Genomic DNA, 115,343 nt, shown 5'->3' with positions numbered 1-115,343 from the left:
GATACACTACTTTATGCAGGTGCAATACTTGTGCTGGTCATTACACTCTATATTGCCAACACTCAGCAGCTCAAAAGAGAATAACTATATGGATTTCTCGAAGACACTTATAAATTCGTATATATTAATGAGAGAGGGTATGACATATGTCATACCCTCTACTTGATGTTTATGACTGTATAAGGTGACACTTCGTTATCTATAATAAAGATAGACAAAAAGAAACGGTTTCGCCGTCCTTTTTATGGACGGTACCCGTTTCTTCGAGTTATATTTTAAATGTATCCCTAAGCAGGACGCATCAAGGAGGAAACGATAATGCTGACCGATAAACAGACATCACAACTTTCCAGCCTAAAAAAAAGCGTTGCCCCTTACGAAAAATATGATCGCAAAAAGAGCATACTACAGCTCATTAACACATTGGGCCCTCTTGTGCTTCTCTGGTACGCTTCGTACCTCAGCCTTTCCGTTTCATACTGGCTGACACTAGTGTTCGCTATTGCAACATCAGGATTTGTCATTCGGACCTTTATTATATGCCACGATTGTACACACGGATCATTCTTCAAAAGTCGAAAAGCCAATGATATCATTGGTACCATAACAGGTATTGTGGCTTTGGTTCCTTACCGGCAGTGGAAGCTCAGTCATTCCATTCATCATGCCAGCAGCGGCAATCTCGACAAAAGAGGGATCGGCGATATCTGGATCATGACCGTGGATGAATATGCAGCGGCTTCCAACTGGAAACGTCTGTATTACCGGATTTATCGCAATCCGTTGGTGATCTTTGGACTGGGTCCGATCGTCATCTTTCTGATCCAATACCGCTTTAATATCAAAGGTGCAAGACGTAAAGAACGGATGAATACTTATTTAATCAATGTTTCGCTTGTAGTAATATATGGTTCGCTGATCTTAGCTATTGGCTGGCAGGCCTTCCTGCTCGTGCAGGTGCCCATTATATTTGTATCTGGTTGTCTCGGAATCTGGTTGTTCTATGTTCAGCATCAGTTCGAGGATACCTTCTTCGAAAAGGAAGAAGAGTGGAGTTATGTCTCGGCTGCTGTGGAAGGAAGCTCGTATTACAAGTTGCCTAAAATTCTGCAGTGGATTACCGGCAATATTGGCTTTCACCATGTTCACCATTTAAGCCCGAAGGTACCCAATTACAATCTGGAATTAGCACATAACGCCACACCGCCGTTGCACCAAGCGACAACCATTACTATCGCGAGCAGCCTGAAAGCGATCAACTTCCGTCTCTGGGATGAGGAGAACAAAGAGTTCATCAGCTTCAGAGAGATTAAGTCCAGACTTCGTAATCCGAAACTGCCGAGTAAGACCCTAAAGAGCTCATAAACCGAAGAATAGTATAGGATCAATTGAGGGGAAGGATAAAGCCGAAGATCATATTCGTGCTCTATTCTTCCTCTTTGTGCTAAAATAAAAGTAAATATCATTGGCAAAAAGGATGGCGGACATGCAGAAGTGGCATCATATTTTTCATAAAAGCACAGGCCTCAGCCCCTATGTATGGGTTGTATTTTACATTCTGCCTTTTTACTTTATCTTTCGTTCTTCATCCCCCTATCAGGTGGTTTACGGGATCATAATGATTGTTGTGTTTTTTGTATGTTATGTGCTTTCATTCGTCTCCAAAGGCTGGCTGGTCTATTTCTGGACAAGTGTTCAAATTGTGGTTTCGATCACGATGACACTGCTGTTCGGCTATGTATATTTCGCACTTTTTTTAGCCTTTTTTATCGGGAATATCCAGAAGCGGGTCGGGTTCTTCACGTTGTATTCGATCCATCTGCTGACAACTATTGTTACAATTAACTATGAATTGTTATCCCGAAATCAGGTGTTTATCAGCCAGCTGCCCTTTGTCCTGGTCAGTATGATCGCGGTTATTCTGCTTCCGATCACAACCTATAACCGCAACAATCACGATAAGCTGCAGGTTCAATTGGAGGATGCCAATAAGCGTATTTCCGAGTTGGTCAAGCTGGAGGAACGCCAGCGGATCGCGCGCGATCTGCATGATACACTAGGTCAGAAGCTCTCCCTGATCGGGCTCAAAAGTGACTTGGCCGGCAAACTGATCAGTAAAAATCCGGCGCAAGCGATCAACGAGATTAACGATGTACGCCAGACGGCGAGAAGTGCCTTAAAGGAAGTGCGTGAGATGGTCACACAGATGCGGGGCATTCGGCTGGAGGATGAGCTGATGCGCGTCCAGCAGCTCTTGAAGGCGGCCGAAATTGATTTCCTGCTGGAAGGCAACCCTAAACTGACGAATACTTCGTTGATTACGGAAAATGTACTCAGCATGAGCATCAAGGAAGCCGTAACGAATGTAGTGAAGCATAGTGGGGCCACTGCCTGCTGGGTTATCATTGAGCCCTCCCGTACAGATCTAGTCATTAAGGTAAAGGATAACGGGAATGGAATACCTGGGACTAATCTTTATTTTAAAGGCCATGGGCTGCAAGGGATGAGAGAACGGCTTGAATTTGTGAATGGCTGCATGGATATTGTAAGAGCTGAGGGGACGACGATTGTCATTAAGGTGCCGAACGCCTTTCAGCAACCGGAACAGGAGGCGAAGGGTTAATGATTAAGATTGTAATTGCTGAGGATCAGCGAATGCTGCTCGGGGCGCTTGCCTCGCTGCTAGATTTGGAAGAGGATATGAAGGTAGTGGGCAAGGCAAGCAATGGGGAGGAAGCCGTACTGCTGGTCCAGCTCCATAAACCGGATATTTGCATTATGGATATTGAGATGCCGGCCATGAGTGGTCTGGAAGCGGCAGAAGCGCTGAAGAACTCCGGCTGCAGGACGATGATTCTGACCACCTTTGCCCGTGCTGGTTATTTTGAACGTGCGGTTAAGGCGGGAGTTCATGCCTATCTGCTTAAAGACAGCCCTAGTGAAGAACTGGCGCAATCGATTCGCAGTGTGATGGCTGGCAAACGCATGTATGCGCCAGAGCTAATGGATGAAGCCTATAGTGGTGAAGTGAACCCATTGACCCAGCGGGAGAAGGAAGTGCTGGGGCTGATCGCTGACGGCAAAAATACGAAAGAAATTGCCAGCCAGCTTTATATCACCACGGGTACTGTCCGCAACTACATCTCCGTAATCCTCGATAAGCTTGGTGTAGGCAACCGCATCGAAGCCATTACCCGATTTAAGGAAAAAGGCTGGTTTAAATAAATATTATCTTTCCATCATTACGGATATCGTCCATTTAAGGATGGCGTAGCCGTTTCTACTTGATTGTGTTATATTCATAATATTATTTTGCAGGACGGCACACGCAAATAGCTTGAGTGTCGTATATCATAAATTATCGGCCTATCGTAAGAATAGGACTGTTACCTAAAAGGAAGTGTAATTGTTGATGTCAAGCAAGCATAAAGTAGGTATAGTAGGCGGTACAGGTATGGTGGGGCAGCGTTTTATCGAGCTTCTTGAGAATCATCCCTGGTTTGAGGTAGTTGCGATTGCAGCCAGTCCCAGTTCAGCAGGGAAAACGTATGAAGAAGCAGTATCAGGCAGATGGAAGCTAGCTTCAGCTATGCCCGAGAGCGTCAAGAAAATTAAGGTGCAGGATGCCTCCAAGGTTGAAGAGGTAGCTGCAGAGGTTGATTTTATTTTTTGTGCTGTTGATATGAAAAAGGATGAGATCAAAGCACTTGAGGAAGCATATGCTCGCACTGGGACTCCAGTAATCTCGAATAACTCGGCACATCGTTGGACTCCGGATGTTCCTATGGTCATTCCGGAGATAAATCCAGAGCATCTAGAGGTCATCGCACAGCAAAGAAAACGTTTGGGTACTTCCACCGGCTTTATCGCTGTGAAACCCAATTGCTCCATTCAGAGCTATATGCCTACGCTACATGCTCTTTATGACTACAAACCAACTAAGGTTGTTGTCACAACCTATCAAGCGATTTCCGGTGCGGGCAAGACTTTTGCTGACTGGCCAGAGATGCTTGATAATGTGATTCCTTATATCGGTGGGGAAGAGGAGAAGAGCGAGCAAGAGCCTTTGCGTATTTGGGGCAGCATTAAGGATGGAGCCATCGTAAAGAGCAAGCTGCCAATCATTACTTCGCAATGTATTCGTGTGCCTGTGGCTGATGGCCATCTGGCAGCTGTATTTGTTTCTTTTGAGAAGAAACCATCCAAAGAAGAAATATTAAACCTCTGGAAGACCTTCAAAGGACGCCCGCAAGAGCTGGGTCTGCCAAGTGCACCTAAACAGTTCATCACCTATTTTGAAGAGGAGAATCGTCCTCAGACAAGACTGGACCGGGATATTGAGAAGGGCATGGGTATTTCCGCAGGCAGACTGCGTGAAGATACTCTATATGACTTCAAATTCGTGAGCCTCTCCCACAATACACTGCGTGGTGCTGCAGGAGGCGCAGTGCTGATTGCTGAGCTCCTAAAAGCTGAGGGTTATATCCAACCTAAATAAATAGCGTGCTGCGTAGGCTGATAAGGCTGTCGCTAATAACAAACCCGGCAAAGATCGAAGTGAACTTTGCCGGGTTTGTTACTTATTTATAATAAAAAGACAAATTAATAGCAACTCCTCCATTATATTCGTATATGTAACGAGTTCCTTCAAACACGTTATAGGGCTGGTTATTTTAATGTAATAATATGATATAATAGAATTTATATGGAACTCAACTCCGATGAGCTTCAACAAATAAACATGATTGAGGTTGCAAGCACAATGAAAATAGTGAACCTATTTATCACCCTTTTTTTAATTTCGGGCAATTCAGTCTCAACAGAATACCTATTTAGCAACCATGCTCCTGTCCATGCGAGTATACAAGATAGTGTTATTGCCAGCCCAGACGTGATATCCTCAGAATTAGAAGCGAAGTACCCTGGTTTTGTACATAAAGATAGAGTTGCATTGTTTACAAATACATATGAAGTATATTATTGGAACACTGGGGAATTTTATTATACACAATTCGTGATTACGAAGAATCAGAGGGTAGTCTTTGATAGTAAGAAAGCTGGACTAAGGATTCAAGGGGGTTTCAATAGTACTAAAGAAAAGGGGCTATGGGTGCAAGCCCTTGTGCAAAATTCCAAACCGACGTTTAAATTTGAGTTGGCGGATAATCGTCCTGAATTGGCTACCCTAGTTATTGAGGAGATCGATAACATATTGCGAGTTACCGTCAACGATAATGTTGCAGTGGAATTTGAAGATATTGATCACGACGGGAGTCTGGAACTAATAAGTTATCCCTTTTTAGGAGAAATGCCTTTGGGACCAGCAGAAGTGTCGGTGTATGAGTGGAAGAAAGAGCAATATGTGCCTAATCTCCTGCAGACTCAACAATACTGGGAGAATGAACTTAGCTTAAGAGAGCAGCGTTTCAAAGATACACCTAATGAAAATTCTTTGGATTCTTTGCTTTCTGCTTATTTACTCTTGGATCGAATGACTGAATGTATAAATCGCTTTCCAATCTACTATGAATGGGCCAACCAAACAGTAGATCAAGAAGGATATGTCTCGGTATATAAACAGCTGATTAACGATAAAGCCTATGCTCATACGGAAGGCTGGATGAAAAAAGCTCAACCCTTGCGCAAACAGAAAACATGATTGTATGGTAAGATAGGATAAGTGTATATACACATACGAATATTGAATACGTAACGGAGTGGATAATATGGCAAAAAGCAAGGGTGGCGGCACGGGTAGAGGGACTGGCAGTAAAGGCTGGACACGCTGGAACAAAACAGCAAAGCCAGTAAAAGGTCTTACAGCCGCGGGCTATCCCATTAAAAAAGACACCGCAAAAGGTAAAAGCGGGAATACAGATGGAGGCAGCAAATAAGCTAGCCTTAATTTCATAGATATTCCTGATGGTAAACATCTGATTTGTAAGCTGAAATCAGGTGTTTTTTAATAAGGCAGGGAGGTACAGAATGAGGATTAATAAATACATAAGTGAAACGGGATATTGCTCCAGGAGAGAAACCGACCGGTTAATTGCCGCTGGAAGGATTACTGTAGACGGCGTGGTTTGTGAAGCGGGTGCTGAAGTTGCGCTGGGGGATGACGTTAGGATTGATGGCGAAGCCATTCCCGCACAAAAAGGTGAGACTGTTTATCTTGCGCTTAATAAGCCAGTAGGCATTACTTGTACAGCAGCCAGGCACGTGGCTGGTAATATTATAGACTTTGTGAATTATCCTTCACGAATCTTTGCCATCGGCAGATTGGACAAAACGTCTGAGGGTCTCATTTTATTAACGAATGATGGAGCAATCGTCAATAAAATGATGCGTTCAGAGAACGGCCATGAGAAGGAGTATGTGGTCACGGTAGACAAGCCGGTTACGGTGGGATTTCTGCAGGCAATGTCCGCTGGTGTAGACATCCTTGAGGTCAGAACCAAGCCTTGTGAGCTATACCTGATTAGTGAATGTGTATTCGGAATAATTCTGACCCAAGGGCTTAACCTGCAAATACGCAGAATGTGCAAGGCACTGGGCTACCGAGTGCTGCAGTTGGAACGGATTAGAATTATGAATATTACCTTAAACGGGCTGGAAAGAGGAAGCTGGAGAAATCTGAGTGAGGAAGAGCTAAACCTCCTGCTCACACAGCTGGTTTAGCTCTTAGGCGAATACTTTACGCTCAAACTGTTTGTCATACAGATCTTTATATACACCACGCTTCTCCAATAGCTGTTCGTGGCTGCCTTCCTCAGCGATAGCTCCATGCTGGACAACAAGAATCTTATCTGCAGCCATAATGGTGGAGAGCCGGTGGGCGATGACAATGCTTGTCTTGTTCTGCAATAGTTGATACATCGCTTGTTGAATATAGAATTCGGAAATCGTATCAAGCGATGAAGTGGCTTCATCCATAATGATGATCGCCGGATTCTTCAACAGTACACGAGCGATGGAGATTCTTTGCTTCTCACCACCGGATAGCTTGATGCCCCGATTCCCTACTATCGTGTCGTACCCCTCTGGTAATTCCACAATAAAATCATGGATATAAGCGGCTTTACAAGCTTCGATAATGTCTTGATCGGTTGCTTCGCTTCTCGCATATAATAGATTTTCTTTAATGGTTCCATTAAACAGATAAGTATCCTGTGTCACCAGTCCAATCTGTGACCGCAGTGATTCGAGCGTATAATTGCGAATATCAATGCCGCCAATGCGGATTTGTCCAGCCTCTATTTCGTACATGCGTGGAATTAAATGAGTGATCGTAGTTTTACCGGCCCCGCTAGGTCCGACCAGAGCAGTCATCGTGCCCGCCGCAGCAGTGAAGGTAATGTTACTTAAGGCAGGCTTATCCTTCTGGTAGGCAAAGCTGACTTGCTCAAAGGTGATGTCTTTACCAATTGTGTTCATAGCGACGGCCTGTGGTTGATCTACAATTAGGGGTTCCATATCAAAATAGTCAAAAATACGTTCAAAGAGAGCTATGGATCTGCGAATATCTACATACAGATTGGTCATTTGCCCAACAGGGCCATAAAGTCTGCCCAGCAGCGCTACAAAAGCGATAATCGACCCAACCGTGAGATCGCCTTGAATAAACAGATAGCCGCCATATAAATAAATAAGCATTGGCCCGATGCTGGTAAAGGTCGTTAACGTCATCATAAACCAGCGGCCAGCCATGGATTCTCTAATTTGCAGACGTGTTGATTCCGCATTGATCGTTCGGAAACCTTTGAATTCTTGCGCTTCCTTAGTAAACAGCTTCATTAACATATAACCGCTGATGCTTAGCGTTTCTTGAATGATCTGGTTTTGCTCGGAGACCTTCTCCTGTGTCTGTTTAGCCAGTTTCCAGCGTACGTTACCCATTTTGCGAGTAGGGAGAATGAATAAGGGAACAACAATGATCCCCAGCAGAGCCAGCTTCCAATTCATTATAAATAGCGTTACCCCGGTAGTGACGAGTATAAATAGATTACTGGCGAAATTAACAACCGTGCTGCTAAAAACACCTTGAATTCCTGAAATGTCGCTAGTCATTCTCGTAATGACTTCACCCTGCTTGACTGACGAGTAAAATTGCAGCGGCATCTGTTGCAAATGTTGGTACATTTGATTTTTCATATCATAGACGATATTCTGCGAGATATACGAATTTAAATAAGTCTGCAATACGCCTATCAACCCTGAAACCACTGTAGTACCAAGGGAGGCAAGCACAAGCAGTAGGAGCAGATGGAAATCCTTATTCGGAAGGGCGCGGTCGATGATTCGTTGTATCAATAGGGGGGGTAAAATACCCAGAAAAGAGGATATGGATAAAATAACCATTACGAGCAGCGTCTGCTTCCAATAAGGTTTAAAATAGGAGGATATACGGATCAGCATGGTTTTGGAAATATTCGGTTTTTGCCCTTTTAGTTCATCTTCATCGAATTTCATACGCCCGAAACCCATTCCCATGTTATTGCCTGGACCTCCAGCACCTTTTGCCATACATGATCACCCCCTAGTATCTATTTATAATTGAGCCAATATTTGTTTGTGCATCGCTATAAGGGAATCCAGTTCTTCCTTAGAGAAACGCTGCAGAGCTATCTCTAACACTTTGTGCGAATAGGCCTCCTCGTTATAGCGCAGACATAATTTGTCTCCGTCCGACGTTAAGTATAACTTTGTTTCTCTGCGGTCCAGTTCGGATATCTCCCGGGTAGCCAGACCTTTTTCGACTAGAGCATCAATATGGAGGCTGACTCTACTTTTGGCGAATATGAGACGTTCGGTCACTTCTTTTTGTGTTAAACCGGGGTCGGTGCGAATTGAATTTAAGATTCCAATTTGATGTACAGTCAGCCCAAGGTTAGCAGCGCTTTGGTGAGCCAGCTTCTTAAGCTGACGGGCCACAGCAAAAAAAGAATTATAGACCTCTAGGGTTTGTTGCTTATCGACCATTGATTATTCCATCCTTTGATAGTTATACTTGTAAACTGTTTGCGTTGTAAACTAAATATAACTCTGTAGCTCCGATTTGTAAATATTGTTTCATAAGGTATCAGGCTGATCTTGAATGAGTCCACACAAAAAGCGTAGAAGCCGCTTTCCGGTTTCTACGCTTTTGCTGTGTGATCGTTACCCTTGAACGACTTTCACAAAGCTCTGTGCAGCTGCGCGCACATCTTCGGCACCTGCAACGGCGGAAATGATTGATACTCCATCCGCCCCAGCATTAATGACAGGTAGGGCATTATGTACGGTAATCCCGCCAATGCCAACCAGAGGAATGGCAATGCGGCTATTCCGCACTCTTTCAATTACAAAAGTGCCTTGAACGGCTTCCGCATCGTCCTTGGAGGAGGTGGGATAAATCGGACCAATTCCCAGGTAATCTGCACCGTCCGTGATTGCCTGGCGTGCTTCGTATAATGAATGGGCAGATACACCAATGATCTTCTGAATTCCAATCCGCTGCCGGATCGCCTTGGCAGGTTCATCGTTCTGCCCTACATGAATGCCGTCCGCATCCAGAGCGATTGCCAGTTCAATGTCGTCGTTAACGATGAAGGGTACACCGAGGTCACGGCAAATCTGCTGGAGATTTTGGGCTAACTCCAATCGGGCATTGCCTGTGAGCGCACCCGGTCCTTTTTCACGAAATTGGAACATTGTAATGCCGCCGGCGATGGCTTCGCTTAGAACCTCTTCTGGGGATTTACGGCAATTGATGCTGCCCATTATGAAGTATACCTTCAGCAACCTGCGCAGGGCATCACTGTTAATGCGCTCCATAACGATCACCCCGCAATCTGTTTTGGTAGGCAAAATGGTTCGTTGGCCCATGTCCACCGCCGATCCCCAGACCTTCTTCAATGGCGGCCTGAATGAAGGCTTTGGCCGTATGAATCGCCACCGGCACGGCTGCTCCTTTAGCGAGCTCAGCGGTTACTACCGCCGAGTAAGTACAGCCGGTACCATGCGTATGTCGGGTCTCAATCCGCTTGCTCTCCATATAGATGAACTCCTGCCCATCGTACAAAAGGTCTACTGCGCCCTCGGTACCAGCGTCATGCCCGCCCTTTAGGACTACGTATCTTGAGCCCATTTCCAGGATGATTTGAGCCGCTGCTTCACGGTCCTGCAGGCTGGTAATCTTCCGGCCTGTAAGAATTTCGGCTTCAGGAATATTGGGAGTTGTTACTAATGCCAGAGGGATTAGGTATGTAATCAACGACTGCACGGCCTCCTCCTGCAATAACGCAGAGCCGCCCTTGGCAACCATAACCGGATCAATGACGAGCTTGCGCCAGCCATATTGCTGAACCTTATCGGCTACAATGCGGATAATTTCGCTGCTGAACAACATACCGGTCTTCACGGCATCCGGTTCAAGATCTACGCCGATGGAATCCAATTGCTGAGCGATAGCATCAGGCCCGAGCGGATAAACGCCTTGTACACCAAGCGTGTTCTGGGCAGTTACAGCTGTTATCGCTGACATGCCGTATACGCCCTGCTCCTGAAAGGTTTTGAGATCGGCTTGAATCCCTGCACCGCCACCGCTATCCGAGCCGGCGATGGTTAAGGCTTTATACACATTCATGATGGGGTCTCCTTCATCTATAGCTTCTGTAGACGAGATTTCTCTAGGAATATCTCAGGTGTAACGAGCGCCAATTGATTCAGGAACTCGATCTGGAAGCTTCCTGGACCCTGCTGTGCGGTAGACTCCGCGGCAATCTCTGCGGCCACACCATAGAAGGAAATAGCTTCTGCCGACGCTTCCAACGTGGATTGTCCAGCAACAGCCAGAAACGCACCCACGACCGAGCTGAGCAAGCAGCCAGTGCCGGTTACTTTTGTGAGAATAGGGTGTCCGTTGCTGGCGATGAAGGTAACTTCTCCATCCGTAATGACATCCTCCTTACCGGTAATGATCACGATACAGCCGAGCTTGCGCGCGGCTTTTTGCGCCAGAGCAACTACATCGCCTTCGCCTGCCCCGGCATCGACACCTTTAATCGACCATTGCTCACCGGCAACATGGGCAACCTCAGCGACATTGCCCCGCAGCGCCGTAATCTGCATTTCACCAATTAACTTGTGCGTAATCTCCGTCCGGTAAGCTGTTGCGCCAGCACCTACAGGGTCAAGGACTACAGGTACCCCATGCGCATTAGCGGATTTACCCGCCAGAATCATAGATCGAATGACGTGCTCGTTCAAGGTTCCGATATTAAGAATAACGGCAGCAGACATTTTGGCGACATCGGCGACTTCTTCATGGGCATCAGCCATAAAAGGAGATACTCCTAGGGCCAACAAACCGTTGGCCGTAAAATTGGTCACGACGATATTAGTGATATTGTGGATCAAAGGGTTTTGCTCGCGTACTTTGGTTAGATAACTCATACTAATTCCTCCTAAAAGTAGTTTGCATGTTACTTAAGATTAATGAATGCATCCTCTGTCTTGATCTCAGAGGACAGCAATCCATTCTCACTCAGCCACTGATGTACCTTTTCCCAAGATGCCGGGTCCTGATATCCAAAGGGCTCTTCTCCTGCATCCATCAGCGGCAATAGAATCTGCAGGCTTGTCTGCTCGATGGTTTTGTCGAGGGGTGAAGTTGCATCTTCATGCTCCAACAGTTGAGCGAGTGCTTGCTCCGGATGCTCCTGAACGAACTGCTGACCCTTCGTGATCGCCTTCATGAATTTGGTGAAGTAGGCCTCAGAATTCTGCAAGCCTTGCTCACTGGCCACAAGCACAAGTTCGTAATAATCGGGAACACCGTAATCCGTGGGGTTCATAGAGGTGACAGGATGGCCTTCTTTTTCCAGAATCAGCTGTTCGTGGTTGATAAAACCACCCATAATTCCATCTACCTGGCCTGTGGAGATAGCGGGAATCAGGTCAAAGCCTACATCGATCAAGTTGCTGGCCTGAGGATCACCACCATCGCTTTTGATCATCGTGCGAACCATTGCTTCGTATAGCGGGATAGAGGAATAGCCAATATTCTTTCCGGCTAAATCTTTGGGACTGCTAATTCCGCTGTCGGCTGGAACCATGAGATGATTCAGAGGATGCCTAACGATGGCCGCAATAGATTTTACAGGGATGTTCTCAGCGCGGGCCATAAGCACTTGAGGCTGGTAGCTGAAGGCGAGATCAATTTGGTTCGCGGCAACGAGCTTCAACGCATCATTGCTATCGGCAGGCATTTTGATTTCAACATCTAACCCTTCCTCGGCAAAATATCCATTTTGCACGGCTGCGTACAAAAAGGAATGGACCGCATTGGGATACCAGTCGAGCATCAATGTCAGCTTATGAAGTTGAGTAGATTCACTTGGGAGAGAATTGGCTGTTGCTGGTTCTGGTCTTTCATTATTTCCGCAGCTGCTCAAGAGCAGAACGAGATAGAGGGAAATTACGGGAATTAACGTTTTCTTTAATTTGCGGGCAGGAATCATCGATAAGAGCCTCTTTTCTTAAAAGTAATCTTTTCAAGCAGGGCGATACCTAGAAACAATACAATTCCAAGTGCTGATAGTAGGAATACAGCGGCAAACATCTCATCACTCTGCATACTCCCTGCCATCCGGCGGCTGTAATATCCAAGTCCTTTACTGCCGCCAAGCCATTCTCCAATCGTAGCGCCGATAACGCAATAGACGATGGACAGCTTTAGACCGGAGAAGAAGGAGGGCAGCGCCAGCGGAAGCCCGAGGGTTCTGAGTACTTGCCAGCGAGAGGCGCCCATTGTTAACAACAGCTCTTCGTAAGCTCGGTCACTTTTATGCAGACCGTCATAGGTAGCGACGACAATCGGGAAAAAGGCGGTCAGGAATACGACAGCAACCTTACTCCATAGCGTATAGCCGAACCACATGATAAAAATAGGTGAGAGGGCAATTAACGGAATCGTCTGACTGATGATCAGAAAGGGATAAAGGGCCTTTTGAAGCGGGCGGAACATATGCATTCCGATGCCCAGCAGAGTGCCGCAGGTTACCGACAATATGAAGCCCAGTAATACCTCTTGAAGTGTTGCCAGCAGATGCTGCCCGAACAAAAGTTTTCGGTGCTTGAGCAGGGCCATCCAGATCGCTGTTGGTGCAGGAAGTATGAAAGACGGAATGAAGTTCAGCCGCACAACCAACTCCCAGAGGGTCAGAATCAGCAGGACAAGCAAGACAAAGGGGCCATAGTCTGACAGCAGCTTGTTAATGGGAGTGGTTCTCATACAGTTTTCGCTCCAAATCCTCCCGCAGGGTAATAAACCGCGGCTCATAGTTCAACTTGTAATGTCTAGGTCTCGGCAAATCGACAATGAATTCTTGAATCCCGCCCGCTCTGCCACCTGACATCAGATAGATGCGGTCACTGAGCAGCAGAGCTTCCTCAAGATCATGTGTAATGAACAGCACGGTCTTATCCACCTCACTCCACAGCTCCAGCAGCCATTTATGCATTTCTCGTTTAGTCATGGCATCAAGTGCGCCAAAGGGCTCGTCCAACAGCATCAGATCCCCTCCGGCAACAAGTGTTCTGAGAAAAGCAACCCGTTGTTTCATGCCGCCTGACAGCTCCTGAGGATAGGCATTTTCAAGTTCCGCGAGACCCAAACGTTGCAGCATCCCGCGAATCTGAGTGATACTCTCTTTTTTGCTCTGGTTCCGCTTCACCCCCCAGGGCAGTAGACAGTTGTCCATTACCGTCCGCCAAGGCAACAAAAGATCCTGCTGAGGCATGTAGGCGATTTGGCCCAAGCGGGTAGCGTAAGAAACTTCACTGTGAAAGTCAATTTCTCCACAAGTGGGTTCCAATAGACCGGCAATGATCTTGAATAGTGTGCTTTTTCCACATCCACTGGCCCCTACTACAGAGATGAACTCTCCCTGATGGATATGCATAGATAAATCCGAGAATACTGAGGACAGTGGAGAATGGGCATAGGAGTAGGCCAAGCCTCGAATCGTAAGTGTTTCCGTAATGAGCAAACCTCCTAAAAGTTTTATGAAGCATTACCTCTTGAGAACCATCGCAATAAAACTACTTCGAAAGCATAGGCTTAGTTTTGTGAAGCATATGCTTAAACAAATAAGGCCCATTCATTTCCAAAGAGGAAATGAATGGGCCGAAAGTTCTGTCTGCATAAACTTACGAATGCATCACATGAAGGTTTCGTTCCACTTCCCTCCGCTGGTATGATCCAGATCAGGTTCCAAGGGTCCAGAGCATCATAGCTCCGTCTCAGTCGAAAGACTCCCCTAGTGAAATTAATAGGTCAATATTGGTTTAATGAAAATGGTTCAATTTGTTAACTAATATACCATATCTTCGCAAGATGTAAAGAACCGAGGCAATATATCAGGGATTACGAAGCCCAGTGACGAACAGGGTGATGATTCCCTTTGTGATTTGTTCTTTAGAGCGGCCGTGAACCTTTTTCTGGAACAAATAGAGATCCGGACTGAGCACAGAAACCAGTGCTGTTGCAACAAATTGGGGATCTATCAGGATGTTCTCAGTTTCTGCGGTAACCTGCTGCAGCAGTTGAAAGAGAATCATATTTAGTCTTTGGAAAAAAGGATGCTCGAACTGAGTAAGCTGTTTTTTGCCAGTGAATTCAGTTTTGATGAGGTTAAGTAGTTCCGCATGCTGCTCTAGGAAATCTACCACCCGCTCGATGCTGCTCTGCAGACGTTCAAAAGCGGGAAGCTTAACTGGAGTCAACTGTACCTCATGCTCCAGTTCATTCAAAAAACGTTCGGAATTATCTCGCAGGAGTACCGAGCAAATCTCGCCTATGTCAGTGAAACGGCGGTATAAGGAAGCTTGCCCAATCCCAGCTTTCTTGGCGATTCTATGCATGCTGACGGCTTCCAGACCGTTCTCTATAAACAATTGGCGAGCCGCATCCAAAATCCGCTCTACGTAAGGATCTTTAGCAGCCTCTTGAGAATGAATTACTTGTTTGGGAGGTGAATTCGCATCTCCGTTTATCTTTGTCATCATGGACTCCTTTCAGAAACACATCATATAGTTGCAGAAAAGAAGGAATATTTAATTGACACAGCGGACAATTGTCCGTAAACTAATAAAAACGGCAGCGGACAGTTGTCCGTTGAACTCATTATATAGACAAACCCGCGAAGAGGTCAACATACTCACCGCTGGGACAACAGGAGGAGTAAAGAGAATGGAGCAAACGTTGAAGTCGGACGCGGATTTTCGGTTATCAAGTATTTTAGTTCCGCTGCTGGCCATTATTGCCGGTGTGTTTATGGTTGTACTAGATAGTACAGCGATGAATGTAGCTTTATCAACACTGGTCAAGGACTTCAATACGGATCTACATACCTTGCAATGGATCGTAACGGGCTATATGCTGGCGCAGGCCTCAGTAATTCCGCTTTCCGGATGGCTGTCAGACCGTTTCGGTGCTAAGACCGTATTTCTGAGCGCAGTTGTTCTTTTTACATTGGGCTCCATTCTCTGCTCTACACCGAGCAGTGCGGAGTGGCTGATTGTGTTCCGGATTATTCAAGGTCTGGGTGGAGGCTGTGTGCTTCCGGTGGGTATGGCTTACGTCTACAAACTGGCACCTCGGAGTAAGGTTGGCGTTGTAATGGGAATTATGGGCATTCCGGTGTTATTTGCACCGGCAATCGGCCCAGTGTTATCAGGATGGCTGGTGGAGTACCATTCATGGCGTTGGATTTTTCTGATCAATATTCCAATCGGCATCATTTGTTTGCTAATAGGCTATAGAAAACTGCCAAAGGTTGAAAGAGGACAGGTACCTGGTGTGGATAAGTATGGAATGGTTCTGGGGCCATTGGCCTTTGCCTCATTGTCTTATGCTGTGAGCCAAGGCGCACAGGGCTGGACCTCCGACAAGACACTTATTGGCTTAACTGTAGGTATTATTGCTTTAATCGCTTTTGTTATAGTGGAGCTGCGGTCACGGACACCGCTCTTGGAGCTGCGTGTACTCCGCTCGATAGATTTCAGCACAGGTATACTGGTGCAGTGGATTGCCCAGTTTGGATTATATGGCGCCTTGTTCCTGCTTCCGCAATTTCTGCAGCAGGCGCGCGGGTTTGGTGCATTTGATACAGGATTGACCTTGCTGCCTCAAGCGATTGCTTCCGGGATCATGATGCCGATTGCCGGCATCTTGTTTGATAAGATTGGGGTGCGCTGGTTGGTCGTCTGCGGACTGAGTTTGGTCTCAGGGGCTCTTTATCAGTACTCCCATGTAGATTTAACTACGCAGAGCCGTGATATTATTCTGCCCCTGATCATGTGTGGAGCAGGTATGGGTATGATGATGATGCCGATGAATACACATCTGTTGAATAAAGCGCCTCGTCATCTCGTTAATCGGGTGACTTCACTGACCAATTCGATGCAGCAAGTCATCAATTCCTTGGCGGTTTCCACACTGGTGACCATTCTTACCTCCAGAGCTACGGCGCGCGGGATTGAAATGAAAGAGGCTGCTGCTGCTTCTGGTGCTGCCACCGGCAGTGCATCCCCTGAGTCTGTGAAACAAGCGGCACAGGTTGTGCTGGCCAAAGGCTTCGACGATACCTTCCACATCATGATGTTCGTAGCGATCGGTGGTGCAGTACTGGGTCTTCTCTTGCGCAGAGGCCATAAGAGTGAGGAAGGCGACTCAGAGAAACAGGTCATTCCTGAAGTTATGCACGGTTAACATGTTTTGTAGAGTCGCATTATTGAACAAATAGTATTGCTTAAATATCCTCGCGCCTTTAATAGACCGCGGGGATATTTTTGTGTCCGAATCAGAAACAGTCGGCAATAACATTAATCCGATGATATTAATCGGAAAAAATCATTGACGATAATGACATGACAGTGTACTATTCAACTTGCGGGTAAATAACCCGGGAAATACAGAGAATGTTATGAGAGGGGATTTACGTAATGAAAAAACTTAGCTTGATCATTCTATTGGCGCTGACAGTGGTACTTGTAGCGGCTTGCGGCAATAATTCAAACAACAATACAGCGGCCGAACCTTCCGCAGCAGCAACCGAGGGAGCCGCTGCAACAGCGGCACCAGCAGAGCAGAATAGTCTGGATGTTATTAAAGCCAGCGGGAAACTACGGATTGCTACAGAGGGAACTTATGCTCCATTCACTTTCCATGATACCGATGGTAAGCTAACTGGCTTTGATGTTGAGATAGCGCAAGAAGTGTCTAAACGTCTAGGCGTTGAACCGGAATTCTTCGAAACGCAGTGGGATGGTATTTTTGCAGGCCTGGATGCCAAACGGTTCGATGTTATTTTTAATGAAGTCTCTATTACAGATGAACGTAAAGTGAAATATGACTTCTCTGATCCATATATCGTATCCAAAGCGGTGCTGATCGTTAGTGCTGACAACGAAGACATCAAAGCCTTTGCTGATCTGAAAGGTAAAAAAGCCGGTCAATCTCTGACCAGTAACCTATCCGAGATTGCACGTGAGAACGGTGCTGAAATCGTAGCTACAGATGGATTCAATCAGGCAATTGATCTGCTGACGTCAGGTCGTATTGATGCGACAGTAAATGACGGTTTGTCGTTTCTGGATCTCAAGAAACAGAAGCCGGATGTAAAGATTAAAGTGGTAGATGAAATTGCTGATGGTTCACAAAGTGCAGCTACCTTCCTTAAGGGGAATGACGAGTTAGTCAAAGCCGTTAGTGATGCAATAACTGAAATGAAAAGCGATGGAACCTATCTGAAAATTTCCGAAAAATATTTTGGGGCCGATGTTTCCAAATAACAGCTGGACCAAGGTCCAAGAAGGATGTCTGAACAATGGATGACCGTAAAATTCAGATCTTATTAGATTCGCTGCTGCCCCTGCTTAAAGCCGGGGTGGCTTTTACCATTCCATTATCGTTGGTCTCATTTGCGCTGGGGTTACTGCTGGCGGTGTTAACGGCACTGGTTCGCTTATCTCCTTGGATGATTCCAAAGTTGATTGCCCGATTCTATGTATGGGTGATTCGTGGAACCCCGTTATTGGTACAGCTCTTTATTATCTTTTATGGATTGCCTGCGGTTGGAATTGTGCTGGACCCGTTTATTGCGGCTACGATCGGGTTTACGCTTAGTGTGGGCGCATATTCTTCGGAAATTGTCCGTGCTGCCATACTGTCCATACATAAAGGCCAGTGGGAAGCTGCGTTTTCGGTCGGTATGACCCGTGGTCAGGCGTTGCGCCGCGTTATTTTGCCACAAGCTGCACGTGTATCGGTGCCGCCGTTATCCAACTCTTTTATTAGCTTGGTCAAGGACACTTCGCTGGCTGCCACTATCACTTATATGGAAATGTTTAAAACTGCGCAGCAGGTGGCTGCAACAACCTATGAACCGTTGCTGGTCTATAGCGAAGCAGGGGTGTGTTACTTGTTGTTCTGTTCGGTTCTGTCGGCATTGCAAAATTACTTGGAAAAACGGCTGGATCGTTACTCTGCGAGCTAGGAAGGAGAGGTATACTTGATAGAAATACTCGATTTGCATAAATCCTTCGGCTCGCTGGAAGTACTGAAGGGCGTAGATCTTAGTCTGGAACATGGCAAGGTGCTGGTAATCATTGGTCCGTCCGGTTCCGGCAAAACGACACTGCTCCGCTGCTTCAACTTATTGGAGATACCCGACCAGGGAAGCGTATCTTTGGCTGATGTTAAGATCAACTTTACGGATGCCAAGAGAATAGATCAGAAATCAATGCTGGCCTTACGTCGGAAAACAGGAATGGTCTTTCAATCCTATAATCTGTTTCCGCATATGACAGCGTTAGGCAATGTGATGGAAGGACAGATAACCGTGCAAAAGCGCACCAAAGAGGAAGCGCGCAAGCGCGCACTTGCGTTGCTGGACAAGGTGGGGCTGGCGGATAAGGCGGATTCTTATCCGCATCAGCTGTCCGGTGGGCAGCAGCAGCGAGTGGCCATTGCCCGAGCCATGGCCGTGGAGCCGGAGGTCCTGCTGTTCGATGAGCCCACCTCGGCGCTTGATCCTGAGCTGGTGGGGGAGGTACTGAAGGTTATCAAACAGTTGGCTAGAGAAGGCATGACCATGGTTATTGTAACTCATGAGATGAAATTCGCCGCTGATGTGGCAGACCGGATTATTCTGATGGATGACGGCCTCATCTTAGAGCAAGGCAGTCCGCAGGAGGTGCTGGAGCATCCGAGGAATCCGCGTGCCTTGCAGTTCCTCAACCGACTTAACGGAGAAGATATATAAGCAGAATGTGACAAAAGGCAGTCCAAGGGTAATCCCTGGACTGCCTTTTATTTAATTGATAGCCTTCTGCAAATAGATAGAGTACTTAGCTTTGTGGTGGAGTTACGTCAGCACGGGATTTCAAGAACTCCAAAGCATTATAGAGCATCACTGCAGCTTCGGCCCGAGTGATTTCGCTTTTAGGATTAAACTTGCCGCTTGCGTCCAAGGCGTTGATGTTATATTTAAGCGAACGCTGAATGCTGCCTTGGGAAGCAGGATCGAATTGATCTGAGTCAGCGATATCCGTCGGGATAATGTTGATCATCGGCAAGTTGCCAACTTTTTCAGTTGCCTGCATCAGCAAGACTGTGAATAACTCTTTGGTCATAGGCTTTGTAGGATCAATATCCGCAGGAATCTCTACGCCATTGTAGTGTGCATTGATAAAGGCTTCAGCATACCAAGCGTTATCTTTAACATTCGTGAACAAACCGCTGGCAACCGGAGCCTTGTTGAAGTCAATAGCGGCAAGACTCAGTTGAAGTCCACCGGAAATGAACTGAATACCTTGGGCTACTGTTACTTTGGAACCGGGAACGAATTGGGTATCCGAAACACCCTTGATCAAACCTTGATCCTTTAAGGAGATAATCTTTTCTTTGCCGTTTACAGAGTCTACATCCTTAAAGCTGCCTCCTGCTGCAAAAATTTGGCCTCCCAGAGAGAAAGTGAGCAGCGATACCGTTGTAATGGCTGCGAAAGTTGTTTTCTTAATGTTCATAGTTATTCCACCTCGTAGTAGAGTTAGGCCGCTTGGCCATTTACAACTCCTTTGACGAAGTGAATTCTGGAAAGGTTGCAGGCAATCTATTTGAAAAGATAAAAATTTTATTGGGTCTCGCGAAATAGCAGATTACGGTAAGGGTATTTACTGAATTTAGGCCTGAAAAGCAGAGCAACACCATAATCTTCAATGCTCACAGTCTTTAATGCACTTGTTGTTACCCATTCACGGACCATCGTGGTAATAGCTTTACTGTCCTTGTTCTCGATACCTCGTGCTAAGGCTTCAGCGAAGCTCCAGCTGGTAGCCAGCTTCCGGTATAGCGGGAGGACCGCACAAGCGATGCTGCGATGTGCTCTTGTGCTGAAGGTGAACTGTACAGTCCCTGGTGGTATCGTTGTACCATTGGTGTAGAAGGCAATGGGAAGCGGAAAAGGGAACGAAACAAAGTATCCGATACCGTTCGTCCCGTAATCCGTAGTCCCGGAAAGGGCAGGAATACTGGCCAGTAGCTTGCCCATAAGCGTGAGATCGGCAGAGGTTACGGCCGTTGTCCATTGCTTGGCGAAGGCGCGGTTCGTGGCGATCTTTCTATAGAAGGGCAGCATGGACTTTGCTACCTTTTGCAGAGCTTGGGCGCTCCGGCGTATTTGGGATTCTGTTAATATTGATTTCTTCATCCGGCCCGATTCTCCTTTATAGAATATACAGTTTATATAAGGTATGGGAAGCGGATTGAGTTCTGATTGGGCAACTGCTAGGACAAAAGAAATATTTTATAAACAATTTTGTTATAAAGTAGCTTTGGATGTAGGGTAAGAGATGTTATACTAATGTCAGGCTCTTTTCATTTGTGGGCAATTTTGTTATGCTTATATCGTAACCATTACTAATTAGGCTAAATGTTAAGTTACTTAGATGAGGTACGTCTCAGAAGGCGCGGATATTGAATCGTTCCGGGAAGGTAGGAGACCCTATGAATCCAATTATGAATATCAGTCAGCAGTTTGCAGCACAACAGTATAAATTAACGCCCCAACGCGAAGCCATAGTCAAGGTGTTGTTAGATAATGAGAAGGATCACTTAAGCGTTGAGGAAGTATACATGATGGTGAAGAGTACGTATCCGCATCTTGGTCTGGCAACGGTTTATCGGACGCTGGAGCTGTTATGTGAGCTTCATATCGTGGAAAAGATGAATTTCGGCGATGGAGTAGCGCGTTACGATCTGCGTGATAATGATCATGACCACATGCATCATCATTTGATATGCAGTGTTTGTGGAAGGCTGGAAGAAATTAAGGATGACTGGCTCTTAGAACTGGAGAGTAGAGTGGAACGGGAATACGGCTTTAAAGTTACGGACCATCGCCTTGATTTCAAGGGCACTTACCAGACCTGCAATAGAACGGGCTGTAAAAGAGAAAAGGATTGCAAGGCCGTTTCTTAATATTATTATGATGAACTCCAGATAAAAAAAGTCAGTCTCCGTTGATGAAATGGAGACTGACTTTTTTATGGGGATATTAGGGAGACGATCCTAAGTAGAAAAGTAGAATTATTTAACATGAATTTCTGCTGCTAATTTGAGTTATTCCTGTCTTGAAGACTAATTAACATGAATTTCTGACGTTAATTCGTCGATTGGATGCTGATTTCTTGGATAGTAGGGAAATTAACGGCATTTTTTGCTGTTAATTACCTGAATGTACATAAAACCAATGATTTAACAGCAGTGGATGCTGTTAAACATTGCCGTTAAACGATCAAGTGGTGCAGCTGTTTCGCATATCTAAGGTCTGTTAGGTACAAAAGATTTAATCCATGTCCCGAAGCTGCCGGGATTCCGACTCTGCACCAGTACTACGCCCTCGCCGCGGAACCGGCATACTAGCGCTTCACCGCTGGTCAAGCTGTTCAGCCAGCCGGAGGCTGCTTTTTCCACCTTGTACTCCATATAATCAGGCCAAGCCACAAGATGCCCGTTATCGATGATCATTTCTTCCCCAGGCTCCAGGTTGATGGCATGAATCGCACCGAAGGAAGACAGGAATACGGTCCCGCTGCCACTGATCTCAATGATAAAGAATCCTTCACCGGAAAAGAGACCCCGGGTCAGATTCTGCATCTTCGTGTTTACTTGAATGCCGTGTGTGCCGGCCAGAAATCCGTCCTTTTGCACAAACAATTTATAGGAGCCGTCCAGCTCAATCGCCTGAATATCTCCAAGGGAGCCCGGGGATAACAGAACTTCACTTTGGCCTTTGGTGGCCGTAAGCTCCTGAAAGAAGAACTTCTCACCACTCAGCATTCTACCCAGTCCACGCATCAATCCGCCATCCACTGTTCCCCGCAGCTCTACGTTAGGTGACATAGCGACCATTGCTCCCATTTCTGCTTTGACGCTTTCACCAGAGTCCAAGTGTACCTTAAGCATTGCAAACGCACCTTCATACAAAATATCGTATTTCATTTCTATACTCCCCCGAATCTATTAGGATAGACTGCTTTGTTCTCATTATACTGAAATCAGGCCTACGCTCATAGTCTACTGTAAATGTTAGGAATTTCGCTGTTGTTCTGCTGCAGAATTTACGCATTTATGCTAAAATTAAAGATAGATTTTATCCCCCAACGAACAGGAGAGTGGTGCCACATGGCACGAACTAAAACCCGAAAAGCCTTGCTTAAGGCAGAGCGCTCCGGAATGTGGAGCGAAGTGAACAACCGGAGAATCAATAAAGATTATGGCGCAATTTCCCAGCATGTCCGAGTGACACCAAGCAAGCGGGAGCAATTGAATAAGATTAAACACAAGGAGCGGATCTTCCATGATGGCGCTCCTTTTGTATGCGATGGATTCAACTTTCGACAAAGTGTAAATACTTCATACCAGTTCTCTGCTTTGCACACGAAACTCCTTGGGTGACATGCCGAACCGGTTGCGGAACACGCGGTGAAAATAGGTATAGCTAGCGAAACCGCAGGTTTCTGCTACATGCTCGAGTGGCATTGGACTAAAGGTGATTCGTTCACGTGCCATTTCAAGCCTTACGTCATTGACGTATTTAATAATGCTCTTGCCAAAGGCTTCCTTAAAAAGATGAACAGCCCGGGAGACGGAAATATCAACGTGGCCGGCAACATCCTCTAAGTGAAAGGGGAATGCTGCATGCTCCTCAACATATTGCTTCATACGATAAGCCAGATAGCCTTTTGGAGTAATTGCAGGCTGATCTGTCATCAGCCTATCAATTTCCATACATACGATTTGTAGGTAACAGGCGGAAATTTCCGGGGAGAAGTCAGATAAACGCCGTTGTTCCAGTACAAGCTGACGGAATAAACCCAGGAAATTGTCACTGAGTGGCAAGCTTTGACGAGCGGGCCGCTGAACTCGATTCCACCATTCCTCAATCCAGGCCCCACCACAAAAAATATGATAATCGCCGCTGACAATGCGCGGTTTGCCTACAGGATAGTTCTCTTTGTCTATGCTTAGATAATAGGGATCATTTGGGGCGAACAGCATGAGGTCACCGCTTTCCACGGGAGACATCACTCCATCGATAAGAGCACGACTACGTCCCTCGGTTTGCAGACGGATCAGATAATTCTTGATTCCTTCACTCTGCGACATGTGAAATGGCTTGCGGTGATAGGAAAATCCGGCGGAAAGAACGTGACAAGCAGCAGTATATGTCATGAGACCTCCTGTGTGATTTTAAATGATAAGCAAATTGTTCATGTTTCGATCATATTATTCATTTTATTTCATACGCTTTCATATTACCATGTATCTAAGCCGGAACGATACATATTGACTAACGGAGGCTATATTGGGGCATTAAAGCTATATGAGCAGGCCTGATAGGCTGTCGGAATATCAGAGAGTACTTCGTTGATGAATTCGAGAAACAGCATTTTTGTTCAGGTGATCGCAGTAGGCGTTCCCGATATGGGTCGAGTTAGCGGTAATATCTTAGAACTTAAACCCAAACCATTGGAGTGATTAGACGATGTTGAAGCTTGGCTTGCAATTGTATACGCTGAGAGAAGAGCTGGAACAGGATTTCGAAGGAACACTGCGCAAGGTAGCAGAGATCGGTTATAGCGGAGTGGAATTTTACCACTTTTTTGACCGTACTGCTGCAGAAGTGAAACAACTGCTTAAGGATACCGGACTAGTCGCTCTTGGAGCACACCGTCCGTATGATACTTTGCTGAAGGATACAGAACAAGAAATTGCCTTCAACCTAGAGATTGGCAACTCTAATCTGATCGTTCCCTATTTGACTGAGGAACAGCGCAACTGGGAAGAAGTAGCTGCAAATCTGCGGATCATCGGTGAGAAGTGCAAAGCGGGTGGAGCTGTACTTTCGTATCATAATCATGATTTTGAATTTACAGAACGCTTTAGTGACCGCACTGCCTTTGACTTTCTGTTTGAAACCGTCCCGTCCGAGTTGCTGCAGGTTGAGATGGATACCTGTTGGGTCTATTATGGTGGGTATGATCCGGTAGAATATATTAACAAGTACGCAGGTCGTCTGCCGATCATTCATCTGAAGGATATGAAGAAACGTGAAGATGGTACAGCAGAAACTGTTGTACTGGGTGAAGGCATAGTGGATCTTGGTGCCATTTTGGCAGCTGCTGAACAGGCAGGCACAGAATGGGCGGTAGTGGAGCAGGATTATTGCAGCCGCTCACCACTAGAAAGTGTTGCCGATAGTTTGAAATGGGTTAAAGCATACGCAGATCAGGGAGGAAAAGTTCATGTCTAATAAGTTGAAAATTGCTATTATCGGTTGCGGGGGTATCGCAAACGGGAAACATATGCCTAGTTTGGCGCGTCAAGCTGACGCAGAAATGGTGGCTTTCTGCGATATCGTAGAGGAACGTGCACAGGAAGCCGCTGAGGCTTTTGGTGCCGAAGGTGCAGTTGTCTATACTGATTTCCGCAAGCTGTTGGAAGTTGGAGGATTTGATATCGTTCATGTGTGCACTCCAAATGACAGTCACGCTGAGATTACGGTTGCCGCTCTGGAAGCAGGGAACCATGTTATGTGTGAGAAACCGATGGCTAAGACTACAGCTCAGGCGCAGCAAATGTTAGACGCCGCACGTCGCACCGGTAAGAAGTTGTCTATTGCTTACCAGAATCGTTTCCGTGCAGATAGTGAGTACCTGAAGGCCGCTTGTGAAAACGGTGAGCTCGGTGATATTTATTATGCCAAAGCGATCGCAGTGCGCCGACGTGCTGTTCCTACATGGGGCGTATTCCTGGATGAAGAGAAACAAGGCGGCGGTCCTTTGATCGATATCGGTACGCATGCACTTGATCTTACATTGTGGATGATGGATAACTACAAACCACGTATGGTGGTTGGCTCTACGTTTCACAAGCTTGGACAACGGAAGAATGTGGGCAGTGCCGGCAACGCTTTTGGTACTTGGGACCCTGAGCAGTTCAAGGTTGAAGATTCAGCTTTTGGTTTCATCACTATGGAGAATGGAGCAACCATCGTAGTGGAATCCAGCTGGGCGCTGAATGTTTCCGAGATCGGAGAAGCAAAGACGCTGCTTGCGGGTACTGAGGGTGGTGCGGATATGGCGGACGGCCTGCGCTTCAATGGCGATAAGGGCGGACGTTTATATGAGACCAAAGTAGACCTGTCAGCGGGCGGAGTAGCCTTCTACAGCGGGGGAGAAGAAGATGCAGCTGCACGTGAAGCCCGTCTGTGGCTTAAGGCAGTCAGAGAAGATACTGAACCTGTAGTTAAACCAGAGCAGGCTTTTGTGGTGACACAAATTTTGGAAGCTATTTACGAATCGGCCCGTACTGGCCGTGCTGTATATTTTGACGGAACATCTGATAACTAAATTTAAACATTCAATAGAGTATATTTAAAGAAATAGGAGTGGAATCCATGAGCTCAAAAAAACATTCTGTAGTCATTATAGGCTTTGGGGGAATGGGCAGCTATCATGCTCAACTGATAAAGGAGAATGCTTCCTTAGAAGTTATAGGTACCTACGATTTGCTAGATTACCGCCAGGCGGCCTCCGTTGAAGCTGGTTATTCTGTATATAAAAGTTTCGAAGATGTGTTGGTAGATCCTCAGGTGGAGATTGTTCTGATTGCAACACCAAACGATGTGCATACAGAAATCACCATAGATGCCCTCAGAGCTGGAAAGCATGTCATCTGCGAGAAGCCTGTAGCTTCATCCAAGGCTGAATTTGAAGAGATGCTTGCCGTGGCTGCCGAAGCAAACCGGATATTGATGGTTCACCAGAACAGACGCTGGGACGAGGATTTCCTGGTCATTAAAGAAATGTATGAACGGGAAACCATTGGAACCTTGTTCCAAATCGAATCGCGTGTACATGGAGCGAATGGCATTCCGGGTGACTGGCGGCACATAAAAGCACAAGGCGGCGGTATGCTTCTAGACTGGGGCGTGCATTTATTGGATCAGCTGCTATTCTTAATAGACAGCAAGATCACTAGTGTAACTAGCCATTTAAGCTATATTTTAGGCAACGAAGTAGATGACGGTTTTGAAGCGATCCTGCAATTTGAGAATGGTGTCAAAGCGCTGATTGAGGTTGGAACTACCAATTTCATTACCTTGCCGAGATGGTACGTCAAAGGACTTGAAGGAACAGCTATAATTGAGGATTGGTCCTTAACTGGTAAAATTGTGACGCGAAATCATGATTCGGTCATCATTGAGCCCAAACCTATTCGCGCAGGCGTCGGACTTACCAAAACAATGGCGCCCCCTTCCGAAGGGGCAACGGTTACGGAAGCCTTACCGTCAGCCGCACAGCTTCCTTCTAGCTTCTATGATAACTTTGTAGCCGTAATTGAGGGGAAAGCAGAGCCGATTGTTACTAATGCCGAGGTTCTGCGTGTATTGAACCTGATCGAAGTCATCTTTGAAGCCGCTGAAACACATCAAGTGGTGCAGGATTTTGACATCTATTAAGCCGATTGAACTAAATTTTTCTCTATGGAGAGGTGGCATATTATGAAACTTGGAGTATTTATGGTGTTATTCGGAGGTCGTAAGCTGGAGGACGCGCTTGATTATGTAGTCTCAAAAGGACTAAAAGCAGTTGAGATCGGCACAGGTGGCAATCCAGGCAATAGTCACTGTGATCCGTTGCTGCTTCTGGAGAATGAGACAGCCCTTAAAGAATTTAAGCATGCCGTCGATTCTCGCGGCCTTACAATCAGTGCACTGAGTTGCCACGGCAATCCGCTGCATCCACAAAAAGCCCTTGCCCGCAAGGATCATGAGGATTTCGTAAACTCGGTCAAATTGGCACAGAAGCTGAACATACCTGTCGTCAATACGTTCTCAGGCTGTCCGGGAGACCATGAGGATGCGAAATATCCGAACTGGCCGGTCGCACCATGGCCAAATGATTTCCAGGAAATTCTGTCCTGGCAATGGGAGAACAAAGTCATTCCTTATTGGAAGGAATGGGGTGCTTTTGCTGAAGAGCATGATGTGAAGATCGGTTTGGAACTGCATGGAGGTTTCTCCGTGCATACACCAGGCACATTGCTGCGGTTAAGAGAAGCGGTGGGTGAGGTTATCGGTGCCAATCTTGATCCAAGTCATATGTGGTGGCAGGGTATCGATCCAGTACAAGCCATTCATATTCTGGGACGTCAAGGAGCGATTCATCATTTCCACGCCAAAGATACCGTGATCGATCCGATTAATGTCAATATGCATGGGGTAACAGATATGCAATCTTATGGAAATATGCTCGATCGTGCCTGGCAGTTCCGTTCGGTCGGTTATGGTCATGATCTCAAGACCTGGGCTGATATCATCAGTGCTCTGCGTTTGGTAGGCTATGATTACGTCGTCAGCATTGAACATGAAGATGGGTTGATGTCAGTCGAAGAAGGCTTCTCCAAGGCCGTTGATAATCTTCGCCAGGTGTTAATCGAGGAACCGCTTGCTGATATGTGGTGGGTTTAAATCCGGGAATTTCATATGAAATGACAGCATATTTAAGCCGCCAAAGATATTTGGCGGCTTTCTGTTCTGAATAGGCCTAATGGGAGGATGAATATGGAAAGCTTCACAAAGACAGAATTAACTGACAATCAGCTGGACCTTTTGGTGCAAACCGCTTTTGGTCTTGAAATTAGCATCATAAGTAAATCGGAGCTGACTGGCGGTATGTTTAATGCAGCCTATGAACTTAAACTAAGCGATGGTCGATCAGTGATCCTAAAGGTGGCTCCTTCCGAGGAGATTGAGACACTGAGCTACGAGAAGAATATTATGCGTACTGAGGTAGAAGCGCTGCGCTTGATTGGGGGTATAGGGTCAGTACCCGTGCCTGAAGTATATAGTTATGACGATAGTTTGAAGCAGATCCCCTGTCCGTATTTTTTTATGGAGAAAGTAGAAGGTCAGCCGTACAATGAGATCAAAGAAAGCCTGTCTCAAGCGGAGCAAGAGTACATAGAAACCGAGTTGGGACGTTACAACCGAGCCATTAACGAGGTAAAAGGAGAACACTTCGGTTATTTCGCTCAGTCCTCAGTTAAGGCGGGGGTTACCTGGGGAGCAACATTTTCTTTGATGATGCATGAATTGCTAGCGGATGGATACCGCCTTGGCGTACAACTGCCTGCTACTATTGAAGAAATTGAGACTGAGATCCTAAAGTATCTACCTATATTGAATGAAGTGACCGAAGCCCGGCTGGTTCATTGGGATTTGTGGAACGGCAATGTGTTTGTTAAGAATGGGTGCATTACATCTATTATAGATTGGGAGCGGGCGTTGTGGGGCGATGTGCTGTTAGAGTACTATTTTCGCCATTTAGAGAATTCTCCGGCCTTCATCAAGGGTTACGGCGTTGAATTTAACACTCCAAACGAGCAATTGCGTAAGAAAATGTATGATCTGTATCTGGACCTTATCTTTTATATTGAATGTTTTTCGCGTCAATATAAGAATGAAGACCATCTGCAGTGGGCTCATGATAACCTGATTCAGGGCTGGGATCGTTTCAGAGGCACTGATGGGGTTGAAGGGTAAAGTTATTCACAAGAATAAACCAGACCCCTCTAGCGAGGTTTCCGGTCTTCTTGTTGGTAATCTCAATAATTAGGAGTTTGTTACTCAGCGCAAGTTGGGAATCGTCACTGCTTGCTCAATCTCAGCTTCATAATCTATGCCTTCGATCTCAAAGCCAAACAGCTGGAAGAACTCGCGTCGGTAGTTAAGCAGGTCAGTCAGTTCGTAGATATTCTCTGTCGACAGTTCGGCCCATAGCCGGGTTACCTCATCCTGTACAGATGGAGTCATCTCCCAATCATCGATCCTGATCCGGCCTTCCTCGTCAACCGCCGTCCCTTCAGTAGCGTACAACCGATCTGTAAACAGCCGGTAGGCTTGTTCAATACAGCCTTCATGCAGCCCTTGTTCTTTCATGACTTTATACAAGGCGGAAATATACAGAGGCACAACCGGAATCGCTGAGCTGGATTGTGTGACGAGTCCTTTACTGACAGCCACATAAGCACGGCCTCCATGAACCGCTAATTGATCGTTTAGTTGACAAGCTGTAGCTTCCAGATGATCTTTCGCCTGTCCAATGCTTCCTCCACGGTAGACAGCTTTGGTAATCTCTGATCCCATATAGGAGTAAGCTACAGTAACGGCATCATTGGCAAGTACTCCGGCTTGCTGCAGCGCATTGACCCACAGTTGCCAATCTTCTCCGCCCATCACCTTGACCGTGTCCAGAACTTCTTTATCAGTAGCTGGTTCAATGGATACAAGGCTTACTTCACCGGTATGAAAGTTTACTGTCTTGTTGGTATAGGTGCTGCCGATGGGTTTAAGTACGGAATTAAAGTTCTCTCCCGTCACCGGATGGGTTCGACGTGCAGATGCAACACTGTATATGACAAGATCAACTGGTCCCATCTCTTTGCGGATCAGATCAATAGTTCGATCTTTAGTCTCTTGAGAAAAAGCATCGCCGGTAACGCTATAGGATTGCAGTCCGGTCGCTAGGGCAAACTTCTCAAAAGCTGCTGAATTATACCAGCCGGCTGAAGCTGTTCTGGTTTCACTGCTATTGCTTTGACGATAGACACCTATTGTACTAGCGCCAGCTCCGAAAGCTGCTACAATTCGCGAAGCTAGACCATAACCAGCGGAGGCGCCAATTACAAGTACATTGCGGGGACCGTTGATCTGCGGTTGTGCCTGTACATACGCTATCTGCTGCTGTACCTGATGTGCACAACCCGCCGGATGTGCGGTGGTGCAGATAAACCCGCGTGTTCTGGGTTTGATGATCATCATCTGTAGTTCCTCGCTTTCAGTTATAATATAGATCAGAATGAACTTTTAGAAGATGAAATGGTGGTGCTGATGCCTTGGAAAGCCTGACAAAATCAAAAATAACAGTAGAGCAGCAGGATCACATGGTGAGTACTGCTTTTGGAAGCCAAGTGACCATTGTCCAGCGGATGGAGCTTACGGGTGGATATTTTAACGCAGCTTATGACCTTCAGTTATCTAACGGCAGAGGAGTCATTCTTAAGATTGCGCCAGCCGATGAGATCGATATATTGAGCTATGAACACAATATTATGCTGGCTGAGGTTGAAGCGCTGAAATTGATAAAGGCTAAAGGGACTGTGCCCGTTCCGCTAGTGATTGGCTATGATACCAGCCGCACAATCATACCTTGTGATTACTTCTTCATGGAGAAAATAATAGGCCAACCCTATAATGAAATCAAGGATGAGCTCACAGTTGATGAACGAGCCGCTATTGAGTCTGAGCTGGGACGTTATAACCGCATCATTAACGAGATCCGTGGAGAACACTTTGGATTATTTAGTGTGGCACCACATGCATCAGCGAGTTCTTGGCGCGATACCTTCATGCATATGTTTACCAGTCTATTGGAGGATGCACGACGTCTAGGAGCAGAGATGCCTATTGCTGTGGAGACAATTGAGGTTAGGGTTGCAACAATTTCACATGTTCTAGATGAAGTGACGGAGCCACGACTGATACATTGGGATTTGTGGGACGGCAACGTGTTCGTGCGAGACGGCAGAATCGTAGCGCTGATTGATTGGGAGCGGGCACTTTGGGGAGACCCACTGATGGAATATTACTTCCGCTATATCGAGAACTCAGAACATTTCTGCAGAGGGTATGGACGCAGTTTTGACAGTCCTAATGAATCCGCTCGCAAGAACTTATATGATCTATACATTGATCTAATCTACTTCATTGAATGCTATTCCCGCAAGTACGACAGTGCTGGCCATTTACAATGGGCGCATGACAATCTATTGGAGGGGTGGGAACGGTTTCAGGAGAAACTCTAAATTACAGTTTATGAAATCATAATGATGTGTATTCAACAAGTGGTCAATTTTCAGAAAAATCTTGACTTAACCCTATAAAAATAGATAGAATATATCTTATTGCTTATATAATTATTGAGAATCATTATCATAATATATGGAAATTAGAGAGGGTGACAAGATGGAGCGCCTTTTAGAGGTAAAAGACCTAGCAATATCTTTCAGAACACGCGGAGGAGAAGTACAAGCAATTCGTGGCGTAAGCTTTCATGTGGATAAAGGAGAAACCCTAGCGATTGTAGGTGAATCCGGTTCTGGTAAAAGTGTAACTTCACAAGCGGTCATGAAGCTCGTTCCGGAACCAGCAGGTGAATACAAGCGCGGTCAGATTCTCTTTGATGGTGAAGATCTGATCGGCAAGACAGAGAAACAAATGCAGAAGATTCGCGGCAAAGAGATCGGCATGATTTTTCAAGATCCGATGACCTCGCTTAATCCGATGATGAAGGTAGGCAGACAGATTACTGAAGTTCTTTTCAAACATGAGAAATTGTCTAAGGATGCTGCACATAAGCGGGGTATTGAACTGCTTAATCTTGTGGGGATTCCTTCTCCTGAGCGGCGTTTTCAGCAGTATCCACATGAATTCAGTGGCGGGATGCGCCAGCGTGTTGTTATAGCTATGGCGTTAGCTGCTAACCCTAAGTTGCTGATTGCGGATGAGCCAACAACTGCGCTCGATGTAACCATCCAGGCGCAAATTCTCGATTTGATGAAGGATTTGCAGAAGAAAATTGATACAGCAATTATTTTTATTACCCATGATCTCGGTGTTGTAGCTAGAATGGCAGACCGTGTAGCCGTTATGTATGCTGGACAAATTGTAGAGATGGGTACTGCAGCTGAAATTTTCTACGATCCACGTCATCCGTATACTTGGGGACTACTTGCTTCAATGCCAAGTCTGGAGAGCAAAGGTTCATTGCTTACAGCTATTCCTGGTACACCTCCCGATCTAATTAAACCGCCAAAAGGCGATGCATTTGCACTGCGCAGCACTTATGCTATGCAGATTGATATGGAGAAGGAACCGCCTACTTACAGAGTATCGGATACGCATCTAGTGAAGTCATGGTTAATGCATCCGTTAGCTCCAGTGGTAGAACCACCCGCAGTCGTGAAGAAGAGACAACGTGTATTGCCGAATGCGTATCCTCAGCCGATCTTGGTCGAGAATAATGAATATTAAGCTGTAGTTGCAGCTTAAAAATAAAACTTAACGTCCAAGCCTGATTTTAGGGCTTGGCGTTTCTTTTATGGAAGAAATGGAGCAATTCTCACTATGTTATTATTAGTTTAGTACGCGAAACGATTATTGTCCCTTAATGGAGGGCAAGTTGTTTCTTTTTTTTGCCAACTTTTGCCTATGATTTAAATAAGTATGAAATAAAACTAACATATATAAATAAAAGGATTGACTATTTTCGGCTTTCGTTTCAAAATGTAAGGGTATACATAGGAGGTCGAATGATGAGAAAAAGAACATTGACCGTTTTGCTTTCTCTTGCTTTACTCACAGCCTGTAGTAGTGGACCCGAAGCTGGGAAGACGAATAACAATACGAAGATCGTAGCAGCACCAGCACCAGTCTTCCAAAATGTTTCTGTGCATGACCCTTCCGTTATTAAAGTAGAGGATACCTATTATGTGTTTGGTTCCCATTTGGCTTCGGCCAAATCAAAGGATTTGCAGTCTTGGACGCCAATATCTTCGGGGGTAGCCGACGGAAATGTGCTTATTCCAAATGTGAAAGAAGAATTAAGTGAGACCTTAGCTTGGGCACAATCCGATACGTTATGGGCGCCTGATGTTATTGAGCTGGCAGACGGAAAGTTCTATATGTATTATGACGCTTGTAGAGGAGATTCTCCGCTATCCGCGATGGGCATAGCTGTAGCAGACAGTGTTGAAGGTCCGTATAAAAATGCGGGCATTATTCTGAAATCCGGGATGACCGGTGTAGGTGATGATGGAGAAATTTATGATGCTACTGTAAAGCCGAATGTAGTGGACCCGGATGTTTTTTTCGATAAAGAGAGTAAGCTATGGATGGTTTATGGATCTTATTCTGGTGGGATATTTATACTGCAATTGGATACAAAGACGGGCTTCCCGTTGCCGGATCAGGGATATGGAAAGAAACTGCTGGGTGCCAATCATGCCCGGATTGAAGGTCCTTATATGTTATACAGTCCCGAAACCGATTATTATTATCTATTTCTTTCGTACGGGGGACTGGATGCTAGTGGAGGCTATAACATCCGCGTAGCCCGTTCTAAGAATCCTGATGGGCCATTTGAGGACTCTGCAGGTCAGGAAATGATTAATGCACAGGGAACTGCTGGAGTTCTGTTCGATGATCCGGCGTATTCACCTTATGGGGTCAAGTTGATGGGCAATTTTGAATTCCAGAATACGGAGGTTGAAACGGCAGTGATAGGTGATGGTTATATCTCACCTGGCCATAACTCCGCCTATTATGATAAGGATACAGGCAAGTATTATTTGATTTTCCATACACGCTTCCCTAATCGTGGAGAGGAACATGAGGTACGGGTTCATCAGATGTTTATGAATAGTGAAGCTTGGCCCGTTGTCGCTCCTCATCGCTATAGTGGCGAAACGATAGGCCAATATAAGCAGAAGGAAGTAACAGGTGGCTACAAATATATTAATCATAACAAGGATATAACGGCTGATGTTGTAGAGTCCGAACCTATCGAACTCACGGATGAGGGTAAGATCTCAGGAGCGGTCACAGGGACATGGAAGCTTAGCGGAGAACATACTGCTGAGTTGACGATTGACGGGACTATATATTATGGTGTGTTTCTGCTGGAGTGGAACGAGGGAACCGGAAGCCAAGTGATGACGTTCACGGCAACCTCTATGGAGGGTGTATCAATCTGGGGGAGTCATGTCTCAGTGGAGAAATAGCTGTCAAAGATGGTACAATAGCAAATGAAGGAGTGATCACATGGCTATAAGTATTAATATTCAGAATACACCGAACCCGAATTCGATCAAAATCAACACAGATCAAACTATTTTTGAAGGTCCCTCAAGCACATCTCTAAAAAGTGGGGATGCCACAGAACATCCCTTGGCGATTGCTCTTTTAGCTATTGAAGGGATTGATAACATCTTTGGAATCAGAGATTTTGTCACTGTAAGTAAAACCTCTGATGCCGAGTGGGATACTATTCTGCCCCAGGTAGAAAAGGCTTTTGAAGAAGTATATGCCTGAATGACAAAATAAGGTCGAAACCCCCGAGATCAGCTGATCTCGGGGGTTTTTGCGAGCTATTCGTATTTGCGAATGACAATAACCGCATTATGCCCACCAAAGCCAAAAGAATTGGAAATGCCTATGTTGAGATCGGCTTTCCGTGCAATGTTCGGTACATAATCCAGATCGCAGATGGCATCTGGCTCTTCTTGATTAATGGTAGGAGGGATAACGCCTTCCTGAATGCTCTTAATCAAAGCAATAGCTTCCAAGCCTCCAGCTGCTCCGAGTGCATGTCCAGTCATTGATTTATTGGCTGTAACGGGAATACGGCTGGCGTCTTCGCCAAACAGCTTCTTAATCGCCTGTGTTTCGGAGCGGTCTCCGACTAGGGTGCTTGTGGCATGGGCGCTGATGACATCTACATCCGTAGGCTGCAGCCCAGCTTCACGTAGTGCCAGTTTCATAGCCTGATAAGCGCCAATTCCTTCAGGATGTGTGGCGACCATATGATAGGCATCAGAGGTAGCGCCGTAGCCAATCACTTCTCCATGAATGCGAGCGTTTCGAGCTTGAGCGTGGGAGAGCGACTCCAGGATAACAATTCCACCGCCTTCACCGATCACAAAACCATCCCGTTTGCCGTCAAAAGGGCGACTCGCCTGCGTAGGCTCATCATTGCGGGTAGAAAGAGAAGTAGCATTGCCAAAGCTGGCTAATGAGATCTCGGTAATCGCTGCCTCGGAGCCTCCGGCTATGACGATGTCCGCTCCGCCATAACGGATTAGCCGAAAGGCTTCACCAATAGCCGTATTTCCGATAGAGCAGGCCGTTACCGGCGACATGGACGGGCCTAAGGCACCGAGCTTAATGCTGATCATTGCAGCGGCCATGTTGGAGATAAGCATAGGGATCAAGGTTGGGCTGATTCTCTCCGGTCCCCGGGCTCGCAGCAGATCACCTTGCTCCATTAAGGTCTGAATGCCCCCTACACCGGAGCCAACGTATACACCCAGTCGTTCATGGTCGATCTTGTCGTGCTGGAGTCCAGCATGCGCCCAGGCTTCCTCTGCGGCCGCCAATGCGAATTGGCTGAACCGGTCCATCCGGCGGGCATCTTTGCGGCCGAAGCGGGCCTCGGGATCAAAGTCATGTACGACTCCGGCAATCTTGGTCTTAAAATGTGATGTATCAAATGAAGTGATTGGGGAAATGCCCGACTCACCTTTAACTAGCCGATCCCAAAATTGTTCTAAAGTATTTCCAAGCGGCGATATCAATCCCATACCCGTTATGACTACCCGTTCCATATTGATCCTCCTAAAGTTTTATGGAGCTATGCTCCCCGAATGTACATCGCAATAAAACACTTCGTAAGCATTAGCTCAAGTTTTGATAGCATATGCTTCTTGATAATCTTCGCAAAACTTACTTCGAAAGCATCAGCCAAGTTTTATGGAGCTATACTCCCTGAATGTACTTCGTAAACCCTTATATAAGTGTATTTTTTCACTTTTATTATCCTATTACAAGTTGTAGTTTATACTAGTATAATTAGTACTATACTAAGGACCATGGATTGGATCAGGAAGGCAGGATATTCATTTATGTCTAATCAAACGAGGCTTCAAGCTTTATCGGATTTCTTAAAAGCACGCCGAGCGGCCATACACCCAAGCTCCGTAGGACTGCCGGAGGGCACCCGCAGACGGACACCGGGCTTAAGAAGAGAAGAGGTCGCACAACTTGCCGGAGTTAGCAGTACCTGGTATACGTGGCTTGAGCAAGGACGTGATATCAAAGTGTCCTCATCCGTTCTGGATTGTGTAGCAGCAGCACTTCAACTGACCAAGGATGAGCGTAAGTATCTGTTTGCGCTAGCACTAGAGACTGGCCCGGGTATTGCACCTTTTCAGCAGGCGGAATTCTCTGTACTCAGTCCATCATTGCAAAAGATATTGAAGGAGCTTAAATATTGTCCAACGATCATATCCGACCGCCGCTGTGGAATCGTGGGCTGGAATGAGGCGGCGGCTCATGTGTTTCTGAACTTTGCCATGCTGCCGGTAGAGGAACGGAATATGATTCGTCTTTTGTTTGTACGTAAGGAATTTCAGCGGCTGGCGGTGAATTGGAAACAGTTCGTCAGTGGGTATTTGTCTATTTTCAGAGCGTATTACGGACAGTATGTGGAGGATGTTTGGTACGATGATTTTATTCGGGAAATGAAGGATAGTCATCCTGACTTCAACGAGCTGTGGGAGCAAAGCCAAGTAAGCTCTGCTCCGGATGTTGTGCTCGAATTCAGGCATGCCAAGGCGGGGAAGATGCTATTTCATCTGACTTCGCTGCAGGTACATGGTAGTGCGGATTTGCGCTGCAGTATTTATACTCCCAGTGGGGATTCGAATACGGAAGTTAAACTTAAGCAGTTGATGGAGCAATATACTTTAGGCTGACGAATTTGAGGTTTAATTGTTTTTGCTGATCCATTTCAGACCTTCCCGTTTGCTAAGAGGTTTTAGCTCTTCATTCTCAATGAAGTTCTTAACGGAGCTGGGATTGATCTTCGAATACTCCCGGAGTGCCCAACCGATGGCTTTTTGGATAAAAAATTCTGAAGATGCTGCGTGTGTGAGAATATAGCGATATAGTAATTCTTCGTTCGTATCCTGCTTATAATGCAGCTGATACAGAATAGCAGTCCGATTAAGCCACATGTTATCAGAATGGAGCCACTTCTCTCCAAATTCCTCTTGCAAAAGCGGTGATTTAAGCAGCAGGAAACCGGCAGCATTAGCGGCCAAAAGATCTACCGTATCCCACCAGGAACGGTTGGTAATAAAACTCTCTATCAGTGGTAGATCATTCGGGTTCAGTTGTTTTCTTATTTTAAGCAAAATATCCAAGGCCGAATACTGGTATTCTCTTTCCGGCAGGTTCCAAAGTACAGAAACCCATTCTTTTTGCGGGGGATGCTGCGCCAGAAATTCCTTAAGTAGTTCCTTGCGCAGTGGTGATTTGATTCCGAGAAAAGGAAATTGGTCACGCATATAAGCGGACATGGCTGTAGCCTCTTGCGGGTTCACTTTCGCATGCATACGCTCTATTAAAACGTTGATATGGTGATTCATGTTAATCCTCCTGCTACTATACATTGTTTTTGATTGTGCTTGAATGTCCAAGCAGCTTCTCTGAGGTCTCATAGAATAGAGTATCCGATGAGAAGGAGATGAAAGAAATGACTAAAGTTATTATTGATTATAATGCTACTGTAGTGACACCCATTGCCAATGGAGTGAATATTCCGATACCCACTAGTCCAGCAGGTGTATCCATTGCAACTACTTCAGTGTATATTGATCCTGCTAATCCTGCCTCTACAACCAACCGAGTGGAATTGAATGCCACTTTCGGTTATCGTTCTATTAGTGGCGCACCAGAAATAATTGTCCGTCTATGGCGTGCAGGTACGGAAATCTACTATGCACTGGCGGGGGACGCATTTGATGGTGTGGATGAATACTCGCTCGTTTCCTTGCAAATGATCGAACATGCCCCACTTGGAACCCAAAACTATCAATTAATTGTTGAAAACCGTAATGCAGCTTCTACGGCAAGGGTTATCGGTCCAATTACCTTCACTGCCATTGCGATTGGTGGCTAATCTATTCTTCGAGAAATATACGGGGCGCCAAAACGTTGGCACTCGTATTTTTTTGTGTGACTTACATTTAAGACTATAAAGTTGGCTCTGTAATGAGAATTAAAAAATGGCTGTCCCGGCAGGCGCTGCATAGAGCCCTTGGGACAGCCTTATTTCAGAGAGGGATTCCTAATAGTGAGTATGAGGAGGGATACTCTGGTATTAGATTAGAAATCGGAGGTAGCAACTTCAATGGTGCCAAACACGGCGCCAGCACCGGATAACAGAGCGGCGACTAAAAGTGCGTTAACAGCAATAGTTAGACTGTTCAATGCTGGGATGACGTAAGTCACGACTGGAGCATTAACAACGGTAAGAACCAGAGATACTGGATTGAGAGAATTGTTATTTACAGTAACTGCAGCATTAATCCCGCCTGCCAAATTCTCGTAGTAGGATTTACCAACATTGGGTGCTAAATTGAAGAATTGTTCGGGTAATAAGATAGCCATAGTAACGACCTCCTTTTCTTTTGATAGGATATTCTATGTTGCAATTCTATTATTGGGATAACGAATGACATAGGAAGTTAGCACATTTTAATAGAACTACTATACGGATGACCCTATCTTGGAGGATTTCCTGCCATAAAGACGATGAAGAATCAGGCCGAAAACCATCCCTAGGAAAGACATGACGGACATAGACAGAAACAGGGTCTGCCCCCCAAGCGCTTCATAAAGGGCACCGCCCGCATAAGAGGCAATAATACCGGATACCCCAAAGAATAGCAGGGCCAATACTGTTTGGCCTGTGGCACGCCATTCCTCGGGCACAATGCTGTACAGGTATTGAATCGCTGCCGAGTAGAAGATCGGGAAGGTCAGCAATTGGAGGATTTGCAGATAAGCCAGCAGGTGAGGATCAGTTATCCAAGCTGAGAGGAAAAAGCGGATGAAATAAAAAGCGCCGGCGAGTGTTATTATGATTAGCTCTTTGCCCTTGCGCAGCCACCAGAAGCTTAAGGCAAATACAGCAATCTCACTGCTTGCTGCCAGGAAAAAGGATTGTCCGACCAGCTCGGGACTCCCGCCAAGTTCACGGATATATACACCGAGAAAAGTATCATTCATCCGTGCCGGAACGGAGCTGATAAAAACAAGCAGCAGGAAGAGAAGTGTCTCTTTATTGCTTAAAAAATGTTTGAGGCTGCTCAGTGTGACGGGCTTCCCTGTAACGGGAGCATCCGGCATAAACCAGCTTACCAGAAAGCCTAGTAAGCCAATTCCAGCGAAGAGCAGGGCCAGACTGTGCGCGCCAAAATAAGACATGACGTATCCAGTAAGCAGTGCGACTACACCATAACCAAGCGCACCGTAGGTACGAATTGAGCCATAGCTGATCCCGGAAGCCTCGGCTATCCGAAAGTTCAAGCTTTCTGTGAGTGGATCAATCGGCATCAAGAAAAAATAGAGCAGCATAGCATATAATATAAGCAGTACATAGCTGGTGGAGTCATATAACAGATAACCGGTTATTGCGGAGCACAGCAGCAGGACTAAGAGCACTTTACGGATGGTTTTGGTTCTGTCGCTGATCATTCCCCATAAGGGCTGGGCAATAATCGTTACAAAACCACCTGTACCCATGATGAAGCCAATCTGTGCCGGATTTAAGCCTTGGTCGTCCAAGTAGACGGGCAGAAAGGGAATAAACATAGCCAGCAATGCAAAATATAAAAAGTTAAAGCCGCGTAATAGATTAGGTGCTTTCATAAGCGTGTTATACCTCACGTATTTTCATAGGATTATTTGAGCCAATTCTGATATTGTATCATGGATAGGTCAACCAATCTGTTGATATTATGCTAAAATGGGATAAATCTTAGTAAACAGCAAGGAGATAAGAATGATGAAATTGATATCTTGGAATGTAAATGGTCTTAGGGCCTGTGTAGTTAAAGGATTTAATGATTATTTCAAGGAAAGCGATGCCGATATATTTTGTGTGCAGGAGACAAAGCTTCAGGAAGGCCAGATTAATCTGGAGCAGGCAGCCGACTATCATCAATATTGGAATTATGCGCTGAAAAAGGGGTATTCGGGAACCGCTGTTTTCACCAAAATCAAACCGCTTTCCGTAAGATATGGCTTGGAAGAGGATGCAGAAGCTGAAGGTAGAATTATCACATTGGAATTCGATAACTTCTATTTAGTGAATGTGTATACCCCTAATGCCAAACGCGATCTGTCGAGACTGGAGTACAGAATGGACTGGGAGGACCGGTTCCGGACCTATTTATTGGAGTTGGATAAGCTTAAGCCGGTTGTCGTATGCGGAGACTTGAATGTGGCTCATGCAGAAATCGACTTGAAGCATCCCAAGCCTAACCGGGGGAACTCTGGATTTACAGATGAAGAAAGAGGTAAAATGACCACATTGCTGGATGCTGGGTTCATCGATACCTTCAGACACTTTAACCCGGAACTAGAGGGTGCCTACACCTGGTGGTCCTATATGCTAAAGGTCAGAGAACGGAACGTGGGTTGGCGGATTGATTACTTTCTAGCATCAACAAGGCTTGCAACTTCATTGACGGACGCAACGATCGATTGCAACATTATGGGGAGTGACCATTGCCCGATAGTGTTAACCTTAAGTATCTAATTCTACGCTTCTGTATAGTAAAGGCCGAAACCTTGGGAAAAGGGTTTCGGCCTTTTTTGTCTGTTGCGAGGTTGAGTGGGTGATTAAGCTCTTCCCATTATCATTTCCGCTTCAAGCGGACCGAAGGCAACGTTGACTCGCTGCGTAAGAACAATCGTATTCTCCTCGATCTTGATATCGACGATGAAGTTGAAGGGGGTCTCAATATATTGGAGTGTCAGTTGGAGCACATCCGCCGCTGTCCATGTAAAGCTGGACATGATGCGATTCTCTGTACTGTCAAGCACACTGGCAAAGCTCTCCACCCAAGTACCACGACCCGCATGAATGATATGCTCACCAAGTTTATTGTGTAAAGTAATAATGGATTCGTGTTCGCTGAAAGATATAGAGAAAGAGCTCCATTGCTGTTCGTTATCATCTAGTTTGTACAGTTTGCCTTCCAAGACTTCCTCTAGCGGTGAAGACGGCTGTTGTTGGGGAGGATCGATTGACAAAGCGCTTAATTGGGCAGTTAGGTCTGAGACCCGTTTGTCGTCTGGTAGGAATATCGGCTCTTGCAGCATTGCAGGCAGCAGATGCTCCCAGACAGCGTTCATTATCGCCCCCATATCACCTGTGCCACTTGTGATAGCTATAACGGCATCTTGCTCAGGCAGGACGATACAGAACTGTCCGAAGGCTCCATCACCACGGTAAGCTCCGTGACGACATTGCCAGAACTGATAGCCATAGCCTTGCGCCCAATCATTATCGCCACCATCTCCGTTGGAGATTTGTTTGGAAGTGGCTTCTTCGATCCAAGCTTCGGACACGATCCGCTGGTTGTTCCAGCTACCCTTTTGCAAATATAGCTGGCCGAATTTGGCGATGTCCTCGGTAGTGATGCTTAGGCCGAATCCTCCAGTGTTGATTCCACGCGGACAGGATTCCCAAGTTGCATTCTGTATTCCCAGTGGAGTAAACAGTCGTGGCTCTAAATAATCCAGCAGCGTCTGACCAGTGAACTTTTGGAGTATGGCTGACAGCATATAGGTGGCTCCGGTGTTATAAAGGAAATGAGTTCCTGGTTCCTGTTCCACGGGAACCCCGAAAAATGCTTTAACCCAATTTCCATCCTCACTTTGACGTAAGGAATCTGTCGTATCTATTGTATGGCCTGTGCCCATCATCAATAGATGCCGGACCTTCATCTGGGCTAAGTTAGTGGAAATCTCTTCAGGAGTTTCATCAGGAAAGAAAGAAACCACTAAATCGTCGAGCGAAAGGAGGTGTTCGGCAACAGCGAGGCCGATCGCTGTAGAGGTGAAGCTTTTGCTAAGAGAAAATAGCATATGCGGCAGTTCAGGCTTATACGGTGCCCACCAGCCTTCAGCCACAACGTGACTATGCCGAAGGAGCATGAAGCTGTGCAGCCCCAAATGATTGCTCTGTACCGAATTAAGAAAATTGGATATTGCTGATGATGAAATACCTTGTTCTTCCGGTTGGCTTCTTGGTAATTGAAGATTAGCACTTACAGTTGTCATAATCTCATCCCCTTATGAAGAATTTCACATTATCCATTTTATAACAACTTATGCCTTGTACACTATGTAAAAATTAATTTAAGTTATTAAATTCTCGCTTACCCGTCAATTGGTTTAGTTAATGTATCTGAATCTGTGATAAGTTGCTGCTCCGGCCACGAAATGGCATGTGAGGTACGGCTTAAGCGTTCGTAAAGCAGCTGATTGTTTTTGGTGAGTACTCGTGAAATCAGATGGATTAAGAATAAAGAATCGATAAGCAGCACCAGGATTTGCAGGATCAGGGTTAATGCCGCAGAAAGATTGTCTATTACGAACGGCTCAAATAGAAGTGTATGCAGCCCGAACAACACCCAATACAGCAAACCATACCTCACGATAAGACTCCCTAATGAGATTCTTGGACTGCTGCCTGTTAGTTGAATGCGCACGATCCATTTGCCCAGCGTCCGACCGTTGGTCAGATATGGAATCAGCATGAAATAAATACCAGTTGCGATCCAGAAAGCCCCTCTAATGTGCAGGGGATAGAGCAGGAGTAACCCTGCTATCCACATACTGCTATCGAGTAGAAAAGCAATTCCCCTTCTCGTATAAGTGATCCTTTTAGCAGACAGATCTACTTTTGAATCCAAGTGCTCGATACGTGGAAGTAAACCGGAAATCCAACTGGCGATTTGAAACCCAATAATTCCACCGAGGGTATTTATGATTAGATCATCAACATCAAATACGCGGTAGGGATAATCAAAGTAACCGTAAATGCCCGTAATTTGCGTGATCTCAAAAAACAAGGAGATTCCAAAAGACAAGAGAATACACACTACCCAGCGTGTACGGAAATAGTAGCTAAGGAACATCCCGAAAGGCAGCATTAGCACCATATTAAATACTACCTGGAGAAAGGTAGGTTCGCTTAATATAGAGAGAGAGGTTGCCGGTTGATCTATTGAAAAGTTGGAGTCCTTTACTATATCCTGAATGAAATATAACGGAATATGCTGGATCTCGTTAAATGAGGGTAGGGAATTATGCCGGGAAGCGGGAAGCGGCAGCATGACCAGATAGAAAGCATTCATTAGATAGAGCAGCAGCAAATACAACATTAGCGCCCTAACTTTGTTGATATAGCCGTGTCTGCGGTATTGCACGATTAAAAAGGGCAATGTGAAGAGCAAAGCTGCAAGCGGAAAAGTTAAAAAGGCATAGGAAATTGGAAAGAGATACGAGTGAAACATTTTTCACACTCCGAAATATTTATTTTGTAGAAATTAGATGGATACTCACTAACATAAAAGCTTACGTAGTTGTATACCCAACTTCCATGTCCCTATAATCATACAGTAGGTTGGCAGGCTGGGTATAGTTCACTTTAGAAAGATGTCGCTCTATTGTGGAATTGTATCTGATCCTGTGTGTACCTTATAGTAAGGGTAGAAACCCTTAAAAAAAGTTAGTTCGGTAAATTTCTAGTAGGAGCGTGTGAAATGATTTTAAAAGAAAAGTTAATATTAATAAAAGAAAATGGCTACCAAGCACCTCCCGATCCATTCCAGTTGATACAAGAAATGATAAATAACATCGGTTCTTTGGATGCTGAGCTGCGTGATGAGCTAATTTATACGACCTTATCACATTGGATTCCTGGTAATTCTCTAACTCCAAACGAACTAGAACTACTTCTACCAGTGGTTTTGGATAGCAACCATTTGCTTTTTAAGCTTGGTGAAACAAATACAGACTCCGTCTTCACTAGATCTTTCTCTATGCTAGTTATACCGCTCCTCCTCATGAGGCATAGAGAATCACCATTTCTCTCAAGAGAGCAAATTCAGCAGATAAAAGAGAAAGTATTTTACAATATACAAGAAGAGCGAGATTACCGTGGATATGACGAAGAAAAAGGCTGGGCTCATGCCATAGCCCATGCAGCAGATGCTATAGACGATTTGGCTCAATGTTCCGAACTAGATAAAAATGACCTCTTAACCATCCTCGATTTGGTTTACGAAAAGATGACCACAACAGATCGAATTTACTCCGATGGGGAAGATGAGAGAATGGTGAATTCCATAATTAGTGTTTTAAATAGAAAAATACTTAGTCAGACCTATGTAGAGCAATGGATTCAAAGCTTTGGTAATGTGGTGAAAAATACAGAATTTCTCCCTGCCTTTAAGCAAAAAAATAATATAAAGAACTTTTTGAAAAGTTTATATTTTCGAGTTAAATTTCACAAAGAAGATGCCGATCTCTGCCCAACTATCGAGCATACCTTGTATAAAGTGGAAAGAGTATACTATTCCTAATTATTTTGCAAATACATAATCTAATCTGTTTCATGTTCAACTGTTTTAGCATTCGTAGCTATTTAGGTGAATAGTATATTATAGGTTCTTTTTTTTGAATCATTTCTTTTCATCTGCAAAAAACTCCTAAAGTAGAAGGTATGACTTCTACAAAGGAGTTTTTACTTTGATTCATAAAAAAAGTACATTGCTGAAAATTTACATACCTACACAGAGTCAGCCTAAGAAGCTTAATAAGTTTATGCAGGTGCGTATACTTTTGCAGTAATATTGACTGGACCAGTTATAGTAATATCTCCCTGGAGATCCTCTGGATTTGAAGCAAACACTTGAAATGTATGAAATCCTACTGAAATATTCGTAAGAATTGTCTGGAACGTTGTGGTCATTACAAGCGGTTCATCTTCATCGTTTGAAATGGACTCTTGCTCAGTACTACCAACAACGACTCCATCTAGGAGGATTTGAAGGAAGAGTGTTGGTTGATCTGGTGGTGTAGCAAAAACGTTTGTCACCTGCCAACCTACTGTAGTAATGAGTTCTACAAAGTTGGTTGCAGTTGGAACATTAATACCAAATTCTAAGATCAACGTTGATGTTGCATTTATTGGAACAATAACTCCATTGTCTAAATTTGTCTGGATGCTTCTAGCAAATTCAACTAAGGCATGTGCCATATTTTCACCTCCACTTATTTTATTACTCATCATATGGCTTATTTTATTTAATGTTTGTGACAATGTCCTATTACACAAAAATTCTCGAATTTACAAGGGAGGAAGAAAATGAAAATTCTTTTTATTACTTCAGGTTTTAGAGCAGTTTATTACTTTTTTGAACAAAGTGTAGTAGAAGCATTTCAGAATGCAGGTCACTACTGTGAACCTTTCATATTAAATAAGGGTTTAAATGCATTAAAACTTATGAAACAATCTTTGCAGCCAGATCTTATTTTAGCAATGGCCGGTTTGAAAATCTCCAAACCTATACTAGAATTCTTAAAACAAACAAAAGTAAAATCAGCCATTTGGATGACGGAAGATCCTTATTATATGGATTGGACCCTTCCGCTTAGCACATATTTTGACTACATTTTCACCATCGATCAAGCTGCATTAGAACAATATAAAAGACTTGGGCATCCATATGTTTATCATCTTCCGCTAGGAACAGATCCGGAAATATTTCATTCCAAGCTAGTCTCTGAAGAGTATACTAGTGATATTTGTTTAGTAGGAGTACCCTATAGTAATCGAATTGAGCTTATTGAATTTTTGTTAAAGAGAACTGACTTTTCAATTCAAATCGTTGGGAGAGGGTGGGGTAAGCATAATAATGAATGGATGAAAAATTTAAATCGAGATTTAAATTTAGTGAATGCCTGGGTAAAGCCTGAAACAGTTGTGAATTATTATAATGGTTCAAAAATTGTTCTAAATATCCACCGCCCTTCTGATGAGAAATACAATAAGAATCGTATGGGCATTATTGCCAAAAGTATCAACAACCGTACCTTTGATGCTGCCAGTTGCGAAGCATTTCAACTTATTGATTTTAAAGAAGAGTTGGTAAAGCATTTTGAGGAAGGGAAGGAAATTGTTTCTTTCGAAGATCAAAATGATTTACTTGAGAAGATTCATTATTATATTGCACATGACGAAGAACGCAAACAAATTGCTGTAAAAGCAAGAAAACGCGTTGTGACTTCACATACCTTTCAACATCGAATCGATCATTTGCTGATGAAGGTTCAATCCTAAATTGCCGTAACTACGGCGAATGTTTTGGACATCCAGCCGCTGTTGTCTCCGGATTTCCTGATTTATACCGCTTCTAGCGGATAAAATCAGGAGACAGCATATGCTCCGATGCGAGCTTTCCTTCGGAAAGCTTTCGGGCGGATGCTTTCGCTCTTCCAGTTCCCAAAATCCCCCCCTCCCCCCGTAACTTTGACTTCCATCAGTCCTTCTTCAACTTCGTTTTGTGTATTATTTTCCAACTGTCCCCACCTCCTGACTATGTGTAGAAGCAAGCTGAATCAGCTGCCGCACATGTTCATCTACCAGCGAGTAAAACGCCAGCTTTCCTTCTTTGCGGTATTTAACCAGGTTTAATTTTTTTAGCGTCCTAAGATGAGAACTAGATGAGACTAATTCACACGCTAAATTAGTCTTATATCCTATTACGTTTTGATTATCAATACATAGTATGAAAGTATACAGCACTAGGGGGGCGATATTGATTGACAAGGGTATCCATAATCATGGCTAGTTACAATAAGCCTGTTATATCACGAAGTCCATTCCATCCATTTTAGCTGAAAAATAATGTAATTATAAGTAAAAAAATGTAGAAAGAAGGAAGGTTTTAGAATTGGAGAAGACCTCACCATATTCTAATTTAAAAGAAAAATTAATTTCTCTAAAGGCTAAAGTTGGCGTAATTGGACTTGGCTATGTAGGGATGCCTTTGGCAATTGAATTATCAAAAAAAGGTTACCAAGTTTATGGAATTGATATTAATGTAGAAAAAATCAGTAGATTAAAGAACATGGATTTCTATATTTCAGGAGTAAATAAAGAAGATTTACACGAAGTGATAAACAGTAAAAAATTTATTCCTACAAATGATTTTTCAGTAATTTCATCTTTAGATTCTATTAACATTTGTGTTCCTACTCCTTTAACAAAGGATAACATCCCGGATATGTCGTTTATAAAATCAGTAGTTGAAGAAATAAAACAATATATGCATAAAGAATTACTCATTATTTTAGAAAGTACTACTTATCCGGGTACAACAGAGGAATTGATCGAATATGAATTGACCCAAAAAGGATATAAAGCTGGCGAGGATTATTTTCTTTGTTTTTCCCCAGAAAGAGTAGATCCTGGTAATGGAAAATATAATACAAAAAACATACCAAAAGTAATTGGAGGAAAAACAAAATTATGTACTGAAATAGCAACCTTGTTATATAAGGATGCCATTCAATCACTTGTGACTGTTTCTTCCCCTAAGATAGCCGAAATGAGTAAGCTTTTAGAAAATACATTTCGCAGTGTGAATATTGCATTCATTAATGAAATGGCGATGTTATGCGAAAAATTAGAAATAAATATATGGGAAGTAATTAAAGCGGCGAGTACAAAACCCTTTGGTTTTATGCCATTTTCTCCTGGCCCTGGTGTTGGAGGACACTGCATTCCTCTTGACCCTATGTACTTATCATGGAAAGCAAGAGAATTAAACTTTTATAGCCGTTTCATAGAATTAGCACATGAAATAAATCATTATATGCCGGAGTATGTGTTAAATAAGGTTGAAATAGCACTTAATAATGTTAATAAATCTGTCAGAAACTCTAAAATATTATTACTAGGCATGGCGTATAAGCCGAATATTGATGATTTACGGGAATCTCCTAGTCTTTCTATCTATCATACATTAAAAGAAATGGGCGCTTTAGTTGAATACAATGATCCTTATGCAACCCAGTTTACAGATAATGAAGGAAATATTGTACATTCCATTGAATTGGATCATCAAAATCTTCGTAATTTTGATTGTATTATCTTATTAACAAACCATAATGTTTATAACTACCAAGAGATTTCGGAAAATTCCAACTTAATTATAGATACAAGAAATGCCTTTAAAAATATAGATAAACCTAACATTGTAAGGATCGGAGATTCTCCTCCAGGTTGCTGAGCTTCATTCAGCATAACAGGTACCTGGCTCAGAACTTTTGCGTTAGCAGACGCTGTGTAAGTGGTACACTTTTAGATTAGCAAACACACTGGAGGTATTTACTAATGGAGCAAAACAAAATATTATATCAATCTAATGTAGGTACTTCAGTCGGTCAAATTAATAAAAATAAAGTTGTCGTTTATACTGCTATCACAGCTAATTATGACAATCTATATGAACCCCAGTATAAATCCGATAAATTTGATTATGTATGCTTCACTGATAATCCGGATATAAAATCAAATTTTTGGAAGATAATACCCTTCCCGCGTCAGAATCTTGATTCAACAAGAAAGGCAAGATATGTAAAAATACAACCTCACTTGTTTTTTCAAGACTATAACTACAGTGTATGGGTAGATGCAAATATTACTATCGTTGGAGATCTACACGAGTTGCTGCAAAGTTATTTGAAGGAATCTTCACTTGTCTTTTTTAGGCACTCTGATGGAAGGAACTGTATATATCAAGAAGCAGAAGTTTGCATACGGAGAAACAAAGATGACAAAAATGTCATTCTTGCCCAAGCTGAAAGATATGAAAAAGAGAGATATCCAGAAAATAATGGCCTTATTTCTACTGGAGTAATTCTAAGGAGACACAAGGATCCAAAAATTATAGAAACAATGGACGCTTGGTGGAATGAAGTTGAAAACTTCAGTAAAAGAGATCAGATGAGCTTTAATTATATCGCTTGGAAGTATAATACCCCTTTTTCTATTCTCGATGATTATATTAGGGATAATAAATACTTCAAATGGAGAATTCACGATCATGAGACAAATCAAAAAAAATCTTTGATCTAATGTCAATACGAAGTATTAAAGTCACGAAGAATGAATATTTCGGTGGGATAGAGCCATTGAGTTAATAAGTGAGAGCCACCCGGGGAGGGGGCTCTCTAAGCGAAAGCTGTTACTTGCGAGTCCTTTCCGTTTCCGCATGGAATCCAATATGGTGCCGGCAATAGCTAAGTCGGTTAAATGGTATTCCGTGAACATTGAACAGCTCGATGCAATGCTAATGTTCAAAGAAAAAGGGTGATATTAAAATGAGGTTCGGTGGTAGCGATAAATTAACAATTCAATCCATATTTAAGGAAGTAAAGAATAACTTCACATATGAATTCTGGGTTAAGCCTGAAGCAACTCATAAAATTAGAAAAGAGTCAGTTATAGGTGCTTCAGGTATTTCAGATCAAAGGTATGTTATTGCAGCTGGTTATGGGGGCGACAATGAGTCTGCTGGAACAGGAGTGTCAGTAGGGACGAATGGTGTTTCAGTTTTTGAACATACAGCAAATCATCTGCCAGCTACTTTAGTATATGAAACAAGTATTACTGACTGGACTCACATTGCAATTGTTTATCGTGATAAAACCCCATATCTTTTTATTAATGGTGAGATTAGAAAAATGGGTTTGAAAAGCCTGAAAACAAATGTTTTTGCCTCAGGGATAATCGGGGGTCTGAGTAATTACGGTTTTTTTATTGGTGAAATTACTAATGTTAGAATTTGGGATTATGCTAGAACAAGGAGACAAATTTACGAGAATATGAATAATGGAATGACTGAAAAAAAACCGGGCTTAATAAGTTTAATTTTAGAAGAAGACAGACTGAATAATCAAAATCTAATAAGTAATGATGAACGTAATGAAACTAATACTGAAGAAATTGATGTAATCATTTGTGTGCATAATGCTTTAGAGGAAGTAAAAGTATGTCTCGAGTCATTAATTGCTAAGAGAACATTAACCTTTAATATTATTATAGTTGATGATGGCAGTAACAAGGAAACAAGTAGATTTTTAAGGGTATATGCTGAAGTCTATAATTGTAAGCTTATTAGAAATGATTATGCACAAGGATATACAATTGCCGCTAATATAGGGTTGCTGGCATCATCTTCTAAATATTGTGTGTTACTTAATAGTGATACAATCGTTACACTTCGCTGGTTAGAAAAGCTAATTGCATGTATGGAATCTGAGAAAGCTGTAGGTATAGCAGGTCCTCTTTCAAATGCAGCTTCTTGGCAATCCGTACCAAAATTGTTTGAACAAAATGATTGGGCAAAAAATTCACTCCCAGAAAAAATGAACTTGGAACAAATGTCAAATTTAGTGGAAAACCGGTCAGATAAATGTTATCCAGAAGTTCCACTTTTAAATGGATTTTGTTTAATGGTTAAAAGAGAGGTTATAGATAAAATTGGTTATTTTGATCAGGAGACTTTTTCGGAAGGATATGGCGAAGAAAATGATTATTGTATCCGAGCAAAAAATGCTGGCTTCAAACTAAAAGTAGCCGATGATTGTTACGTGTATCATTATAAATCTAGTAGTTACACGAGTGACCAAAAAAAATTGTTAAAAAAACAAGCAGATAAGCTAATTTGCAGAAAGTATTCCAGTAAAAAAATAAGAGATTGTATGACAGTTTTAAAAGAAAATAAGGAACTAAACACTTTGAGGGAAAAAGTTGAACATACGATAGAAAACGGTGAAAAGTTAAAAAGAAGTAATATCTCGATTTTATTTATTTTGCCAACAAAAGGAGGAGATGGAGGATCACACTCAGTTGTACAGGAAACCATGGGACTTCGTACGTTGAATGTAAATGCAAAAATAGCCAACAATCTTAACTATAAGATTCCATTTTCTGAAAAATACTTAAATTTTGATGAATTTTGTGTTTATTATAAAAATCAAGATGAATTAATTCGCCTTTCTCAACACTTTGACATCGTAGTAGCTACCGTATTTACAACGGTGAAAATGTTAAAAAACATCATCGAATGTCACCCCTATATAAAACCCTCCTACTATATACAAGATTATGAACCTTTGATGTTTGATAAAGATCATCATTGGTATAAAGAAGCGATAGAATCTTATACATTAATTCTAAATAATAATGCTTTTGCCAAAACGAATTGGATCCGTAATATAATAAAAGAAAATCATGGAATTGAGGTTTATAAAATTGCTCCGAGTTTAGACAACATGCTTTTTAAACCTGCAGTGACAATAAATAATAGTAAAAAAGATGTTGTTCATATTGTGGCAATGGTCAGGCCAAAAACTCCTCGAAGATCGCCTAAAGAAACAATGAATGTGTTGAAAGCGATAAAAGAAAAATATAATTCAAAAATAGAAATTTCTATATTTGGTTGCTCTGATAATGAATTGAACTCTTTAAATGTTCCTTTGAATTTTGATTTTAAAAATCAGGGGATACTCCATAGGGAACAAGTTGCAGAGCTTTTACAAGACTCCAATATTTTTATTGATTTATCAACTTATCAAGCTTTTGGACGTTCAGGATTAGAGGCAATGGCAATTGGTTGCTCTACTATCCTTCCAAAGATAGGAGGAATATATGAATATGCGGTACATGGATACAACAGTTTTTTAGTTGATACTGCTAATAATGAAGAGGTTATTCATTTTATAAGTTATTTAGTAGAAAATAAAAGTATAAGAAATAAATTTTTCTTAAATGGAATAGAAACTGCTAAAAATTATTCGATAGAAAAAGCAAGTCTTTCGCAGTATCAATTTTTCGATAATATATTAAATAATAAAGAAAAAGGGAATTGACAGAATACACATAAGTCAATTCCCTAATTCATGTCCACTTGATTGTAATATTGATTATACCAGGTTATAAATTTGTTGATACCGTCGTCAATTGATGTATTTGGTTTAAAGCCTACATCTTCAAATAAATTTTTTATGTCAGCATAGGTTTGGTACACATCCCCTGCTTGCATTGGATAATATTTTTTAATCGCTTTTTTACCAGTTGAATGTTCAATCGCTTGAATTAAATCTATTAATTTTTCAGGTTTATTATTCCCAATATTATAAACCTTGTAGGGTAAGGTTTTATTAAATATTGCAGGAGAGTTTTCTATAAGTCTAGTGACACCTTCAATAATATCATCAATATAAGTAAAATCCCGGTACATATCTCCATTATTAAATACTTTTATCATTTTATCTTCAATAATAGCCTTTGTAAAAGAGTAATATGCCATATCAGGTCTTCCATACGGACCATAAACTGTGAAGAAACGCAATCCGGTTGCAGGTATTTTATAAAGGTGACTATAAGTATGTGCCATTAGTTCATTAGACTTTTTTGTAGCTGCATATAAACTAACGGGTTGATCCACCATGTCTTCTGTTGAAAATGGTATCTTTTGATTAGAACCATACACAGAACTTGAGGAAGCATAAAGCAGGTGGCTTACTTTGTGGTGTCTACACATCTCGAGAATATTGAAGAATCCCACAATATTGGATTGTATATAAACATGTGGTTTCTCAATGCTATATCTTACACCTGCTTGTGCCGCCAGGTTGATTACTATATCAATGTTGTTTTTTGAAAACAAGTTTTCAAGATAGTCCCTGTCAATTAAATCTGCTTTATGGAAAGTGAAATGATCAAAGTTCTTCAATATGTTTAAACGGCTAAGTTTAAGGTTCACGTCATAATAATCGTTCATGTTGTCATATCCTATTACTTTGCAACCCATGCTCAATAACTTTTTAGAAAGGTGCATACCAATAAAGCCGGCTGCACCTGTAACAAGATATGTTTTTGTGCTATCTACAGGTTTTAAATTCATTTTACACACCTACACCATAGTATTTAAATCCTTTTCCAGTTAATTCTTGTTTATCGTAAATATTTCTAAAATCAAAGAAATACTTTCCACTATTTAGTTCATCATATTTATCAAAATCCAGGTTTCTGAATTCATTCCATTCAGTGAGAATCAAAGTAGCATCCGTATTTGTAATAGCCTCGTAAGTTTCTTCACACCAAATCAGGTTATCTTTTATGTCATGAAGACGCCATGTACCTTCTTCACGTCCTTTTGGATCATATACCTTTAGCTTTATACCATACTTCACTAATTCTGGTAAGATGACTAATGAAGGTGCTTCCCTCATATCATCTGTATTAGGTTTAAAAGTAATCCCTAGAACCGCTATAGTTTTTCCCTCAACTTCACCCAGAGCATCCACGATCTTATCTACCATTTTAAGCTTTTGTCTTTCATTAGCTTTTATAGTAGCTTCTATTAAAGAGAGAGGTTCACCGCAATCCGTGGCAATTTTAACGAGAGATCTGGTATCCTTTGGAAAACAGCTTCCTCCATAACCAGGACCTGCATGTAAAAATTTGGGGGAGATGCGTCCGTCCTTTCCCATTGCTTTAGCTACTTTTTGAACGTCAGCCCCCACCTTTTCACAAAGATTAGCTACTTCATTAATAAAGGTAATTTTCATGGCAAGAAAGGCATTTGATGCGTACTTAATGATTTCTGCCGTTTCAATGTTCGTTATGACAAAAGGAGTTTCATTGATATATAGGACTCGATATACTTCTTTCATTAGATTGATAGCTTTTTCATTTTCAGCACCAATAACTACTCTATCGGGATGAGTAAAGTCTCTAACTGCAGATCCCTCTCTTAAAAATTCAGGGTTTGAAACTACGTCGAAAGTATAGTTTACCCCTCTTTCGTTTAGAGCATCTTGCACCAGTGACTTGACTTTTTGTCCTGTTCCTACGGGTACAGTCGACTTATTGACAATCACCTTATATCCATTCATGTAAGTAGCTATACTCTCGGCAACAGTAAGAACATATTGAAGATCAGCACTTCCGTCATCTGCTGGCGGTGTTCCAACCGCAATGATGATAATGTCATTTTTTTCTACAGCATCCTGGATATTAGTTGTAAAATATAGTCGTTTATAATAATAATTTTTTTCGACCATTGTTTCTAATTCTGGCTCATATATGGGAATAATACCTTGTTTTAAACGAGCAATTTTGTTTTGATCAATATCAACACATGTAACTTTATGGCCAAAGTCTGACAGGATTGCTCCCGACACTAAACCAACATAACCTGTACCTACTACGGCAATTCTGGACATTAATTACACCTCTTATACACCTTTTAAGTAGTAGATATTTAATATCTGATCAAACTTTTTTGCTACAGTATTATAATTGTAGTTCTCTAAAATATAAGGCTGTATCTCACTTAAATACTTTTGTCTTTGTTCCTCATCACTAAGGATGGAAAGAGCCTTTTGTAATTCATTTTCATTTTCGACAATGGCATAATCTAACTTGAACTTACGAAGTAACTCAGAATAAGCAGCAGAATTTGATACAATTGTGGGAATACCATTTGCAATCGTCACTAGCAATCTGTTATTGCTCTTTTGTTTTTCCAAACTATCGTGAGACAAAAAGCATAGACTATAACGTTTTAGATTATTAATAAATCCTTCATATTTCCATTCTATTAACTCAACATTGTCTAATTTAATTTCTTTATTGCCTATAACACCTATTGAATATTTAGGTTGCACGGATATATAATCAATTGCCCACATTGCTGATTCTAAATTACCTAGTTGGTGATTACCAAACCAAACTACTTTTCCGTTAAACGGTGAAAGGGAAGGGTTCAATTGTTCAACATAATCGATACCATCATTCAAAATGCAACAAGGTTTACCTAGCTTCAATTCCTCTATCCGCGCTTTTTGAGTTTCATTTGCAACAGTAATTAAATCAGCTTGCTGCGCAACTTGGTTAAATGATTCTCTGGCATCATCGTACTGCCGTCCTACCACATCATAGATGAGAAAAACCTTTCGTTTCTTTTTTTGATTTAGAATTTTTATTAAATTTTCTTGTGAAGCGGATTGATTCACAACAATAATGTCAGCATTCTCCGGATCATCAATATTAGCTATATACTTGTTGGGAAATAACTTTTGAAGATGATCTATTAGATATAAAGCCCGAAGTCTTGATGTGGCATTTTTTATAAAAGGCCTTCTTTTGGGGATAAATGTTATCTTAATCGGATTTTTTTCCACTTTTACTCCCCTTCCAAAATAGTCTCATATAATAATATGCGTTAAATTTTGTTATGCTTAATTAAAATACCTAAACGGTCTGCAAAATATATTCAAGAAAAGGTTTATGGGGACGAGTGGACGCGTTCAGTTAATGGTAATGCATCGTCCGATCGCAAGAAAATCGTGCTCGCATTATGAATTATTTTTATGTTTATACCCAATGATATAGGGATTTATACGAATTTGTTGGCCAATTTTGATTTCATTTGCAGTGATTCCCAATTTCCACAGACAAAACACTAGAGAACACTGATCTCGTTCGCTTCCAGTAGCGATTTCGTTCCACCAAAGTTCATTCAATTGGTTTATTTTTTCCGTGTTTTTTCTAATAATAAATCCACTCTCAAATAATCCATAATCACGAGGAAATCCTTCATTTAGATACTTTATTTTTACACGGTCCGCAATTTCGGTGCTTACTTTGTTGACTTTTAAACAGTGTTCTAATTCTTGATAGGTGCAGTTTCGTCTTGGATGCTTGTATAAGGCAATATCTTGGCCCTCTAGACATTCCAATATCATCTCATAAATATCTTTTGCTTTTAATTTAAAATTTGCATCCAAATAAATGCTTAGGTCATGTTCTGGTAGAAATTTATGAGATAACAATTTGATTAAGCGAGCCATTTTTCTTGGGCTTTCAAATTGTTTTTCCAATACTTTAATCGTCCAATTTTCAGACTTTATGCTCGGGTCATCCGTAAACAGAATATAATCCACACTTTTATCTATACATAAGGGTTCTTTAACGGAATCATGATTACCAAATAATGAAGTATAAACAACTACCTTCATAGTATGCCCTCCTCGAGTCTATTAGCGAATGATCGCTTAAGATAACTACGTACCACATAATGTCCAAAAGAGGATGGGACGGGTTGTCCGAAAATAGCTGGAGTAGTTGTCCAGGACCGTAAACCCGTCAAGGCCACGAAGCGTTCATTTAGCCTTGACGGGTGTTTTCAAATAGAAGAAATCGGCAGCCAGCCCATTGGACTGCTTAATCCTCGAGAGTCCTCACATATTTTTCTATTATGTTGCTAATATATTTGTGATCCACGTTATCATAACAAGGAAGAGTTACGGTATTTTTTTCAAGATATTTTGCAATTGGCTGAACACTATTATACTTGTTCTTATAATAAGTAGTATTGCTCAGGCAATACGTTCCTATTGTGGATTCAATTCCATTTTCCGATAAATAAGCGATTAAATGATCTCTATTCATCCCTTCGGGAACCATAAAAACGAGGGATTGAATATTATGAATCACATTGTCCAGCGAATTTTGCCTTTTAAAACCTAAAAGATGGAGTCTCTTTTTATACTCGTCAGCTATACTGTTCCTACTTTTCACAATTGATTCTAATTTATTTAATTGTTTTATTCCCATTACTGCTTGAAGCTCCGATAGTCTGTAATTATATCCATAATTAATGAAGTCAGCTATTCCATCTCGGACAATCGCTCCATGGTTTAATTTAACACTCATAATTTCCGCGATTTCTTTCTTATTGGTTGTAATCACTCCTCCTTCGCCAGTCGTAAGCAATTTCCGAGGATGAAAACTAAAACAGGTAAGATCTGCGATTTTACCTACGTTGACTCCATTTTCACTGCTCCCGATGGCACAAGCAGCATCTTCAATCAACGGTATTTGATGTTTTTCACATATCCCTTTTATTTTAGATATTCCGCTTGGGTTTCCGAACGCATCCACAAATATGACTGCTTTTGTTTTTTTGGTTATTTTCCTTTCTAGTTCTTCCGATTTCATATTGAAAGTATCCTGATCCACATCCGCAAAAATTGGCATCGCTCCGATATCCTCTACAACATTTACGGTTGCCGGAAAAGAAAAGTCGGATACGATCACCTCGTCTCCCAATCCTACTCCGAGTGATTTTAAGCACATTGACAATGCTGTAGTCGCAGAGGTGGTCAGGAAGGCATGATCGACTCCTAAATAAGTTTTTATTTCCTGTAAGAATTTGTTTACATATTCTCCTTTGGTAAAAGTTCCTGATTCAAATATTCTTTTGAAATCTTCTTCAACTTCTTGAAAGGTAATATAAGGTTTTATTAATTTTATCATTTAAGAACATTCCTTCTTGTTATATATTTCTTTATACCATCGCACCGTTTTTAATAACCCTTCATCAAAATCCACTAAATTAAAATCAATCATCGACTTGATCTTTTGATTACCTGCATGATGACAGGCTACATCTGCCGGTCGACAATCTTTATATAAAATAGGACCTTTATAATTGAGGATTTTTGATATTTTTAAGATAATTTCTTTAATTGCAATGTGATTACCGGCTGCAATATTTACACAATCTCCACGTTTAATCACATCATAAACCTTGATTATAGAATCGATTGTATCTACTACATAAATATAGTCTCTACTTTGTAGACCGGTTCCATGGATTTCCGGAGCATCACCATTTAACAATTTCATAATCGTTGCAGGAATTACTCCTGATAGAGGGCCTTCATAATTTTGCCTAGGACCATAATTATTAAAGGGTCTGACGATAAACGCATCCAGACCGAACATGTTAACATAACTGTGTAACATGGTGTCAGCAGCGGCCTTGCCTGCAGCATAGGCCGTAGTTGGAAGTATCGGATGCTGTTCATCCATCGGCTCATATTGTGCGCTGCCATAAACCTCAGATGATGAAAAGTGACAGAGTGTTTTAAATGCTCCTTTTCTCTGTAACTCAAGCAGATTATTTAAAACGATCACATTTGTCATATAGGCATTCGATGGATTGATAAAGGAATAATTCAATGCCTTGGTGGCACAGTTGAAAACAATATCAATCTTATGTTTTTCAATTATATATTCCAGAGAGCCTTTTAATTCGGCATCATCTACATATAAGACCATTCCCTTGGACAATGCGTCTGATAAGTTTTCTCTGTTTCCTAAAAACATATTGTCAACAACTATGACTTGTTTCGCTTCATTCATCATTAATTGTTCTACCAAGTGACTCCCTATAAATCCCGCACCGCCGGTAATTAATATCGTGCTATTTTTTATTTTAGGCCTCATAGTCTACCTCCACTTGTTACTTGTTCCCCTCGATGTATGCTCTAATCATCTGTGCGACTTCCAAGGCTTGGGATGCTTCTTCAGGTCCTACAATGGAACATTGCTTCATTTGAATGGATTGCACAAAATGATCGATTTCAGCAAAAAGGGGTTCAGTGTTGGGAACGATGATCTTTTCAACTATACTTTCTTGTCGGTAGGATAGATTTTTTTCTATAACAGAATCCACTTTTTGATAGATAAATAACTCTTTGGTCATATAGTCAGATTTGATCAACCGATCTCTTTCGGTGATCGTCAACGTCCTTACTTTTTCCTGAGATAAGCGGTTGGCTACCAGATTTGCTATGACCCCATTTTTGAAAGTAAGCACAGCATTAGCCACATCCATCTGCCCAGATTCTGTCAGGCTATAACCTACCGCAGAAAGGCTTTGAATCGGACTTCCGACCAAACTTAAGACAATATCAATGTCATGGATCATAAGGTCAAAAATAACATCTATGTCAATCACTCGGTTGAGGGCCCCTAATCGCCTCGTTTCAATGGAAATCATTTTGGGGCGATTAATAATTTTGTTTAGCTGTTGGATTACCGGATTGAATCTTTCCACATGCCCTACCTGAACAATGACATTCTTAGCCTTGATTAATGGTTTGATTTGTTCCGCCTCTTTCATCGAACTGACGAATGGTTTCTCAACCAAAACATGTTTTTCTTCCTGCAATGCCTGTTGGATGAAAGTGAAATGTAAACTGGTTGGAACAGAAATGATTACTGCATCCACTTTTTTTAATAATTCACTAAATGACGAAAAAGGACAAACATCGTACTCCTTAGCTATTTTCAGGCACTGTTTCATATCGTTATCATAAACACCAACAAAATGGACATTTTTCATCTTATCCAGGGTTCGGCAATGATTCATGCCCATAATTCCGACTCCGGCTACCCCAATATTAATTAATTCCATTACTATCACCCTTAAATTCTTTAATTGAGGATATTACATAATCTTGTTCGTATTCTTTTAACGTTGGATAAAGCGGCAGGGCCAGGATTTTTTCCGAAACCTTTTCTGCTATTGGAAAGTCTCCTTTTTGATAATGGAGTCCATGGAAGGCAGGTTGAAGATGAAGGGGGAGGGGATAATAGATACCTGTAGCAATTTTTCTATGGTTTAGGTATGAGGCTAATTCGTCGCGATTGTCTGTTTCAATGCTGTATTGGTGAAAGACGTGTTCCCGATTCTTCACTGTAATAGGGGTTTTAACCAAACCTATCAACTTTTCTGAGTAGCGGTTCGCAATTTCTCTCCTTTTTTGATTCCAATCATCTAGTCTCTTCAATTTCACTTCTAATATGGCTGCTTGGATTTCATCTAACCGACTGTTTAAACCGATATCAGAATGTACATATTTTTTTTCGCTTCCATGATTTCTCAATACTTTAATTTTTTCATATAAATCCTTATCACTCGTTACTACCATACCTCCATCTCCATATGTTCCAAGATTTTTGGAAGGGAAAAACGAAAAACAACCTGTATCACCAAATGAGCCTACTTTTTTTCCATTAAAAGTGGCTCCGATGGATTGGCATGCATCCTCAATAACCTTTAAACGATATTTTTTCGCTATTTCCATAATCTTTTCCATATCTGCCGATTGTCCAAAAAGGTGTACAACCATAATTGCTTTCGTTTTTTTTGTTATCGCTTGTTCAATCAAAGCGGGGTTCATATTATAGGTTATGGGATCAATATCGACGAAAACGGGCTTTGCTCTGACACGAGCAATAACCTCTGCTGTGGCAAAGAAGGTAAAGGGGGGAGTAATGACTTCATCTCCATCCCCAATAGACATGGCTTCCAATGAAAGAAGGAGTGCATCTGTCCCATTCGCAACCCCAATGCCATAAGAGGTCCCTACGTATTCGGATAACAATTTTTCAATTTGCTTTCCTTTATCCCCTAGAACATAAGATCCACTTTCCAGAACTTCATGAACTGACTTCTGTATCTCATCCTTTACACTCTCGTATTCCGCCTTCAAATCCAATTGAGGTATCATTTGTTTTCAATCCTTTACAAGGTATTTTTATCCGGTACTTTTCTTGCTGGGTTTCCTACAACTGTCTCAAAATCCGGCACATTTTTTGTCACAACGGCCCCTGCACCAACCACAGTATTCCTACCTATAATGATGGCAGGTAACAATGATGCATTATTCCCTATTTTTGCTCCTTCCTTAATATAAGGACCTCTCAATGTAAATTCTTTTGCTCCCATATATTTATCATTGGACATGGAAACGCATGGACCAATGAAGACGTGATCTTCAATCGTAGTATCTGCCGTAACATAAGCTAAGGTTTGGATGGTGCAATGCGAACCAATTGATGTATTTAATTCAACCATGGCACCTCGACCTATGACAGTATTCGTTCCAATCCGTACTTTTTCACGGATACTTGCTTGATCCCCAATGAATGCTTCTTCAGAGATTATAGTTCCCGTGTAAATCGAAACATGATTTCCTATTTTGACATTAGATTTGATCTCAAGTGGAGGTAAAGTAGTCTCCGTTTTTCGCATATTTGCATTTCCACCGGGATAAACCCCGATAATACAGTGAGATCCTATCGTTACGTTATCCCCAATTCGGGTATTTCCCAAAATAGCCGTATGATGCCCGATAGAAACGTTTTTTCCTAATACGACACCCTCCTGAATTACGACCAGTTCACCTATATTTGCATTCTCTCTAAATCTATCGAACATTTGCATCCCCGCTTTCTTATATCAATTGTGAGTACCTAAGATACCCTTAATCATATCTACTAACTCTAAGGCACGTACCGTCGCTGAATGTTTTGTATGAACCATTTTATAACCTTCATTTGCCATCTTTGCCCGTTCTTGATCATGGGTTAAATAGAACTCAATCTTTTCCAAAAAATTCTTTTCATTAATAGAGGCAAAGTGTACATCTGGTATAAATCCTATATCCTCTAGCTCTTTTAAGGGTGGCGCAAGCAAAAGAGTGTTGCAAGCCGGAACTTCAAAATACTTTGCTAATGGATAATGGAAGGTTGAATCACATGTTAAAAATAATTTTGCTCGATTAATTTCCTTAGCATATTTTTCTCCTATAATAATATTTTTCCTGGTTTCATCCTGGTTTTCGTAACCAGGGTGTGGATGATAAACAAAAAAAGGCTTATCTATTAAAGCATCATACATGATTTTTCTTAACGGATAATACCTCCTTGCTACCCCCATCATTAAACAATCGATGTCTTTAGGTAACCCATAATCTTTAAAGACCTCTTCATTGGCAAAGTGAGGCAGCCACCTCATTATTTGGAGATATTTGGGATACCTATTTATAAAGTAATCTCGACAAAGTGTAAAAATATATGGAACATGATTCTGCTCAATAAAAAGGATGCGTTCTTGCACGAGTCGATGAAGATCATACATGAAAACACCGAATGGGATATTAAGAGAGGAGAGTCCAGTGATGACGGGAGAACGATTGTCAACCGGATCATTGATCAATATAAAATCCGGCCTAAACCTGATATGATTCAGGATATTTTGAATATCCCCTGGCTCACTCCATAGCACTAAATCGATTACCTTAGACAATGCCTGAGAGAGATAATATGGATGTCTTTCTGTCTTTTTGGAAAAATCACGGCTAATATATAATATCTTGAGTTTTTCCATAAGTTACTCCTTTCAAATTAGTCAATACAATCAGCTCATGACAAATCTATCTACAAGTTTCAAAATTATATTATGCATTGGATGTTTAACATTCCATAGACATGAATGGAATTTCCGATTAAACACATTTTTAATGTCTCATACATTAATATAACTAATAGACTTTCAAGGAGTGTGTAATAATGACAATCAGACCCATTGTTATCTTAGGTACAGGTGGAAACTGTATTGATATTTTGGATACAATAAATGACATTAATGCTATTCAATTAAAATATGAATGTGTCGGATTTCTTGATGATAACCCAGATCATTGGGGACAAAGGATTGCAGGGTTACCCATTCTTGGCCCGCTTCCCACTGCCAAAGATCTTCCTCCATCGCATTTTATTGTGAACGGTATAGGAAGTCCTCGGAATTTTTGGGAAAAAGAATCTATTCTAGCAAAGACGAAAGTCGGTATCGAAAAATTCGAAACTATTATTCATCCTACTGCCCATATATCAAAAATGTCTGATATTGGTCGGGGTACGGTTATTTTCCAGAATGTCACGATTACATCAAATGTTAAAATTGGTGAGCATGTAATTATCCTTCCAAATACAGTGATAAGTCACGATGATATTATCGGCGATTACTCCTGTATTGCTGGTGGAGTTTGTATTTCCGGTGTTGTTGCAATTGGTAAATCATGCTATATAGGAACAAATAGCTCAATAAAACAAAATGTATCAATAGGTGATTTTTCACTTGTTGGGATGAATAGTGCCGTTTTGCGTGATGTTCCGAAAAACAATGTAGTTGTTGGTAACCCAGCAAAATTTTTAAGATATACCCGCTGATGTGGCCGGGGGGAATAGATACAATCAGTAGCCTTTTCTTTCAAATTAAGTGACAATGATTAAATTTGAGACATAAGTTAATTGAGGATGTGAGTGGAAAATCTACTCGCGCAAATCTAAGAACGAGTGAGTAAACAAGAGCATTTATTATTTTATAGTGGGAGGAAAGGATGGGATATAATTTTGTTAAAAATAGTTAGCGTAATTGACCAGATCGGTTCAGATATAGATTATTTAGCTAATGGTTTATTGCCCTATATGGATCGCTATGATTACCAAGTTTTCGATGTACATCCTACAACCCCAAGTACTTCTCAACTTATGCGATTCGAAAAATACGCTAAGGATGCAGACATTATTGATTTTCAACATCCTCATATTGCGCTTTTGCTATTAAACAGGTATTCCTGGCTTTCAGAAAAGAAAAAAATATTAACCAACCATATTCCTGATTATCTAAATAACAGTCAATATAGCATGTTTGATAAAGTAGTCTCTTTAAATAAAACGTTGCAAAGAAGAATACGGGGCAGCGTGTTTATTTCTTTAACAGTGGATACTAATTTCTGGACTTTTAATGACAAGTGGACGAATAATAAAAATTTGATTATGGTTACCGATGAAATAAAGCAAGAAAAGGGAATTTTTGAAGTAGCAGTTGCATGCCGTAACCTTGGGCTAAACCTTTTATTGGTTGGTCGAAAATCGGATGAAAGCTATTTAAATAAAGTGTTAGAAACTGGACGTGTTACTTACCGACAAGAGATGAGTAAGGAAGAACTTCAACAATTGTATTATCAATCTACCTTATACGTTTGTAACTCGGATGAAAGTGAGATTGGACCTGTTTCAATATTAGAGGCCATGATCTCTGGGGTGCCAATTCTTTCCCGTTTAGTCGGACATGTGCCAGAACTTAACAAAAAGAATAGTATGCGATTATTAGAGTCACCATTAAATGATGTCGCTTCATTGACAAATGCTATTGAGAATCTTCTGAGCAACGAGCAAGAGCTCTTAGTTATGCGTGAGAGAGCTTGGCAAATTGGCTCAAAACAAGCAGACGAACGCAGAGCATACAATTATCAAAAGCTTTACAGGTCCCTTTTTCCTGGAACCCCAGTCTCTGTAATTGTAACAATTTATGAATATAATCATGCAATACTTAATTGTTTACAATCTATAGCTGCCCAAGATTATGTTAATAAAGAGTTAATTATCTGTGATGACAATCCGAATAGTGAAAATCAGTCAGTAATAGAGGAATTTGCACGTTCAGTCTCTTTTCCAGTTGTATATCGAAACACATCCCGAAAGGAAAATGATTATGGGCTAGCTAGAGCTCGTAATGTAGGGATAATAGAGGCAAGTGGTGATATTTTAGTATTTTGCGATCAGCGTATAAGTATGCATTCCAATGCTATTAGTGAATTTGTCAAAAATCTAATGCCTAAAAAATGGTTATTTGGTACCAAAGGAATAATAAAAGGATTTGTTGAGAACTTCTCCTGTGTTTACCGAAATGATCTAATAAGAGCTGGCATGTTCTGTGAGCGTGTTGATGAATATGGTGGGGCAACACAAGAAATATTTAAACGCACTTATTCACAGGGGTTTAAGCATGAACTAATTCCAACTGCTAATTCAACTTTTATTGTTGAATCATTAAGTCTTTCAAAAAGACGTCCAGAAATTATTAAAATGCGAAATCGCTTATATAGAATGAACTTTTAGCCTTTAAAAGGGAGAAAAAAATAGAGGTAGAGGTGAGATTATTGGAAAGTGGTAATTTAAACAGATCACATACTATAGATGTAATAGTCTGTGTATATAACGCGTTGGAGTATGTCAAATTGTGCTTAGAATCCTTGATAGCAAAAAAAACCATTCCATTCAATTTAATCATTGTGGATAGTGGGAGTGAAAAAGAAACAAAAGACTATTTAGCTTCTTTCGCAAGGAAATATGATTGTAAATTAAAAACTAATAACTCAAAGACTGATTACACAATTGCATCAAATCAAGGACTGAAATTGTTTACATCAAAATATTGTGTGTTATTAAATAGTGACACAATTGTATCTATTCATTGGTTAGAAAAACTGATGGATTGTATGGAATCTGAAAGCAGTACAGGGATTGTTGGACCTTTATCAAATTCGGCCAGCTATCAGTCAGTACCTAAGGATGTTAATGGAAATGGAGGCACGGTAAACGAATTGGAAAAATTAGGAGGTAAAGAGCTAACCATTGAACAAATGGCATATTTTATAGAACAACAATCAAAAAGAATATTTCCAGTTGTTAATCATGTGAATGGGTTTTGTTATATGATTAACCGTTCCGTCATTGAAAAAATAGGTGATCAGGATGAAATAAACTTTCCTTGCTATGGGGGAGAGGATGATTATTGTATTCGGGCAGTCAATGCAGGGTTTAAACTAAAGGTTGCCGATGATTGCTATATTTATCATTATAAATCCAAAAGTTATAATACTGAAGAAAAAAACGAGAAAAGGAAAAATGCAGGGAGACTTCTACGGGAAAAACATACACCAACAATTGTTAAACATCATTACACTGAAATAAAAAATAACATTGAACTTGCAAGAATAAGGGAAGAAATTGATCTAGCGCTAATTAATAACAGATGTATGTATGATTACAATAGGGCTATTTTGCTTTTCTACTTTGACCTGGGAGAAAATAGCAACCTTGAAACGATGATAAAAGAAACAAAAAGAATGTATAGAGATAATATACTTCTAAAATTGGCTGTACCTTTTCATTTTAAAGAATATCTTACAACAATATATCCACATCAAGCGGTTCATTTTATATTTTACGAAAACAAAAGTGAATTGATTCGAATTAGTCAGCATTTTGATACAGTAATTGCCGCTGATTTAAAAGCTAATGATACTTTACGGCAAATTGCAGCAAATTATGACCATATTAAAGATGTTTATTATACCGTAGAAAAAAATTGAATTTTTAGAAACCCTTGATGTTGCTTGCTACAAGATTGCCTCCTTCGAAAATAATGATATCCCTTTATTAAGAAAAGTCGCATCCATGCTGCGATGATTTCATTTTATTAAAATGCACGAGTAGCTATCCAGCTTCACCCGAGAGCTCGAATCTAAATACGATTCCGTATTTAAGAGATGTATTTCATTGTCAGGTTGGTCTATCAGACCATACATTGGGGGTTGGAGTAGCTGTTGCAAGTGTAGCACTTGGCAGCACAGTAATTGAAAAACATTTTACACTTAACCGTGATGAAGGCGGGGTTGATTCTGCTTTTTCCTTGGAGCCTGAAGAATTTGCGGTACTCGTGAAAGAGACGGATGCAGCTTGGAGGTCATTGGGTGGGGTTTTCATCGGTCCAACAAAGGAGGAAATAAATTCACTTCAGTTCAGACGATCGATTTATATTTCAAAGGATATACAAGCTGGCGAAGTGTTGACAATGGAAAATATAAAAGTGATTCGTCCAGGATTTGGTCTAGACCCAAAATACTATGATCTACTTTTAGGAAAGCAAATAAAAAGAGATTTACAAATTGGAACTCCTTTAAGCTGGGAGAAGTTATTGTAATAATGTTTGAATAATATTTAAACATTAACCCAGATTTCGAGAGCCCTGCAATACGCATACAGTTTCTGTGGAAAACCCCAGTACCCGGCCCAGAACCTAGTACTGGGTTTGTTGTATAATGGAAAAAAGAAAAAGCGCGTAGCATGGATTTGTTAAGTGTTGGGAGGGATACAGGATGAATAAATACGTAAACACGACGCAGAAATCAAGCAGAATAAGTATATATAAAGGCCGTTATAAGTTTAAAAGGAAAGCTGTCGTAGCAGGCTTCGTGATAATTTTTGCTTTGTTTGGCATTCTTTTTTCATTGCAAAATACAGCAGATCCTTCTAAGCAAGGACAGTTACAGGCCTTCGTCGATTTATTTGCAGTGACAGTTTATGCCGCGGACGGTAATCCTATTGTGGTGAAGCCGAATGTGCAGTTCCTAATGGGAGATTATCGGATGACCAATAGCCGTGCACCAGGGTTCCCCATGTTAATTACAGCTGTAGGATCGAATGAGATTCAGGTGAGTGTCACAGAGGGGAGTTTGCTTATGTGGAATCCGCCTGACTATCATGTATATAACAAAGGGCAAAAGCTGGCTATAGAAACTGGAGATACAATTTATTGGTCACCTCTGGAGTATAGGTCTGAGGATTGTCAAATCACGCTGATCGCTTATAAAAATAATCAAGTGGTCGGGACTGCTACAATAGAGGTTGATTCAGACGATGCAGGTGTTTATACAGGGAAGTTGCTGGAGGGAAAATAGTAGGAGAATTATGTGCTTGGAATCGCAACTGCTCGTATTTTGCGCTAAAATAGTAGGAGTAGCTCAACGAGAATCGAAAACGAATGAGATGGAGGAAGAAAAGTTATGAAAGAGTTTGATGTTATGCTGGAGAAATATGCAAATTTGGTTGTGAAAGTTGGAGTTAATATCCAGCCTGGCCAAGTGCTGATGATCTATGCACCCTTGGAAACGGTAGAGCTTACCCGCCTGATTGTCGGCAAGGCTTATGAAGCAGGCGCCAAATATGTAATAGTGGAGTGGGAGGACGAGGTCGTTACTCGCATTCGTTACGAGAAAGCGCCAGAGGACTCTTTTGGTTATTATCCACAGTGGCAGGCAGATATGCTGGTGCAGTTCGCCGAAGAGCATGGAGCTGTTTTACATATTAAAGTACCAGACCCTGAGTTGTTTCAAGGGATTGATTCCTCCAAAGTATCAACAGCAGTTAAAGCTGCTGCCGTAGCACGCAAGGATTACCAAGGTTATACACGGAATAATAAGATCAGCTGGTCGCTCATCAAGGCTCCAACACGTGCTTGGGCTAACAAGGTATTTAGTGATCTCCCGGAAGGTGAGCGGGTAGATGCAATGTGGGAAGCTGTATTCCAGATGAACCGCGTAGGCAGTGAAGATCCAGTAGCAGCCTGGCGTGAGCATATCGGCCATCTGAAAGAAAGTCAGGACCGCATGAACGCTAAACGTTATAAGAGCCTGCATTACCGTGCGCCAGGAACGGATCTGCATGTGGAGATGCCAGAAGGCCATTTATGGCGTGGAGGCGGGGGCGAGAATGCGAGTGGAGTCTATTTTGTAGCAAATATGCCTACCGAAGAGATCTATACTATGCCACACCGCACTGGGGTTAACGGTACAGTCAGCAGCACGCTTCCCCTTAATTTGAACGGACGATTGGTGGACGGTATTTCGCTTACTTTTAAGGATGGGAAGGTAGTCTCCTATGACGCTGAATCCGGCCGTGAGCATTTAACGTCACTACTGGAAACGGATGAGGGAGCTTCTTACCTTGGTGAGATGGCATTGGTGCAGCATGATTCGCCGATCTCGCGTCTAAATCGCGTATTCTATAATACCGGGATTGATGAGAATGCCTCCTGCCATTTCGCGCTCGGCAGCGCCTATCCGGTCAACATCGAAGGTGGAACGAGTCTAACCAGCGAAGAACTACTGGAACGAGGTGCGAACGTTAGCTTGACACATGTTGATTTCATGATTGGCTCTGCTGAACTTGATATTGATGGTGAACTGGCAGATGGAACGATTGAACCCGTCTTCCGCAAAGGCAATTGGGTGTTGTAGGGATTAGCCCAAATAAAAATGAGCGAGTGGGTTACTAATGGATATTGAAAAACAGCGCTTAAGCATCGAAGCGGCACGGCTCTATTATCAATCTGATTATAGTCAGCAGCAGATTGCTGACCGATTGGGCTTATCTCGACCTACGGTCTCCAGATTATTACAGCATGCGAAAGATGAAGGTTATGTGAGAATTGAGATTATTGACCCTAGTGAGGACTTGGATATTCTAGCCAGTGAACTGAAGAAGCAATACCAATTAGACACGGTGCAGTTATGTTATTCACCACTCAACGAATATGAAGAAATTAAGAAGCATATCAGCAAAAAAGCGGCTGAATTTATTCATGAGACTGTGCAGGATGGCGATATCATCGGTGTTACGTGGGGCACAACCATGCATGCGGTTGCGATCAATTTACAATCTAAATCAGTGAAAGGTGTGGAGGTGGTCCAATTAAAAGGAGGCGTCAGCCATTCTCAAGTGAATACGTATGCGGCTGAAATTGTGAATTTATTTGCAGTTGCCTTTCAAACCATGGCCCGCTATTTACCTTTACCTGTTATTTTTGATAGTGTCGAGGTGAAAAAAATGGTCGAGGAAGACCGGCATATTGGGCGAATTATTGAATTGGGCAAACAAGCCAATATCGCTGTGTTTACAGTGGGGACTGTAAAAGAAGACGCATTGCTGTTCCGTCTGGGCTATTTTAATAAAGAAGAACAGGAGTTGCTTGGACGTACCGGCGCAGGGGATATTTGCTCACGGTTTTTCGACGCACAAGGGAAAGTCTGTAGTGAAGAAATCAATAATCGTACCGTAGGTATTGATCTTTCTGAGTTGAGTAAAAAAGAAAAATCCATTCTTGTCGCGGGGGGTCAGCGTAAAATCGAAGCGATTCATGCTGCGCTCGCAGGAAAGTATGCGAATATATTAATTACAGATCTGTTTACGGCACAAGCTTTATTAAGATAAGCAGAGTTGTGATTCCACCTAACCTAAGACGAAATAAGAGCCTTCAACGCCATTTATAATGGTTTTGAAGGTTTTTTTTGTGAATACATGGGAGTGCCATGAACATAATTTCATTAATGATTTTACAAATGTTCAATCGCATGTTATTGTGAACATGCACCAAAGAGATTTGTATAAGAGAAAGGTGACGTGACGAAATTGAATTTATCCTCTCTAATTGATCACACGCTTTTACGCGCAGACGCAACTAAAGCTGAGATCACAATATTAACCGAAGAAGCAAAAAAATATGAATTTGCATCCGTATGTGTGAATCCAACATGGGTATCCTACGCAGCAGAGCAGTTGATGAATAGCAAAGTAAAGGTGTGCACAGTGATCGGGTTTCCACTTGGAGCCAACACTAGCGCAACCAAAGCTTTTGAAGCAAAGAATGCCATTGAAGGCGGAGCAACAGAGGTAGATGTGGTCATTAACATCGCTGCTTTGAAAGACGGAGATTACGATTGTGTTGTACAAGATATTAAAGGTGTGGTTGATGCCGCAACGGGTAAAGCACTTGTAAAAGTAATTATTGAAGCTTGTCTATTGACACTAGAAGAGAAGAAATTGGCTTGCCAATTATCCGTTAAAGCTGGGGCGGAATTTGTTAAGACATCGACGGGATTCTCGACGGGAGGTGCAACTGCTGAGGATGTGGCTCTGATGCGTCAAGTGGTTGGTGACAAGATTGGCGTCAAAGCTTCGGGAGGTATTCGTAATCTTGAAGATATGGAACGAATGATTGCCGCAGGTGCGTCCAGAATTGGGGCCAGTTCAGGCGTGAAAATCATGGAAGGCCAGTCATCCACGTCGTCGTACTAATTAGGCTTGAATATCGGTGCTGCTCCAACATGGAGTAGCACTACAGGGGGATAACGATGAAAGAACAATTGATTAAAGAAGCCATAGATGCCCGTAAGCATGCTCATATCCCTTATTCCCATTTTGCTGTTGGCGCAGCGGTATTGACCGGTAGTAAGACCATTTACAAAGGTTGTAATATTGAGAACGCTTCCTATGGATTATCGAATTGTGCAGAGCGGACTGCTATTTTCAAAGCGGTTTCCGAAGGGGAACATGTGATTGAAGCCATTGCCGTGGTAGCAGATACGGAAGGACCTGTTTCTCCATGTGGTGCCTGTCGTCAAGTATTAGCAGAATTCTGCGATGAGAATACAAAGATATATTTAACTAATCTTCATGGAAACACAGAGGAATGGACAATGGAACAGCTGTTGCCAGGAGCCTTTCGTTCTACGGATCTGACCTGACTACATGAGTTATTATCCCAACATTATGTAAGCGTTCTATATTATTCATTACATTAGAATCCAATTGATTATTAGGAGAAATACAATGAAATATTTAATTACAGTACTAGGCCTGCTTATTGTTTTTGGACTTTCTTACCTTGCCAGCAACAATAAAAGGAAGATTCGCTATCGACCCTTGATCATCATGATTATCTTGCAGGTTATTTTAGCCGCTGTATTATTAAATACATTTGTGGGAGCTTACTTAATACAAGGTGTTTCTAGCACGTTTGAGGATTTATTGGGTTACGCGGCTACTGGCGTTGATTTTGTATTTGGTGGGGTCCTCAACGAAGGGCAATTCTCATTCTTTATATCGGTGCTACTGCCGATCGTATTTATTTCAGCTCTGATTGGAATTTTACAGTATATCAAAGTGTTACCGTTTATTATTAAATATATTGGTCTAGTGCTAAGCAAGGTGAATGGAATGGGCCAATTGGAGTCGTATAATGCGGTTGCTTCAGCAGTGCTGGGCCAATCTGAGGTCTTCATTTCCGTCAAAAAACAAATGGGATTGCTCCCGAAACATCGTCTGTATACATTATGTGCTTCGGCCATGTCTACCGTATCCATGTCAATTGTGGGATCATACATGCAAATTCTAGAGCCCAAGTATGTCGTAACCGCGCTTGTACTTAACTTGTTCGGCGGGTTTATCATTACTTCTATTCTAAACCCTTATATCGTTGATAAAGATGAGGATATTCTAGAGGTACAGGAAGAAGAGAAGCAATCCTTTTTTGAGATGCTCGGGGAATATATCATGGATGGCTTCAAAGTAGCCATTGTGGTGGCAGCCATGTTGATTGGTTTCGTAGCCTTAATAGCGATGATAAACGGGCTGTTTAGCGGGATCTTCGGCGTATCTTTTCAACAATTACTTGGTTACCTATTTGCACCTTTCGCTTTTATTATGGGTGTTCCTTGGAAAGAAGCAGTTGAAGCAGGAAGTATTATGGCGACTAAAATGGTCTCGAATGAATTCGTGGCTATGCTTGAGCTTAGTAAGCATTCCAACCTATCCAACCGTACTCTGGGTATTGTGTCCATCTTCTTAGTCTCGTTTGCGAATTTCTCGTCCATCGGGATTATCGCTGGTGCGGTAAAAGGTCTGAATGAGAAGCAAGGGAATGTAGTCGCTCGCTTTGGTCTAAAATTACTTTATGGGGCAACATTAGTAAGTGTTCTATCGGCAATCGTGGCTGGACTATTCATTAAATAGTTTTTAAACTTAATCTAAAATAACGATTGTAAAGGGAGAGTTTATATGAGCGTTCATATTGGAGCTAAAGAAGGAGAAATTGCTAAAACGGTATTATTACCTGGAGATCCATTGCGAGCTAAATTTATTGCGGAGACTTATCTGGAAGATGTGATTTGCTACAATCAGGTTCGAGGGATGTTAGGGTTTACCGGTACCTATCAAGGCCAGCGAATATCTGTGCAAGGCACGGGTATGGGAGTTCCTTCCATCAGTATTTACGTCAATGAATTAATCCGGGAATATGGTGTGGAGAACTTAGTGCGTGTGGGTACTTGTGGCGCAATGCAGGAGGGTGTCCATGTTCGTGAAGTTATTCTGGCCCAAGCGGCATGCACCGATTCCAGCGTAAACCGCCATGTTTTTGGTGGTTATGATTATGCACCGATTGCCAGCTTCACACTACTAAAGGCCGCATATGAACGTGGTCTGGCTAAAGGCTTAAAGATGCATGTAGGGAATATTTTCTGTTCAGATACTTTCTATCGAGATGACAAATCCATTGTTCAAAAGCTAATGGATCACGGTGTCCTGGGCGTCGAAATGGAAACAACCGCCTTATACACATTGGCAGCAAAGTATGCTGTTAATGCCCTGACTATTTTAACCGTAAGTGATCACTTATTGACTGGGGAAGAGACGACAGCGGAAGAACGGCAAAGCACATTCAACGACATGATGGAAGTAGCACTTGATACAGTGGCTTCCCTATAATTTCATATAATGAAAAAGGCTTTATCTAAAAATCAGAGGTTGAGTAAACGTGCGGATGGAGCGGAGGGAAGTAAGAACCCTCCGAATCGTAGCGGCACTACTCACAACAGGTCAACCGCTGATTTTGGCTTTGAGCCATAAAAAATAGAGAACAACGAGGAGAAGTTAAGGATGAGAATGGTAGATCTTATTGCGAAAAAACGGGATGGACAAGAATTGCTGACAGAGGAAATTAACTTCATTATAGAAGGATATACGAAAGATGAGATTCCGGATTATCAGATGAGTGCATTGGCGATGGCGATCTATTTCCAGGATATGAATGAGCGTGAACGGGCTGACCTGACGATGGCAATAGTGAATTCTGGGGATACGATTGATCTGTCGGACATTGAAGGTGTGAAAGTGGACAAACACTCAACAGGCGGGGTAGGCGACACTACAACCCTTGTCTTAGCACCACTTGTAGCTGCACTGGATATTCCAGTGGCGAAGATGTCCGGTCGGGGACTGGGTCACACTGGGGGAACGATTGATAAATTAGAGGCTATTGCCGGGTTCCACGTGGAGATTAGTAAAGAAGAATTCGTGAATTTGGTGAATAAGGATAAAATTGCAGTCATCGGCCAGTCTGGCAACCTTACACCTGCAGATAAGAAGTTGTATGCACTGCGTGACGTTACTGCAACCGTCAATTCGATACCACTGATTGCTAGCTCTATTATGAGCAAGAAAATTGCTGCTGGTGCTGATGCGATTGTCCTCGATGTGAAGACAGGCGCTGGCGCATTTATGAAGACCGTGGAAGATGCCAAGGAATTGGCACATGCTATGGTAAGCATAGGAAATAACGTGGGTCGCAAGACCATGGCCGTCATATCTGACATGAGCCAGCCACTTGGTTTTGCTATTGGGAATTCGCTTGAAGTGAAAGAGGCCATTGATACCTTACAAGGAAAAGGTCCCAAAGATTTGGAGCAGCTGTGCCTGGCACTGGGCAGTCAAATGGTATTCTTAGCGAATAAAGCAAGTTCACTGGAAGAAGCCGAAGCTATGTTAAAGGAAGTTATGACAAATGGCAAGGCTCTGACTAAATTCAAAGAATTTATTGCGAACCAAGGTGGCGATCCATCAGTAGTGGATCATCCGGAGAAATTGCCACAAGCGTCATACCTAATTGAAGTACCTGCCAAGCAAGACGGCGTTGTAGCTGAAATTGTAGCTGATGAAATTGGCACCGCTGCGATGTTGTTGGGCGCTGGACGGGCGACGAAGGAATCGACAATTGATCTAGCCGTGGGTCTTATGCTGAACAAAAAAGTGGGCGATTCCGTAAAAGTCGGAGAATCTCTAGTAACGATTCATGCTAACCGAGAAAATGTGAATGACGTTATAGCGAAAATATATGAGAATATTCGGATTGGCGACCATTCAGAACCACCAGTTCTGATCTATGGTATCGTCACGGAATAACAAACAAAATGTAGAGAATGGAGATACGTAAGTGTTTTATGCTTCGATAATTATGTTTTTTGGTTATTTTCTAATTAATGGTATTTTCGCCTTTCAGACTAAATATGTGGGAGCCTCATTGGGAGACACGTTAAAGTACCAGCTGTATATATTGCCGATTGTTTTTCTTGCTAATGTCCTGTTGGGCCTTGGAATTAAATATGGATATAAATATTTGGGCAGTAATACATTAGTGGTCTCCAGCTCTAAACTTCTGGATATTGTGTCATTACTCGTCATTTCATTTATATTCTTCTCCGAAGTTCCAAGCTGGAAAACACTTGTAGGCTTAGTGTTGGTTGTGAGTGGGATTGTTGTTACTAAGCTATGAAGCCTCTTATAGAGGAAGTATAAAACGAATTAAATACAAATAGCCTGCTGTATCCCAGCGGGCTATTTGTCTATATATGCGAGTTGCGAATGCTGAGATCCATTGGAGTTCAATTCTTAATCTATTTTCTCAAAAGAGCATACTCCAACTGACAATCGAAGGGTTCTAGCTCCACATGATGTTCATTTACCTCTAAAGCATCCACACAACCCATCGATCGGTAAAAAGCCTGTGTCTCCTTCGATGAATGCGCTGAGATATACAATTTCGAGGCTCCCCACTGTTCTGCTTGCTCTACACACATATCAAACAACTTTCTTCCCAGCCCGAGATGGCGAAATTCATGTGAAACATGAAGCTGCATTAAATCCGCATACTGCTGCTCGCTGCCAAACAAATCACGCAATAGTGACGCAAAGGCGATGACTTCCCCGTTGTATTCCGCACAAATCACACGGCCGCCATTGCTAAGACAGAAATGAAAATTCTCTGCGATAATCTCATCCTTCGTTGACTGATCCCAATTGTCAATAAAGGGCATCCAAACTAATTTTCTTTCTCCCTCAACGGTTCTCCAGACATAGGATACCTCTTGATAACGGTTGAAAGAATCTAATAATCCTTGCTTCAAGTCACTGATAGACAAGGATATAAACCTTAGATTATGTATATTAAACATTGTATTATCTCCTTTAGCGATTACTGATGAGCAATAATAGGAAGCAGGATCAGTCTCGTGACAAACAGATACCAACTTATTATAAAATAACCGTAGAACGATTTAAACTATATCGGGAGAAGAAGGCTTTTCGATAGTGAAGAAGAATAATAAATGGAAATATTAATAGAAAGGATACTATTATGAGTGTATCAAATGAAAGCCTTATTGGAGATTTGATCTATGTTATTGAAGGTTATATTGCTCAAACTAAAATCGATAGTGAAGGAAGCCTTGAAATAGAAAACTCCATTGAATTGGGGGTTGGAGAAGCGGTTATTTATCAAGATTGGTACTATGATAAGCGAGATGATAATATTTCGATAATGATTAAATACAAACGAACTGACAATGAGGAATGTTGGAGTGCTATTGAAACTTATTTTGTCACAGAAGACGTTTGGATAGGATTAAAGAATTATTTTACTGAGGGGAAGTAGAAGGATCATTGCGTCTGTTTAGAATTTGTATACAACAAAAGCTCTTCATATACAGTCTAATTATCTACAATCAGAATTGAAAGCGGGTGAGGGAGAAGTGGTTGATTTAAATGAGGTATTGACAGAAGTATATGATTTATATCCAAGAGGGATTTCTCAAAACGACGCAAAATATAAAACGTTTATTGAATTTATGGAAGAAGGTTCACTAGAAAAGATATACCAAGATATTATTGAAATATTAAAAAATTATGAAGTGTTAAACTGGTCAAAAGTAGAGGAATATCCGTGTTACGAGTTTGTAATATTACTTCATAAGAATCAGTTGATCTTAGATGATGATATTGATTTAATGCGAAGTTTGAATGGAGTAAGAGAGGATTTACTGCTTTATATTAGTTATATTTCTAATTATTATTGTTACTATATAAGGGAGACTACTTACTCAGAGGATATAGATCAGTGGAGTTTTAAAAAAATAGGATTAAGTGAAAAACCAGAAATTGCGGATTTAATTAATAAATTAAATGCTTATTTAGAACAAATGAATTATAGAATGTTATCTAATGATATTTTGTCGCATAAAGTACCAGATGTTGATTTAGAACTTATTCCTTATGGTGAAGTCACTATATTTCATTGCTTATTTACTGACTTATTAGACTTTATAATTGATAGTAAGGAGTTGTCATCCTAATTGGAACATCCCTATAAACATTTTGCGAATAGTCAGTTGTGGAAGATCCTCTCTGCGGGTATTGAGGACTTAGTTAGAAATGAAGATATAGTAGAAAAAATAGCGAGAAACTACATAGTTGGGTACCTTGCGAGATTTTGCACGATCAAAAACATATAAACTGAATGTGAAGCTACCACCCAGACCCGAAAGATAGACACTTTAGAATGCTTGTCATTTCAAAAAACGTGACAAACGGATGCTCACACCATATTTTTTGTTTTCAAAATCCGCCCATAAATCTCAATAGCAAGGGCACGTGAGCTCTTAAGATCTACAATGGCTTCTGGCCGGGCGAGATGGATCTCCTTGTTGGACAGATGTGCAAGCTCGGGCATCCAGCGCCGGAGATAGGTTCCATCTGGATCATGAGTCTGGGATTGGGTCACTGGATTCATTACTCGAAAGTAAGGAGAAGCGTCAAAGCCGAGTGATGAGCTCCAGAGCCAGCCGCCGCGGTTCAGTATATTGTCGTAATCGCTTAGCTTCAAGCGGAAATAGCGTTCGCCATACATAAACGGACATCCAAGATTTTTGGTTAAAAACATAGCCGTAATCATCCGCAGCCGGTTAGGCATCCAGCCGGTTTCGTTCAGCTGCCGCATGGCCGCATCGATGATCGGCACCCCGGTGCATCCCTCAGCCCATACTTGGAAGTGCTCCGTACTTAGCTCAGATTGATCGAACACGTTCTCATAACGGAAGAAGTTTGGATCTAACCGGGCTTGGTAAATATAGAAATCACGCCAGGCCAGCTGCCGCAGCCAAGTCTCGGTATCGCCATCCATGCTCATCAACTGTTCATATATTGTTCTTACAGATAGGGCACCCGCATTCAGATGATGGCTAATTCGGCTGGTACCTTCCTTGGCATATTGGTCACGACTAATCGAATAACCGTTCAACTGCTCACTAAGAAAATGGTCTAGCGTATGCATCAGCACCCCGTACTCATCATCTGCTTCCAGTGAATTACGCATATCCTCAAGCTGCTTATTTATTTCTTCCGGTGGGAGGAAGGAATCCAGAAGGCCAGGAGTCAATTCAACCGTTTCTAATTCTTCAAGAGTTGCGGAATATGAGGGATGAAATCGTTCAGTGACATAGGTTCGCCAGCGCCTATAAAAGGGGGTGAATACCTTGTAGGGCTCTGTCCGCCCGCTCCAGTCTACAAAATCTTGCAGATCCACAAGTGTTGCTTCGTCATAGCTAGTTAGTTTTACTTTGAGTGAATCGGCAAGCTTATGAATTTCAAGATCACGCTTTAGGGCATAAGGGGTATAGTCCGCATGATACAGGATCTCCTTGATCGGATACTTAAGGAGCAGTTGGTTAACCACAACGGCTGGCTCTCCGTACAAGACATGCAGCTGTTTGCCCAGACGCGAATATTGCTTCTGCAGCCTAGCAACATGTTGGAGGAAATTAACTCCGCTATGTTCTAGATTTCGTTCATTCCGCAACAGGAAAGGATCGAGTATAAGGACATGCAGGCTGGAACACTGCGCTGAGCGGATGGCGTCCAGAGCAGGGAGGTTATGTATGCGTAAATCTTTACGGTGGATGAAAAGAATCATGGCTGTCAACTTCTTTCAGAGATGAATGTGTTTAACTAACACTATCCCTGAGTTATAAAGCTGTTTCCTCACAATTCAACCTCCCTTCGGCCCTAAACTACTTAGCTTCTGCAAATATGGCTATGACAAGAATGGATATATCACAACGGTAACTGAAACTTTGTATAGTGGGGCAGTTCAAGCGACGAGCTATGTGTACGATGCTTTGAAATTTGAAATGTCTGACCAAAGTCCCCCGTCCTATGTGTTTATACAAAAAATCGGGATGAAAGATACATAACAGAGGTAGTAAATATTAACCGTTTCGTTTCATGATCCTTTGTCGCATTCATTAACTACATTGGAAAAAAGCCATCATGATGAAAGATGGCTTTTTTGACGTGAATCGATATATTAATGATTTAACATATTGAATAAGCGTACCATGGTAACAATTGTTTGCTCATGCGAGTATTTTCCCTGTCAAATTGGGTGGCAGATGCCTCTTAATTGAAAGAAATGGTGAAGGATAAGGGAGTGATTGTCGTGGACCCTGATACACGTTCTACTACAGTAACCAGGGTGCCGGGTTGATAGTAGCCTGAACCGCCGTTATAATAAGTGCCGCTTACGGTTGATGTACCTAGGTCGATTGTCGTATTATTGTAGCTCCAGTAGTAGTGTATTTGAAGTGAATTTACTGCGGATGTCGAGAGTTTCACGCTTGTTCCGGTCGTTTTGGCGTTAGGGAGAATGAAGGAATATGCAGTTTCACCCTCGGCAATCGTACGGGTATAGTTGCCTCCATAGCTTACGATGGCAGGATTAGCCGATGCGGTCAGGCCAAACATCATAGATATGCCCATAATCATGATAAATGCTAGGGTACTCATTTTTTTCATGGATTGCCCATCCTCTCAAATAAAATATATGAAAAATTAACCAGATGCAAACTAAAAACCTTTCGAAACGAATAGAGCTGCCCCTCCTTTCGCAATGTTAACGTTTACATTTCCACCATACTATATACCAATAAATTACATATGTAAATAGTGGATTAAATGGAAGGTAATAAATACAATTTATGATAGTAAGCATGTTTGGAGAAATGATATATTGTATCCTGTAAAATATCGGATATCGATTTACTATTAATTTCTTTAGGTGAAGTCACTGTATTTCATTGCGTATTTTATGACTATATTTTACTTTACAATTACATCCTAATTGGAACATTTCTATAAACAATTTGAAAATAGTCAGTTATGGAAGATCCTCTCTGCGGGTATTGAGGACTTAGTTAGAAATGAAGATATAGTCGAAAAAACAGCGAGAAACTACATAGTTGGGTACCTTTGCGAGATTTTGCACGATCAAAAACATTTAAAATGAATGTGAATTTGAAGCTGCTACCCAGACGAAAGAAAGGCACTTTACAAAAAAGCGCCTATTTTTTTGGTTTCTTTTGTTTTCAAAATCCGCCCATAAGTCTCAATAGCAAGGGCACGTGAGCTTTTTAAATCTACAATGGCCTCTGGCCGGGCGAGATGGATTTCTTTGTTGGATAGATGTGCAAGCTCTGGCATCCAGCGCCGGAGATAGGTGCCATCTGGATCATGAGTCTGGGATTGGGTTACTGGATTCATTACTCGAAAGTAAGGAGAAGCGTCAAAGCCGAGTGAAGAGCTCCAGAGCCAGCCGCCGCGGTTCAGTACATTGTCGTAATCGCTTAGCTTCAAGCGGAAATAGCGTTCGCCATAAATAAACGGACAACCAAGATTTTTGGTTAAAAACATGGCCGTAATCATCCGTAGCCGGTTAGGCATCCAGCCGGTTTGGTTCAGTTGCCGCATGGCCGCATCGATGATCGGCACCCCGGTGCATCCCTCAGCCCATACTTGGAAGTGCTCCGTACTTAGCTCAGATTGATCGAACACGTTCTCATAACGGAAGAAGTTTGGATCTAACCGGGCTTGGTAAATATAGAAATCACGCCAGGCCAGCTGCCGCAGCCAAGTCTCGGTATCGCCATCCATGCTCATCAACTGTTCATATATTGTTCTTACAGATAGGGAACCCGCATTCAGATGATGGCTAATTCGGCTGGTACCTTCCTTGGCATATTGGTCATGACTAATCGAATAACCGTTCAACCGCTCACTAAGAAAATGGTCTAGCGTATGCATCAGCACCCCGTACTCATCATCTGCTTCCAGTGAATTACGCATATCCTCAAGCTGCTTATTTATTTCTTCCGGTGGGAGGAAGGATTCCAGAAGGTCTGGAGCCAATTCAACCGTTTCTAGTTCTTCGAGAGTTGCAGAATAAGAGGGCCGAAATCGCTCATTGATATAGGTTCGCCAGCGTCGGTAAAAGGGAGTGAATACTTTATACGGTTCAGTCCGCCCGCTCCAGTCTACAAAATCTTGCAGATCAGCAAGTGTTGCTTCGTCATAGCTCGTTAGCTTTACTTTGAGTGAGTCGGCAAGCTTTTGAAGTTCAAGATCACGCTTCAGAGCATAAGGAGTATAGTCTGCATGATACAGGATCTCCTGGATCGGATGCTTAAGGAGTAGTTGGTTAACCACAACGGCTGGTTCTCCGTACATGATATGGAGCTGTTTGCCCAGACGCGAATATTGCTTCTGCAGCCTAGCAACATGTTGGAGGAAATTAACTCCGCTATGTTCTAGATTTCGTTCATTCCGCAACAGGAAAGGATCGAGTATAAGGACATGCAGGCTCGAACACTGGGCTGAGCGGATGGCATCCAGAGCAGGGAGATTATGAATGCGTAAATCTTTACGATGGATGAAAAGAATCATGGCTGCCAACTTCTTTCAGGAATGAATGTGAGAATGTATTCAATTGATGCTAACCTGAATTATAAAGCAAATGTGGAGTAGAAGGCGGAAAATTGTTTGATTCTATATATGGCCCACTTCTTTAATTCTATTCGCTAAAATAGTTTAGGCACATAGCATCACGTACCTCTGTCATCGTTTCTTGGGCGATTTCCCGGGCATGGTGAGTCCCGCTCATCAGGATGTCAGCAACAACCTTTGGCCTAGCGGCATAATAAGAGCGGCGTTCCCGCATAGGGGCTATCAATTCATCCAGAGCTGTGGTGATGAATTGTTTACATGCCGAACAACCCAAACTACCTTGTTCACAATATTCACGAATCTCAAGGGATTCAGTGGAGCGAAAGGCACAATGATAAGCAAAAATAGGGCAAATATCCGGGTGTCCGGGATCATTTTTATGAATGCGGGCCGGATCTGTTTTCGCTCTTCTTATTTTATAGGCAATTTCTTCAGTTGAAGAATCCAACTCGATCGTATTGCCAAGACTTTTACTCATTTTAGCATTACCATCAGTACCCACTAGCCGGGGAGTATCGCTTATAAGTGCATGTGGTACCTTAAAAACAGGTCTGTATAGTTCGTTGAATCTGCGTACGATTTTGCGCGCCAACTCCAGATGAGGCAGCTGATCTTCACCAACGGGGATGATAGTCGCCTTACAAAAGGTTATATCGGCTGCTTGACTGACCGGGTATCCCAGGAACCCATAGTACAGATCATCAATTTTAGAATTTTTAGATTCCGCTTTTATTGTGGGGTTATGCCGCAAGGAATTCACGGTGACAAACATTGAGAATAATACGGTCAGCTCGGCAATTTCTGGGATCATAGATTGGATGAAAATTGTTGCTTTATTTGGGTTAATGCCCACAGATAAATAATCTAAAGCGACTTCATATAAATTATTGCGAATCAACTCTGGTTTCTCAAAATGGGTAGTGAGTGCTTGAACATCGGCCAGAAAAACAAATGTATCATATTGCTCCTGTAACCTAACCCGATTCTGCAAGCTGCCGACGTAATGGCCAAGGTGAAGTTTTCCAGTAACCCGATCTCCAGTCAGAACTCGTTCGTTTATCATATAACATCCTCCTAATTTTGTTGATAGTCGTCATTAACTGTATCTGCCAAATCAGTCGCCAATACCAACCATCGTCCATGGCCATCACCTCCTTAAAATAACAAAAAAACCCCGTCCAATAAGGACGAAGTTGTCGTGGTACCACCTTAAATGATCGCAGAGTGCAGGCTGCGCAGCCTTTCGATCTTCTCTTAACGATACGGAGAAATTTATGATCTTCTCGATAACGTTCCCTTGATAACGGCGGGAATCCCGGCTTTACCTACTCACCTCTGAAGAGGGTTCGGACAAGCAACTCTGAAGGCCATTCAATCAAACGTTGGACACCAGTGTCACAGCAATCACCGGCTCTCTGTAGTCCATTCCCGTAAGTCTACTTACCCTTCGTCTTTGTTGTTACTGATATAGGGAGAATATTACTACTTTGAGATAAAACGGTCAATGAGAAAGTACTCAAATAAAATATCACAACTCAAACTCCATCAAATCACGCCCCATAGTAATGGGACCTTCATAAATCTCCTGCATGCCTTGACTATATTCGGCTTCTGCTTCAACCGTTTCTTCCGGCGCGGGAATGTGATGGGTGAGCACCAGATGTTTAACTCCAGCTTGACGGGCCATTTCAGCTACTTCGAGAGTTGTGGAGTGATATTTGGCTGGGTTGGAAAGGGAGGCAGCTTGATCCGGGAATTTCTCAATTAAGGTATCCAGCCATTTCTTATTGTAGGATTCATGAACTAGGAGATCGATCCCCTCGCTGTATTTAACCATGTTGTCCACGGGTATGGTATCCCCGGAAATGACCACCGCTTTCCCATTGTACTCAAACCTATAGGCGATCGCCGGGTAGACGGGCTTATGATCGACTTCAAAAGCTGTAATCTTGATGCCCTCGTGCTCATAAATAACGCCTTCATTGTTTTCAAAATAGTGGATATTAGCCCCTTCGTCAGCAGAAAGGTTATAGTTGATTCGCAGATTGACATCGAAATCGAAGGCCAAGCGCATTTTGCCGATAATCTCCTTAGTGGTTGTAGGTCCATAAACATTCATTGGCGTTGAACGCCCTTGAAACACCTGGTTGGCATTGACATGGGTGCGCCAGCTGGAGATGAATACATCGAAGAATCCCGAGTTATGATCGCTGTGATGGTGGGTGAACAGGATATCTGAGATCCGCTGCGGCATGACGCCCGCCTTAATGAGCTGATCGACGGTAGCGCCACCGCAGTCCACTAAGAAGGTTTTGTCTCCAGCTAGAACGACAACGCCCGCTTTGGCTCGACCCTGGAAAGCCCTTGGTGTGCCCGTACCTAATAGAATAACCTTTAAATTCGCATGGAAGTCCGGTAATTGTTTGATCTGATCTTGTATTTGCATGTATGAAGACCCCTTTATTTGTTCTGTTTCACTTCATCTAATAGCGATAAATCGATAAACTTGCTTAAATCCAGCTCATCCTCTTTAATATCCTTGATATATCCAGCGTCAAAAGACACCTTAGCCATGGTCTTGATGACCTCCAGATCTACCTCATCCGTTAGGTTCAAATGCTCAATGGCCCCTTTGATCAATTTGACATCCATACCTTTACCACTAAGCTCTTTAAGCTCTGCGCTAATTAATTCATAGGCCTCTGTGGGGTGTGTCTTAATAAAGTCAATTCCGTCCAGATTGGCCTGGATCGCTTTTTTGGCTAGATCACGATGTGCTTTCAGGAATTTGTCACTGGCTACTAGTAGGGTTAAGGGATAGTTGCCGTCATTCGGCGGGATTTTATCCCAATCGACCAAGACTTCGCCAGTGCCTTCCTCCACCATCTGCATTCCCCAAGGCTCTGGAATTAAGGTGGCATCGACTTCTTTTTGACGCATGGCGACCAAAGTGTCTGCGGGAGCACGGGAAATAATCTGTACGCCGGATGTATCCGTCGATACCTTCAAGCCTTCCTGTTGTAAAAGCAAGCGCAGCGAGATTTCGTTCGTGCTGCCTTTGGTGGGAATAGCTACTGTTTTGCCAACCAAGTCCTTCACCGAATGGATGCCTGCATCTTTACGGGCAATTAAGACCGCACCCCCGTTATTTGAACCGGAAATGATACGGAAGTTCTCACTTTTTAGAAATTGGTTGATTGCAGGTCCTGGACCCACAAAACCCAGATCTATCTGATTAGTTGCGATGGCGGTGGAGAAGTCTGAGCCATTGTCAAAGGCCGTGACTTCAATCTTCACATTAGCTCCGAAAGCATCCTGGAAATAGCCCTTCTGCAAGGCGATAAAACCCGGAGCATGGGTCACATTTTTCAAAAGCCCAATGTTAACCGTTAGACTTTCTGTTGTTGAAGCGTTCCCACCATTATTTCCGCAAGCTGAAAGGACCAATGTGAATAGTAAAACGATGACGAGCGATATTTTTCTCATAATAGTTCCCCTTTGAGTGGATGATTTCAATTTATTTTTTGGCTGAATATAAGCCGTAGCGGATCATAATACGATCTTCCAGCCTTTTGAAGCACAGATGATCTGACAGAGTGCCGATAACGGCGATGATAATAACAACACAGAGGATCGTTGCGGTATCACCTATACTGCGGCTGTCCTGTAGCGTCTGGCCCAAGCCGAGTCCTCTGGCAATCAGCTCACCAGCTGTAAGTGCGCGCCAAGCAAACGCCCAAGCTACGCGAACTCCGGTGATGAGATGTGGGAAAGCCGCAGGAAGCATCACTTGAAAAAACATCTTAAAACCGCTGCCCGTGCCCATCATCTGTGCCGCTCGTAAATGGATGGTGGAGATATTCATAATGCCAGTGCGACTGGCCATAGACATGGTCCAGGTTGCGCCGATGGTGGTGATGAAAATGACGGAGGTATCGTTCAGTCCGAACCAGATGATGGCGAAGGGCAGCCAGGCAATACTGGGAACCGTCTGCAGCGCAACCACCAAGAACCCAAAGGTTTCATCGAAGTAACGATAACGGGCAAACAAGAAACCCAACAGCGTTCCGATGCCAATCGCCAGCACAAACGAGATCAATAAGCGGCGCAGACTAGAAAGAGTGGCCTCCAGCAAATTCCCTTGCGTAAATCCATCGTAAAAGGCTTGATAGGTCTGCATGGGAGAGGGGAACTTCCAGCCCCATTGGAAAATTCGATAACCCAGCTCCCAAGCGATCACTAATATAATCAGAAATAGTATCCTTCTAAATGCTGTATTCATGATCGATCTCCCCTTGGACAACCTTATCCAGTTCATCTGTCAGAACTGCCAATATTCTAGTTTCGAGAGAATGGATCAAGGGATCATCAAGCGCATGCGGGCGGGCGGCCTGAACGGCGAACTCCTGTTTAATCCGGCCTGGTTGTGTGGACATGACCAACACTCGTTCAGATAATAGAATAGCCTCGCGAATATTGTGGGTGATAAACAAAATGGTTTTCCGTGTCTTCTGCCAGATCTCCTCCAGATCCTTTTGCAAAATATAACGGGTCTGCTCATCTAAGGCGGCAAAGGGCTCATCCATTAATAAAATCTCCGGGTCCATGACCAACGCTCTGGCGATGGCTACCCTTTGCTTCATCCCGCCGGACAGTTCATGCGGATACCGCTCCACAAACTTGCTTAAATGCACGGCTTTTATCTGCTCATAGGCTAGCTCATAACGGTCTTTTTTGGATAAGCCTCGCTGCTTTAAGCCAAAGGCAACATTGTCCAGTACAGTTAACCAAGGGAATAATCCATGCTCCTGAAAGACGACAACCCGGTCAGGTCCCGGGGATGTAATGCTCTGCCCGTTCACGGTAATCGAACCCTCGTACTGCGTCTCAAACCCGGCAATAAGGTTTAATAAGGTTGATTTGCCACAGCCGGAGGGACCTACCAATGATACAAATTCCCCACGTTGTACTTTGAAGGATACCTGATCCAATACAGTGTAGGTTTCTCCTTTTCGCTGCTTGAATGCTTTGCTGACCTTATTGATTTCGATCATGTGCTCACCTTCCTGCCTAAGAGCGCCTCTTTAAATATCTGTGAAAAAGCGACTTGGATGATAAATGATAATTTTCTTATTGTTGTAGTCAATAAGCGCTTTCTCACGCCATTTATTCAACGTTTCAGTGACCGTCTGTCTGCTGCAGCCAATCACATAAGAAATCTCTTCATGACTTAGCTGTAATTGCAGTTCGATCTGCTCGTCTTTCTGTGTGCCCATTTGGAACAAGAACCAAGCTAATCTCCACGCCACAGGCCGACTGATCAAAGTCTCAACCACATTTTGCGTCTGCAGCAGCCGATGCGCTCCGATAACCGCTAAGGAATAAGCGAACTCAGCGTTGCTCTTGGCTAGTTCCAGAAATATACGCCCTTCTAGTGTGATGATCTGACAATCGACCAAGCATTTGGCATAACGTTTGCGTTGGAGATTGGCCAGCAGCTCTGCATTCCCAAAGATCTCGCCAGCATAACGAAGGAAGAGGGTAATGCCTTGACCTTCTTGTGAGGATTGTGAAATCTTCACTAAGCCAGTGTCTACATAAAAGACGGCATTGGCTGGATCATTTTCTAAAAAGATGAATTCATTCTTTTTATAGGCTTTTGGAGTTCCATATTCGTGAAAGGCACGGAGAATGACCTCTTTAGTCCCATTCTTGTCTAAAAAATCGCTTGAATCATGGATTGAATCCATCCGTAGGTCACCTCTTATTAGGTAGAGTCTTGTGCCGTGTTTAATCATAGTAAACTTATGTGATATGTGTATATTAACACAAGATACAGGCAAAAAATGTCGTGTAGCTGACAAAAGGGAGAAATAATCGAGAATCCATTGACAAATACACAGTTATCCTATAGGATTTAAAAAACACAACTGACTGATCGATCAATCGGGAGGAGTAATATGAATTGCCTATGGATGAAAACAACGGAAACATAGATCGCAGAACACAGCTGATGCAAATAGCATTGGAGAAATTTGCCCGGAGCGGATACCATCAGACGAAAATATCTGACATCGTTCAGGAAGCGGGCGTAGCCCAAGGGACCTTTTATTGGCATTTTAAGAGTAAGGAAGCTATTGCGCTGGAGATTATAGAAATAGGCAAAGAACAGTTGCTGCAAGCGATCGCTCAAGGTTACCGTCAAGATCCAGGCGATATAGCGGACATGGTCCAAGCTTCTGAAGCTCTATTCCACCGGTTGTTCAATTTTGCCGCTGAGAACCGCCATCTCATGGAGATCCTCCTGATGGGGAATGGTGCCGATCAAACGATAAGGAACAGTATTTCCAACACCCGCAATGCGATGGAGCAAGCTTTTCGCCGTAATATCGAAAGAGCGATAGAGCTGAAGATGCTGCCTGAGGGAATAGAGGTTGAGCTTCGCGCTGCTTTATTGATGAGTATGTTTGACGGTTTGATCTCACGTTGGTTATTTGGCTCCGCAGAAATTCATACTAAGGTTGCGTTAGCATCTGCACAGCAATTAGCTAGTGAATTGGCTAGTTTTGAATTTTACGGACTGCTGGGAAGAATATAGATAAAGGGAGAGAAACAACATGATAAAAAAACGTAAATTTGCCGTGGTTACAATTACAGCTCTAGCAGTGTTCGGTCTGGTTCTGAGCGCTTGCGGAGGGAACTCCGACTCAGGATCAAAAGCCACGAATGAACTGGAACAAATCAAAGCAGCAGGTGTGATTAAGGTCGGTACCATGGGAACCTATCCGCCGTATACCTTTTTGAATGAACAGAAAGAAGTAGATGGCTTTGATCCCGATATCGCTAAGGAAATTGCCAAACGTCTTGGAGTGAAAGCAGAGTTCACGACTCAGGATTTCTCCGGGCTGATCCCAAGTCTGCAAGCAAAGAAATTCGACATCGTGATTAGCCAGGTTACGATAACGGATGAACGCAAGGCGCAAATCGATTTCACGGATTCTTATATCACGAACAATGTCAAAATAATCGTCAATACCAAAAACACAGATATCACGAAGTTGGAAGACTTCAAGGGCAAGACGATTGGGGTTGGGCTAGGAACGAACGATGAAACTTACCTGCGCACCGAAGTGCTGCCGAAAGTAGGTAATTTTGAGATCAAGACGTATGATGATGTTATTACCTCACTGAAGGATCTGGATGCAGGACGTATTGATGCTACCATTAATAATCTGTATGCCTTGAAGCCGATTGTCGACGAGAATGGCTTTCAGATTAAAGCGGTTGGCGAAGCGATCAAATCCGATATGGCGGGTGTAGCTCTTCGCAAAGATAATGTTGAGCTGCGGGACGCGATGAATAAAGCATTAGCGGATATGAAGGCTGACGGCACCTATGACACTCTTTTTCAGAAATGGTTCGATGAAACACCCGCAAAATAAATATGGGAGCGTGCGCCCTAAGGCGGGAAGGGGATAATAACCTATGCAACTCGTGTTCGATAACCTGCCCTTCTTGCTGAAGGGCGCTGGCTATACTTTATTATTGACGATAGTCTCCATGTTCTTCGGTCTGATCATCGGACTAGTGGTGGCTATCGCCCGGCTGAAAGGGAATCTGCCGATTCGGTGGATTGCCCGTTTCTATGTATCCATCATCCGTGGAACTCCGCTCTTAGTGCAGATAGTGATCATTTATTATGGACTTGTGGATTATGGAATTACGCTCGGCTCCCTGACAGCCGCCTATATTGCGCTTAGTGTGAATGCCGGGGCCTACTTGTCGGAGACGTTTCGTGGCGCTATCCTGTCAGTTCCGAAGGGACAGCTGGAGGCTGCGTATTCAACGGGAATGACGCCTTGGCAGGCGATGCGCAGGATTGTGTTGCCACAGGCCATGCGTATTGCTATACCCCCTATGGGGAATACATTTATTGGCATGCTTAAGGAGACCTCACTCGTTTCGGTCATCACGGTCAGCGAACTGTTGCGTCAAGCACAGCTGCTCATTGCCCAATACTATCAATATATGCCTTTTTATCTGGGGATTGGGATTATGTATTGGATCATGAGTACAGGGCTGGCCTTCATTCTGGAGCGGTTTGAACGGAGATTAGCCAAAGCTTACTGAACATGGAGATGACGTGAACATGATAACGACTACAGGCTTATCCAAGCATTTTCAAGATCTTGAAGTGCTGAAGAGCATTAATATACAAGTAGCTGCCAAAGATATTGTTGTCATCCTTGGCCCCAGCGGTTCAGGCAAAAGTACGCTGCTGCGCTGTCTGAATGGTCTGGAGGACATCTCAGGTGGCAGCTTTGAAGTGAATGGCATTGTGGTGGATGCTACAGCATCCAGACGAACCCGACAGCTGGCCACTCGGAATATCCGCAAGCAGAGCGGGATGGTGTTCCAGCAATTTAATCTGTATCCACACAAAACAGCGCTCGGCAATGTGATCGAAGGTCTGATCACCGTGAAGAAGCTGCCGAAAGACCAAGCAGTAGCTATGGGCCGGAAGCTATTGGATCGCGTTGGACTTGCGGATCGTGAGGATTCTTATCCTTCCCGGCTCTCCGGTGGACAACAGCAAAGAGTGGCGATTGCCCGTTCGCTGGCTATGGAACCAGCCGTGATGTTGTTCGATGAACCTACTTCTGCGCTTGATCCCGAGCTTGTGGGAGAGGTGCTGAGTGTGATGCGTGAGCTGGCTCAGGAGGGCATGACGATGCTGGTCGTGTCGCATGAGATGAAGTTTGCCCGTGAAGTGGCTACTAAGATCATATTTATGGCAGATGGGAACATTATCGAAGAAGCCGCTCCGCAGCGGTTTTTTGAAGACCCACAAGAGGAGCGGACGCGGAAATTCTTGCGTCAGATCAGTGAAATTTAAGGAAGAAGGTAATACTGTGAAAGTATCGACAACATGGAATGGCAAACGGATGTTCACTTCAATGGGTCCTTCCGGTTACTCCGTAGGAATGGACGCAACTCCTAAATACGGCGGAAACGGCGAAGGTATGACCCCAATGGAATTGCTGCTGGCTGGTTTGGGTGGTTGTATGGGCATCGATATCACGATGATTCTGGATCGATTCCTGCCCGGGATCACACGCCTGGAAATCGAGGCGGATGGAACACGCAAGGAAGTGAGTCCATCCGGATTTACGACGATAGACCTGAATTTTTATATCGATGGGGATGTTCCTGACTATCGGCTCTGGAAAGCCATCCTGATGGCAGAAGATAAATACTGTGCCGTCTCCGATTCGCTCAAGGCAGACATCACCTTGCATCTGATTCTCAATGGAGTAGAGGTAGAGAAACCTGAGAAGCCAGAGAAAGCAATCTAATGTTATAATCAACTCTTGAGTGAACAAGAGGAGTGAAGAGACTTGAGCGTGATCCGCATGGAGAATGTGACTAAGAAATATGAAGATACTTTGATTTTTCGAGATATTTATTTTCGGGTCAGCAAAGGGGAACGGATTGGTTTGATCGGGAGGAATGGTGCCGGCAAATCAACTGTTTTTAAGCTAATTATGGGTAAAGAGGAACCAACGGCGGGGAAAGTGGAGCTGGACCCTCTAGTAAAGATAAGTTATTTCTCCCAATTCTCAGAGCTTAGCGGTGGCTTGTCTGTGCAGCAGGAGCTGGAGCTGTGCTTCCAGCAGGTTGCGCTTATTGAGAAAGAGCTGCAGGATATTGGCGAGCAGATGGGCCTAGTTACAGAGAATGATGAGATGGATAAACTCTTGGAGCGGCAAGCAGAGTTGTTTGATCAAATGGAGCATTTGGATGGCTGGAATGTCTCCGTCGAGATCAATACGGTGCTGACCAAACTGGGTTTCGATGAACGGTCGCGCCATCAGCCGGTTGACGAGTTGTCTGGAGGTTGGAGAAACCGCGCAGCCTTGGCCAAAATTCTGATTGAGATGCCTGATGTCGTATTGCTCGATGAGCCGACTAACTTTTTGGATATGGAAGGTCTAGTATGGTTGGAGCAATGGCTGAACCGCTTCAATGGGGCGATGATTCTGGTCTCGCATGACCGGCAATTTATCGACAGAGTTGTAACGCGTACGATTGAAATTGAGAATTATCATTTTCAGGAGTATGAAGGCAATTATACCGATTATGTGCGCAAGAAGAAGATGCGCAAGAAGGTGCTGGACCGCCAGTTCGAATGGGAGGAAGAACTCCTCATCATGGAGAACGAAGCGATTGATACCCGTGCGCAGAAAAAAACCTCCAAAGACCGGCTCTCCCGCAAGCTAGCGGATATGAAAAAACAGGTCGAGCCGCACCCTGTAAATGTGCTTATTACTGATATCTATGAGAACCTGCGATTCCCGGACAGATTATGTGAAGTTAAAGGAATTAGCCAGACCTATGATGGACGCTCGATCTTCCAGAACATCAGCTTCGATATTCAGAAAGAGGATCGTCTGGTGATCGTCGGACCGAATGGCAGTGGGAAATCTACACTGATTAAGGTACTCACAGGCCAAGAGCAACCGGAATCCGGGGAGGTGACTTGGGAGCGTGGGGTCAGCTATGCTTATTTTAACCGGATGTGGGACGAGCTTGATCTCAAGGATACAGTTAGTCATGCTGTAAACATTTCCGGTCTTGGCTTAAATGCTACGCGCAAAAAAGTGAACAAATTCCTCTCCATGCTGCAATTTTCGGAGATGGATCTTAGTAAATTCATTGGCAATCTGTCCGGTGGACAGCAAGCCCGTGTAGCGTTAGCCAAATGTCTACTTTCTGGAGCTGCCGTCATTATATTGGATGAGCCTACTAATCACCTAGATCTCACAAGCATTCAGGTCATGGAACAGGCGCTGCTTCATTTCCCTGGTGCAGTCATTACGGTAAGCCATGATCGGTTCTTTATCGACAAAATAGCGACCAAGATGCTTACCTTCGATCCAGTGTTGGGGATCAGCGAGCAGAACGTATAGAGTGAACAGACAAAGGGCGGAATTCCAGTCATGGAACTCCGCCCTTTGTTATTTATTTACTGGAAACTAATGGAATACTTTCTGTTGGCACACTGGACAGCTTTAACGTAGTCTTTCCATCAGCGTTCATTCGGTACAAATTATCATGATCGCCAGCATTTACGTAGTATATACTTGGGATATTATCAGTGAAAGCGACATTGTCCCAATTTACACCAATCATTTTGGTTAATGTTAAGTTGGCATTCAGGACATAGGCTCCGGTGCTTGAAAAAAAGACTGCACTCCCAATTTTATCGCCATTGTTTAGAGTAAGGACTAAGTCCGCATTGCTTAATGCTAGTGCCTTTGTAGTGGTCACTTTACCGTTAGCTATAGTGCTTACATAGGTTTTGTTTTTGGCATCTACATATGCAAACTTATTTCCACCCAAATCCGCAATATCCTTAACTCCGGTTTGACTTAATTGAAAGGTTTTGCCGTTCTTATCCATCAGGAACCCTTTGGCTTTGGAATAATCATAATCATCATTGGCTCCGAGAACCATCCCCTTGTTGATGAGGTAATAATCGCTAGCCCACATGCCCGAATAGGCGGAGTTTAGATCCAGTGGAGTTTTAGCATTTATAGCTTTAGGACTTCCACCATTAAGAGATAGTGTGTAAAGCACCATACAGTTACGTGAATACTGTGTTTCTTCCGGCTGTGTGTTTACCAGAAGGTATAGGTTAGTGCTATTCATATGGGCGTAGTTAGTATTAGGAATGACACCCTTGGCGATCCATTGAACGACACCACTGCCGTCTTTAGCTTTGGAGGTAACCCAGCTTGTACTGCCATCTTTCAGAGCATTGTAGTAGATTCGGTTCCCAACGATAGTAAAGTCAGGGTATTCTGGGTTCGCCGAATCAGCAATCAATGTAGCCTCTTCATCATTTTCGGTGTTGGCCAAAGAACGGTAAATGCTGCCTTGATCATCCATGAAGTATAAAAAACCACCATCAAGTTTGTAATTAATAATTTTTTTGTCGCCACCAACGCTGGTTATTAGGGCATCAGGGTCAGTTAGGGACAAACGCTGCAAGTCCGTTGAGTTCTCATCATATGTAAAGTAGAGATAATTGCCTGACGATTCAAGTCCTGTTCCTTCAAAATCTTCACTGATTTTCTGAGCGGTACCTCCGTCGGTGCGTACCCGGTATAAATCACTGTCAGTTACGTAATAAACATAACCTTCTACTGAAGCCGCTGCCGAGGCGACTTTTGGTTGTATTCCTCCTCCTGTTATTCCGATAACTGCTAACGCAATGATCAGTAGTGCAAACCCTGTTCTTTTCAAATACAGACGAGACCGTTCCATTCACAAGCTCCTTTTTAGTAATAAAATTATGTATAATACCCTATTAAGATATCGGTCATTTGATTCAAGATGTTATAAATCGTAAGACCCATTATTTACCTTGTTCTTACGAAACTTGAAAGCTTGCTTAGTAGAATAATAATTGAGCCCTAAGAACTAATATTGGATGTAAATTGAGTCCTAGGGCTTATATTATCTCTCCGTAATACCCGTTTCTTCTTGCTATTCTGTTAACCAGCTACCCGTATTATTTACCGGCGTAGAATAGTAAATACTCGCTCGCGTGTGTTCTCCAATAGATATCATCATGTCCGCCGGGTGACCGGTGATATTCCGATTTGACGTTTTGACTTTGCAGCTTTTTGTAGAGAGCCTCGGTCCCTAAATAAAATTTATAGCTGTCCTGATCCCCGCAATCGAGATAGACTGATATTCCCAGCAAATCTTGAGTTTCCGCAAGCAGGATAGGATCTCTTTGCGCTCGAATCTCATCGCTTGGATAGATCCAATTCTTGAGGTCTCCTGTATTTGTCCAATCGTCTACCCAAAGTCCAGGACTATGACCTCCTACTTTGCTGAATAATTCAGGGTGTGTGAAGGCATTATACAGCGCTGCCCATCCACCCATCGACAATCCTCCGATATATCGACTTTCTCTGGTGGCATCTGTACTGTAGTGACTATCTACATATTGAATAAGGTCTTTAACAAGGTAATCGCTATAATTTCCCGCACTTGTAGAATTAAACCCATAGCTATTGTCGATTTGGGGAGTTACGATGATCAGCGGTTTGATTTTGCCTTCGTTCTGCAGCGTATCCGCGGTTTTATCCAACCCAAGGCCTGATAACCACATCGTTTCATTGCTGCCATATCCATGAATTAAGTAAAGGACAGGATATTTATTCTCAGACTGATAACCAATGGGCAGGTAAATATTAAATCTCATGTCTTTACTCAGGGCTTCACTGTAAAAAGAAACCTTCTGAACATTGGGTGAGGTTCCCTCTGCCGGAGCATTAGTCGGTTCACTGATAATTGCAGCATTAGCGGCATTCGTTGTTTCTGCTTGTTCTTCATTGGAGCAGCCAGAGACTAATGATCCCAAAAGTAGAAAACATACAATTGCGATACAACCAATCTTCATAACAATCCCCCTTTTTTCATATTGGCAGAGGCTTTACCCAAAAATTACTATTTTTCTAATTTTCTCATAGGGAAGATATTCAAGCAAGGTTGGTGCATACGGGAATCAGGCGAAATTCTACTAGGTCATCGCATATTAAAGTTAGCTTATATAAAATTACGCTTGAAATCGCTAACAACTAGAACTATAATAGTGACATCGAAACGATTCGAGTGAATGATCTTATGGTAATAAAGTGATTTATTAATTCTATATAATATTTTTTCGGATATTAACGAAACGTTTCGATATATTCTTTCAAAAGAATGTTACAGGTTAGGGAAAGGTTGATGTGAATGGCAACGCTTAAGGATGTGGCCAAGCTGGCAGGCGTAGCACTTTCGACGGCTTCGTATGCGTTGAGTGGTGATAGTAAGGTCAGTGTCGAAACTAAAGAAAAGGTGCTGGAAGCGGCAAGACAGTTGAACTATCAGAAAAATGGTTTTGCTATGGATCTAAAACGAAGCCGCACCAATACGATTGCATTGATCTTGACAGATTTGTCCGGGCCCTATTATTCGGAACTGATCCGCAGTATACAGGATGTGACGTTGTCCCACTCCTATGATCTTATCGCTTGTAGTTCGATGGGCGGAAAGGATTCAACGGCAGTTCGATTCTTGCTGGAAAAAAGAGTGGATGGCGCCATCGTACTGGCCCACAATATAACGGATGAAATTCTACAAGCTGCAGCGGGCAGTCGCTTTCCAATTGTCGTTATGGATCGTTTAATTGCAGGGGAGGGTCTTATCAACGTAGTGGTGGATGGCGAACAAGGGGGCTACAGCGCAACCCGTTATTTGATTGAAAAAGGCCATAATACCATCGCCTACATTAGTGGCCCCGCCAATTCCTACAACAATACGCTGCGCTATCAGGGATATTTACGGGCGATGCACGAAGCCGGACTTGAAGAAAAGGCGAAATGGAAGCTGAGCGGCAGCTTTATCCGTGATGGCGGTTATAAGGCGACCCAGATGATGTTGATGCAGGGTGAGCTTCCTTCAGCTGTCTTTTATGCCAATGATGAGATGGCGGTCGGCGGCATGAAGGCGCTGGAAGAAGGCGGGATTTCCGTGCCCGATGAAATTTCAGTGATCGGATTCGATGATATTCAATTGGCTGAGTATATTCAGCCTCCGCTGACAACCATCCGTCAACCCATGTATGACTCCGGTTCTTTGGCTGGTCACTTGTTGTTTCAGAAATTGAATGGCGAAGCTGTTAATGACTTCTACAAGCTCAAGATTGAGCTGATTGAACGCAAATCGGTCACCAACTCAAAATGATTGAATATTAGCGGCCCTAAGCCGCAGGAGATAAGGGAGTGCGAAGAAATGACAACGATAACAAGTTCCAAGCGGTCTCTCCAACAAGCCGGACTAACCTTTACTTTTCTGGAAAGTGGGGACCTCTATCAGGCATTTGGTGGCAAGATGATGATCAATCAGCTGCTGTCCAATGTGGTTGACGGAGCGCCAGGGAATATATACATTAGGCTGCATCTGCAGGCAGGCATTCAAGTGTTCCCACTGCTAGGTGTGAAATCGGGTAGCCGCTTCCGCCAGGACGGCGACCGCCTGGTATGGCAGGGGGAGATTCTTCCGGAGCAGACAGGTCAAGACCTCAAAGAAATCATTCGCTATCAGGTGCTATTTACGCTGGCGGAGGATGGAATCTGGTTCTGGGATGTAACAGTTGAAGGCGCAGGTGTACTGCTGGATGTTATATATACACAGGACGTAGGCATTGCCTCTCCAGGCGCAGTCTTGAGCAATGAAGCTTATTTATCCCAATATATCGATCATACTGTATTCGAAGATAAGGACAAAGGATATGTGGTCTGCTCGCGCCAGAATCAGCCGCAGGACGGCAAGTTCCCGTACATTCAGCAGGGAGTACTCACCGGTGCAGCCGGATATTCCACCGACGGTTTTCAGTTCTTTGGATTATCCTATAAGGAAACGGACAGACCGGAGGCCTTATTCCAGGAGAGACTAGCAAATGAAGTCTATCAATACGAATTTGCTTATACGGCGCTTCAATCCAGCAAGATAGATTTGAATGGCCAAGCCCGGTTCACCTTTTACGGACTCTTCCGCGAAGATCATCCCACCGCGATCTCGGAGCTTGAGTATCAATCCACCATTCACCAAGCCTGGGAGAAGACGCAGACTCTAGATCACTTGACCGAAAGTGGGATTTGGTTAAACCAAGTGACGGTGTCTCCGCAACTGGGTGAACCCTTGCAAACCGAGACGATGCTGGAAGAGGAGCTGAATGTCCTGTTTCCGCAGAGATTTCAGGAGGAATGGGCAGGCGATCAGTTATTGGCCTTCTTTACAGGCACCTATGAACATGTCGTACTCAAGAGCAAGGAACTGCTCGTCGAACGTCCGCATGGGCATATTCTGATGAGCGGGGACAATGCGCGGCAGAACCCGGAAGTGATTTCAACTACCTCGTACATGTACGGTATTTTTAATTCTCAGGTCGTAGTTGGCAATACGAATTTCAATAAAATGATGTCCAATGCCCGCAGCGCACTGAATCTGTACAAAACATCGGGTCAGCGCATTTATGTAGAGATGGATGGGCAATACCACTTACTGACCATGCCTTCATTGTTCGAAATCGGCTTTAATTATGTTCGCTGGCACTATAAAACAGCATCCGACACCTTGGTGATAACCAATCATACAACGATGGATTCACCGGAAATCAAGCTGCATGTCACTTCAGTAAGCGGAAAAGCTTATCGCTTCCTGGTCAGCAATCAGATTACAATGAATATCTCCGAGTACGAAGTACCTTATCAAATGACTCAGAATGCGGATGGAAAAGTACTGACATTCCGCGCTGAGAAGTCGGGTTCCAGCACATCCGTATATCCGGATCTGACTTACCGCATGTTCTTGGATGGTGTGACTTACCATTTGGGCGATGAGTCCCTACTCGTGGAAAGATCGCTGCAAGGAGAGATCCAAGGAGCGGTGGACGGAATGATGCAGGGTAGCTCTTCCCTTGTTGTCCTTGAACTCGATTCAAGCGCCGATTGGACCTTGACGCTGCAAGGACTGCTGGATGGCAGAGAACTTCCACTCACTACTACGACGGTAGATGTTGAGATTGTCCGCTATCGCGAATTTTTTGCCGGTGTGATGAATGGCTTCAAGCTGACCAAGCAGGGCGGAGATGAAGGGGAACTGTTCAAGGTTAACGCATTGGCCTGGTGGTACACACATAATATGCTTGTTCACTACTCGATGCCGCATGGATTGGAGCAGTACGGTGGCGCAGCCTGGGGTACGCGTGACGTGTGCCAAGGCCCAGTGGAATATTTCTTGGCTACTCACAACTACGAGCAAGTGCGGGAGATCCTGCTGCAGGTTTTTGCCCATCAATATGAGGACGATGGCTCTTGGCCGCAATGGTTTATGTTCGACAAGTATGCGGGCATTCAGCAGGAAGAAAGTCATGGCGACATTATTGTCTGGCCGCTTAAAGTATTGGGCGATTATTTACGGGTTACTCGCGATTATGCACTATTAGATGAGCAGGTTCCATATACTCGCAAGCACAGCTTCGACTTCACGGAGACGACAGTTACAGTTCGTGATCATGCGGTCAAGGAAATGGATTATATCAAATCGCATTTCCTACATGATACGAACCTGTCTTCCTACGGCGATGGAGATTGGGACGATACACTCCAGCCAGCGAATGCCCAATTGAAGCAATATATGGTCAGCAGCTGGACGGTCGCTTTGACTTATCAAACGGTTCTAGGGTTGTCAGAGGTGCTGCAAGGCGTAGATGCTGAATGGTCAGATGAATTAGAGCAACTGGCAGAAGGGATCAAAAGCGATTTCAACCAGTACATGCTGGGAACCGATGTGATTCCAGGCTTTCTGTTCTTTGAAGATCCGCAGGATGCCAAGCTGATGGTTCATCCTGATGACAAGGAGACGGGTATCCAGTACCGCCTGCTGCCAATGACCCGCAGCATGATTGGCGAGCTGCTTACTCCTGAACAGATGGAGTCGCATTACCAACTGATTCTGGAGCAGTTCCTGTGTCCTGATGGCGTACGTCTGATGAATCGTCCGGCGCAATATGCTGGCGGTGTCAGCCTGCACTTCAAACGTGCGGAGCAAGCGGCCAATTTTGGCCGCGAGATTGGATTGCAATATGTACATGCTCATATTCGCTTCGTGGAGGCCATGGCTAAGATCGGCAAGCGCGATCAGGTATGGAAAGGGTTGGCTGTCATTAACCCGATCGGTATCCGGGAGGCTGTACCCAATGCGGAGCTGCGCCAGAGTAATGCCTATTTCAGTAGCTCGGATGGCAAATTTGCCACTCGTTACGAAGCGCAGGAGCGTTTTGAGGAACTGCGTAGCGGCAAGGTTGCAGTGAAGGGCGGATGGAGAATTTATTCCAGCGGTCCCGGAATCTACATGAACCAGCTGATCTCCAATGTGCTGGGCATTCGTGAGGACGGCGGCGACCTGATCGTCGATCCTATTCTGCCAGATGAACTGAACAGAACTCGTTTTGACTTTGAATTTGCTGGTACTCCGACTGCTTTTATCTATCATTGCTCGGAGGGGCACCTCCGTTCAGTAACAGTAAATGGCCACGAGGTACAGGCTGAGCGACAGGATAATCCTTACCGCTTAGGCGGCCTGCGGATCAAACGGGCTGACTTTGAAAGTCTACGTACCGCAGAAGGTACGGTCGTGGAGATCTATATGTAAGCAAAGGTAGAACTTGTAAAGTTGGTCCATGTATATTGAACGCACAAAAAAAACCTCTTCTTTGAAATGGTTGCTCGCACTTCCATTTCACCAAGGAGAGGTTTCTTTTTGCTATAGTTGAAGATGAATTTATAATGAGTTTCTGCTAAGAACAGCGGAGAGGACGGACTACTTGAAAAGTGTATTACCTTATCTGGTACCCAGACGTCTGATGCCCAGTCTCATTACCTTATGCAGCTCCGGTACGATGACGCCAAGCAAGATTAGTCCAACTCCCAGCCACTGCAGCTCACTTACCTGTTCATGCAAGACGAACGAAGACAGCAGCACGGCAACCGGCAGTTCAGCAGCTCCCAATACACCCGCCATGTCTTCACCGATATGAGGGACGCCGATCGCGAACAGCACGGGTGGGATGAACGCTCCGAAGAAACCGAGCAGCAATCCGAATACGAGCAGCGGCCCCCACAATAAGCCATTAAAGAGGAAATAGGGTGGAAATAAAATGCACAACAGAATCAAACCGCCTGTAACCATCCAGGCACTGCGGTACGCCGGGTGCACGGTGGGTACGGCTTTGCCGCTAAAAATAATAAACATGGAATAACTAACGGCAGAAAGAAGACCCAGCAGAATACCAAGAAGATTGAATGTTGCAGCCCCTTGCTCCATAACTCCTGCAGCGAGTAGAGTTCCGCCCAGCAATACAAGCAGCGTCCACAACATTACTTTGCTTGGGCGCTGCCGTTTGCTAATGGCCTGAATAAGCACGCTGATCCAAGTGAATTGAAATAACAATATGATAGCAAATGATGCCGGGATGTAGCGAAGTGATTGATAATACAGCAGACCGGTCACGACTGTTGGTGCTCCGGCCAGCATCAGTAATAGTCTGTGCTTCCAGGTCAGCTTAGGCGAAATCTTGATTGCGGCGGTGGATACGCTGCCCGATCTACCCTGTTTACGCTTCTCTCTAAGCTTAGTATAGAGTACCAGTAACCAAGACAGTATAAATCCGGTCACAAGCTGGCTGCCTACCACTTCACCGAGCTGATAACCCTCTCCATATGCCAGCACGACTATTGTCGATAATACACCATAACTCATTGCTCCCATTAGAACGGATACTAAATATTTCATTTGAAACCTCCTGTAATCTGATGAACAGTTCGCAAATCAACACAAAAAATCCCAACTGCAGATGTTAAGGAATAGACATTATCCTTATCATCGTAGTTAGGAAGTATAGGCTTCCTGTAGATACCCCCACCCTGTTGCGTGCTTGCGGGGTTATACGAGAGAAATATGCAATTGTTCATGCGACGACTGTTCATATATTACACGTCAAGTGAGCTGCTGTCAACACTTCCAAGAGGATTTATAAGCCGAGTTGATGCCCTTTCTCCAGGCGCAAAATCTGCTGTTCCCCGTTATCAGCCAGTTCTCGGAACTGATTAATCGTTTCACGCATTTTGGGAAGTGCCTCTTGTTTGTAGGTGCTGATGGAATCAAGAGCGGATAAAACATCCGTGAAAGCCTGCTTCAGAGTATCTGCTGAAATACTGGTTTCCAGCGATTGTTTATGGATTGCTGCACCTTGATCTTTAAGCATTCTTGAGGTGCCGCTGATCAGACTATCGGTGGTTTGATTGAGCAGCTCAATCTTTTTTAGCACAATTCGTTGATTATAAAGGGCGCTGGCTACCGTAACTGAGATTTTCAGAGCTGACACGGTAACATTTCTGGCTCTGTCCACCCCTCTGATCAATTCTTTGTTATTTCTAATCACCACTTCGATAGCCATGATGCCCTGTTGATTCACCACCAGCATTTGTTGCAGATCCATCACCCGCTGCCGCAGTGGGAAGAGGACTTCCTCGGTAATGAAGCGAATTTTCTCTTCAGATTCACTGCGTGATTTGGCCGCTTCAATCTGCTGCTCAATCTCGTGGTCCATGAGGATGCCTAGCTGGATCTCTTTTTGCAATTTTTTGGTGAGATCCCTAAGTGTCTGCTGTTCGATTTCCAGTGTGGTATTATCATTCTTTAAGACGGCTTTACCTTTATCGAGTGAAATTATAATATCCGAAATTACAGTATCAGCTTTTTGGTATTTGGCGAAATAACTGCGTAAGGGATTGAAGAACTTACCCAGAAGGCCATTTTTGACAAAATCAACAGCACTCGGGTCTAAATCCTTCAGCTGCATATGAAGCTCCGTTAAACCCTTAGCCACTTGGCCTCCTTCGTCACCTACGCGTGAGAGATTTCCAACAGAGACTTGCAGGAGGGCATTCTTCTCCGAAGAGGAGCGCATCGTGCCCATACCGAAGCTGTCAATGGATTGCAGCACCGCTTTCCGCTTTTCCAAGGACTCTATATCCATATCCAGAATCGATGACACATTGTTAATGGCCAGTTCTTTGAGTTGGGTGACTTCCTCAGGCTCAGGTTTAATCTGTTCTTCAATCACCGACTTCAGTTTCTCCGCACTTGGCACTTCCATTGTGAATGACATAAGCATCCTCCTAAAAGTTTATAGGTAATGAATAATTACATTTGCACATTAAGCAGATTGCCGATTTTGTATACCACATCATCCGTATCAGCATTGATATTCGCCGCCTCATTAATGCTTGAAATGCTCTCAAGGGCCTTGAGGTTGGCATTATATCCAATGGTGTAAATCGGAATTTTGTAATTTTCAATTAATCCTCTGATGTCATCCAGTGAATGACCTTCGTTCGTTTCCCCATCGCTTAACACAAAGATCAGAGGTTTCACCTCAGGGTTCTTGACCAGTTCCTCCTGCAGCATCTTTATAGCCACTGCAATACCGTCAAAAGTGGCCGTGCCACCGTTAGCCTGTAGGCTATTAATCGCTCCAACAAACATGGATTGCTGATTCGTATCGTATTTTCCGATAGGCAGATTAATAGTAACCTCATTGGAGTAGGAAACGAAGCCAATGCTATTGTCTTTTCCTAAATACTTCTGGCCTTTCAACAGCGACTCTTTCAAGCGATTTAACGGTTCACCGGCCATGCTGCCCGATACATCCGCTACAAATACGGCGGCAATCGGTTTATTTCCGTCTTTCTTTTCTTTCCATAGCTTCTGCGCAGCGGATAAGAGAGTACCGTCCACGGGTTCAAGCTCTGAAACGTAATTATTAAGACCGTTGAATCCTTTTTTCTCAGCCAAAGTCTGATATTTGTCTTGTTCAGCAAATTGAGCAAACATCTTGATAATGTCCAGCTTCTCCTTAGGCAAATCTCCCAAAGCGTAGAGCGGGCTGTCATGCCGTACGCCAAAAGGAGTAAAGACATAACCGCTCTTAAGGTCTGCTGCATTTACGAAGGTTTGATATTCCAACACAAAAGCATCCAGCATTCCCGTCTTCGCCGCATCGCGCATCTGTAAAGTAGTGGACGCTATAAAAGGTACGTTCGCCTGGAATTTCTCGAAGCCTTGAACCGCTTGTTCTCCAAGCAGGTCTGTACTGTCAAACGTAGCAAGAGCTGTTACCAAGAAATTCAGTCCCGTAGAACTGGCGAAAGGATCGGTGTACCCCATTGCCAACTCGTTCGCCGCAATGGCATCCGTAATGGTCTTGACATTAAGTGAACCGTATTTATCTACCAGTTCGTCATATTTTTTCTTATTGGTTACGACACCGGCTACGTTTCCGACAAGACGTTTGGATACAAGCTCGGTTGGAGTTCCATTAGCTTTGACCATTTCTCCCCACAACTCGTTGGAGGGGGTAAAAGCATCTGGCACATATTTGCCGGACCTTATGTAATCGGTGGCCGTGCCCGAAGCAATCGTGCGGATTTTGACCGAAATGGGCTTTCCATCCACCATACTATTGGAATCATTGAAATCTGCTGCCACTTCATTTAACCAACCGTCATTTCCGGTTCCTGATTTCTCGGTGGAGGAGAAAATCTCTACGAAGTTGTCCGTTGTATTGTCTACAGAGATGGGGAATTTGGAGATATCGGGCAATGAATCCCCGACAGCTACAGGATCAAGATCAATTTGGCCTTTTACTTGTGCAGCAGTGGTTACCTTAATATTGTTGTAGAGCTTATCCAGCTGTTTAGCCGCATCTTCCGAAGAGACCTCTGTTTGAGATTTTCCTAAATTTGAGGTGATGCTGATTCCGAAATAGACAAGAGCAAAGACAGCCACGGCAATAATTCCTAGGACAATAAATGGTTTACCTTTTCTGGCCATACGCATCTTCCTTTCATTGCTGATAGAGTTTCGTCTGTTTTATCAAGGCATCGAGTTCCTTCATACAAGGCATATCTTCAATAATCTTATAATCCGTATTGTCCAAAAGAGAGATCTCCAGCAGCAACTGATCCAGTTTTAGCAGAATTTCTTCATTTGCCCCCACATAGCCGCTTATGTAGCCGAAATACTCCTTGTAAAGCTCAGTTTTCTTCTGTACCAGTTGATCCGATAACTTTACAGCTTTTTGCTGACTGGTGAAGAGAGAGTATTCCGAAGCATCAAACACACTAAGATTGTTAAGAATTCCCCTGATATTCAGGTAAAATAGCTTCTGAACCTCATGGATGACGGATTCAAATTTACGGTAACTCAACTCCGTAGGATCAAATCGCTGCCCCAGAACGTTTAGCAAGGTAATTTTTTTCTTTTCAATCCGCTCCAACTGATCGATAGCCAGAGAGACTTCATTTTTCAACACTTTTACATTCCTGTAATGGGTAAGTTCGGCTATATAATCCTCAGGGGTGTTCAGGTTCTTAAGGGATTTAACTGCCGGAGGTTTGAAGAGCAATGTATAACTTCCATAAAGGACAATGAGAAGACTGATACATAAAAGGGTGATGCCAGAGGCGGTCTCAAGTGCACTGGCACCGCCTATTTCCACGCCCAGCAGCCCCGGTGACAAAACAGCAATATTCAGAAACACAACTCCGGCAATAATGCTGAGCAGTTTGGCGGCTCTATTCAGGATATACACCTCCTCCATAGTAGTATATTTCGCAAGGGCTCATTCTGCTTTAGTTTAACAGAGAATAACAACGTTAGCTCCCTAAACTTTACCAAAAATCTCAAAAATAAAAAGAAAACAGGAATCAAGTATCTGTTATTACGTTGCAGGATTTGTCTATGTTTCACAATTGCTTTTATAATGGCAAAGGGGGGGAATCAGTATGGATGGAGAGTTACATCAGTTGCTGTGGATCACGGCATCAGGTAATGGGTTCTTGATGAGCGGAGCAGATGCATCCCGTAAGGGATTAGAGCATACCGACAATCTGGAGGTAAAGTTTACAGATGGCTTGCATAGCTGGAATTGGTCGGAATGGCTTAATTATCTGCGCGAGGTGGGAAGCCGCCGCCTGATGTTGTTAGGCTACGGTGTAACCGTAGTAGGGGCGTCGGAAGAGTCGCTTTGGGTTCCCGACTGGAAGCTGGATCATCACCGTTCAAGAACAAGGTGGACGGTTACATATACGAAATATATGATTTCTGCTGACAATAAAGGACAGCGTGAGTTCATTCCTTTGACTGAATTATCTGCAAAGTTAAAAGATTTGTTGCAGCAGATAGGGCAACTGTCAGTAGAGATCGATGAAACCTTCTGGAAAGACAGCTTTTTTGATCAAGGGATCGCCATTCTGGAAGGATTACCTTCTGCTCCACAGTTATCTTTTGACTTGCCATCAGTCTATTCGGATCAAGCGCACCGTCTGTTGGATGCGGTCTACAAAACATGGGTGTTCGGAGGCATGGGCTCATGGAATGATAGTCCGCCATTCTCTGCCTATACCCATAATCGAAAACAGGAATATGATAAAATTTCCATAGAGCTGTACGAAACCTTGCTGCAATGTGCCCGGGGAGTTGTAAATTCCGTTGTGCTAACGTAGAGCAAACCCAATGGCAATTGCCGGTGACAACGCCGGATCAAGCAACTTCATCAGCTTCAGCAGATTGCTCTCGGACATGGCAATGCAACCGGCGGTTGGTGTATTCGCAGTCCTCCAGACATGAAGAAAGATCGCACTCCCTTTCCCGGGGATGATCGGATCATCATTGTATCGTAAGACGATTGCGTACTTGTATAACGGTTGCAGAAGTCGTTCATACGAATCCCAGCGTTGGTCTGGATTGCCGGAATAGGATACCCATTGGTTATATTGTGCAGAAGTGCGATCATCGACCCAATAATCAGATTTGGTTGTCCTCATATATTGAAGCATAAGTCCTTGGGGCTTCACGGCCGTTCCGAAAGCCTGACCAAGCGGATAAACTCCAGAAGGCGTCCGCCCGTCACCTTCCTTGGTTTTTCCGATTCCATTTGGGCCAATAGTTACAGGGATGGCAGATAGGACGGAAATCCATTTCCCGTCTTGTTTCTCGCGCAAGGAGAGCAAACCCGTTTGCGAGAGAACAGACTTCGTCTCGACTACGACGATCTGGCTGGCATTCAGGAGGTCGGCTTTGTATGGCCAGGATGCTGAGAAACTTGCTGCAGAGGCATGGGAAAGAGGGAGGTTTGTGAAGATCAGAATAGCTAGAAGAACGGTCATAGTAGCGAGTGATCTATATTTGAAGCCAGGGTTGGACATGTGCTTCCTCTTTTCTTTAGCTATCATCGTTGAAACGTTTGATAGTTAGAATACTATCATATTGAAAAAATAAACATAATTATGGCCCTCACTTTTAATGAAGTGGGGGCCTTTTGACGCTCATTAATGTGTGCTTTTAGCACTCTTTTTGTGTAAGATTGCTGACGTGGCAAAACCATTCTATTCTCCAGTTATATCAATGTGCATAAATGAGATGATTCAGTGAAAAGGAGGAAACGTAATACTTTCGTAATTATTTTCTAATGCTTTCGCAAGAGGTTCGTTCTTGTATGGTTAGCTTTGTTCGTTAAGATGATTAGCAGATAGACAAATACTTACTAATTCAGAGGAGGAGATTTACGTGAAAAAAGGAATCTTAGCTGTACTATTCTTGGGGGTTATATTGATGCTCAGTGCTTGCAACTCGAATAAGAACGACATGAATAAGGGGAACACGAACGTTATGTCTAACACTAACACTGAAATGAAGGGGAATATGAACGGCGAAGAAATGATGAATGAGGAGATGACGGACAAATAAAAGAGCGCAGAAAGTGCTGGGGTCGTACAAGTGAGACAATAACGATATAATATAACTACTAAATTGGATACGAGCAAAACGGGAGGAAGCAGTCGTGAGCGTCAAAATAATTATAGCCGATGATGAACGAATTATAACCGATGTATGCCGCCGTTATTTGGAGCGCGAGGGCTGGACGGTTTGGGTGGCAGCAGATGGAGAGGAAGCTCTGCGCCTCTGGAGTGAGCAGCGTCCAGATTTACTCGTGCTCGACTTGATGATGCCGAAGCTCGGCGGGATTGAGGTATGCGAACGGATTCGGCAAGTGGAAGAGACTCCAATAATTATGTTGACGGCTCGGGGAGAAGAAGCTGACCGGCTGCTCGGACTAACCATGGGTGCCGATGATTATATTACAAAACCGTTCAGTCCAAGAGAGCTTGTGCTGCGAGTTAAAAATATTTTGAGAAGAACGGGCGTTTATGCACGTGCTGCAGCGAATAAAGAGACGCCGGTATTTCCTAACGCTGATGAAACGGAACAGCCGCCAATCTTTTTTGAAGGATTATCTATATTCCCACAAGAAAGACGGGTAACGGTTAGAGGAACTGAGGCGGAACTGACGGCTACAGAGTTTGATTTGCTGCATCTTTTAGCTAACTACCCGGGTAAAGTGTTCTCGCGTAGTCAACTATTGAATCAAATTTGGGATGTCGCTTACGATGGGGATACTACAACCGTTACAGTACATGTGCGCCGTTTGCGTGAGAAAATTGAAGACAACCCATCGGAGCCTGTCTGGATTAAGACGGTGTGGGGAATCGGTTATAAGCTTGAAGGCAAGGGTGTGAGCGAATGAAGCTTCGTACCTATTTGTTGCTCGTTAATACGATCAGTATTGCGTTTATCATTATTTTGCTGGTAGCCTTTTACCGTTATATGCTGTTGTCGATGGGTCAGTTTATATGGCTGACAACTGCGACAATTGGTGCGGGAGTGGTGTCAGTGCTTCTGCACTTCTTTCTATTGCGGCCGCTTGAGGCGGCGGTACGTCGAATTGGGGAAGGGGCCAGGCGCATAGCGGCAGGGGATTTGCAGGCTCGAATTGAACATTCGGGATTAAAGGAGTTCAAGCAGCTTGCCGATCAGTTTAATCATATGGGAAGCAGCCTTGAGGAAAGCTTCCGCCAGGTGAAGGCTGCGGAGTCGGCACAGAGAGAACTTGTGGCCAATATGGCGCATGATCTGCGAACCCCGCTCGCTTCGGTGCAATCCTATGTGGAGGCGTTAGAGGATGACATCATTCAGGATGAGAGGACATTCCGCAATTATCTAGCGACTATCCGCACAGAGACGGTCAGACTCGGCATTTTGATTCAGGATTTGTTCGAATTATCTACGCTTGATAAAGTGAAGCAGGAACCTGAGGAACTGAAGTTATCGATCGCTGAGGATGTTCTTGTTGAACTATTGCCGCGGTTTACGAAGCCAATAGATATGAAGTCATTGCAGTTTAACGTGAAGCTGCCTGATCGGTCGTTGAGATTGCGAATAGCACCAAGGCATCTGCAGCGGATCTTACAGAATCTGCTCGAAAATGCAATAAGGCATTCGCCAAAAGACGGAAAGCTCTCGATAACTGCTGAAGAAATAGAAGGTATAGGTGGAACGATCGTCAGGTTTACTGTATCCGATGAAGGTGAAGGTATTTCGGTTGAAGAACGGGAACTTATATTCGAGCGCTTCTATCGCTCCGATCATTCACGAAGCCGAGAGGGAGGCGGTGCTGGATTAGGACTCTCCATTGCGAAGCTCTTAGTCGAGCAAAATGGAGGCCAGATAGGCGTCTTGGCAGCATCCCCGCAGGGGAGTGAATTTTGGTTTACTCTCGAAGCATTTCAGGAAGAGCGGACAGGAGGCGGTAGATGAATGAGCGGGATGTTGGATCGAATTCGCAAGGGCTATGGGAAGAAGCTGATCTCTCTTCATATGTGGAACGGCTGGATAGTCTTGATCCTGGCCTTGACTGGACTTATTCTCATCGGCGGGTTCTGGCGAGGGTTCCTTGGTGAGGGACGAGTCTGGATTAAATGGCTGCATATTGTAGTAGGTATTGCATCCATTCTTCCGGTTATTTACTATTTACTGCTAGCGGCAAAGCATTGGAAGCAGCTGAAGAAGAAGCCCTGGCAGCGATTTAATGTACTAGTTGTGCTGGGATTTCTGCTAGGTTGGTTTGGTTCGGGTGTTCTGTTATGGCAGTTTAAAATGGTAGGTCCAAGCATTTCGAATGTTGCATTAGTTGTACATGATTTGCTTACATGGATTGGACTTCCCTATATTATTTATCATTCTATTACACGGCTAAAATGGCTGAAGGAACCGAACCGTCGAACCGTCAAAGAGAACCATTCAGCAGCGGTGCTTCAACCGGCCGCACCACAGGCTGTATATACACGGAGAGCTTTTGTCCGCGGGGCGATCGGTGTGGGTCTTGCGGTCACGCTAGGACCCTCTTTTCTAAAGTGGTTGGGTAATTCGCTTGGCGGCATCGGCGGGAGTCAAACGCTTGATAAGCTGATCGAAGACAATGCCAACAGGCTAATTCCGAATCCGATACCACTGCCGGCATCGACTCTACCGTTAGGTGGCGGCGCTCAAGGACATTTTCGCGTATACACAGTGACGCCGATTCCTTCATTTACGAATGAGAACTGGTCGTTTACGATCGACGGGCTTGTCGACAAGCCCTTCAAATGGAATTGGGAACAGTTTGTGGAGCAGAAGCGTATGGTGCAGGTCAGCGATTTTCACTGCGTGACGGGCTGGTCCGTTTACAAGAACACATGGGAGGGCATTCCACTGAAAATGCTGCTGAAGCAAGCAGGCGTACAGTCGAATGCCCGGACGGTGAAATTTTATTCCGGAGATGGCGTTTACACGGATTCACTAACGCTGGATCAAGCTGATTTGGATGATGTCATGGTTGCGGTGATGCATGATGGCAAGCCCATACCAAGTGATCTTGGTGGACCTGTCCGGCTCATTGTACCGAAAATGTATGCTTACAAGTCCGTTAAATGGCTGAACCGAATCGAGCTAATTGAAGACGATTATATCGGGTATTGGGAAGCAAGGGGTTATGCGAAAGACGCTTGGGTATGATGTTATGCGATAGTTATAATCACATTTCCTTTCTTGTGTCCTTGTTCAACATACCTGTGAGCCTTGGCAGACTGCTCCAACGGAAAATGTCTATCTATAACTGATTGTAGCTTCCCAGCTTCAACAAGCTCTCTGAGGAAGACTAGATTTTCTTTATTCTGCTTTAAACCCGCAGCCGTGAACATTGCTTTTTTGCTGCCGATTTTTGAAGTCCATAACATTTGAAGCATGATTCCCAGAGTAGGGGCAGTAGAGAGAAATACCCCGCTTTGGGTTAGTGATCTATTGCAACGTGAATATGAACTCTTGCCTACCGCATCGAAAATAACATCATACGTCAGGGCACTTTTGGTGAAGTCCTCTGTGGTATAGTCAATTACCTTATCGGCTCCCAGCGATTTCACTAAGTCTACATTCGTCGTACTGCACACCCCGGTAACTTCTGCCCCGAAAATCTTCGCAAGTTGTACTGCATAAGCACCAACTGAACCGGAAGCACCGTTGATCAGGATTTTTTGTCCACGCTGAATTTCGGCTGTATCTCGAAGGAAAATCAAAGCCGTTAAGGCCCCATCACAGATGCCGACGGCTTCTTCGTAGGTCATATTAGCTGGTTTAAGGGCCAAGGGGTCGCTTTCAGGCAGACATTTATATTCGGCATGTGCACCAAAGGTACGTGGACTTACTCCAAAAACTTGGTCGCCTGGTTTAAATAATTTCACGTTTTTGCCTACAGCTTCGATTTCCCCGGATAACTCAACGCCTAATATCGCATATTTGGGTCTTCTGAGACCATACAGAAATCTAACCATAAAGGGGTCAGCCTTTCGAAAAGCACAGTCAGAGGGCGTCACGACTGCTGCATGTATTCTTATGCGTACTTCGTCATCCTTAGGAGTAGGTACGTCAACCTCTTTGAGCTGAAGAACATCCGGTGATCCGTATTGTGTGCACACGATCGCTTTCATATTGACGCCTCCTTCTTTCCTATAAAAAACACTTCTTCGAGCGGTGAGTTGAATACAAGTGCAATCCGAAAGGCCAATTCCAGAGAAGGGGAGTATTTTTCTTTTTCGATGGCTACGATGGTTTGTCGAGTCACACCTACTTTTTCCGCCAATTGCTGTTGGGTCATTTCATGATGCTCAAAACGTAATTTGCGAACGTTACTGCGAATCAGCAATTTGTCCATCTTCAGACACCTCTCCGATAAAGATAGAGCTGAGTGATAACTCCAGCCACCTCTGACACTAAACCAGAGAAGATAAGAATGATGAACATCGTTGAGGGTGGCATCTCTATGACCAATGATCCCATCGATAAAAGAAAGCCGAGAATAAACACATAATGAGAATTTCGGGTGGCCTTCAATTCAATTAATTTGTCTAATTCATCGGAAAATGAAGGCTCAATCTCATTCGTAGTTATTCTGTAGATGATATTAAATACAATAGTAATGATGATCTTAACTACAATCGATACCGGGATTAAGATCAAGATGCTGGCTCCCCAAAAACGGAAGTTGTCTATCAATTCTGTGCTCTCTTGATGTACTTGAAATACATAGGAACAATAGAAGCCAAAAATTAGTAAGGTGCTGAGTAGAGATACAACGTTCTTTTTTTCTTGATAGGACATTTCTTCTCCTCCTGTACGCTTGTATTTACTTGTAGTAAAGTATTATGTACATAATGTAATATATAACACTCTAAATGTAAAGTATTTCATACACTAAATTGCAAAAAAAACCTGCTTTATTTGGATTTTAATACAGCAGGGTGAGCTTTACTTTCAGTAATTTCATCCGCAAGTTCTTTTAGATGTTGCAACAGCTTTCTCTAGGCCATCCTCACAAAAAAGAATTCGCAAGCTGAACATTAATATGTTCTATGGTTTCCTCGATATTCAAAATATTTTGCAGCGCTTTTTTGATCGACAATCCGATAATAAGCTCCAACCTTTTGGTGTCGATCCCGGTGCCATCCAATCCTTTAGTTTCTCTGATTCCTTGGGAACTCCATTTATTGGCTTCTTGAAGCCAAGGATACAGCGTACGTATCGTATAATTATCGCTTACCTCCGGATTGGCTGTTGTTCCGCCCAATAAACTGATTTGCTCCGCAATTCCCGTCTGATTTACCCATTTGATAAAACGAACGGCTTCCTTTATTTTTTTGCTGTTTTTGGAGATGCCGATAACTCCTCCGCCCAGAAGCGGCGCATTGCCAGGAACGGGCGCCGAGCCGATAAAGGTCCCAACCTCACTATGTGCGATTCTGGAGACATGGTTCATGAAACCGATTACCATAGCGGTCTCCCCTCTGGCGAAGCTGTTGACGGATTCTCCCCACCAGGATTCATTCAGCTTTTGGGCGACGCTTAGCGTATCCATAAAATTCTCAAGCGCTTTAGTGGCTATAGGCGGATCAAGCCTCAACCCGTTTTCACTGATTAATCTGCCGCCCTCTGCATAATAGCGGATTAAAAACTCAAGAGCGATAATTTCGGATCTTCCTAGAGTAACGCTGGTGCCGTAAAGAGTCGGTGAATCGCTATAACAGGATCGGGAAAAGAATTTGACCAGTTCGTTGTAGGATGTATAGTCCGTAGGAACCGTCAAATGTTTTTTATATTTTTCAAAATACATGCGTTTAATCATCTGATCTTCAAACAGATCTTTCCGGTAAAACAGCATTTGAACGCTTGGGTCAAAAGGAAAGGTATAAGCGGTTCCTTCGACATTCATATAATTATCCTTGATATGCAGCGGAAGTGCATTTATAATCTCGTCCAATTCGCGGTCCAACTGCTTAAGCGGGTGGAATACATCCTTTCCGAACCAGGCTAGCCAGGCCATATCCATCCGGATGATGTCATAAAACCTATTGTTTGAATGATCCGTCAAAATTTGATAAATCTCCTCGTAAGTGTGAATGGCGAGTAATACCTTGATGCCAGTTTCCTTGGTGAAATGGGGCAATAATTTCTTCAGCGCGTCCGTCGTCGGACTGGGAATCGTAAGCATTGTTAGGGTTATGTTGTTCTCGTTCTTGACAACTTCGCCGTCCACGGAGTCCAGTCCACTGTTCTCAAAGATCATACGAAGAACCGGTTTATCCTGCTGATTGACCTGATTAATCAGCAGATTGGCAATATGATGCCCAAGCATCTGATAGTTTTGACGGTACTTTTTTAGCTGATCGTCAAATGTGGATTCAGTCGGGGCCAGACATAAAATTTGCGGTCGTGTTACAGCTGACCCGTAGTAATTGGCGTTTTTTAATAACTGTGCCCGGCTAAGGCTTGAAGCAACTATGATCTCCGGCGACTCGTCTTCAAAAAATTCAAAAGCCGTTCCATATGAATGATTCAGCGGGACATGTATGATCTTGATCGAGCTACCCTGCAACTGCCCGGCAATCATTTCGGCCAACTGCCGCTCATTCGAAAATTTCTGTTCATCCGCAAATATGCCTATGGTTTGAAACTGATTGTCAGATAGATAGCGGCCGATCTCCATTCCTGCCTTTACGAAGTCGAAAGAAACGAAAGACTTGCCGTTTTTAATTTCTCTATTAACAAATATGATGTTTTCTTGCGGAATATCTAATTCATTGTAATAGATGGAGGCATCGTCAAGGCAAGAAATCGTTATAATGCCGGTTACCCGCTCCTCCGCAATTTCTTTTAGTATATTTTTTTCGTTAAGCGGCAAGTCATAGGTGATGTACAGATGCGTTCGGTAACCCAATTGGGACAGAGTTTTATCTAAACCTTTGTACATTTGGGAATATTCCTCGGATTCGATGCTCGGAATAATAATCGAGATGGATTTCGTCACTCCGGAACGCAAAGACTGCGCTGTATAGTTAATTTTGTATCCTAGTTTACGGGCTGCTTCTTCGACGAGTTGAATTTTCTTCGCGCTGACGTTGCCTCTTCCGTTCATAACATTGGAAACGGTCCCGTGCGAGACTCCCGCCGCTTTGGCAATATCTTTAATTGTAGCCATATTTCAATTGTCCTCCCTTATCACACGCTTACTCTATATTACTTCATATTAATTTTGACGTTCAATAAGTTATTTCAAAATGATCATAGTAGGGTGATCTTTCAATATGTTGTTATTGAAATTGACACGTACCAATTTTATTGATAATATGAATTTATATATACTTCATATAGGATCAGGAGGCAAATTTCATGTTCGGAAAAGCAGAATTTAGCGACATCAATCGGTTGTTCAATCAAAAATTCAGCGATCGTGGTGTTTTGATTGCAGTCCATAGGGGTAGCCCCGGCGGCAATATTATTGAAAATACGATACCCGCTTATAAAGCCGCTTTGCTGCAAGGCGGTGATTTGCTGGAGGTCGATGTTGCCAAGTCGGCCGATGGCATACTGTATATGTTTCATGACGGCGGGGAACCAAGATTGCTTGGCGAACCGGATAATATTGCAACGATGGATTCTTCCCGAATCGACCAGTTGCCTTGTTTGAACAATCTTTTGAAGCCTACGAACACCAGACTTGAGCGTTTGGAGCATATTTTAAGCTATTTTAAAGGCGATACCATATTTAATATAGACCGAGCCTGGTTTTTCTGGCCGGAGCTGTTCGAGGCGCTGGACCAAGTGGATATGATGAATCAGATTATTATAAAAGGGCATGTGATCAAGGAAACCTTGGAGATGTTCAATCAGCACGGGAATAAATATATGTTTATGCCGATTATTATGTCTATCGAACAGATCGATATGGTGTTGTCTTACTCTAACATCAACCTGGTCGGCATGGAGCTGATCGTAAGTTCAGAGACAGATCCACTGTTTCAGAAGGAGGTTATAGACCGGCTCCATGATTTAAATTTGTTTGTATGGGCAAACGCAATTACCCTGGACGATGAAACGAAGTTATTCGGGGGACTGGATGACGATATTTCGATTATTCAAAGCCCTGAACTGGGCTGGGGAAAGCTGCTGGAGAAAAAAATCGATATTATTCAAACTGACTGGCCTGCTTTATTGTCGGCTTACAGAGATCAATATCTGAAAGCGGGTGGAAGAACGCCAGCGCAAAACACAGCAGCAGGTTCCGCCACCGGGAACTGGTAGAGCAGAGCGCATCAAATACGCAGGAATCGAACCGGAATATAATCGAAAATAAGCAACCGTCACCGGGCATCCAATCCGATAACGGTTGCTTTTCATTTTCTGAGCAAGTAAAATCCCCTCCGGTTCAGCGTATTTCCGCTCATCCTGAGGGGATTGTCATAATCTTGGAAAGCTTCCTCATCGCTTCGGCTTAAGAAGCCTATGCT

112 protein-coding genes, 1 pseudogene, 1 riboswitch and 1 other annotated feature (2 of these 115 cut by a window edge) are annotated in these 115,343 nt (G+C 43.2%); of the genes and pseudogenes, 60 read left to right on the top strand and 53 right to left on the bottom strand.

Annotated features, from left to right (window positions below; translation table 11 throughout):
- From psiE to GJB61_RS05220, 8 genes are all read left to right on the top strand, one after another.
- A protein-coding gene (psiE, locus tag GJB61_RS05255; RefSeq protein ID WP_420819730.1) for a phosphate-starvation-inducible protein PsiE crosses the window boundary here: on the top strand, positions 1 to 84 show its end. It extends 321 nt beyond the left edge of the window; only the last 84 of its 405 coding nucleotides appear in the window; its start codon lies beyond the left edge, outside the window; the stop codon is at positions 82 to 84.
- A gap of 234 nt (positions 85 to 318) precedes the next feature.
- Positions 319 to 1,365, top strand: coding sequence for a Delta(5) desaturase DesA (gene desA / locus GJB61_RS05250; protein ID WP_154117431.1), 1,047 nt, complete (start codon positions 319 to 321; stop codon positions 1,363 to 1,365).
- 121 nt (positions 1,366 to 1,486) lie between these two features.
- The gene (locus GJB61_RS05245; protein WP_154117430.1) at positions 1,487 to 2,623 is read left to right on the top strand and encodes a sensor histidine kinase; all 1,137 of its coding nucleotides are present in this window, start codon (positions 1,487 to 1,489) and stop codon (positions 2,621 to 2,623) included.
- Positions 2,623 to 3,225, top strand: a complete 603-nt coding sequence (locus GJB61_RS05240; protein WP_154117429.1) for a response regulator transcription factor — start codon at positions 2,623 to 2,625, stop codon at positions 3,223 to 3,225. The genes GJB61_RS05245 and GJB61_RS05240 overlap by 1 nt, the downstream gene beginning before the upstream one ends.
- 187 nt (positions 3,226 to 3,412) lie before the next feature.
- On the top strand, positions 3,413 to 4,498 hold the full coding sequence (gene asd, locus GJB61_RS05235) for an aspartate-semialdehyde dehydrogenase (RefSeq protein ID WP_154117428.1): 1,086 nt from the start codon (positions 3,413 to 3,415) through the stop codon (positions 4,496 to 4,498).
- Between the two features lie 264 nt (positions 4,499 to 4,762).
- Positions 4,763 to 5,659, top strand: coding sequence for a hypothetical protein (locus tag GJB61_RS05230; RefSeq protein ID WP_154117427.1), 897 nt, complete (start codon positions 4,763 to 4,765; stop codon positions 5,657 to 5,659).
- A 67-nt stretch (positions 5,660 to 5,726) separates the two neighbouring features.
- On the top strand, positions 5,727 to 5,894 hold the full coding sequence (locus GJB61_RS05225) for a DUF3934 family protein (protein ID WP_154117426.1): 168 nt from the start codon (positions 5,727 to 5,729) through the stop codon (positions 5,892 to 5,894).
- Positions 5,895 to 5,985: 91 nt separating this feature from the next.
- Positions 5,986 to 6,678, top strand: coding sequence for a pseudouridine synthase (locus GJB61_RS05220; protein WP_154117425.1), 693 nt, complete (start codon positions 5,986 to 5,988; stop codon positions 6,676 to 6,678).
- A gap of 3 nt (positions 6,679 to 6,681) precedes the next feature.
- Here GJB61_RS05220 and GJB61_RS05215 read toward each other — a convergent pair whose 3' ends face one another.
- The 9 genes from GJB61_RS05215 to GJB61_RS05175 form a co-directional block, all read right to left on the bottom strand.
- Positions 6,682 to 8,523 (bottom strand): ABC transporter ATP-binding protein, encoded by a 1,842-nt coding sequence (locus GJB61_RS05215; RefSeq protein WP_229521489.1) that lies wholly within the window; start codon positions 8,521 to 8,523, stop codon positions 6,682 to 6,684.
- A 24-nt stretch (positions 8,524 to 8,547) separates the two neighbouring features.
- Positions 8,548 to 8,979: a MarR family winged helix-turn-helix transcriptional regulator gene (locus tag GJB61_RS05210; protein ID WP_154117424.1), complete on the bottom strand. Its 432-nt coding sequence runs from the start codon at positions 8,977 to 8,979 to the stop codon at positions 8,548 to 8,550.
- A gap of 177 nt (positions 8,980 to 9,156) precedes the next feature.
- On the bottom strand, positions 9,157 to 9,813 hold the full coding sequence (gene thiE, locus GJB61_RS05205) for a thiamine phosphate synthase (protein ID WP_154117423.1): 657 nt from the start codon (positions 9,811 to 9,813) through the stop codon (positions 9,157 to 9,159).
- A complete protein-coding gene (gene thiD, locus GJB61_RS05200) occupies positions 9,800 to 10,624 on the bottom strand; it encodes a bifunctional hydroxymethylpyrimidine kinase/phosphomethylpyrimidine kinase (RefSeq protein WP_154117422.1) in 825 nt (274 codons plus the stop codon). The genes thiE and thiD overlap by 14 nt, the downstream gene beginning before the upstream one ends.
- Before the next feature lie 17 nt (positions 10,625 to 10,641).
- Positions 10,642 to 11,433, bottom strand: a complete 792-nt coding sequence (gene thiM / locus GJB61_RS05195; protein WP_154117421.1) for a hydroxyethylthiazole kinase — start codon at positions 11,431 to 11,433, stop codon at positions 10,642 to 10,644.
- 29 nt (positions 11,434 to 11,462) lie between these two features.
- Entirely contained in the window at positions 11,463 to 12,500 is a 1,038-nt protein-coding gene (locus GJB61_RS05190) for an ABC transporter substrate-binding protein (RefSeq protein ID WP_154117420.1), read from the bottom strand.
- On the bottom strand, positions 12,497 to 13,273 hold the full coding sequence (locus GJB61_RS05185; protein WP_154117419.1) for an ABC transporter permease: 777 nt from the start codon (positions 13,271 to 13,273) through the stop codon (positions 12,497 to 12,499). The genes GJB61_RS05190 and GJB61_RS05185 overlap by 4 nt, the downstream gene beginning before the upstream one ends.
- Positions 13,254 to 14,030, bottom strand: coding sequence for an ABC transporter ATP-binding protein (locus GJB61_RS05180; protein WP_229521488.1), 777 nt, complete (start codon positions 14,028 to 14,030; stop codon positions 13,254 to 13,256). The genes GJB61_RS05185 and GJB61_RS05180 overlap by 20 nt, the downstream gene beginning before the upstream one ends.
- A 177-nt stretch (positions 14,031 to 14,207) precedes the next feature.
- Positions 14,208 to 14,312, bottom strand: a riboswitch (TPP riboswitch).
- 88 nt (positions 14,313 to 14,400) lie between these two features.
- Positions 14,401 to 15,048 (bottom strand): TetR/AcrR family transcriptional regulator, encoded by a 648-nt coding sequence (locus GJB61_RS05175; protein WP_154117418.1) that lies wholly within the window; start codon positions 15,046 to 15,048, stop codon positions 14,401 to 14,403.
- Between the two features lie 184 nt (positions 15,049 to 15,232).
- Between GJB61_RS05175 and GJB61_RS05170 the strand changes: the two genes are divergently transcribed.
- The 4 genes from GJB61_RS05170 to GJB61_RS05155 all read left to right on the top strand — a co-directional run bounded on the left by GJB61_RS05170 (position 15,233) and on the right by GJB61_RS05155 (position 19,307).
- Positions 15,233 to 16,753, top strand: coding sequence for a DHA2 family efflux MFS transporter permease subunit (locus tag GJB61_RS05170; RefSeq protein WP_154117417.1), 1,521 nt, complete (start codon positions 15,233 to 15,235; stop codon positions 16,751 to 16,753).
- Between the two features lie 233 nt (positions 16,754 to 16,986).
- Entirely contained in the window at positions 16,987 to 17,835 is an 849-nt protein-coding gene (locus GJB61_RS05165; protein WP_154117416.1) for an amino acid ABC transporter substrate-binding protein, read from the top strand.
- Between the two features lie 35 nt (positions 17,836 to 17,870).
- Complete coding sequence (locus GJB61_RS05160) at positions 17,871 to 18,539, top strand: amino acid ABC transporter permease (RefSeq protein ID WP_154117415.1); 669 nt, start codon at positions 17,871 to 17,873, stop codon at positions 18,537 to 18,539.
- 15 nt (positions 18,540 to 18,554) lie between these two features.
- Complete coding sequence (locus GJB61_RS05155) at positions 18,555 to 19,307, top strand: amino acid ABC transporter ATP-binding protein (protein ID WP_154117414.1); 753 nt, start codon at positions 18,555 to 18,557, stop codon at positions 19,305 to 19,307.
- A gap of 85 nt (positions 19,308 to 19,392) precedes the next feature.
- Here GJB61_RS05155 and GJB61_RS05150 read toward each other — a convergent pair whose 3' ends face one another.
- A complete protein-coding gene (locus tag GJB61_RS05150) occupies positions 19,393 to 20,070 on the bottom strand; it encodes an S-layer homology domain-containing protein (protein WP_154117413.1) in 678 nt (225 codons plus the stop codon).
- 107 nt (positions 20,071 to 20,177) lie between these two features.
- Positions 20,178 to 20,753 carry a hypothetical protein gene (locus tag GJB61_RS05145; RefSeq protein ID WP_154117412.1) on the bottom strand — a complete coding sequence of 192 codons (576 nt, stop codon included), beginning with the start codon at positions 20,751 to 20,753 and terminating at the stop codon, positions 20,178 to 20,180.
- A gap of 296 nt (positions 20,754 to 21,049) precedes the next feature.
- On the opposite strand from GJB61_RS05145, the gene fur reads away from it, so the two are divergent.
- Positions 21,050 to 21,523, top strand: a complete 474-nt coding sequence (gene fur, locus GJB61_RS05140; protein WP_154117411.1) for a ferric iron uptake transcriptional regulator — start codon at positions 21,050 to 21,052, stop codon at positions 21,521 to 21,523.
- Positions 21,524 to 21,865: 342 nt separating this feature from the next.
- Here fur and GJB61_RS05135 read toward each other — a convergent pair whose 3' ends face one another.
- On the bottom strand, positions 21,866 to 22,546 hold the full coding sequence (locus tag GJB61_RS05135; protein ID WP_154117410.1) for a TIGR00266 family protein: 681 nt from the start codon (positions 22,544 to 22,546) through the stop codon (positions 21,866 to 21,868).
- Positions 22,547 to 22,729: 183 nt separating this feature from the next.
- Between GJB61_RS05135 and GJB61_RS05130 the strand changes: the two genes are divergently transcribed.
- Positions 22,730 to 23,002: a hypothetical protein gene (locus GJB61_RS05130; protein WP_229521487.1), complete on the top strand. Its 273-nt coding sequence runs from the start codon at positions 22,730 to 22,732 to the stop codon at positions 23,000 to 23,002.
- On the opposite strand, the gene GJB61_RS05125 is transcribed toward GJB61_RS05130, so the two are convergent.
- Positions 22,961 to 23,779, bottom strand: a complete 819-nt coding sequence (locus GJB61_RS05125) for a helix-turn-helix domain-containing protein (protein WP_154117409.1) — start codon at positions 23,777 to 23,779, stop codon at positions 22,961 to 22,963. The genes GJB61_RS05130 and GJB61_RS05125 overlap by 42 nt on opposite strands.
- Before the next feature lie 313 nt (positions 23,780 to 24,092).
- Between GJB61_RS05125 and GJB61_RS05120 the strand changes: the two genes are divergently transcribed.
- The 5 genes from GJB61_RS05120 to GJB61_RS05100 all read left to right on the top strand — a co-directional run bounded on the left by GJB61_RS05120 (position 24,093) and on the right by GJB61_RS05100 (position 29,156).
- Complete coding sequence (locus GJB61_RS05120) at positions 24,093 to 24,860, top strand: sugar phosphate isomerase/epimerase family protein (protein WP_154117408.1); 768 nt, start codon at positions 24,093 to 24,095, stop codon at positions 24,858 to 24,860.
- Positions 24,853 to 25,959 (top strand): Gfo/Idh/MocA family protein, encoded by a 1,107-nt coding sequence (locus tag GJB61_RS05115; RefSeq protein WP_154117407.1) that lies wholly within the window; start codon positions 24,853 to 24,855, stop codon positions 25,957 to 25,959. Before GJB61_RS05120 ends, GJB61_RS05115 begins: the two co-directional genes overlap by 8 nt.
- 47 nt (positions 25,960 to 26,006) lie before the next feature.
- Positions 26,007 to 27,071, top strand: coding sequence for a Gfo/Idh/MocA family protein (locus tag GJB61_RS05110; protein ID WP_154117406.1), 1,065 nt, complete (start codon positions 26,007 to 26,009; stop codon positions 27,069 to 27,071).
- A 42-nt stretch (positions 27,072 to 27,113) separates the two neighbouring features.
- Positions 27,114 to 28,082, top strand: a complete 969-nt coding sequence (locus tag GJB61_RS05105) for a sugar phosphate isomerase/epimerase family protein (protein WP_154117405.1) — start codon at positions 27,114 to 27,116, stop codon at positions 28,080 to 28,082.
- Between the two features lie 93 nt (positions 28,083 to 28,175).
- Positions 28,176 to 29,156 carry a phosphotransferase family protein gene (locus tag GJB61_RS05100; protein WP_154117404.1) on the top strand — a complete coding sequence of 327 codons (981 nt, stop codon included), beginning with the start codon at positions 28,176 to 28,178 and terminating at the stop codon, positions 29,154 to 29,156.
- A gap of 84 nt (positions 29,157 to 29,240) precedes the next feature.
- Here the strand turns inward: GJB61_RS05100 and fabV are convergent, their stop codons facing one another.
- Complete coding sequence (fabV, locus tag GJB61_RS05095) at positions 29,241 to 30,431, bottom strand: enoyl-ACP reductase FabV (RefSeq protein ID WP_154118123.1); 1,191 nt, start codon at positions 30,429 to 30,431, stop codon at positions 29,241 to 29,243.
- 77 nt (positions 30,432 to 30,508) lie between these two features.
- Between fabV and GJB61_RS05090 the strand changes: the two genes are divergently transcribed.
- The 4 genes from GJB61_RS05090 to GJB61_RS05075 all read left to right on the top strand — a co-directional run bounded on the left by GJB61_RS05090 (position 30,509) and on the right by GJB61_RS05075 (position 34,763).
- On the top strand, positions 30,509 to 31,477 hold the full coding sequence (locus GJB61_RS05090; RefSeq protein WP_229521486.1) for a phosphotransferase family protein: 969 nt from the start codon (positions 30,509 to 30,511) through the stop codon (positions 31,475 to 31,477).
- A 160-nt stretch (positions 31,478 to 31,637) separates the two neighbouring features.
- Positions 31,638 to 32,705, top strand: coding sequence for an ABC transporter ATP-binding protein (locus GJB61_RS05085; protein WP_154117403.1), 1,068 nt, complete (start codon positions 31,638 to 31,640; stop codon positions 32,703 to 32,705).
- Positions 32,706 to 32,986: 281 nt separating this feature from the next.
- Complete coding sequence (locus GJB61_RS05080) at positions 32,987 to 34,453, top strand: arabinan endo-1,5-alpha-L-arabinosidase AbnB (protein ID WP_154118121.1); 1,467 nt, start codon at positions 32,987 to 32,989, stop codon at positions 34,451 to 34,453.
- Positions 34,454 to 34,493: 40 nt separating this feature from the next.
- Positions 34,494 to 34,763: a NifU N-terminal domain-containing protein gene (locus GJB61_RS05075; protein ID WP_154117402.1), complete on the top strand. Its 270-nt coding sequence runs from the start codon at positions 34,494 to 34,496 to the stop codon at positions 34,761 to 34,763.
- Between the two features lie 56 nt (positions 34,764 to 34,819).
- Here GJB61_RS05075 and fabF read toward each other — a convergent pair whose 3' ends face one another.
- Entirely contained in the window at positions 34,820 to 36,055 is a 1,236-nt protein-coding gene (fabF, locus tag GJB61_RS05070) for a beta-ketoacyl-ACP synthase II (RefSeq protein ID WP_154117401.1), read from the bottom strand.
- Between the two features lie 297 nt (positions 36,056 to 36,352).
- Between fabF and GJB61_RS05065 the strand changes: the two genes are divergently transcribed.
- Positions 36,353 to 37,204 (top strand): helix-turn-helix transcriptional regulator, encoded by an 852-nt coding sequence (locus GJB61_RS05065; protein ID WP_154117400.1) that lies wholly within the window; start codon positions 36,353 to 36,355, stop codon positions 37,202 to 37,204.
- 12 nt (positions 37,205 to 37,216) lie between these two features.
- Here GJB61_RS05065 and GJB61_RS05060 read toward each other — a convergent pair whose 3' ends face one another.
- Positions 37,217 to 37,879 carry a DNA alkylation repair protein gene (locus GJB61_RS05060; protein WP_154117399.1) on the bottom strand — a complete coding sequence of 221 codons (663 nt, stop codon included), beginning with the start codon at positions 37,877 to 37,879 and terminating at the stop codon, positions 37,217 to 37,219.
- Between the two features lie 107 nt (positions 37,880 to 37,986).
- On the opposite strand from GJB61_RS05060, the gene GJB61_RS05055 reads away from it, so the two are divergent.
- On the top strand, positions 37,987 to 38,412 hold the full coding sequence (locus tag GJB61_RS05055) for a hypothetical protein (protein WP_154117398.1): 426 nt from the start codon (positions 37,987 to 37,989) through the stop codon (positions 38,410 to 38,412).
- 206 nt (positions 38,413 to 38,618) lie between these two features.
- On the opposite strand, the gene GJB61_RS05050 is transcribed toward GJB61_RS05055, so the two are convergent.
- Both GJB61_RS05050 and GJB61_RS05045 read right to left on the bottom strand, forming a co-directional pair.
- Positions 38,619 to 38,903 (bottom strand): hypothetical protein, encoded by a 285-nt coding sequence (locus tag GJB61_RS05050; RefSeq protein WP_154117397.1) that lies wholly within the window; start codon positions 38,901 to 38,903, stop codon positions 38,619 to 38,621.
- A gap of 99 nt (positions 38,904 to 39,002) precedes the next feature.
- Positions 39,003 to 40,166: an MFS transporter gene (locus GJB61_RS05045; RefSeq protein WP_154117396.1), complete on the bottom strand. Its 1,164-nt coding sequence runs from the start codon at positions 40,164 to 40,166 to the stop codon at positions 39,003 to 39,005.
- A 136-nt stretch (positions 40,167 to 40,302) separates the two neighbouring features.
- On the opposite strand from GJB61_RS05045, the gene GJB61_RS05040 reads away from it, so the two are divergent.
- Complete coding sequence (locus GJB61_RS05040; RefSeq protein WP_154118120.1) at positions 40,303 to 41,058, top strand: exodeoxyribonuclease III; 756 nt, start codon at positions 40,303 to 40,305, stop codon at positions 41,056 to 41,058.
- An 83-nt stretch (positions 41,059 to 41,141) separates the two neighbouring features.
- Here GJB61_RS05040 and GJB61_RS05035 read toward each other — a convergent pair whose 3' ends face one another.
- Positions 41,142 to 42,587 (bottom strand): serine hydrolase domain-containing protein, encoded by a 1,446-nt coding sequence (locus tag GJB61_RS05035; RefSeq protein WP_154117395.1) that lies wholly within the window; start codon positions 42,585 to 42,587, stop codon positions 41,142 to 41,144.
- A gap of 98 nt (positions 42,588 to 42,685) precedes the next feature.
- Complete coding sequence (locus GJB61_RS05030) at positions 42,686 to 43,825, bottom strand: VanZ family protein (RefSeq protein ID WP_154117394.1); 1,140 nt, start codon at positions 43,823 to 43,825, stop codon at positions 42,686 to 42,688.
- A gap of 249 nt (positions 43,826 to 44,074) precedes the next feature.
- Between GJB61_RS05030 and GJB61_RS05025 the strand changes: the two genes are divergently transcribed.
- Positions 44,075 to 44,896: a DUF2785 domain-containing protein gene (locus GJB61_RS05025; RefSeq protein WP_154117393.1), complete on the top strand. Its 822-nt coding sequence runs from the start codon at positions 44,075 to 44,077 to the stop codon at positions 44,894 to 44,896.
- A gap of 239 nt (positions 44,897 to 45,135) precedes the next feature.
- On the opposite strand, the gene GJB61_RS05020 is transcribed toward GJB61_RS05025, so the two are convergent.
- Positions 45,136 to 45,573 (bottom strand): hypothetical protein, encoded by a 438-nt coding sequence (locus GJB61_RS05020; RefSeq protein WP_154117392.1) that lies wholly within the window; start codon positions 45,571 to 45,573, stop codon positions 45,136 to 45,138.
- A gap of 108 nt (positions 45,574 to 45,681) precedes the next feature.
- On the opposite strand from GJB61_RS05020, the gene GJB61_RS05015 reads away from it, so the two are divergent.
- From GJB61_RS05015 to GJB61_RS05000, 4 genes are all read left to right on the top strand, one after another.
- Positions 45,682 to 46,656: a CgeB family protein gene (locus GJB61_RS05015; protein WP_154117391.1), complete on the top strand. Its 975-nt coding sequence runs from the start codon at positions 45,682 to 45,684 to the stop codon at positions 46,654 to 46,656.
- A gap of 613 nt (positions 46,657 to 47,269) precedes the next feature.
- Positions 47,270 to 48,610, top strand: coding sequence for a nucleotide sugar dehydrogenase (locus tag GJB61_RS05010; protein ID WP_154117390.1), 1,341 nt, complete (start codon positions 47,270 to 47,272; stop codon positions 48,608 to 48,610).
- A 104-nt stretch (positions 48,611 to 48,714) separates the two neighbouring features.
- On the top strand, positions 48,715 to 49,458 hold the full coding sequence (locus GJB61_RS05005) for a glycosyltransferase domain-containing protein (protein WP_154117389.1): 744 nt from the start codon (positions 48,715 to 48,717) through the stop codon (positions 49,456 to 49,458).
- 245 nt (positions 49,459 to 49,703) lie between these two features.
- The gene (locus GJB61_RS05000; RefSeq protein ID WP_154117388.1) at positions 49,704 to 52,256 is read left to right on the top strand and encodes a glycosyltransferase; all 2,553 of its coding nucleotides are present in this window, start codon (positions 49,704 to 49,706) and stop codon (positions 52,254 to 52,256) included.
- Positions 52,257 to 52,279: 23 nt separating this feature from the next.
- Here GJB61_RS05000 and GJB61_RS04995 read toward each other — a convergent pair whose 3' ends face one another.
- From GJB61_RS04995 to GJB61_RS04950, 10 genes are all read right to left on the bottom strand, one after another.
- The gene (locus GJB61_RS04995) at positions 52,280 to 53,293 is read right to left on the bottom strand and encodes a GDP-mannose 4,6-dehydratase (protein WP_154117387.1); all 1,014 of its coding nucleotides are present in this window, start codon (positions 53,291 to 53,293) and stop codon (positions 52,280 to 52,282) included.
- 1 nt (position 53,294) lies between these two features.
- Positions 53,295 to 54,617, bottom strand: coding sequence for a UDP-glucose dehydrogenase family protein (locus GJB61_RS04990; RefSeq protein ID WP_154117386.1), 1,323 nt, complete (start codon positions 54,615 to 54,617; stop codon positions 53,295 to 53,297).
- 12 nt (positions 54,618 to 54,629) lie between these two features.
- Positions 54,630 to 55,577 carry a glycosyltransferase gene (locus GJB61_RS04985; protein WP_154117385.1) on the bottom strand — a complete coding sequence of 316 codons (948 nt, stop codon included), beginning with the start codon at positions 55,575 to 55,577 and terminating at the stop codon, positions 54,630 to 54,632.
- Positions 55,578 to 55,751: 174 nt separating this feature from the next.
- Entirely contained in the window at positions 55,752 to 56,414 is a 663-nt protein-coding gene (locus tag GJB61_RS04980) for a glycosyltransferase domain-containing protein (RefSeq protein WP_154117384.1), read from the bottom strand.
- A gap of 205 nt (positions 56,415 to 56,619) precedes the next feature.
- Positions 56,620 to 57,714, bottom strand: a complete 1,095-nt coding sequence (locus tag GJB61_RS04975) for a DegT/DnrJ/EryC1/StrS family aminotransferase (protein ID WP_154117383.1) — start codon at positions 57,712 to 57,714, stop codon at positions 56,620 to 56,622.
- Complete coding sequence (locus GJB61_RS04970; protein ID WP_154117382.1) at positions 57,715 to 58,689, bottom strand: NAD-dependent epimerase/dehydratase family protein; 975 nt, start codon at positions 58,687 to 58,689, stop codon at positions 57,715 to 57,717. It lies immediately after the preceding gene.
- 16 nt (positions 58,690 to 58,705) lie between these two features.
- The gene (locus GJB61_RS04965) at positions 58,706 to 59,662 is read right to left on the bottom strand and encodes a Gfo/Idh/MocA family protein (RefSeq protein ID WP_154117381.1); all 957 of its coding nucleotides are present in this window, start codon (positions 59,660 to 59,662) and stop codon (positions 58,706 to 58,708) included.
- Positions 59,649 to 60,761, bottom strand: a complete 1,113-nt coding sequence (locus tag GJB61_RS04960; protein ID WP_154117380.1) for a DegT/DnrJ/EryC1/StrS family aminotransferase — start codon at positions 60,759 to 60,761, stop codon at positions 59,649 to 59,651. The genes GJB61_RS04965 and GJB61_RS04960 overlap by 14 nt, the downstream gene beginning before the upstream one ends.
- 14 nt (positions 60,762 to 60,775) lie before the next feature.
- Positions 60,776 to 61,471: an acyltransferase gene (locus tag GJB61_RS04955; protein WP_229521485.1), complete on the bottom strand. Its 696-nt coding sequence runs from the start codon at positions 61,469 to 61,471 to the stop codon at positions 60,776 to 60,778.
- A 21-nt stretch (positions 61,472 to 61,492) separates the two neighbouring features.
- Positions 61,493 to 62,422 (bottom strand): glycosyltransferase family protein, encoded by a 930-nt coding sequence (locus GJB61_RS04950; RefSeq protein ID WP_154117378.1) that lies wholly within the window; start codon positions 62,420 to 62,422, stop codon positions 61,493 to 61,495.
- Positions 62,423 to 62,604: 182 nt separating this feature from the next.
- Here GJB61_RS04950 and GJB61_RS04945 point away from each other — a divergent pair, with 182 nt between their 5' ends.
- The 13 genes and pseudogenes from GJB61_RS04945 (at position 62,605) to GJB61_RS04885 (ending at position 75,109) form a co-directional block, all read left to right on the top strand.
- Complete coding sequence (locus GJB61_RS04945) at positions 62,605 to 63,264, top strand: acetyltransferase (RefSeq protein WP_154117377.1); 660 nt, start codon at positions 62,605 to 62,607, stop codon at positions 63,262 to 63,264.
- A gap of 126 nt (positions 63,265 to 63,390) precedes the next feature.
- The gene (locus GJB61_RS04940; protein ID WP_195724246.1) at positions 63,391 to 64,998 is read left to right on the top strand and encodes a glycosyltransferase; all 1,608 of its coding nucleotides are present in this window, start codon (positions 63,391 to 63,393) and stop codon (positions 64,996 to 64,998) included.
- 32 nt (positions 64,999 to 65,030) lie between these two features.
- A complete protein-coding gene (locus GJB61_RS04935; protein WP_338115676.1) occupies positions 65,031 to 66,254 on the top strand; it encodes a glycosyltransferase family 2 protein in 1,224 nt (407 codons plus the stop codon).
- A pseudogene (locus tag GJB61_RS04930) lies at positions 66,250 to 66,865 on the top strand (N-acetylneuraminate synthase family protein); the annotation flags it as partial. The gene GJB61_RS04935 and the pseudogene GJB61_RS04930, both read left to right, overlap by 5 nt.
- A gap of 175 nt (positions 66,866 to 67,040) precedes the next feature.
- Positions 67,041 to 67,622, top strand: coding sequence for a hypothetical protein (locus GJB61_RS04925; protein WP_154117374.1), 582 nt, complete (start codon positions 67,041 to 67,043; stop codon positions 67,620 to 67,622).
- Between the two features lie 105 nt (positions 67,623 to 67,727).
- Positions 67,728 to 68,960, top strand: a complete 1,233-nt coding sequence (locus GJB61_RS04920) for an aminopeptidase (protein ID WP_154117373.1) — start codon at positions 67,728 to 67,730, stop codon at positions 68,958 to 68,960.
- A 37-nt stretch (positions 68,961 to 68,997) separates the two neighbouring features.
- Positions 68,998 to 69,933 (top strand): sugar-binding transcriptional regulator, encoded by a 936-nt coding sequence (locus tag GJB61_RS04915; protein WP_154117372.1) that lies wholly within the window; start codon positions 68,998 to 69,000, stop codon positions 69,931 to 69,933.
- Positions 69,934 to 70,131: 198 nt separating this feature from the next.
- A complete protein-coding gene (gene deoC, locus GJB61_RS04910; protein ID WP_154118119.1) occupies positions 70,132 to 70,797 on the top strand; it encodes a deoxyribose-phosphate aldolase in 666 nt (221 codons plus the stop codon).
- Between the two features lie 56 nt (positions 70,798 to 70,853).
- Positions 70,854 to 71,246, top strand: a complete 393-nt coding sequence (locus tag GJB61_RS04905) for a cytidine deaminase (protein ID WP_154117371.1) — start codon at positions 70,854 to 70,856, stop codon at positions 71,244 to 71,246.
- Positions 71,247 to 71,331: 85 nt separating this feature from the next.
- Positions 71,332 to 72,513 (top strand): NupC/NupG family nucleoside CNT transporter, encoded by a 1,182-nt coding sequence (locus tag GJB61_RS04900; protein ID WP_154117370.1) that lies wholly within the window; start codon positions 71,332 to 71,334, stop codon positions 72,511 to 72,513.
- Positions 72,514 to 72,558: 45 nt separating this feature from the next.
- Positions 72,559 to 73,266, top strand: a complete 708-nt coding sequence (deoD, locus tag GJB61_RS04895; protein WP_154117369.1) for a purine-nucleoside phosphorylase — start codon at positions 72,559 to 72,561, stop codon at positions 73,264 to 73,266.
- A 171-nt stretch (positions 73,267 to 73,437) separates the two neighbouring features.
- Entirely contained in the window at positions 73,438 to 74,739 is a 1,302-nt protein-coding gene (locus GJB61_RS04890) for a pyrimidine-nucleoside phosphorylase (RefSeq protein ID WP_154117368.1), read from the top strand.
- 52 nt (positions 74,740 to 74,791) lie between these two features.
- Positions 74,792 to 75,109, top strand: a complete 318-nt coding sequence (locus tag GJB61_RS04885) for a hypothetical protein (protein ID WP_195724245.1) — start codon at positions 74,792 to 74,794, stop codon at positions 75,107 to 75,109.
- A 121-nt stretch (positions 75,110 to 75,230) separates the two neighbouring features.
- Here the strand turns inward: GJB61_RS04885 and GJB61_RS04880 are convergent, their stop codons facing one another.
- Positions 75,231 to 75,788 carry a GNAT family N-acetyltransferase gene (locus tag GJB61_RS04880; RefSeq protein ID WP_154117366.1) on the bottom strand — a complete coding sequence of 186 codons (558 nt, stop codon included), beginning with the start codon at positions 75,786 to 75,788 and terminating at the stop codon, positions 75,231 to 75,233.
- 182 nt (positions 75,789 to 75,970) lie between these two features.
- Here GJB61_RS04880 and GJB61_RS04875 point away from each other — a divergent pair, with 182 nt between their 5' ends.
- Both GJB61_RS04875 and GJB61_RS04870 read left to right on the top strand, forming a co-directional pair.
- Positions 75,971 to 76,267 (top strand): hypothetical protein, encoded by a 297-nt coding sequence (locus tag GJB61_RS04875; protein ID WP_154117365.1) that lies wholly within the window; start codon positions 75,971 to 75,973, stop codon positions 76,265 to 76,267.
- A gap of 25 nt (positions 76,268 to 76,292) precedes the next feature.
- Positions 76,293 to 76,964, top strand: coding sequence for a hypothetical protein (locus tag GJB61_RS04870; RefSeq protein WP_195724244.1), 672 nt, complete (start codon positions 76,293 to 76,295; stop codon positions 76,962 to 76,964).
- 242 nt (positions 76,965 to 77,206) lie between these two features.
- Here GJB61_RS04870 and GJB61_RS04865 read toward each other — a convergent pair whose 3' ends face one another.
- The 9 genes from GJB61_RS04865 to GJB61_RS04825 form a co-directional block, all read right to left on the bottom strand.
- Entirely contained in the window at positions 77,207 to 78,580 is a 1,374-nt protein-coding gene (locus GJB61_RS04865) for a cryptochrome/photolyase family protein (protein WP_154117363.1), read from the bottom strand.
- A 485-nt stretch (positions 78,581 to 79,065) separates the two neighbouring features.
- Entirely contained in the window at positions 79,066 to 79,461 is a 396-nt protein-coding gene (locus GJB61_RS04860; RefSeq protein WP_154117362.1) for a hypothetical protein, read from the bottom strand.
- A 531-nt stretch (positions 79,462 to 79,992) separates the two neighbouring features.
- Entirely contained in the window at positions 79,993 to 81,384 is a 1,392-nt protein-coding gene (locus GJB61_RS04855; RefSeq protein WP_154117361.1) for a cryptochrome/photolyase family protein, read from the bottom strand.
- A 127-nt stretch (positions 81,385 to 81,511) separates the two neighbouring features.
- Positions 81,512 to 82,507 (bottom strand): tryptophan--tRNA ligase, encoded by a 996-nt coding sequence (trpS, locus tag GJB61_RS04850; protein ID WP_154117360.1) that lies wholly within the window; start codon positions 82,505 to 82,507, stop codon positions 81,512 to 81,514.
- Between the two features lie 117 nt (positions 82,508 to 82,624).
- Positions 82,625 to 82,907, bottom strand: a binding site (T-box leader).
- A gap of 65 nt (positions 82,908 to 82,972) precedes the next feature.
- Positions 82,973 to 83,890 carry an MBL fold metallo-hydrolase gene (locus tag GJB61_RS04845; RefSeq protein WP_154117359.1) on the bottom strand — a complete coding sequence of 306 codons (918 nt, stop codon included), beginning with the start codon at positions 83,888 to 83,890 and terminating at the stop codon, positions 82,973 to 82,975.
- A 14-nt stretch (positions 83,891 to 83,904) separates the two neighbouring features.
- Positions 83,905 to 84,930 carry an ABC transporter substrate-binding protein gene (locus GJB61_RS04840; RefSeq protein ID WP_154117358.1) on the bottom strand — a complete coding sequence of 342 codons (1,026 nt, stop codon included), beginning with the start codon at positions 84,928 to 84,930 and terminating at the stop codon, positions 83,905 to 83,907.
- Positions 84,931 to 84,961: 31 nt separating this feature from the next.
- Positions 84,962 to 85,726, bottom strand: a complete 765-nt coding sequence (locus GJB61_RS04835; RefSeq protein WP_154117357.1) for an ABC transporter permease — start codon at positions 85,724 to 85,726, stop codon at positions 84,962 to 84,964.
- Positions 85,710 to 86,498 carry an ABC transporter ATP-binding protein gene (locus GJB61_RS04830; RefSeq protein WP_154117356.1) on the bottom strand — a complete coding sequence of 263 codons (789 nt, stop codon included), beginning with the start codon at positions 86,496 to 86,498 and terminating at the stop codon, positions 85,710 to 85,712. Before GJB61_RS04830 ends, GJB61_RS04835 begins: the two co-directional genes overlap by 17 nt.
- Positions 86,499 to 86,528: 30 nt before the next feature.
- A complete protein-coding gene (locus GJB61_RS04825; protein ID WP_195724243.1) occupies positions 86,529 to 87,194 on the bottom strand; it encodes a Crp/Fnr family transcriptional regulator in 666 nt (221 codons plus the stop codon).
- 221 nt (positions 87,195 to 87,415) lie between these two features.
- On the opposite strand from GJB61_RS04825, the gene GJB61_RS04820 reads away from it, so the two are divergent.
- From GJB61_RS04820 to GJB61_RS04795, 6 genes are read left to right on the top strand one after another with little or no spacing between them, the layout of a single operon-like run.
- The gene (locus GJB61_RS04820; RefSeq protein ID WP_154118118.1) at positions 87,416 to 88,042 is read left to right on the top strand and encodes a TetR/AcrR family transcriptional regulator; all 627 of its coding nucleotides are present in this window, start codon (positions 87,416 to 87,418) and stop codon (positions 88,040 to 88,042) included.
- A 19-nt stretch (positions 88,043 to 88,061) separates the two neighbouring features.
- Entirely contained in the window at positions 88,062 to 88,886 is an 825-nt protein-coding gene (locus GJB61_RS04815; protein ID WP_154117354.1) for a substrate-binding periplasmic protein, read from the top strand.
- Positions 88,887 to 88,929: 43 nt separating this feature from the next.
- Positions 88,930 to 89,574, top strand: coding sequence for an amino acid ABC transporter permease (locus GJB61_RS04810; RefSeq protein ID WP_154117353.1), 645 nt, complete (start codon positions 88,930 to 88,932; stop codon positions 89,572 to 89,574).
- 19 nt (positions 89,575 to 89,593) lie between these two features.
- Positions 89,594 to 90,340 carry an amino acid ABC transporter ATP-binding protein gene (locus tag GJB61_RS04805; RefSeq protein ID WP_154117352.1) on the top strand — a complete coding sequence of 249 codons (747 nt, stop codon included), beginning with the start codon at positions 89,594 to 89,596 and terminating at the stop codon, positions 90,338 to 90,340.
- 16 nt (positions 90,341 to 90,356) lie between these two features.
- Entirely contained in the window at positions 90,357 to 90,800 is a 444-nt protein-coding gene (locus GJB61_RS04800; protein ID WP_338115721.1) for an OsmC family protein, read from the top strand.
- Positions 90,801 to 90,842: 42 nt separating this feature from the next.
- The gene (locus GJB61_RS04795) at positions 90,843 to 92,414 is read left to right on the top strand and encodes an ABC-F family ATP-binding cassette domain-containing protein (RefSeq protein WP_154117351.1); all 1,572 of its coding nucleotides are present in this window, start codon (positions 90,843 to 90,845) and stop codon (positions 92,412 to 92,414) included.
- Between the two features lie 52 nt (positions 92,415 to 92,466).
- Here GJB61_RS04795 and GJB61_RS04790 read toward each other — a convergent pair whose 3' ends face one another.
- Entirely contained in the window at positions 92,467 to 93,774 is a 1,308-nt protein-coding gene (locus GJB61_RS04790; RefSeq protein WP_154117350.1) for a DUF5050 domain-containing protein, read from the bottom strand.
- Between the two features lie 247 nt (positions 93,775 to 94,021).
- Positions 94,022 to 94,921 carry an alpha/beta hydrolase gene (locus tag GJB61_RS04785; RefSeq protein ID WP_154117349.1) on the bottom strand — a complete coding sequence of 300 codons (900 nt, stop codon included), beginning with the start codon at positions 94,919 to 94,921 and terminating at the stop codon, positions 94,022 to 94,024.
- A 335-nt stretch (positions 94,922 to 95,256) separates the two neighbouring features.
- Between GJB61_RS04785 and GJB61_RS04780 the strand changes: the two genes are divergently transcribed.
- The gene (locus GJB61_RS04780; RefSeq protein ID WP_154117348.1) at positions 95,257 to 96,249 is read left to right on the top strand and encodes a LacI family DNA-binding transcriptional regulator; all 993 of its coding nucleotides are present in this window, start codon (positions 95,257 to 95,259) and stop codon (positions 96,247 to 96,249) included.
- A 48-nt stretch (positions 96,250 to 96,297) separates the two neighbouring features.
- On the top strand, positions 96,298 to 99,720 hold the full coding sequence (locus tag GJB61_RS04775) for a GH36-type glycosyl hydrolase domain-containing protein (RefSeq protein ID WP_154117347.1): 3,423 nt from the start codon (positions 96,298 to 96,300) through the stop codon (positions 99,718 to 99,720).
- Positions 99,721 to 99,909: 189 nt separating this feature from the next.
- Here GJB61_RS04775 and GJB61_RS04770 read toward each other — a convergent pair whose 3' ends face one another.
- The 4 genes from GJB61_RS04770 to GJB61_RS04755 form a co-directional block, all read right to left on the bottom strand.
- Positions 99,910 to 100,860 carry an EamA family transporter gene (locus tag GJB61_RS04770; protein WP_154117346.1) on the bottom strand — a complete coding sequence of 317 codons (951 nt, stop codon included), beginning with the start codon at positions 100,858 to 100,860 and terminating at the stop codon, positions 99,910 to 99,912.
- Positions 100,861 to 101,098: 238 nt separating this feature from the next.
- Positions 101,099 to 102,238, bottom strand: coding sequence for a toxic anion resistance protein (locus GJB61_RS04765; RefSeq protein WP_154117345.1), 1,140 nt, complete (start codon positions 102,236 to 102,238; stop codon positions 101,099 to 101,101).
- A gap of 35 nt (positions 102,239 to 102,273) precedes the next feature.
- Positions 102,274 to 103,962: a VWA domain-containing protein gene (locus GJB61_RS04760; RefSeq protein ID WP_154117344.1), complete on the bottom strand. Its 1,689-nt coding sequence runs from the start codon at positions 103,960 to 103,962 to the stop codon at positions 102,274 to 102,276.
- Between the two features lie 13 nt (positions 103,963 to 103,975).
- Complete coding sequence (locus GJB61_RS04755) at positions 103,976 to 104,731, bottom strand: magnesium transporter CorA family protein (protein WP_229521483.1); 756 nt, start codon at positions 104,729 to 104,731, stop codon at positions 103,976 to 103,978.
- 184 nt (positions 104,732 to 104,915) lie between these two features.
- Between GJB61_RS04755 and GJB61_RS04750 the strand changes: the two genes are divergently transcribed.
- Complete coding sequence (locus GJB61_RS04750) at positions 104,916 to 105,635, top strand: hypothetical protein (RefSeq protein ID WP_154117343.1); 720 nt, start codon at positions 104,916 to 104,918, stop codon at positions 105,633 to 105,635.
- Here the strand turns inward: GJB61_RS04750 and GJB61_RS04745 are convergent.
- Positions 105,627 to 106,337 (bottom strand): L,D-transpeptidase family protein, encoded by a 711-nt coding sequence (locus GJB61_RS04745; RefSeq protein WP_229521482.1) that lies wholly within the window; start codon positions 106,335 to 106,337, stop codon positions 105,627 to 105,629. The two genes, GJB61_RS04750 and GJB61_RS04745, sit on opposite strands and share 9 nt — an antisense overlap.
- Positions 106,338 to 106,698: 361 nt before the next feature.
- On the opposite strand from GJB61_RS04745, the gene GJB61_RS04740 reads away from it, so the two are divergent.
- From GJB61_RS04740 to GJB61_RS04725, 4 genes are all read left to right on the top strand, one after another.
- Positions 106,699 to 106,878: a hypothetical protein gene (locus GJB61_RS04740; protein ID WP_154117342.1), complete on the top strand. Its 180-nt coding sequence runs from the start codon at positions 106,699 to 106,701 to the stop codon at positions 106,876 to 106,878.
- A gap of 94 nt (positions 106,879 to 106,972) precedes the next feature.
- Positions 106,973 to 107,716: a response regulator transcription factor gene (locus tag GJB61_RS04735; RefSeq protein WP_338115675.1), complete on the top strand. Its 744-nt coding sequence runs from the start codon at positions 106,973 to 106,975 to the stop codon at positions 107,714 to 107,716.
- Complete coding sequence (locus tag GJB61_RS04730) at positions 107,713 to 108,786, top strand: sensor histidine kinase (RefSeq protein ID WP_154117341.1); 1,074 nt, start codon at positions 107,713 to 107,715, stop codon at positions 108,784 to 108,786. The genes GJB61_RS04735 and GJB61_RS04730 overlap by 4 nt, the downstream gene beginning before the upstream one ends.
- Complete coding sequence (locus GJB61_RS04725; RefSeq protein ID WP_154117340.1) at positions 108,787 to 110,022, top strand: molybdopterin-dependent oxidoreductase; 1,236 nt, start codon at positions 108,787 to 108,789, stop codon at positions 110,020 to 110,022. It begins immediately after the preceding gene.
- 2 nt (positions 110,023 to 110,024) lie between these two features.
- Here GJB61_RS04725 and GJB61_RS04720 read toward each other — a convergent pair whose 3' ends face one another.
- From GJB61_RS04720 to GJB61_RS04705, 4 genes are all read right to left on the bottom strand, one after another.
- The gene (locus GJB61_RS04720; protein ID WP_154117339.1) at positions 110,025 to 110,990 is read right to left on the bottom strand and encodes an NAD(P)-dependent alcohol dehydrogenase; all 966 of its coding nucleotides are present in this window, start codon (positions 110,988 to 110,990) and stop codon (positions 110,025 to 110,027) included.
- On the bottom strand, positions 110,987 to 111,214 hold the full coding sequence (locus GJB61_RS04715) for a helix-turn-helix transcriptional regulator (RefSeq protein ID WP_154117338.1): 228 nt from the start codon (positions 111,212 to 111,214) through the stop codon (positions 110,987 to 110,989). The genes GJB61_RS04720 and GJB61_RS04715 overlap by 4 nt, the downstream gene beginning before the upstream one ends.
- A gap of 2 nt (positions 111,215 to 111,216) precedes the next feature.
- Positions 111,217 to 111,660 (bottom strand): hypothetical protein, encoded by a 444-nt coding sequence (locus GJB61_RS04710; protein ID WP_154117337.1) that lies wholly within the window; start codon positions 111,658 to 111,660, stop codon positions 111,217 to 111,219.
- A 211-nt stretch (positions 111,661 to 111,871) separates the two neighbouring features.
- Positions 111,872 to 114,034: an extracellular solute-binding protein gene (locus GJB61_RS04705; protein ID WP_154117336.1), complete on the bottom strand. Its 2,163-nt coding sequence runs from the start codon at positions 114,032 to 114,034 to the stop codon at positions 111,872 to 111,874.
- Positions 114,035 to 114,225: 191 nt separating this feature from the next.
- On the opposite strand from GJB61_RS04705, the gene GJB61_RS04700 reads away from it, so the two are divergent.
- Positions 114,226 to 115,137: a glycerophosphodiester phosphodiesterase family protein gene (locus GJB61_RS04700; RefSeq protein ID WP_154117335.1), complete on the top strand. Its 912-nt coding sequence runs from the start codon at positions 114,226 to 114,228 to the stop codon at positions 115,135 to 115,137.
- A 199-nt stretch (positions 115,138 to 115,336) separates the two neighbouring features.
- Here the strand turns inward: GJB61_RS04700 and GJB61_RS04695 are convergent, their stop codons facing one another.
- Positions 115,337 to 115,343, bottom strand: the 3' portion of a protein-coding gene (locus tag GJB61_RS04695; protein WP_154117334.1) for an ABC transporter permease. Its footprint extends 1,703 nt past the window's final position; 7 of the gene's 1,710 nt are visible here — the last part of the coding sequence; its start codon lies off the right edge, out of view; it ends in the stop codon at positions 115,337 to 115,339.

The sequence above is a fragment of the Paenibacillus monticola genome (assembly GCF_009664975.1).
Classification (GTDB): Bacteria; Bacillota; Bacilli; order Paenibacillales; family Paenibacillaceae; genus Paenibacillus_AQ; species Paenibacillus_AQ monticola.
The sequence above is the reverse complement of the archived record's forward strand: the minus strand, read 5'-3'. Positions and strand labels throughout refer to the sequence as shown.

What these genes read in the sequence shown, in the direction of transcription:
- desA (WP_154117431.1), top strand. Translation starts at nt 319, where the DNA reads ATGCTGACCGATAAACAGACATCACAACTTTCCAGCCTAAAAAAAAGC.
- GJB61_RS05245 (WP_154117430.1), top strand. Translation starts at nt 1,487, where the DNA reads ATGCAGAAGTGGCATCATATTTTTCATAAAAGCACAGGCCTCAGCCCC.
- GJB61_RS05240 (WP_154117429.1), top strand. Translation starts at nt 2,623, where the DNA reads ATGATTAAGATTGTAATTGCTGAGGATCAGCGAATGCTGCTCGGGGCG.
- asd (WP_154117428.1), top strand. Translation starts at nt 3,413, where the DNA reads ATGTCAAGCAAGCATAAAGTAGGTATAGTAGGCGGTACAGGTATGGTG.
- GJB61_RS05230 (WP_154117427.1), top strand. Translation starts at nt 4,763, where the DNA reads ATGAAAATAGTGAACCTATTTATCACCCTTTTTTTAATTTCGGGCAAT.
- GJB61_RS05225 (WP_154117426.1), top strand. Translation starts at nt 5,727, where the DNA reads ATGGCAAAAAGCAAGGGTGGCGGCACGGGTAGAGGGACTGGCAGTAAA.
- GJB61_RS05220 (WP_154117425.1), top strand. Translation starts at nt 5,986, where the DNA reads ATGAGGATTAATAAATACATAAGTGAAACGGGATATTGCTCCAGGAGA.
- GJB61_RS05215 (WP_229521489.1), bottom strand. Translation starts at nt 8,523, where the DNA reads ATGGCAAAAGGTGCTGGAGGTCCAGGCAATAACATGGGAATGGGTTTC.
- GJB61_RS05210 (WP_154117424.1), bottom strand. Translation starts at nt 8,979, where the DNA reads ATGGTCGATAAGCAACAAACCCTAGAGGTCTATAATTCTTTTTTTGCT.
- thiE (WP_154117423.1), bottom strand. Translation starts at nt 9,813, where the DNA reads ATGGAGCGCATTAACAGTGATGCCCTGCGCAGGTTGCTGAAGGTATAC.
- thiD (WP_154117422.1), bottom strand. Translation starts at nt 10,624, where the DNA reads ATGAATGTGTATAAAGCCTTAACCATCGCCGGCTCGGATAGCGGTGGC.
- thiM (WP_154117421.1), bottom strand. Translation starts at nt 11,433, where the DNA reads ATGAGTTATCTAACCAAAGTACGCGAGCAAAACCCTTTGATCCACAAT.
- GJB61_RS05190 (WP_154117420.1), bottom strand. Translation starts at nt 12,500, where the DNA reads ATGATTCCTGCCCGCAAATTAAAGAAAACGTTAATTCCCGTAATTTCC.
- GJB61_RS05185 (WP_154117419.1), bottom strand. Translation starts at nt 13,273, where the DNA reads ATGAGAACCACTCCCATTAACAAGCTGCTGTCAGACTATGGCCCCTTT.
- GJB61_RS05175 (WP_154117418.1), bottom strand. Translation starts at nt 15,048, where the DNA reads ATGATGACAAAGATAAACGGAGATGCGAATTCACCTCCCAAACAAGTA.
- GJB61_RS05170 (WP_154117417.1), top strand. Translation starts at nt 15,233, where the DNA reads ATGGAGCAAACGTTGAAGTCGGACGCGGATTTTCGGTTATCAAGTATT.
- GJB61_RS05165 (WP_154117416.1), top strand. Translation starts at nt 16,987, where the DNA reads ATGAAAAAACTTAGCTTGATCATTCTATTGGCGCTGACAGTGGTACTT.
- GJB61_RS05160 (WP_154117415.1), top strand. Translation starts at nt 17,871, where the DNA reads ATGGATGACCGTAAAATTCAGATCTTATTAGATTCGCTGCTGCCCCTG.
- GJB61_RS05150 (WP_154117413.1), bottom strand. Translation starts at nt 20,070, where the DNA reads ATGAACATTAAGAAAACAACTTTCGCAGCCATTACAACGGTATCGCTG.
- GJB61_RS05145 (WP_154117412.1), bottom strand. Translation starts at nt 20,753, where the DNA reads ATGAAGAAATCAATATTAACAGAATCCCAAATACGCCGGAGCGCCCAA.
- fur (WP_154117411.1), top strand. Translation starts at nt 21,050, where the DNA reads ATGAATCCAATTATGAATATCAGTCAGCAGTTTGCAGCACAACAGTAT.
- GJB61_RS05135 (WP_154117410.1), bottom strand. Translation starts at nt 22,546, where the DNA reads ATGAAATACGATATTTTGTATGAAGGTGCGTTTGCAATGCTTAAGGTA.
- GJB61_RS05130 (WP_229521487.1), top strand. Translation starts at nt 22,730, where the DNA reads ATGGCACGAACTAAAACCCGAAAAGCCTTGCTTAAGGCAGAGCGCTCC.
- GJB61_RS05125 (WP_154117409.1), bottom strand. Translation starts at nt 23,779, where the DNA reads ATGACATATACTGCTGCTTGTCACGTTCTTTCCGCCGGATTTTCCTAT.
- GJB61_RS05120 (WP_154117408.1), top strand. Translation starts at nt 24,093, where the DNA reads ATGTTGAAGCTTGGCTTGCAATTGTATACGCTGAGAGAAGAGCTGGAA.
- GJB61_RS05115 (WP_154117407.1), top strand. Translation starts at nt 24,853, where the DNA reads ATGTCTAATAAGTTGAAAATTGCTATTATCGGTTGCGGGGGTATCGCA.
- GJB61_RS05110 (WP_154117406.1), top strand. Translation starts at nt 26,007, where the DNA reads ATGAGCTCAAAAAAACATTCTGTAGTCATTATAGGCTTTGGGGGAATG.
- GJB61_RS05105 (WP_154117405.1), top strand. Translation starts at nt 27,114, where the DNA reads ATGAAACTTGGAGTATTTATGGTGTTATTCGGAGGTCGTAAGCTGGAG.
- GJB61_RS05100 (WP_154117404.1), top strand. Translation starts at nt 28,176, where the DNA reads ATGGAAAGCTTCACAAAGACAGAATTAACTGACAATCAGCTGGACCTT.
- fabV (WP_154118123.1), bottom strand. Translation starts at nt 30,431, where the DNA reads ATGATCATCAAACCCAGAACACGCGGGTTTATCTGCACCACCGCACAT.
- GJB61_RS05085 (WP_154117403.1), top strand. Translation starts at nt 31,638, where the DNA reads ATGGAGCGCCTTTTAGAGGTAAAAGACCTAGCAATATCTTTCAGAACA.
- GJB61_RS05080 (WP_154118121.1), top strand. Translation starts at nt 32,987, where the DNA reads ATGAGAAAAAGAACATTGACCGTTTTGCTTTCTCTTGCTTTACTCACA.
- GJB61_RS05075 (WP_154117402.1), top strand. Translation starts at nt 34,494, where the DNA reads ATGGCTATAAGTATTAATATTCAGAATACACCGAACCCGAATTCGATC.
- fabF (WP_154117401.1), bottom strand. Translation starts at nt 36,055, where the DNA reads ATGGAACGGGTAGTCATAACGGGTATGGGATTGATATCGCCGCTTGGA.
- GJB61_RS05065 (WP_154117400.1), top strand. Translation starts at nt 36,353, where the DNA reads ATGTCTAATCAAACGAGGCTTCAAGCTTTATCGGATTTCTTAAAAGCA.
- GJB61_RS05060 (WP_154117399.1), bottom strand. Translation starts at nt 37,879, where the DNA reads ATGAATCACCATATCAACGTTTTAATAGAGCGTATGCATGCGAAAGTG.
- GJB61_RS05055 (WP_154117398.1), top strand. Translation starts at nt 37,987, where the DNA reads ATGACTAAAGTTATTATTGATTATAATGCTACTGTAGTGACACCCATT.
- GJB61_RS05050 (WP_154117397.1), bottom strand. Translation starts at nt 38,903, where the DNA reads ATGGCTATCTTATTACCCGAACAATTCTTCAATTTAGCACCCAATGTT.
- GJB61_RS05045 (WP_154117396.1), bottom strand. Translation starts at nt 40,166, where the DNA reads ATGAAAGCACCTAATCTATTACGCGGCTTTAACTTTTTATATTTTGCA.
- GJB61_RS05040 (WP_154118120.1), top strand. Translation starts at nt 40,303, where the DNA reads ATGAAATTGATATCTTGGAATGTAAATGGTCTTAGGGCCTGTGTAGTT.
- GJB61_RS05035 (WP_154117395.1), bottom strand. Translation starts at nt 42,587, where the DNA reads ATGACAACTGTAAGTGCTAATCTTCAATTACCAAGAAGCCAACCGGAA.
- GJB61_RS05030 (WP_154117394.1), bottom strand. Translation starts at nt 43,825, where the DNA reads ATGTTTCACTCGTATCTCTTTCCAATTTCCTATGCCTTTTTAACTTTT.
- GJB61_RS05025 (WP_154117393.1), top strand. Translation starts at nt 44,075, where the DNA reads ATGATTTTAAAAGAAAAGTTAATATTAATAAAAGAAAATGGCTACCAA.
- GJB61_RS05020 (WP_154117392.1), bottom strand. Translation starts at nt 45,573, where the DNA reads ATGGCACATGCCTTAGTTGAATTTGCTAGAAGCATCCAGACAAATTTA.
- GJB61_RS05015 (WP_154117391.1), top strand. Translation starts at nt 45,682, where the DNA reads ATGAAAATTCTTTTTATTACTTCAGGTTTTAGAGCAGTTTATTACTTT.
- GJB61_RS05005 (WP_154117389.1), top strand. Translation starts at nt 48,715, where the DNA reads ATGGAGCAAAACAAAATATTATATCAATCTAATGTAGGTACTTCAGTC.
- GJB61_RS05000 (WP_154117388.1), top strand. Translation starts at nt 49,704, where the DNA reads ATGAGGTTCGGTGGTAGCGATAAATTAACAATTCAATCCATATTTAAG.
- GJB61_RS04995 (WP_154117387.1), bottom strand. Translation starts at nt 53,293, where the DNA reads ATGAATTTAAAACCTGTAGATAGCACAAAAACATATCTTGTTACAGGT.
- GJB61_RS04990 (WP_154117386.1), bottom strand. Translation starts at nt 54,617, where the DNA reads ATGTCCAGAATTGCCGTAGTAGGTACAGGTTATGTTGGTTTAGTGTCG.
- GJB61_RS04980 (WP_154117384.1), bottom strand. Translation starts at nt 56,414, where the DNA reads ATGAAGGTAGTTGTTTATACTTCATTATTTGGTAATCATGATTCCGTT.
- GJB61_RS04975 (WP_154117383.1), bottom strand. Translation starts at nt 57,714, where the DNA reads ATGATAAAATTAATAAAACCTTATATTACCTTTCAAGAAGTTGAAGAA.
- GJB61_RS04970 (WP_154117382.1), bottom strand. Translation starts at nt 58,689, where the DNA reads ATGAGGCCTAAAATAAAAAATAGCACGATATTAATTACCGGCGGTGCG.
- GJB61_RS04965 (WP_154117381.1), bottom strand. Translation starts at nt 59,662, where the DNA reads ATGGAATTAATTAATATTGGGGTAGCCGGAGTCGGAATTATGGGCATG.
- GJB61_RS04960 (WP_154117380.1), bottom strand. Translation starts at nt 60,761, where the DNA reads ATGATACCTCAATTGGATTTGAAGGCGGAATACGAGAGTGTAAAGGAT.
- GJB61_RS04955 (WP_229521485.1), bottom strand. Translation starts at nt 61,471, where the DNA reads ATGTTCGATAGATTTAGAGAGAATGCAAATATAGGTGAACTGGTCGTA.
- GJB61_RS04950 (WP_154117378.1), bottom strand. Translation starts at nt 62,422, where the DNA reads ATGGAAAAACTCAAGATATTATATATTAGCCGTGATTTTTCCAAAAAG.
- GJB61_RS04945 (WP_154117377.1), top strand. Translation starts at nt 62,605, where the DNA reads ATGACAATCAGACCCATTGTTATCTTAGGTACAGGTGGAAACTGTATT.
- GJB61_RS04925 (WP_154117374.1), top strand. Translation starts at nt 67,041, where the DNA reads ATGAATAAATACGTAAACACGACGCAGAAATCAAGCAGAATAAGTATA.
- GJB61_RS04920 (WP_154117373.1), top strand. Translation starts at nt 67,728, where the DNA reads ATGAAAGAGTTTGATGTTATGCTGGAGAAATATGCAAATTTGGTTGTG.
- GJB61_RS04915 (WP_154117372.1), top strand. Translation starts at nt 68,998, where the DNA reads ATGGATATTGAAAAACAGCGCTTAAGCATCGAAGCGGCACGGCTCTAT.
- GJB61_RS04905 (WP_154117371.1), top strand. Translation starts at nt 70,854, where the DNA reads ATGAAAGAACAATTGATTAAAGAAGCCATAGATGCCCGTAAGCATGCT.
- GJB61_RS04900 (WP_154117370.1), top strand. Translation starts at nt 71,332, where the DNA reads ATGAAATATTTAATTACAGTACTAGGCCTGCTTATTGTTTTTGGACTT.
- deoD (WP_154117369.1), top strand. Translation starts at nt 72,559, where the DNA reads ATGAGCGTTCATATTGGAGCTAAAGAAGGAGAAATTGCTAAAACGGTA.
- GJB61_RS04890 (WP_154117368.1), top strand. Translation starts at nt 73,438, where the DNA reads ATGAGAATGGTAGATCTTATTGCGAAAAAACGGGATGGACAAGAATTG.
- GJB61_RS04885 (WP_195724245.1), top strand. Translation starts at nt 74,792, where the DNA reads ATGTTTTTTGGTTATTTTCTAATTAATGGTATTTTCGCCTTTCAGACT.
- GJB61_RS04880 (WP_154117366.1), bottom strand. Translation starts at nt 75,788, where the DNA reads ATGTTTAATATACATAATCTAAGGTTTATATCCTTGTCTATCAGTGAC.
- GJB61_RS04875 (WP_154117365.1), top strand. Translation starts at nt 75,971, where the DNA reads ATGAGTGTATCAAATGAAAGCCTTATTGGAGATTTGATCTATGTTATT.
- GJB61_RS04865 (WP_154117363.1), bottom strand. Translation starts at nt 78,580, where the DNA reads ATGATTCTTTTCATCCACCGTAAAGATTTACGCATACATAACCTCCCT.
- GJB61_RS04860 (WP_154117362.1), bottom strand. Translation starts at nt 79,461, where the DNA reads ATGAAAAAAATGAGTACCCTAGCATTTATCATGATTATGGGCATATCT.
- GJB61_RS04855 (WP_154117361.1), bottom strand. Translation starts at nt 81,384, where the DNA reads ATGATTCTTTTCATCCATCGTAAAGATTTACGCATTCATAATCTCCCT.
- trpS (WP_154117360.1), bottom strand. Translation starts at nt 82,507, where the DNA reads ATGATAAACGAACGAGTTCTGACTGGAGATCGGGTTACTGGAAAACTT.
- GJB61_RS04845 (WP_154117359.1), bottom strand. Translation starts at nt 83,890, where the DNA reads ATGCAAATACAAGATCAGATCAAACAATTACCGGACTTCCATGCGAAT.
- GJB61_RS04840 (WP_154117358.1), bottom strand. Translation starts at nt 84,930, where the DNA reads ATGAGAAAAATATCGCTCGTCATCGTTTTACTATTCACATTGGTCCTT.
- GJB61_RS04835 (WP_154117357.1), bottom strand. Translation starts at nt 85,726, where the DNA reads ATGAATACAGCATTTAGAAGGATACTATTTCTGATTATATTAGTGATC.
- GJB61_RS04830 (WP_154117356.1), bottom strand. Translation starts at nt 86,498, where the DNA reads ATGATCGAAATCAATAAGGTCAGCAAAGCATTCAAGCAGCGAAAAGGA.
- GJB61_RS04825 (WP_195724243.1), bottom strand. Translation starts at nt 87,194, where the DNA reads ATGGATTCAATCCATGATTCAAGCGATTTTTTAGACAAGAATGGGACT.
- GJB61_RS04820 (WP_154118118.1), top strand. Translation starts at nt 87,416, where the DNA reads ATGGATGAAAACAACGGAAACATAGATCGCAGAACACAGCTGATGCAA.
- GJB61_RS04815 (WP_154117354.1), top strand. Translation starts at nt 88,062, where the DNA reads ATGATAAAAAAACGTAAATTTGCCGTGGTTACAATTACAGCTCTAGCA.
- GJB61_RS04810 (WP_154117353.1), top strand. Translation starts at nt 88,930, where the DNA reads ATGCAACTCGTGTTCGATAACCTGCCCTTCTTGCTGAAGGGCGCTGGC.
- GJB61_RS04805 (WP_154117352.1), top strand. Translation starts at nt 89,594, where the DNA reads ATGATAACGACTACAGGCTTATCCAAGCATTTTCAAGATCTTGAAGTG.
- GJB61_RS04790 (WP_154117350.1), bottom strand. Translation starts at nt 93,774, where the DNA reads ATGGAACGGTCTCGTCTGTATTTGAAAAGAACAGGGTTTGCACTACTG.
- GJB61_RS04785 (WP_154117349.1), bottom strand. Translation starts at nt 94,921, where the DNA reads ATGAAGATTGGTTGTATCGCAATTGTATGTTTTCTACTTTTGGGATCA.
- GJB61_RS04780 (WP_154117348.1), top strand. Translation starts at nt 95,257, where the DNA reads ATGGCAACGCTTAAGGATGTGGCCAAGCTGGCAGGCGTAGCACTTTCG.
- GJB61_RS04775 (WP_154117347.1), top strand. Translation starts at nt 96,298, where the DNA reads ATGACAACGATAACAAGTTCCAAGCGGTCTCTCCAACAAGCCGGACTA.
- GJB61_RS04770 (WP_154117346.1), bottom strand. Translation starts at nt 100,860, where the DNA reads ATGAAATATTTAGTATCCGTTCTAATGGGAGCAATGAGTTATGGTGTA.
- GJB61_RS04765 (WP_154117345.1), bottom strand. Translation starts at nt 102,238, where the DNA reads ATGTCATTCACAATGGAAGTGCCAAGTGCGGAGAAACTGAAGTCGGTG.
- GJB61_RS04760 (WP_154117344.1), bottom strand. Translation starts at nt 103,962, where the DNA reads ATGGCCAGAAAAGGTAAACCATTTATTGTCCTAGGAATTATTGCCGTG.
- GJB61_RS04755 (WP_229521483.1), bottom strand. Translation starts at nt 104,731, where the DNA reads ATGGAGGAGGTGTATATCCTGAATAGAGCCGCCAAACTGCTCAGCATT.
- GJB61_RS04750 (WP_154117343.1), top strand. Translation starts at nt 104,916, where the DNA reads ATGGATGGAGAGTTACATCAGTTGCTGTGGATCACGGCATCAGGTAAT.
- GJB61_RS04745 (WP_229521482.1), bottom strand. Translation starts at nt 106,337, where the DNA reads ATGTCCAACCCTGGCTTCAAATATAGATCACTCGCTACTATGACCGTT.
- GJB61_RS04730 (WP_154117341.1), top strand. Translation starts at nt 107,713, where the DNA reads ATGAAGCTTCGTACCTATTTGTTGCTCGTTAATACGATCAGTATTGCG.
- GJB61_RS04725 (WP_154117340.1), top strand. Translation starts at nt 108,787, where the DNA reads ATGAGCGGGATGTTGGATCGAATTCGCAAGGGCTATGGGAAGAAGCTG.
- GJB61_RS04720 (WP_154117339.1), bottom strand. Translation starts at nt 110,990, where the DNA reads ATGAAAGCGATCGTGTGCACACAATACGGATCACCGGATGTTCTTCAG.
- GJB61_RS04715 (WP_154117338.1), bottom strand. Translation starts at nt 111,214, where the DNA reads ATGGACAAATTGCTGATTCGCAGTAACGTTCGCAAATTACGTTTTGAG.
- GJB61_RS04710 (WP_154117337.1), bottom strand. Translation starts at nt 111,660, where the DNA reads ATGTCCTATCAAGAAAAAAAGAACGTTGTATCTCTACTCAGCACCTTA.
- GJB61_RS04705 (WP_154117336.1), bottom strand. Translation starts at nt 114,034, where the DNA reads ATGGCTACAATTAAAGATATTGCCAAAGCGGCGGGAGTCTCGCACGGG.
- GJB61_RS04700 (WP_154117335.1), top strand. Translation starts at nt 114,226, where the DNA reads ATGTTCGGAAAAGCAGAATTTAGCGACATCAATCGGTTGTTCAATCAA.